Origin of the sequence: Rheinheimera tangshanensis (genome assembly GCF_014645135.1) — a bacterium.
GTDB lineage: Bacteria > Pseudomonadota > Gammaproteobacteria > Enterobacterales > Alteromonadaceae > Pararheinheimera > Pararheinheimera tangshanensis.
This window is the reverse complement of record NZ_BMLH01000007.1, coordinates 107,005-220,997: the sequence shown is the minus strand read 5'-3', so window position 1 is coordinate 220,997 and position 113,993 is coordinate 107,005. Positions and strand designations below refer to the sequence as shown.

Sequence of the window (113,993 nt, the reverse complement as noted above, 5' to 3'; positions counted from 1 at the left end):
AACGAGGGAGGAAGATATGGACGTAGAAAACGAGTTTGGAATAATCGAACGGTTCAGACAGCATACTGCTGAGTATGCTGTCCGGTGGGCTGCTTAATGAAAAATTCGTGGGGATCCCTCAGGGTCTGAATAGATGAAAAGCGAGTTTGTAATTACAAACCAGATTTAGACATCTCCAACTGCGCGACAGCTTATGGGCTCTCGTCTTTCGTCAAACTTACCTGCCTGGCGCAAAAACTCAGCAAACAAGACGGTCAGGGGGCTTGTCTATATATCAACAGCAACCTTAACTCACATGTTTAATAATTTATTTGTATTAGAATAAGCTAATCTTGTTATTTCCTTTGGTTATATTTATATATATTATTTGCATAAGGCTGTAGCCACAATCGGGCAATCCTTAGGGAGTACAAGATGAGTCAAATACATGTAGAGGCCTTTTTAGACAAAGACAGTGAAACCTTCAGTTATGTCGTCAGTGATATTGCTTCAAAGCATGCTGTTATTATCGACCCTGTACTGGATTTTGATTACAAATCTGGTCGCACCGCCACACAAAGCGCAGCAGTTATTCTGTCTTATATTCAGCAACAGCATCTGACTGTGGACTGGGTGTTAGAAACTCATGCGCATGCCGACCATTTATCTGCCGCACCCTATTTCAAACAGCAGCTGGGTGCTCAGATTGGCATAGGCGCACAGATCACACAGGTGCAAACTATCTTTAAGCAGGTGTTCAATCTGGAAAAAGAGTTTTTGCCCAACGGTGCACAATTTGACCGGTTATTCCATGATGGTGAGATTATTCAAGTCGGAACTATGCAAATCCGGGTCATACATACTCCGGGTCATACGCCGGCTGATTTAGCTTATCTGGTGAATGAAGAAGCGGCTTTTGTTGGTGATACCCTCTTTATGCCGGATGTGGGCACGTCACGATGTGATTTCCCTGGCGGCAGTGCATCGACTTTATTCCATTCCATCAGCAGGTTATTGGCACTGCCTGCTGAAACCAAAATTTATGTTTGCCACGACTATCCAACGAAAGGGCGTGAGCATCACTATCAAACTACAGTAGGTGCTCAGCGTCAGCATAACATCCATGTGCGAGATGGTGTCACTGAAGCGCAATTTGTCGCCATGCGTGAAGCTCGTGATGCAACGCTTGCCATGCCAAGGCTGATTTTACCCTCTATACAGGTCAATATCCGGGCTGGTCATATGCCACCTGCCGACGAGCAGGGCAAGGTGTATTTAAAGTTACCTATCAATCAGTTGTGAGCCTAATCGGGGCTGGATGGTTTAAGCATAACGAGGTGATATTATGATACACGCGATATTAGGTGCCCTGTTTATTGGATTGAGTTTAGGGATTTTTGGCTCAGGCGGTTCTATCCTGACCGTACCTGTTCTGATGTATCTGGTGGATATGCCCGCAAATTTGGCCATAGCGTCGTCTTTGCTGATCGTGGCTGGGATCAGTTTATTCGGCAGTATTCCGAATATCTGGAATAACAGGGTATCCTGGCCTCACGTACTGCTGTTTGGCGTTCCCGGTATGCTGGGTACTTATGGTGGCGCCTGGTTGGGTACCTTAGTCGACAGTGTGGTTCAACTCTCTGTTTTTGTGCTACTGATGCTTGTTGCTGCCGTCATGATGTGGCGAAGTAATAACTCAGAGCAGAGCGCTGGCGAGATCAAGTTTTTAAAAGTGGCTCTGGACGGCCTTATTGTTGGTGTGATCACTGGTTTTGTTGGTGTGGGCGGCGGCTTTCTGATTGTACCAGCGCTGGTTCTGCTAGGTGGTGTGCCCATGGTGCTTGCTATTGGCACCAGCTTACTGATCATCACGCTTAAATCTTTCGTAGGTTTTGCCAAGTACTACGAAGTGCTCACGGCTCAGCAGTTTTCATTCGACTGGACAGTGATGGGCATTATGGTCGTGGGTGGGGTTGTCGGTAGTCTGTTTGGGTCATGGCTAGGTCACACACTGCCGAAAGAAAAACTGCAAAAAGCGTTTTCAGTATTCCTGATAGTGATGGCATCAGTGGTACTTACTCAATCCATTTTGAATTAATGAAGGTTCTCTGTATGAAAAGTTCGCAGCAATTAGTGAATGAGGCGAAAGCCAGAATAAAGGAAGTATCGGTACAGCAGTTGAGGTCTGCTTTGCAGGACCATCACACTGTATTGATCGATGTACGTGAACCTGATGAATATGCGCAGGGCTCCATTGACCGTTCGGTAAACTATCCGCGTGGTGTGCTGGAGATGCGCATCCATCAGCACCCGAGCGTCGGTGCACACTGCGATACTATGGCAGCACTGGAACAATTAGCTGCAAAGCCGGTGTATTTGATCTGCCGCTCTGGCGCCCGTTCGGCTTTGGCTGCCGACTCTTTAAGACAGATGGGATTTAGTCAGGCTATTTCTGTCGCCGGAGGTTTTCAGGCATGGCTGGATGCCAATTTTCCTATCCAATCTTAATACGCAGCAAAAAAACAAGCTCAGGCTAATTTTCTTCGTACAACTCATTATTTCCTTAAGTTTTCTTTAAGCTTCCTGACGCACACTGCATGCTAAATCGGTATGCAGGAGTGCGCTTATGTTGTCTTCTTATCAGTTCGACCCCTCTGTTGCGGTCAGATTGCCTGTGCAATCGGAAAACGACGCCAAGGCGCTTTTGCAGTTGGTGAAGGTTTCAGATGTGCAGCGTGCTTCCATTGAGCAGTTTATTGCCTCAGGTTTTGCCAAAGCGTATCAGGCTGATGTGCATAGTTTTATGCCCAATCTTTTGGGCGTAAGCCGCTCAGGTGAATGGCAGGCTGTGCTTGGACTTCGCTGTGCAGCCACACCCACAGCACAGGGCAGCGTTAAGACACATTTATTTATTGAGCATTATTTGCCAGCAGCTGTTGAACAAGTACTGGCAGAGCAGGGTATCCATGCAGAACGTTCTCAACTGATTGAAATTGGTCATTTATATGCCATTAACAGACAAAGTTTATTGCAGTTGTTTGTCTTAATGGCTTATGCACTCGATCAACTGAATTACCGGTATTTGTTATGTGCAGCGACCACACAAGTGCGCAGCATTTTAAGTCGCCACGGTATTGAGCTGACAGAGCTTGGCGAAGCGAAAGCTGAAGCTTTAGGCGAAGATGCGGCCAGTTGGGGCAGTTACTACGATACTAACCCAAAAGTTTGTGTAATGGATTTAGCTGCGGTGACTGGCCTTATTCACAGCGATGAAAAATTAACAGCGCTGGCCCATCAACACTGGCCACAGCTGCATCAGTTAGTCGCACGTTTACCGGAAGGAGACTGCTAATGCGTTTTGAATTACCAACAACAGCGGTACTGCGTGACTTAGCCAGTGGTGTGGCGTATTCACAGCTTCAAATCAAACAGCAGATGGCTTTATGGCAGGAATTATTGTTGGGGTATGGTGCACAGCGTATCGCTTTGGCGGCCAATAGTTCTGCGCAGTGGGCTTTACTCGATTTAGCTTGTCTGGACGCAAATTTACTCTTGGTGCCGCTACCCACTTATTTATCTGAAAGTCAGTGTGCTCATGTGATGGCGCAGCTGGAGCCTGATGTCTATATCACGGATCAGGAACAACTCTCGTCAGAATTTACCTTGCTGGAGCAAGTCGGGGATTTATTGTTGTATCGCCGTGAGCTAAAAAGTTCTGGTGCAGCTATTCCATCGACTTGCCAGAAAATTACTTTTACTTCGGGCTCTACAGGCCAGCCCAAGGGCGTGTGTTTGTCAGCCCAAAGTCAGTTCGATGTCGCCTTTAGTCTGCTGGAGCGCATCAACCAAAACGCACCTAAACATTTGTGTTTATTGCCGTTAAGCACCTTGCTGGAAAATATTGCCGGTATTTACGCACCTTTATTAGCGGGTGGCGAAGTGTTAATAGCGCCTGACTCCTTACGTGGCTTCAACGGTAGTCAATTAAGCAATCCGCAGGCCTTGCTAAGCCTTATCAGCGGCACAACACCAAAAAGTCTGATCCTCGTGCCTGAGCTGCTGCAACTATTGGTGATGGCGCGCGCTCAGGGCTGGCAAGCTCCGGCATCACTGGAGTTTATTGCCGTTGGTGGTGCTCACGTATCTGCAGCACTTTTGCAACAGGCTGCACGTCTTGGTTTACCTGTGTATCAGGGCTATGGCTTAAGCGAATGTGCGTCAGTGGTGGCTTTATCTGCTGTGGATGCCCGTCAGAGTTGTGCTTCAGAGCTTGAATTAGTCGGCTTGCCTCTAGCGCATCGCGATATTGAGATTATTAATGGCGAAATAGTCGTGAAACAGCCATTCCTGGGTTATTTAGGCGATGCAGAATCAGCAAGTGACAAAGTCTTTACCGGCGATTTAGGCGAGCTGGATGCACAAGGCCGGTTACGTATTTTAGGCCGTCGTAAAAACTTACTGATCTCAAGCCTGGGTCGAAATATTTCACCCGAATGGCCTGAGGCCTTATTAACTCAAAGCGGTTTAATTCGTCAGGCGGTGTTGGTGGGCGATGCTCAGCCTTATTGTGCCGCCTTGTTGTACGTAGCGGATACCAAAGCGCTAGCGCAGGTGCCAGCTTATCTGGCGCAGGTGAACCAGCAGTTACCCGATTACGCGCAAATTAAAGCCTATCAGTTGTTAACGCAACCTTTGTCTGTGGCCGATGGCACCTTAACCGCCAATGGCCGGCCACGCCGAGCTGAGGTATTTAAGAAATACCAAAGCGAAATCAATAATTTATTTGTTTCTAATCATGTTATTGGAGAGTCCTATGAGTTTTTATCAAACGCTGGTTAATGCAACCCAGGCAGAGCGTGCTTATTTACTGGAAGCTCCGATGATCCGTCGTACTTTCGCAGGCGACTTTACTCTGGATCATTATGTAGCTTTTTTAAATCAGGCTTACCACCATGTTAAACACACAGTACCCTTGTTGATGTCGGTTGGGGCTTTATTACCTGAATCGAAAGAGTGGCTGCGTGAAGCCGTAGCTGAATATATTGAAGAGGAATTAGGGCATCAGGAATGGGTATTAAACGACATTGCCGCTTGTGGTTATGACAAAGAGCAGGCAAGACGCAGCACTCCGGCTTTTGCTACTGAGCTGATGGTGTCTTATGCCTACGACTCGGTGCGCCGGGTGAATCCATTGTGCTTCTTTGGCATGGTGCTGGTGTTGGAAGGCACCTCTATTGCTTTAGCAGAGCAGGCCGCCAGTAAAATTGCCGGCACCTTACAGCTGCCACGTAAGGCGTTTAGTTATCTGAACTCGCATGGCGCTTTGGATCAGGACCATATCAAGTTCTTTGAAAGCCTGATGGACAAGATCACCGATCCAACCGATCAGGCGCTGATTATCCACAGTGCAAAACGCTTTTTTCACTTATACGGCGATGTATTTCGTAGCCTGGAGCAACCTCATGGTCTGACTAAAAAAGTTGTGCCAGAGGAGGCGACCGTATGAGCTTGCTAGCAGGCAAAACTGTGCTGCTGACAGGGGCGACGGGTGGCATTGGGGCTGAAGTTGCCAGGCAATTAAGCGGCGAGGGCGCGCGGTTGATTTTAACTGGCCGCTCAGTTGAAAAACTGCGCGCCCTACAAAACCAACTGGCTGCTGAAACTTTAATTTACCCTTGTGATTTAACCAGCACTGCAGAGCAACAAGGCTTGCTGCAATTTTGCCAGCAGCAGGGCGGCATTGATGTGCTGATTAATAACGCGGGGATTAGTCAGTTTGGTTTGTGCCAGCAACAGCAGTTTAGCGATTTGGTCAGTATTAATCTGTTGGTGCCTATGCAGCTTTGTCAGCTGTTTCTGCCGATGTTGCATCAGCACAAAGGCCAAATTCTCAACGTGGGTTCGGCCTTTGGCAGCATAGGCCATCCCGGCTTTACCGGCTACTGCGCGACCAAGTTTGGCTTGCGTGGTTTTACTGAAGCCTTACAGCGAGAGTTAGCTGAGAGTGGCGTACAGGTGAAGTACTTCGCGCCAAGAGCCACAGAAACCAGTATTAACTCCAGCGATGTAGTGCAGCTGAATCAGCAGCTTGGCAATAGTATGGATAGTCCAACCTGGGTTGCAGCACAGTTGGTAAAACAACTGACATCGAATCAGCTTCGCCGTTTTCTCGGCTGGCCTGAACGGATTTTTGTTCGCCTGAACGGAGTATTCCCGGCTCTGGTCGATATGGGATTAAAAAGTAAACTCACACTCATTGAATTATTTGCAGTGGGCAAAAACCACTAAAGAGGTAAAGATGAACAGATTATCGAAAAAATTAGCCTTGGTCCCTGTATTTTTGTTAGCTTTTGCTACACAGGCCGATGTATTGCAGGATATTAAACCTTTACAGGACCGCTGGGCTGAAGTGAATTACAGCATGAGCGAAGAGCAAAAAGAACAAGCCTTTCCGGAGCTGGTCAAGCAAGCCAACGCTGTAGTGGCGGCCAATCCGGATAAAGCAGAAGCGCTGATCTGGCGTGGTATTATCAAATCCAGTTATGCCGGTGTAAAAGGCGGCTTGGGTGCTATGTCACTGGCTGAAGAGTCCAAAGCGGACCTTGAGGCCGCGCTTAAAATTGATAGCCAGGCTTTACAAGGTTCGGCTTACACCAGTTTAGGTGTGTTGTACTACAAAGTCCCAGGCTGGCCTATCGGCTTTGGTAGCGATAAAAATGCCAAAAAAATGTTGGAAAAAGCGCTGAGTATTAATCCTCAAGGTATTGATCCTAATTATTTTTATGCAGAATTTTTAACGGAAGAGCGCGACTACAAAGCCGCTATGAGTTACATTGAAAAGGCAAAGCAGGCAGCTCCGCGTCCGGATCGTATTAGTGCGGATCAGGGTAGGTTGCAGGAAATCGCTGCACTGGAAGCTAAAGTAGCGAAAAAGCTTAAACGTTAATCTGCATTGAAAAACCGGGGCGGGGCTTGGCCCCGCACGTATTTAGGTTCGAACACAGCGCTGCCAAAGTAATTGATGTTGCAGCGAGGCGGCAGGTAAAGCAGTCTCCATCAACATAGAGCGACTATGTGATTGGGGCGAGAGCGCGCAGCCAACAAAGCTGCGGCTTCAAGTACAAAGGCGGGAGAGCTATGAGACTATTGCTGGTCGAAGATGATCTGGACTTAGCCAAAGGCCTGGTGCTGGCCTTGTCCGGTCAGGGCTTTGCTGTCAATCATGTAAGTCTGGGTCAACATGCCTTAAGCAGCATTAAAGCCAAAGATTGCGATGCTGTGATCCTGGATTTAGGTCTGCCCGATATGGACGGTTTGGATGTACTGAAACAAAGCCGTCAAAAAGACACTCATTTGCCGGTCTTGGTGCTGACGGCCCGCGATGGAGTGGATGATCGTATTCGTGGCCTGGATTTAGGCGCAGATGACTACCTGGTGAAGCCTTTTGCCATGGCTGAGCTCTTTGCCCGTTTGCGTGTGATAGAGCGTCGTCTGGGCACTGCAGCCACTCACCTGATTAAGTTGCAGCAAGTCGAGTTGGATACCAGCGCGCATCTGGTAAGAGTTGAAGGTGAATCGGTAGGCTTGTCACGCCGCGAATATATGCTGCTAAAAGAGCTGATGGAGTCAGCTGGCCGGATTAAAACCCGCGAGCAGCTTGAAGCAAGTTTGTATGCCTGGGGTGAGGAAGTCGCCAGCAACGCGCTTGAAGTACATATCTCTAATTTGCGGAAAAAACTGCCGAAAGATTTTATTAAAACTCTACGAGGCGTAGGGTACAGTGTGAGTGCGGCCTGACGCTATGAGGTCACTACGCCGCTATTTAGTCACAGTGCTGATTGCGCTTTTTACGTTGATAAGCTTTGTTGCTGCGTTACAAAGCTATAAACAAAGCGTGAGCCGCGCCGAAGCTTTGTTTGATCAGGATTTACAGGTGCTGGCGTCCAGTTTATCGCAGCAGTATAAGGCAGATTCAGCGCAAGAGTTAGGTCTGGCGTTGCAAGTCTGGCAGCAAGGTAAGCTGGTGTATCGTAGCGCTTTGGCCCCTGAACGTACGATGTCGGACGCTGAAGGTTTTAGTGAGCATAATTTTGGCGGTAAAAGGTGGCGGGTATTTCGTCAAACCCCCAACGATGTGCTTACGGTGATAGTGGCGCAACCCCTGCAACAACGGCAGCAATTGGCAGATGAAGTGATCACGGCCTCTATTTATCCTGTTGTGCTGAGTTTGCCGCTACAAGCCGTATTGATTTGGTTAGTGGTGAGTAAAGCCTTATCACCAATCCAACGTTTTTCTGCTCAGCTGTCGTCAAAAAAAGCTAATGATTTAAGTCCGGTAGAGCTGGATCAGGTTCCGGCGGAGCTGGATCAGATGCTGAAAACCACTAATCAGTTATTTGCCCGTTTAGGCGATGCCTTTGAGCGGGAAAAACGTTTTGCCTCTGATGTAGCGCACGAGCTGCGTACTCCTTTAAGCGTATTACAAGTCAACCTGCACAATGCATCGCAGCAGTGGCAGCGCAGTGGTATCAGCGATCCTGAAGGTTCGATGTTGGCTTTACAGTCAGGTGTTGAGCGGATGAGCGCGCTGATTGAACAGATTATGCTTTTGAACCGCACCAATCCTGAGCATTTTCAGGCTCGGACAGAACAGTTGGATTTGGCAGGTTTATGCCGTCAGGTGGTGGCCGATTGGTATCCACAAATTGATAATAAACAGCAACAAATAGAACTGCTGGGGCTGGAGCATTTGTCACTGAAAGGCGACGCTTTTGCCTTGCGTTTGCTGGTCAGCAATCTGGTGGGCAATGCCAGTAAATACACTCAGACTGGCGGTACTATTCAACTGGAGTTATCTGCTACACAGGACAAAGCTGTGTTGGTGGTGCAGGATAATGGCCCAGGCATAGCGCCGCAAGAATACAGCAGAGTCTTTGATCGTTTCTATCGGGTCGGAGGTGACAGGCATCAATCCGGTACTACAGGTTCAGGGCTGGGGCTTGCTATAGTGCGGGACATCGTGATTTTGCATCAAGGTCAAATTCGGCTTGGGCCTTCGGATTTTAGTAGTGGACTAAAAGTGACAGTGGAGCTGCCGCTTTGAAAAACAAAGAGTTAAAAAGAAGATCCTTGAAAAAAAATAAGGATAATGCCTTATCTGTTGCCGCTTTATTCTTTCTGACTTTGCCTGCTGTGGCGGAGCAACATATATTTGAGCTGAAGATTAAAGATCATCTGTTTCAACCATCTGTGCTTTACGTGCCCGCAGGTGAGAAGGTAAAGCTTATGGTGCTGAATCAGGATCCGTCGCCTGAAGAGTTTGAAAGTTTCAGCTTAAATCGCGAAAAAGTCATTTTAGGTAAAGGTAAAGCAACTTTATTTGTCGGGCCTTTGAAACCCGGAGAATACCAGTTTTTTGGCGAATACAATCCAGACAGCGCACAAGGGGTACTGATCGCTCTGCCCGAAGCCGAGTGGCAACAGCATAAGGCAAATCATGCTTATTAATACGGTACTGATGTTTTTACGCGAGCTATTACCGCTTTGTATACTGCTGGCCACTTTACTGGTGTGGCACAGAGTTCTTTGGCGTCAGTTTGCTTTGTATTTTGCCTTGCCCTCGTTGCTGCTACTCAGCGTTGTCAGCCTGAAAATGGTCTGGATCTCCGAGCAACTGGACGGTTTAGGACTGGAGCTGTTGTACAGCTTGTTTTATCTGAGCTGTTTTATCTTGCTTTGTGTCTCAGCCCTCAAAGCTCAGTACGCACTATGGACTTCAGCTTTGGCTGCTGCGTGTTTATTCAGTATCAGTGGCAGTAACTTATTGTTATATATTTGGCTACCGACACAGACTGAAAATACCCCCGCTGATTTGTTGTTAGGTGCGGCTTTAGGTGTTGGCATTGGTGCCAGCATCGCTGTGCTTTGGTATTACCTTTTAACTGAACTAAAGCAATGGCGCAGCAGCAGTTTTGCCTTGTTGTTGTCCTTGTCTGGTGCCAGGCAGGTGATGATGGCATCGGCTCTGTTGATCCAATCTGACTGGTTGGTCGCCGGGCCGCAGCTCTGGCAAACCGAGCAGTGGTTGTCGGAGCAGTCCGAATTAGGTTTCTTTTTGCAGGCACTTATGGGTTATGAAGCGACACCCAGCCTGTCGCAGGTCCTGTCGTATCTGTTGTGTTTTGTTGTGTTGTTCTGGTGTTGCAGCTTGATGGAGAGAAAAAGATGAAGCTTTACAGCAAAGAGGCCGTAGTAAAAGCTTTGTGTTTTGTTTGTTTGGCCACAGGCACACAAGCATGGGCTGATGGCAGGGTGGTGGATAAGGTGTATCACCCTTATGTACAGCCGCTGGAGCGTGAGTTTGAATACCGCTATTTTTATCAGCGGCAGGCCGATCATCCGGACAACAATACCATGGGCCAGAAACTAGGTTATGGCTTTTCGCTCTCTGAACGCACTGCGCTTGAAATTTACGCTATCGCCGACCGGGTCCACGACCAAGACTACAAGTTATCGGGATACGAGTTGGAGCTGCGTTGGATGCTGACCGAACAAGGCCAGTACAGTGCGGATTGGGGTATGCTGTTTGAGCTGGAACGGCAAAATAACCAGGACAATTACGAGTTCACCAGCGGCCTTTTAATGGAAAAAGAATTCGGCCCAACCAGTCTGACCTTAAATGCGTTGGCTGTGTATGAGTGGGGCCAAACCCTGAACGCCGAATGGGAGGGGGAGTTCCGTGCTCAGTACCGCTACCGCTGGTTACCCGCAGTGCAACCAGCCATTGAATTGTACGCCGGTGAAAACTACAAAGGTGCAGGTCCAAGCCTAATGGGGGTGCATAAGTTTGATAAACAAGAGCAGCTGAAATGGGAGCTGGCAGTCATAGTGGCTATCGACAACCAAACGGTCGATCGTACCTTACGTTTTGCGCTGGAATATGAGTTTTAGTGTTCAGTCGATACTGGCCACTGCGCCACTGACTTATTTCAATGCAAGCTTAAACCAATCCAGTTGGCTTTCAGAGACGGATTTTGCCTGCCCCAGCATACTTAAAAGACTGAGTAAATCCTGATTTTCTTCGGTATCGAGTAATTTCTTTACTCCCAGGCTCCAGCGGGAGAAGTCACGTTCCGCTATTTCTTTACGCAATAACAAACGCACGTTGTTATGGCGAGGATCATTGCAAATAGTGTTATACAAGCTATTAATAGCGTTAAATTCACCTTCTATATATTGCAGAAAATAACGATCGTTAAAAAGCAGAGCGCCGGTGATGTTCAGTTTTTGATTGTTACTCTCCGCTTGTAATTTGATATCGTTAATCACCTGATCACCATCGGCTCTGTAACGCTCGCTGATATACACCAATTGGTATAAATTCGCTTCAGCATTTTTAGTGATCATAGTACTGCTACTCCAGGCAAAATTAATCTCTGTTTCAGGGGGCGTGATTGAAGCTGAACGGTATAAAAGCGCATGCCGGCCTGAAGTGGCTTTTTACTGTGCTTAGCGTCGTTTTATCTCCGTTCGTGATCAGTCTGTACGTGCGGCCTATCAGGCGTCAAGTTTTTGCTTTAAATACTCAGTGACTCACCGCTGACAACAGCTGTTCAGTGGTGCGCTGAGGTTATTTCTCTTAAGTTTGCCTTAAGTATCCACTTTTATGCTGGCTTTAATTAAAACTACAAGCCTGCCTCTATTTATGATTACTGCTGAAAAATCGTCTTTCTGGTCCAATTTATTTTGTTTAGGCCCTTTTCGTTATTTGATCCGCACTGCAGTTTTGGCTCTGGTGCTGTTGAGTTTGAGCAGACTGGCTTTGGTGGTATGGCAATACGATAGAGTGGAAGGCACGGACCTGATTTTCCAAGTGCTGCTGCAGGGGATACGTGCTGATATTATCGTCGTGTCTTTGCTGCTGGTGCTGCCCGTGCTGCTGATCCCTTTGGCGTTGGTGCGTGGGCTGAGCAAAATCTGGTTTCAATTCAGTTATGTGTGGTGCTTACTGGCTCTGGTGCTCTTGGTATTTATGGAGCTGGCGACCCCTGCCTTTATTTTGCAATATGATGTGCGGCCAAACCGGCTTTTTGTAGAGTATTTGAAATACCCGAAAGAGGTGCTTTCGACTTTATGGTTTGGTTTTCGCTTGCCTTTAGTTTTTGGTCTGGTTGCGACTCTGGCTTTAACCTGGTTAATGCGGCAGGTATTTCGTTCAGGAAAATGCAGCCTGAATCACTGGTCTTTATTTAAAACTCTTGGGCTTTGGTGTCTGGCGCTGGTACTGCTTTTTGCTGGTATTCGTTCGACCACAGATCACAGACCCGCTAATCCGGCCATATTCGCTATCACATCGGACTCTATGGTCAATTCGCTGGTGTTAAGTTCCGGTTATTCAGTGCTGTATGCTTTGTATAACCTGAAGCATGAAGCGCGCTCCAGTGAGATTTATGGCAAATTGCCGATAGAACAGATGCTGAAACAAAGTCTGGACTGGCCCTGGTTAAAATCTTATCAGTTTAACAATCCACACTACCCAACCGCCCATTGGCAACAGGCGGTGATGAAGCGTGAAAAGCCACTGAATCTGGTAATCGTACTGCAGGAAAGTCTGGGCGCTACTTTTGTAAAGTCTTTAGGTGGTTTGGCCGTCACGCCTGAACTTGAACAATTAAAGCAACAAGGCATCTGGTTTGAAAATTTGTATGCCACAGGCACCCGTTCTGTGCGTGGTATTGAAGCTGTAGTAGCTGGGTTTCCGCCCACGCCTGCGCAAAGCACTGTGAAGTTATCCAATAGCCAGCAGCATTTCACTACGCTTGCGTCCATCCTGAAAGCTCAGGGTTATCACACCCAGTTTATTTATGGTGGTGAAGCGCATTTTGACAATATGCGCAGCTTTTTTACCGGCAATGGTGTGGATCAGATTGTCGATCAAAGCCAGATGCAAAACCCGGTATTTACTGGCAGTTGGGGCGCCAGTGATGAAGATTTGTTTAACACAGCGGATCAGCAGTTAACGGCTTTACATCGACAAAACAAGCCATTTTTTAGCCTGATTTTTACCTCGAGCAATCATGAGCCTTTTGAGTTTCCGGATGGCCGCATCGAGTTAAACGAAGAGCCAAAAGCTCGTGTCAATAACGCGGTGAAATACGCCGACTGGGCTATGGGGCAGTTTTTCAGAAAGGCCAAACAAAGCGATTATTGGCAAGATACCTTGTTTTTGATAGTGGCCGATCATGACAACAGAGTGTATGGCAACAACCTGATCCCGGTCGAAAAGTTCCATATTCCGGGGCTGATTTTAGGTGCTGATACAAAACCAGAGCTGCTGACCTCCCTTGCCAGTCAGATTGATCTGGCGCCCACCTTATTATCTATGATGGGTATATCCAGTTGCCATACCATGACAGGCCGTGATTTTACGCTGGACCGAAAGAGTCCGGGCCGCGCTTTGCTGCAGTTTGAAAACTATTTCGCCTTGATGCAGCAAGGACCACAGCAGCCAGAATTAGTGATCCTAAAACCTAACGGTGAAACCGTTGCCGGGTTGTATCAGCCCCAACAGAAAAAAATAAATTTAAGCGCTCAGGCTGTGTCGCTTGCAGATAAAAACACTGCTCTGGCTTTAGTGCAGTTGCCTTCCTATTTATACAGAGAGCAGAAAAACTCCAGTTCCGCTCATTGCGGGCAACACGGATCCAATCGAATGAAAACGGCGGAATGATCCGGCCGTTTTTTATGCTTTAAGTATGTCTTAAGTTTTGAGCTTTAGTTTGAAGGCTACAACAGCAGTGACTGACCCGGAGTAGACATTTTGCCTCTTTTAACTTCTTATGCTGGCACTTTAATAAAAACAACAATGAAAACAGTGCTGCTGCCTTTGCTTATTTTGGGCCTGATGTTTTATTTGTGTTACCAGTTGAAACTGGATTTTGTAGTGGCCGACTGGTTGTATCAACTGCAAGGGAGCCGTTGGGTTTTACAGCAACATTGGCTGATGCAGACGATTTTACATGACAGAGTGCGGGATTTAAATCTGATGCTGGTCGTGGCGTTGAGTTGCTACGGAGTATGGCTGTACTTTGCCGGACAATCTGCTGTGCTGCGCCGTGCTGTGGCGACTTTGTTGTGTTCAGTACTCAGTTGTTTTGCTGTGGTTTCCTTACTGAAGCATGTTTTACCTATGGAATGCCCATGGGATCTGCAGCAGTTTGGCGGAGATCTGCCATTTTATGGCCTGTTGGAGCCAAGACCTGAGGGCACACCCATTCATCTGTGTTTTCCGGCTGGGCATGCCAGCATAGGCTTTGCCTGGCTTGGGCTTTATTATTTTTTCCTCGATGTTAAGCCGCAGTGGGCCTCCAACGCTTTGATTGGTGCTGCGGTGACAGGCTTGCTTCTGGGGGCAGTACAACAAAGCCGTGGCGCTCATTTTTTCTCTCATGATATTGCTACCGCCGCTATTTGCTGGGCACTTTGCAGTGTCATTTATTATAGCCGGCGACAAAGACTGAGTTTTGATACTTCGGGTACATCTGCTGGAGGGCGCCAGAATGGCTGAGTCCTTGATTTCTGCGTTACCGACGGCGAGCGTACATCAAAGTGCGGTTCAGGTACAAAAGCTCTGGCATCCGTTATGGTTTGCGCTGATTTCTGCGCTTGGTATGACGTTGCTGCTCAATGGACCTTTTTTGTCCAGTATTCAGGCTAAAGTTCCAGGTCAGTTTAAATTGCAGCTCAGTTTGATTTTATTGTTGTTTTTACTGAATTTTTTACTGTCTGTTTTAGCGAGTTTCAGAGTAATTCAAAAACCTGTGATGCTGCTGTTGTTTGCCGCTGGGGCTGTGAGTTATCACTTTATTACCAGCTTTGGCATAGTGATTGACACTTCTATGCTACAAAACGCTATGGAAACGGATGCAGCAGAGGCGAGGGGATTGCTCAGTATTACTATGCTATGGACTGTCTGCACTCTGATGTTGTTTCCGTTGCTGTGTAGTAGTCTGATCAAAGTTCGGGTGATGCCATTGCGGCAGTTTTTGCTGCATTGGTTGTTTTGTCTGGTGCTGATTTTCGTTGCGCTTTTTAGTCTGGCTGCGTCCGCTTATTCAGATCTTGCGCCTTTTTTCCGTAATTTCAGGGATATTAAACATCTGGCTTTGCCTGTCAGTCCTGTATCTGCCGCGGTATCCTTTTCCGGTTCCTGGTTAAAAAGCCGTTTCCCTGAGCAATTTATACAGCTCGGTACTGATGCTGTGCAACCTGTTGCTGCGAAAACAGCAAAACCTCGATTGGTCGTGCTGGTTCTGGGAGAAACGGCGCGAGCGGATCATTTTCAGCTCAATGGATATCACAGAGCCACTAACCCCGGATTATCTGTCTTACCTCTGTACAGTTTTCGCGATGTCAGCTCTTGCGGCACAGCCACAGCGCATTCTGTACCTTGTATGTTTTCCGCTATGGGGCGCGATAAATATGTCGAGTCTGTAGCAAAAAACTCCAGTAATGTGCTGGATATACTTAAGCGCAGTGGTATAGCTGTCAGCTGGTTTGATAACAATTCGGGCTGCAAAACGGTGTGTGACAGAGTACCTTCGGAGTTTTTATTTAACGACAGCACCAATCCACTCTGTAAAGACGGGCAATGTCAGGACGAGATTTTAGTACAGGCATTGCAAGCTCAGCTCACTAAACAATACAGCTCAGATCGGCTTATTGTGTTGCACCAGTTGGGCAGTCATGGCCCTGAGTATTTCAAACGTAGCTCTGATAGCCAAAAGCACTTTTTACCAGAATGTACCAACAAACAACTGCAATTGTGTCAGCAAGCTGAAATTACCAATGCCTATGACAACAGCATTGTGGCGACTGACGAGCTGCTTAGTCGTATTATCCAAACCTTACAGGGCCAGCAGGACTATCAGACGGCGATGCTGTATCTGTCTGATCACGGTGAATCGCTGGGTGAAAACGGTGTTTATTTGCATGGTTTACCTTACTGGATGGCGCCTGATGCCCAGACCAAAGTACCTATGTTGTGGTGGATGTCGGATACTTATGCCAGTACTCAGCAGTTAAAAGCTGAATGCATGGCGCAAAGAACAACACAAAAGCTCAGCCATGACAATTTGTTCCATAGTTTGTTGGGCATTTTTCAAATTAGCAGCAAAATTCATCGACAAAGTCTGGATGTATTTCGCCCCTGCTGAGCCGGAAAATCTATCTTTTAGTCATAATCAGCTTCAGGTAATCTGGTGGTTGATGCCGATGAAAGGAAACAGCATGAACCGTACTTTATTTATCAACTTAGCTGCGGCCGATTTAAAAGCCTCCACCGACTTTTATTTGCAGCTGGGTTTTGGTTTTCATCCGCAGTTTAGTGACAATACAGCCAGTTGCATTGTGCTCGGCGATCACTTGTACCTGATGTTGCTCAGCAAAGAGAAGTTTGTCTCTTTTAGCCCGAATCCTTTAATTAACAGCCATCAGCAAACCCAAGTGCTGAACTGCTTAAGTTGCCACAGCAAAGCTGAAGTGGATGAATTGGTGCAAAAGGCGGTTGATGCGGGTGGCAGAACTTATAACCAGCCCCAGGATCATGACTTTATGTATGCGCATGGTTTTCAGGATTTGGATGGTCATGTCTGGGAACTGTTGTATATGGAAATGCTGCAAGCTTCTGTTTGAAACTCGCTTCTTGCGCTCAGTTGAGTATATAATCCGACAATATTTTATGTCTCCAAACTGACACCTTTGCTGTCGGTGCATTTAGATAAGGATTTGAATTTTATGGCGGACGTTGAACATCGCCCCACTAACTTTATTCGTCAGATCATCGATGCCGATCTGGCTTCAGGTAAACACAACACCACTGTTACCCGTTTCCCGCCAGAGCCGAATGGTTATCTGCACATAGGTCATGCCAAATCGATTTGTCTGAACTTTGGTATAGCGCAGGATTACAACGGTCAGTGTAACTTGCGTTTTGACGACACCAATCCTGAAAAAGAAGACATCGACTTTGTAAATTCAATTCAGCAAGACGTGCAATGGTTAGGCTTTCACTGGTCTGGTCATGTGCGTTATTCCTCAGATTACTTTGATACCTTATATGGTTATGCGGTGGAGCTGATTAACAAAGGTTTGGCTTATGTTTGTTTTTTAAATGCTGAACAAATGCGTGAATACCGTGGCAATTTAACTCAGCCTGGTAAAAATAGCCCAACCCGTGACACTTCACCTGCAGAAAACCTGGCCTTGTTTGAAAAAATGCGAGCCGGTGGTTTTAAAGAAGGCGAGTGTTCGCTGCGCGCTAAAATTGATATGAGCTCAGCTTTTATCTGTATGCGCGACCCGGTGATTTACCGCGTTAAGTTTGCTCACCACCATCAAACCGGTGACAAGTGGTGCATTTATCCAATGTACGACTTCACCCACTGTATTTCCGATGCGCTGGAAGGCATTACCCATTCGCTATGTACGCTGGAATTCCAGGACAACCGTCGTTTATACGACTGGATTTTGGATAACATCACTATTGATTGTCATCCACAGCAAATCGAATTCTCTCGTCTGAACCTTGAGTATCAGGTGATGAGTAAACGTAAGCTACATACGCTGGTCGAGGGTGGTCATGTTGCAGGTTGGGATGACCCTCGTATGCCTACTATTGCAGGTTTACGTCGCCGCGGTTTTACGCCAGCGTCACTACGTGAATTCGCAAAACGTATTGGTGTCACCAAACAAGACAACATGATTGAAATCAGCGCTTTGGACTCTTGTATCCGTGAAGATCTCGACGCCAATGCACCGCGGGCTATGGCGGTCATTGATCCGTTAAAAGTCACCATCAGCAACTACAACGGCGCCGATGTGGAATGGTTAGAGGTTCATAACCATCCAAAAGAAGAAAGCATGGGCAGCCGTAAAGTACCCTTTGGCCGTACTTTATATATAGATCGTGCCGACTTCCGTGAAGAAGCCAATAAAAAGTACAAACGTATGGTGACAGGGGGCGAAGTACGCTTACGTGGCGCTTATGTGATTCGTGCTGATGAAGTGATTAAAAACGAAGCCGGCGATATTGTTGAACTGATTTGTTCGTACGATCCGGAGACTTTAGGTGTGAATCCAGCCGATGGCCGTAAAGTGCGTGGTGTGATTCACTGGGTAGAAGCGTCACAAGCTGTGCCTGCTGAATTCCGTATTTACGACAAGTTATTCACAGTGGCAAACCCTGCTGCTGAAGAAGACTTTTTAGCTGTGATTAACCCGGCCTCACTTACAGTGAAAACAGGTTGGGTTGAGCCAAGCTTAAAAACAGCTGAAGCAGAAAAAGCTTTCCAGTTTGAGCGGGAAGGGTATTACTGTGCCGACAACAAAGATTCAACGCCAGATCATTTAGTCTTTAACCGCACCGTAGCGCTGCGCGACACCTTCTTCGAAGATTAAAACCTTTCATTCGGGTCAGAGTAAAATTAAACCTACTGGTCTAATTTTACTCTGACCCGATTTCTTCTAGACTCTAAGCAGTTCATTTTTCAGGATATGCCTGATGTACAGATCGCGCTTTTATCTGCTGCTTTGTCTGGCGTTTTTTCCCTTAAACTCGTTGTCTGCTGACATTGTGCGTTATCCAGCCATCGAAGATTCAGCTGATAAACGTTCAAACTATCCTATTGCTTTACTTGAACTTGCTTTAAAAAAAGCCGGCAGTACTGCCACTTTGCAAAGTACTTCTGCGCGAGTGTCCAAAAGCCGGGCTTTGCATTTATTGGAAACCGGCCTTGAACTGGATGTAGTCTGGACCATGACATCTATTGAGCGTGAAAAACGCTTTTTACCTATACGTATCCCCATTTACAAAGGCCTGGGTAGCTACAGGTTGTTACTGATCAGAGGTGAAGATCAGGCAAAGTTCAGCGCTTTAAAAGATGACGCTGCACTGAAACAGCTCATGCTGTCGCAGGTGCATGACTGGGTAGACACCGATGTTTTGCGTCAGAACAAATTTAAAGTGCTGAACGCTTCCAGCTATCAGAGTTTGTTTCAGATGTTGCTACACAAAAGAGTGGATGCGGTGCCACGCAGTGTGCTGGAAATAGAAGCTGAGCAGCAACTTTTTGCAGCGCAAGGGCTAGATATTGAAACCGATTGGCTGCTGCATTATCCGGGGGCTGTGTATTTTTTTGTGTCGAATAAAAATCCGCAACTGGCAGAAAAAATTGAGTCGGGTTTACGCAAGGCACTCAAAGATGGCAGCTTTGATCTATTGTTCCAAAAACACTTTGTCAGTCAGTTAAAAACAATGAGGTTGTCAGAGCGTAAACTGGTTGAACTTCAAAACCCATTGTTACCTCCGGAAACGCCGCTGAGGGAGTCAGTCCTCTGGTACAAGCCGAATTAACTATTTTTTTGTTGTATTACTAGCCTGATCTGCTTTAGATTCAACGCATTAACCTCTTGCGATCCGGAGTCGAAGTGGACGTTTTTTTCGCCGTACTGTTTTTTGCCTTTTCTACCACCATCACCCCAGGTCCGAACAACATCATGATGTTGTCCTCCGGCGTGAACTATGGTGTTAAAGCCAGCCTGCCGCATTTTTTCGGTATTTGTTTTGGTTTCCCGTTGATGGTGTTGTTGGTTGGTTTAGGTTTTGGCGTGGTATTTGAACGTTTTCCCCAGCTGCATCTCTGGATCAAAATCATAGGTGTGTTGTATTTACTGTGGCTGGCCTGGAAAATTGGTTCCAGCACGCCCAGCAGTATTGAAGGCTCAGACGCTAAACCTTTTAGTTTTTTGCAAGCTGCTTTATTTCAGTGGGTCAATGGCAAAGCCTGGATCATGGCCTCCGGTGCTGTGGCAGCTTTTACGACTGTCTCCGGCAACGCCTGGTGGGATGTGACTCAAATCACGACCGCCTTTTTACTGGTCAGTTTCCCTTGTGTGGGAGTCTGGTTAACCTGTGGCGCTTTGCTTCGTTCAGTACTCAATCAACCTTTGTATCAGCGTGTTTTTAACTGGGCTATGGCACTTTTATTGGTGGTATCGGTAGGGCCTGTGCTGGCTGAGCTTTATGCACAGTGGATGCTGTAAATGTTGATTATTCAGAGTTTATCTTTTTGTTATCGCTTAAGTTTTTAGTCTACACTTCGCTTGTTATCACTGGCTCAGTGCTGTTGTTATTAAATTGCTAAGGACTTTGACGATGAAAAAATTACTGGTAGTGCTGTTGTTACTATGCGGGCCAACGGCTCTGGCTCAAAGTCTATGGATTGATGTGCGTACCGCTGAAGAATACAGGGCTGGGCATTTAGAAGGCGCTGTTCATATTCCTTTTGATGAAATTGAACAAAAAATTACGACTATCAGTGCTGATAAAACCCAGGACATTCAGTTGTACTGCCGCAGTGGTCGCCGTTCAGGTATTGCATTAGAGACCCTCCGGCGCATGGGATACAACAATGTGACGAATGCCGGTGCTTATGAGCAGTTAAAACAAAAACAGGTTCAATCTAACGAATAACTTCGATTGGTTTTGTTTGATCAACCGGGCGTTTTAATTCAGTTTTAAAAGCCACAAAACTGGCACGTAACGAGCTTAAGGTCAGTTGTTTTACCAGCCATTCAGGTAATTCACCACCAGGGTCGGCACTGCCCTGATACTGCAGCTCAAACCCCTGATCTTTGGCAGTTAAAGTCCAGACTGCTTTCACGTCCCGAATTCTCACATAGTTTTTAGCTTCTGCTACTAAATCTGAGCAATCGGTGATTTGGATTTGTTGCTCTTTTTCCTTTTTGATGACATCGGCACAGGTCACCATATCCCGTGGGCTGACGGGCCAGACTGCTTTAAAGCGGCTATAGACCTTCCAGTGCCGCTCTGTACTGCCATCCAACAAACTGGCGCTCTCACTTTGTTTCAGCCAGCGCCTGACGGATTTGGTATCTTTGAGTAACAATAAAAAGCGCTCTGGATTGCCGGGATAAAAAGCACTGGCTTTGACTTCCAGCTTCGGGTTATATCGGTAACTCAAACTAATGCCGGCTTTAGTTTTCAAAGAAATCCATGCCGACTCCGACGCTCCGGAGGGCAGTGCCAGCAAAGAGATCACCACAGCGAATAAAAAATACATAACCACCTGACTTTTTCGTTAAGATACAAGCTTATACGAAACACAACGCCCTTGGGTAAGATGAAAAGCAGTAGTGAAGAAAAAATAGCGCTGGAACATCAGGCTGCCAGAATTTTTATGCGGCTTTACCAGCACAAGTTTGGTGTCAAAATGCAGCACATCTGGCATAACGAACCGGCGAAGCCTGACGTTTCCTGTTATCTGGACCAACAGCGGTTGGATCTGGAAATAGCTCACTTGTATGGCAGTGAGGCTGAGGCTATGAAAATTCTTGGCCGTGAACTCAAAGGGGGGACACAGGAGGCATTGCAGTCTCTTCGCCAATGTCCGCTGGCTGATCGTTTATTGCTGGCACTGGATAAACTTATCAGTAATAAAGCGCAAAAAAGTTATGACTCAGAAAGGGTCTGGTTAGTGATCCGTAATGCACACCCGGACTGGCATGCACAAGAACTGGAACAGACCCCCCATTTATTAAAAATTCCAGCCCAACATCCGTTTGAACAAATCTGGTTAGTGGCGGATATGACAGGGCAAGCAGGGCTGGTGCCTTTATTTCCCGTTCCCACAGAGCTGTCACAAGCATGAAATTGCTCAATAAGGCACAGCAAGTGGCAGAGCGGCTTTATGTCTGGCGTTTTGGTCTGGTCTTCCTGGGTCTTTATGCACTTAGTTTTGGGGTCTATTACCTTCTGCAAGGCCCTTCAGTCGCGTTTGAAGTTGCTCTGTTGTTATCTGTGGTGTTACTCGGCTGGGTGTTACTGGCCTGGCTGGCTTTGTTGCTATTCAGACAATTACCGGACTGGCAAACACCACAGAGTTTTTGGCAAAAACTAAAACAAAGCGCACATAAATTATGGTATCAGCTCTTGCTTTGGGGCTGTCTGCTGCTTAGTATCGCCACCCTGTATTTAATGGCAAAAGCGTTAAAAGCGTTACTAAGCCAACTGATCTGAAAGGTAAAGCATGCGCTGCGATTTGTTCTGCTCTGTGGTCGATAACTTTGGTGACATTGGCATTTGCTGGCGTTTAGCCAGGCAATTACAGAATGAACACCAATGGCAGGTGACCTTATGGGTTGATGACTTAGCCAGCTTTCAGAAAATCTGTCACAGCGTAAACCCAAGCCTTGCCAGTCAGTGGCAACATGATGTAATGGTCAGGCATTGGACTGCGGTATTGCCAACGCTTACAGAGTCAGATAAACCGGATTTGGTGATAGAAGCGTTAGCCTGCACTATTCCGCCATCTTATTTACAGTGGATGGCTTCTTTTACTGACAAAGCTTTATGGCTGAATCTGGAATACCTGTCGGCGGAAGACTGGGTACATGGTTGTCATGCCTTGCCTTCGCCTCATTCTTATTTACCGCTGCAAAAGTATTTCTTTTTCCCGGGTTTTACTGAGCAAACAGGTGGCTTATTAAGAGAGCAGGGGCGGGTTGATTCTTTGACCAAACTGCGAGACTCAACTGAACTACAGCAAGAGTTCTGGCAACAGCTCGGCCTTGTGGACGCCATGAATTATCAGCAAAAAATCTCTTTATTTGCTTACAGTCAGTCGCAGATCCGTCCCTGGCTTGAGTTATTAGCCAGGTCAGCACAAAGTACCTTGTTGCTGGTGCCTCAAGGCCAGCTGGCGACAGATTTAACCCAACTTTACTCCGAACTAAAAACAGGCCGTTTTGATGATAAGTCGTTAAGTATCCGCATTTTAGATTTTATGCCACAGCCTATGTACGACCAATTGCTGGCGTGCTGCGATATTAATTTTGTCCGGGGTGAAGACTCGGTGATCCGCGCTCACTGGGCTGGGCGACCTTTTATCTGGCAAATTTACCGGCAGGAAGAGCAGGCCCACTTAATCAAACTACAGGCCTTTTTGGACAAGTACTTGCAGCACGCACCACCACAACAAAAGGACTGTATAGAAAAGCTGCATATGGCCTGGAATCTGGAGCAGGATATCAGTGCAGAATTCAGTTTATTTAGTAATTTTAGTGAGCAAATTCAGGTGCATAACAAAAAATGGCAGGAATATTTAACACAACAGCAAGATCTTGCCAGCAACCTCGTGCGTTTTGCCGAAAATAAATTTATAATGTCGCGCAATTTTTCCTAACAAGAAGATATTTCAATTATGATGAAGACTGCTCAAGAAGTACGCGCTGGCCAGGTAATCATGGTCAACAACGAGCCAATGGTTGTTCAGAAAGCTGAATTTAACAAATCTGGCCGTAACGCTGCTGTTGTAAAAATGAAAATGAAAGGTCTGTTAACTGGTGGCGGTCTTGAGACTGTATACCGTGCTGACGACAAGTTTGAACAAGTTATGTTAGACACCAAAGAAGTAACTTATTCTTACTACGCAGATCCAATGTATGTATTCATGGATGCTGAGTACAACCAGTACGAGATCGAAGCTGAAAACATGACTGAAGCTCTGAAGTATCTGGTTCCTGATATGCAGTGTTCAGTCGTATTCTACGGCGAGCGCGCTATCTCTGTTGACTTGCCTCCATTCGTAGTACGTGAAGTGGTTTACTCTGAACCAGCTGCACGTGGCGATACTTCAGGTAAAGTGATGAAGCCAGCTAAGCTGGACACAGGTTTCGAATTAATGGTTCCTGCTTTCGTTGAAATCGGCGACAAGATTGAAATCGATACCCGTACTGACGAATACCGCAGCCGCGCTAAGTAATTAGTTCGTTGCCGGCCAAGGGGTCAGAGTCATTGATGTGCTGATAGCGGATTAATGACTCTGACCCCTTTGTTTTTGTGTTGTTATTTTTCTGACCCACTTCTTTGTTAAGGAATTCTGATGAGCATTATTTCAACCCGTATTGATGGCCTTGAACTGCGTTTGGCGACTGAAGCTGATGTGCCCGCTATTTTAAGTTTTATTCAACAGCTGGCTGATTATGAAAAGCTGTCGGATCAGGTGGTAGCGACTGAACAAAAGCTGCGTGATACCTTATTTGCAGATAAAGCTTATGCTGAAGTGGTGCTGGCAAATTATCAGGGAAAAGACGTAGGTTTTGCGCTGTTTTTCCATAACTATTCTACCTTTTTGGCCAAACCAGGAATTTATCTGGAAGACTTATTTGTTGAGCCTGCTTGCCGTGGCGTGGGTGTCGGTAAAGCCTTGATTACTTATCTGGCGAAGCTGGCGGTTGAACGCGATTGTGGCCGTCTGGAATGGTCTGTTTTGGACTGGAATCAGCCTGCTATCGACTTCTATCAGTCGTTGGGGGCTGTGATGCTGCACGACTGGCGCATTAATAGAGTGACTGGTGCCACTTTAGCGCAGATGGCTGAGCTGTTTCCGGCTTAAAGCGGATGATCCGGATACAATAAATAGGGCCTGCGTTGCTGCCTGAATTTTTGCAGATCCGCCTGCCAGCTCTGGCGGATTTGTGCTTCGCTCCAGCCTTGTTCTACCTGTTGTCTGAGCTTACTCGTACCAGATAACTTATCCATAAAATCCGGCGAGTTAAATAGCTTCAGCTGATGTTTGGCAAAAAGCGCCTGTGCCTGAATTAAATAACTTAAATCCAGGCCTCCCGCTTTTACTTTACGCAAATCTTGTCCTAACACCAGTTGGTTTTTCAAGGGGGGGGTTAATGCTGCGCCAGCTTTAGCGACAGGGCTAAAAGCAAAAGGGCCTAAAGGCGGATTGGTGTAACCCAGCACCTGAAATGGAAAGTCAGTGCCACGGCCGATACTTAAAGGCGTTGCTTCAAAAAATCCTAAAGAGGGATATAAAACCACTGCCTGAGCATTCGGCAGATTGGGACTTGGCCGCACTGGCAAATCATATGGTATGTCCCGCTGATAGTTTTTTATCGGTAATACGAAAAGCTTTAATTGCTCCGCTTTGTTAATCCAAGCTTCGCCTTTGATCATCAGCGCCAGCTCACCCAGTGTCATACCATGTAAAAGTGGGATAGGGTGCATCCCAACAAAAGACTGGTAGTGGTTTTCAAGCACAGGCCCGTCAACATAAGCACCATTCGGATTGGGTCTGTCCAGTACCAGCAGAGGAATATCCTGCTCTGCTGCGGCTTCCATCACATAATGCAAAGTGGATAAATAGGTGTAATACCGTACCCCCACATCCTGTACATCAAAAATGAGCAGGTTGATGCCTTTTAACGCTTCAACCTTTGGTTTTTTATGTTGGCCATACAATGACACTACTGCTACACCAGTCTCTGGATCTATGCTGTTGTCTACTTTGGCTCCTGCATCGGCGTTACCACGAAAACCATGTTCGGGTGAGAATACCGTTTTGACCTGAAGGCCTTGTTGCAGTAAAAGCTCCAACAGATGAGTACCGCCCACAAGCGAGCTTTGATTCGCTACCAAAGCTATGTGTTTGGCTTTTAGCTCAACAGGAGAGATATCAGGCTGATTCACGAGCTGCTCGGCACCAGTTTGTAGTGCTTCGGCTTGAGTAAAACAGGTGGCGGCGAAACAAAGTAACAGCAGAGTCATACGCATCAGGCGGGCACTCCATTTAGTTCTGTCCTAGCCACTGAGTCACTACTTTTCCCCAACTGGCAAATGATAAAAGAGCAGGCAAAACCTATACAGAGTTGCCAGCTAAAGGCTAAATCAAACTGCCAGTCTGGTGGTAAATAGTAGCTTTGCAGATAAGGCTGCATCAAAAGGGTAATAATAAAACCACCAAGTAAAGCCGCTAAAACGGATGTCGGGCTGCCTCGCTGACTAAAGAGCGCACTGGCATAGACCCCAAGCAGACCACTGTAGCTAAAGACCATCACGCCCAACGCAAAAGTCAGCAGTGGCATATCGCTGCTTTGCTGCCAGTAAAAACACAGCAACGCCATCAAAGCCAAAGCTATTGCGCAGCACAACATGGAGATGCGCGCAGCACCCACATAATACTGCTCTGATTTCAGCTGTCGTTGTTGCTGCCAAGGCTTATATAAATCCTGAATAATCACAGACGCCATAGAGTTTAAGCCAGATGTCAGAGTAGACACAGCGGCAGCTATTACGCCTACTGTGACTAAACCACGCAAACCAGCCGGCATTTCATGCAGGACGTAATACAAAAACACAGTGATAGTTTCGCCGCTGAATTGACTGCTTTGCATCACGGCGCCAGAACCCGCCATCAAGTCGGGCCTTTGGTAAAAGATATGCAGCAAAAAACCAATCAGCATAAAGACCAGCGTGACAGGCACCACCAATACCACCGACCAGAGAATAGCTAACGAACCCTGACGGGCATTTTTGCAGGTTAAAGCCCGTTGGGTTAAATCCTGGTCCAAGCCAAAAGAAGCGATATAAAGTAAAAACAAGCCAGTGACACTGGAGTAGATGTTAAAGGCTCCGGCGGAACTGAAATCCCAGTTGGTATCTATCAAGGTTAGTTTACTTGCTGCATTGTGCGGTGGACGATCTAAAGCCTGCCAAACGCTTGAAAAATCGGCCGGAATTGAGCTCCATAAATACAACAGCACCAGAACAGCAGCTCCAACATAAACAAAACACTGCAAAGCATCACCATAAATCACAGATTTAATACCGCCAAAAATGGAATACAGCAAAGAGACCAGGCAAAGCAGGGCGATGGAGCAAATGACATGCTGCAAGGCTATATCGGTAAATAAAATCATCGACACTGCGATAGCTGCCATATAAAGCCTGGCACCGTTGGCAAAAATACGGCCAAACAAATACATCAAGCCAGCTTGTTTTTTTGCTCTGCTGCCAAAGCGTAGTTCAAGCAATTCATAGACAGTGCTGACTTTGTAGCGGTAAAAGCGAGGAATTAAAAAGTAACCAACAAAAAACGCCGCCATTAAAGCACCAAAAGTGCTGGCAAGGTAGGTCAGGTTGCTACGATACCCACTATCAGGTCCACCTAAAAAAGTAGCCGCAGATTGTGCTGTAGCCAGAACGGATATGGCTGCCAGCCAGGTTGGTATGTTGTGGCTGCCAATAAAATACTCCTGACTATTTTTTGCGCCACTACGATTAATCCACCAGCCAGTTAGGGTCAGCAGCACAAAATACAAAACGAACACCAGCCAGTCTAAAGCAACAAAAGTGGAGGTCATGGTTTCTCTGAAGGCTAATGGATTAATTTCAATTGCCATTGAAACGTATTCAAAATCTGTTGGCAATGATTGATTCCAGCTGCGCATACCAGTCAAAGAGCTGTGCGATTAATGTACGAAATTAACAATTTGCGTTCTGTTTCAAAGCCGACTCTGGCATAATTAAGTTATTATGCAAACGGTTACATTGATAAAAGTAAAGAAACTAGTTGGATTTCTGCCGCTTTATTGAATAAAATGATAAAAATGAAATGTTGTGGTATTGTTTTAACCATAACTTTTTATTAAATCATCTTAGTCTGGCGTCAGGATCTGTATCGTTTTAGCCCGGGTGCGACCGGACTAAATATTTCGTAGCAAATAGGGATGTTGGTTACGAAAACTGGGTGTATACCCTCATTCTCGATGAATGTCCTGAAACAGCAGAACCCTTTTCTTTGCTGGGTTTGCGGGGCCAGTCCTTGTGACTGGCCTTTTTTTGATTTTAAAAAGCCTTTCCAGTGACGCAAAACTTTACAGGCTAAACTATTTTATTACGTAATACTTTGATCCAGGTCGCCTTTAGTAAAGGTAATCACAAACCACAAAGGAACTTTTATGTCGGTACAACGCAAATTTATGTTAACACTCACCGGCCTGGTTTTACTGGCGATGCTGAGTTCCATTGTGGTGATTTCGTTTTCTAAATATCAGCAGATAGAAAGTGCTGTTAACACAGATAAAGCGCGCTTAAACCGCGAAATTACGAATATCTTAACTGTTACTGATGCCCTGTTAAGTCAGCAGGTGCAAAGTAGCATGAAGCTGTTTCGCAAACGTATTGCCGATCTTGGACCTGTATCCCAGGGCGAGCTGTTATCCTTTGGTTCGCAACAAGTACCGGATTTAATCTTAGGCTCTGAAGCTCAGGGCAACAGCTACCAATTGGTTGATGATCTGACAGCTATCATGGGCGGCACTGCGACTCTTTTCAGCCGCACTGGCGATGATTTTGTCCGGATCTCCACCAACGTCATCACTGACACTGGCCGGGCAACAGGTACTTTATTAGCACCCACAGGGGCAGCAATGGCGGCTATCCGTCAAGGCAATGCTTTTTATGGTTCAGTGGATATTTTAGGCAACCCTTTTGTTACGGCTTATGAACCTCTGGTCAATGCACAAGGCGAGGTGGTGGGGATAGGTTATGTGGGCTACAAAGCCGATTTAGAAGCTTTGCGTCAGTTGCTGGCGTCCAGCCGTTTACTGAATTCAGGTTTCGTTGCTTTGCTCGACAGAAACGGCGCTATCCGTGCTCAGTCCAGCCATATCAAAGCAGAAGAGCTGGAGCAGATTGTAAAAACGAAAAATCCGGAGTGGACTATTCAGACAGAGCAGTTTGCGCCCTGGGGTTATCAGATAGTCTTGGCGTATTCCAACGACGAACTCAGCGCCGAAGTGCGTGATGAAGTGATAAAGACCTCGTTGATTATCGTCATAGCAGCAATAGTTCTGTTACTGGTGGTGTACTGGTTAACCCATAGCATCGTCGTGACCCGGGTCAACGATACTATTAGAGCTATTAAAGCTATTACCGAAGGTGAAGGTGATTTAACCCGCCGTTTTTCCAACTACAGCAGTGACGAATTTGGTGAAATGGCGCGCTGTTTTGACCAGTTACTTGAGCAATTACGCCTAACTATAGTAGAGCTGAGCTCTATGACTCATGGTCTGGTGCAGGCTTCGGTAGAACTGGCTCATGTGGCAGAAGAATCCAGTGCAGAGGTGGTGAAACAAACTGTTGATTTGGAAGTCACCGCATCCTCTGTGCATGAGCTGGCGACAACCGCCTCTGTGGTGGCTCATAACGCCGAGCAAGCAGAACAAGCCAGTGTTGAAGCCTCACGTTTGACGCAAGGTGCAATGAAGACACTGGAAGCGTCAGTGAAAAATGCCGCTCAGCAGTTATTGGATTCACAAGAGTCTCAGCGCTCTATTGCTACTTTATCAGCCTCCAGTGCTGAAATCGGTAAAGTACTTGAAGTCATTAACACTATAGCCGAACAAACCAACCTGCTGGCGCTGAATGCGGCGATTGAAGCCGCACGGGCCGGTGAGCAAGGCCGTGGTTTTAGTGTGGTGGCCGATGAAGTACGTTTATTAGCTGGCCGTACTCAGTCATCCACTGGCGAAATCAAACGTATGATTGAACAGTTACAACAAGGTGTAAACGCAGTACAAAGCTTAAACTCAACGGCTCAGGCGACGGTCAAAGATAACGAGATCAAAGCTGCTGAAGCCAGTCAGGCTATGGATTTAGTGCTTAAAGCCATAGAGGAAATTAATCACCTGAACAGCCAAATCAGTACTGCAGCGGCTGAGCAACGTGATGTAGCTGATGGTGTCAGTCAAAAAACCAACCATATTCATTCTGCAGCACAACAGAATGCGGTGCACAGTGCCACAACCAAAGATTCCAGTCAGGGTTTAAAGCGCATCGCTGAGAATTTTAGTGCTGTATTGTCGAAGTTTAAGGTGTAAAGCGGTGACTCAGGTTGAAAAGCAGGCTGGACCTGCTTTTTGTCCGTTCTAGTCAGACAGCGTCAATTGGTCACAGACTGCATTCTGATCCACTCAATCAAGCTATCCAGGACCACGCGGCCACGGCTGGCTTTAGAGTGGTTTATAAAACTGGCGACAACCCAGGTGCGGCCACTTTGGTCTGTGGCAAAACCTGCGAGTGCCGTGACATTACGCAAAGTGCCGGTTTTTAAACGGGCTTTGCCTTTGACCGGGCTCTCAGTAAAACGGCGTTTTAAGGTGCCATCCATACCTGCAACTGGCATGCTGCTGATAAGTTCCGGCTGATACTGACTCTGGTAAGCATGCTGCAGTAGTGCCGCCATGAGTTCTGGACTAATGCGTTCAGTGCGGGATAACCCCGAACCATTCTCCAGCACCAGGCTGCTGTGATCCAGTTCGATACGGCTCAGAAAACTGCGAACCTGTAACTCTGAGCGGTCAGCCGTCCGTTCAGCCGGGGTGTTAATTTGTTGGGCGCCTAAAGCTAAATACAGCTGGCGGGTGAGGGCATTGTCAGAGCTTTTATTAATGTCTCGTAAGACCTCGGCTAAAGCTCGGCTTTGATGTTCTGCCAGCAGCACTGTGGCCTCAGTCGCGCCTTGTTCCAGCACCGGGACTCGTGTTTGTCCTGAAATCTGTTGCCATAACTGCTGTACCAGTAAACGACTGAGATCCGGGCGGTTGAGCAACTGCAAATAATCCCTTTTCTGACAATGTTTCGGAAACTCTCCCTGTACTATCAGTTGTAACCTGTCGGGTTGGCGTTTAAAGACTAAATGATGGGGATGTGGATACCAATCTGCACAGTGGCTGTCGGTTAGCACAACCTGGTTGGTTATGAGCTCCAGATCTTGTAGTGGAGGATAAAACTGGCCTGTGACACTATCAGCAGTGGACTGCAGTTGGATGCCCAGCATATTCCGTTGTAAAAACAAAGCATCGGGCAGCAGGTTATAGTATTCCCGTGGCGTTTCATCAAAAGGCAAAGCAGTTAGCTCAGGACGTGAAGGATTAAACCAGCTGCGGTCAATCTGAATAGCGGGAATTTGGCGTATGCCCTGATCATAAGCCTGTTGTAGCAAAGACCAGAGTTCCTGCACGTTAAAGTCCATATCCCCCAAACCCTTCAGCACCAGAGGCTGTTGCATCTTTTGCGCTGGCGCTTCGTAAGAGCGTAACTGAGTTTTCGCCCGGTAGGCCGGACCCAATTGCTCCAGTGCGACAATACTGGTGACGAGTTTCATGGTGGAAGCCGGTTGCATGGCTTTGTCTGACTGATAACCCAATGGTGCTACAGACCTATCCAGTGGGTAGGCGATAAAAGCCAGCGCGTCTGTGGGCAGTTGAGCCTGTTGTAATTGCGCAGACAGTTGAGTTATTAGCTGGTGTTGTTTTGTGTGCAGGGAGGCTGTACTACTGCAGGCACTAAGTCCTGCAGTGATCAGCAACACTAAGCCAGAGGCAGACTGGCGCAAAGAGGGCATAACAGCTCCTTTTAATTCACCACAAAGTCAAAATAGCTGTTTGGGTAGCGTTCGTTATGCAGCGTAAAATGCCACCATTCCAGCTCGTAAGGGGTAAAGCCTTGCTGCTGCATTAAATCCTTTAATAACAATCGGTTGGATTTTTGTTCTGTGGTAATAGCTGTACTATTTAAATGAGACATAGGGTCAAATAAATCATAAGTACCACCCATATCTACAGGGCGCCACTGACCCGCAGCGTTTTTTCGCAGTAAAGTTAAATCCACAGTGGAAGCACGGCTATGCCCCGAGTGTGCAGCAATATAACCCTGATGTAAGTCTGCTTTATTCAGACGAGGATAATAGGCTGCTTTGGTTTTTTGATCCGAAGCATCTGCCACCCAACTGAGAAAATAATTGGATGCGCGTTGAGGCCGGTAACAATCCAGTAATTGCAACTGATAACCCAAAAGAGCGGCTTGTATCGCAACTTGCGCTACAGCTTGCGCGGCTTTTTGCTGCAAATAGCAGTGATTCGCCTGATAACCAGGCACTGGTGTTGCTGTGAAATTATCAGGACCAGCATAGGCCATGCTCACCTGTATTTGCTGAGTGAGAGTCGTGACATTCACAATATCAGCAGGTTTATCAGTTTCAATCCGGATCTCGCTTTGAGACTTCACTGCCGCTGAGCTTATTGGTTTGGCTTGTGGCTGCGTTTTTTGTGGCTCTGTGGCAGCACAGGATAGTAACAAAATGCAGCTCAGAGCGACTGTGGCTTGTGTTTTCATCGACTGTACTTCCCGTATAAATCCATAGCTTGTTTGCGCTTTAGCCACCAATCATCACCCAGCCGCTGATTAAAAAGGCGATCAGTGCCAGCACTCCACAAAACAGCGCATAAGGCAGCTGAGTTTTTACATGCTCTAATAAATCACAGCCTGATGCGACTGCACTGACTACTGTGGTATCTGAGATGGGCGAGCAGTGATCGCCCCAAATACCACCACTTAAAATAGCAGCCAGAATGAGCGAAGGCGGTAATCCGAGCATCTCGACCAAAGGCATACCTATAGGAATTAAAATGGCAAATGTTCCCCATGAAGTGCCCGTAGTAAAAGAGATAATGGCTCCAGCGATAAAAAGCAGGGCCGGAATTAACACCAAAGGAGTGGACTCTTTGACAAAAGAAGCAACATAAACCCCAGTGCCTAAATCCTTCATCGCGCTGCCTAACGCCAAAGATAACAGCACTATGCTGACTAAAGGCAAGAGTTCTCCCATACCTCTAAAACCTATAGTCACCAGTTGCTGATGGTTAAATTTTCGAGTCAGAGCCATCAGGCCATAAGCCACTACACAAGCCAGAGTAGTGGCATAAAGTGCAGCCTTAGCACCCGAGCCTTCGACTAAACTGCCATTTCCTGTCCACAGCATAAAACCGACCATACCGGCAATCAGAGTCAGTAAAGGCACTAACATCAACGACACACTACTTGCTGGAGTATCAATATCGCTATGGCTGGCGACTGTATTGAGCTCAAGTTCGGCTTGTTTCATCGGACCATAAACTTTGTCGGTGTAGATGGTGTAAAACACCATCATCAGGGTAAACAAAGCATAAAAATTCAGTGGAATAGTGCCAATGAGCACGGAGACAGCGGATTCAGGTAAGGTATAAGTACTTAACAGCCCCAACACATAAGCACCCCAGCCGTTGAGCAAAATTAAAATACAAATAGGAGCACTGGTACTGTCGACTATATAAGCCAGGCGGGCACGACTCATTTTGAATTTATCGTACAAACCACGCGACACTATACCTGCGGTTAACGCACTCAAATTAGACTCGATAAACACCAGAATACCTATGCCGTAGCTGATAAAACCAGCCTGACGTTTAGTACGGGCAATTCCTTTGCGGATGAACCAGTCGACCATAGCAGAGACACCACCTGAGTCGCGCATATAGGCCATCAGGGCACCAATCAGCAGGGAGAACAATAAAATTCTGCTGTTATCGGCTGAAGAAGTGACAGAGATTATACGTTCTAAACTTTGCACCGGGCCATACAACAAAGCACCAAAGACGCTTAGTTCAGGCTGTTTTAAATACAATAAAACTTCAGCACAGGCGACGGCTAAAATAAGTGCCAGTATCACTTCCTTACGCCAAATCACTACAGCTATCGCCAGAATGGCAGGTAATAAACTTAAACTATCGGGCACTGGAGCTTCCCTGTATTCAATGTTGAGCAATCAATGCTGTTTATACTGCAGTAATTAGTGTCCTGTTACCAGTTCGCTTTGGTTGTTTGTCTGATTTCTATTCAAAAAAAGCTTTTTTTGTGACTGATCTGTAGTACACCAAAATGGTTACAACTTGTTACCCTTTTGGCAGGACTGAAACTTCCGACTGTTTTATAGTGGCTTTAATAAAAAAGTATCTATGCTTGCTTGAACTATCGGATGGGTTGGGACCATGAAAACTATAAAACTAACATTAATCGCCTTATGTGTTGCCAGCGCTTTAGCGGCTTGTTCTAAGCCCGAAGTAGCCAAAGTGCAAGAGGACAGCGCAAAACCATTACAACTAGTGGGGCAGGATTTACTCACCTTAGCGGAAAGTAATTTAGCGCGCGGTCCTGTGATTTCAGGGTCGTTGCAACCCGTGGTGAAGGCTGAACTCAACGCAGAAGTGTCCGGCATCGTCATGCAGGTATTCAAAGACAATGGTGATATGGTCAAAGCCGGTGATGTATTGGTGAAGCTGGACCAAACGACCTACCGCGACAAATTACTATCAGCCCAGGAAGCCGAACGTTCGGCGATAGTGACGCTGGAGCAATCCAATCGCCAACTTAAACGCATGCAGTCTTTGTCCAAACAGAGTTTAGTGACCCAAGAAGGCTTAGAAGCGGCGGAAAACAAAGCCAATCAAGCCCAATCTGATTTGGCCTCTGCCCGGGCTCGTTTAGTGGAAGCGCGTCAGCAGATGGAAAAAACTGAAGTCAAAGCACCATTTTCGGGTGTAGTGGCAACCCGTAAAGTGTCTGCCGGTGATACAGCTCAGGTTGGCAAGGGGTTGATGGTGCTGATTGACCCTGCCAGTATTAGGTTTGAGGGCTATGTGGCCGCTGACCGTGTGGGGCAAGTCAAAGTAGGCAATAAAGTGACCTTTAAAGTAAATGGTTATAGCGGTCAGTTTTTCACTGGCACTGTCGAGCGCATTAATCCACTGGCCAATGAAAGTACCCGTCAGGTGCAATTGTTAGTCAGTATGGATTTGAAAGAACAGTCGCTGGTTGCAGGTTTGTATGCAGAGGGGCATGTTGAAGTGCAAAACAGCGATGCCTTGATGGTGCCAGAGTCGGCGTTGATCCGTGAGGGCGATAAACACTTTGTCTGGCAGTTTGCCAACAACGAACTGAAAAAGACCGAAGTAGAAGTGGGTGATAAGGATGAACGCTGGGGAACTCAACAGGTTTTGTCCGGTATAAGCTCTGGTGCTCAGATTTTGCGTCATCCACAAGGTGCGTTAACGGACGGCGTTAAAGCCGAGCTGGCTGCCGCAGCCTTGGCCGTGGAAGAGCAAACCTCAGCTAAAGTCAGCACAGGAAATTAAACCATGTTTTTATCTGATTTTAGTATCAAGCGCCCTATGGTGGTGGTGGCCGTCACTCTGGCTATGATGATATTTGGTTATTTTGCGATGACCAATTTGAAAACTAACCAATTCCCTGATGTTCAGCCTCCTGTACTGGTGATGACCATTCCTTATCCTGGTGCTTCGCCTGAAACTGTTGAGCGTGAAGTGTTAAACCGGGTGGAAGACTCGATGGCTACCATCACCGGGATGAGGGAGCTACGCTCATATGCCCGTGAGTCCAATGCGGTGATAGTGGCAATTTTTGAGTTTGATAAAGACCTGATTGAAGCCTCGCAGGAAATGCGGGATGCAGTGGCCGTAGTACGGGACAAACTGCCGACGGAGATGAAGGAGCCTTTTCTGCGTCGTGAAGATCCGAATGCTTTCCCTATTATGTCGCTGGCTTTATCGTCCAAATCAATGGATCCGATAGAACTGTCGCAACTGGCTGAACATCAAATCGCCCGGGAAATACGAGCTGTGCCTGGTGTAGCGCTGGTCAATCTGGAAGGGGAAAAAGAACGTGAAATGACAGTGTTCTTAAACTCCAATGCGATGCGTGAAGCCAATGTGTCGGCTATGGATGTGGTCAATGCCTTGCGTGCACAAAACGTGGCTGCACCAGTAGGTCGGGTTGTGAACGGCATGGAAGAGCAGGGTATTCGTATCCAGGGCCGTCTGCGCGATGTGCGTGAATTTGAACAAATGGTCGTCAAACGCAACGGCGATCAAGCTATTCGTTTAGAGCAAGTCGCTGAGGTGGTGGATGGCGCCGCAGAGCAGCGCCGTTTGTCTATCTTTAATGGTACGCCTTCTTTGGGAATAGACGTGATTAAAGCTCGTGACGCTTCCACTATCAGTGTGACGGACGATATCAAAGCAAAAATTGAAGAGTTAAAGAAAACCTTACCTGCCGATTTTGAATTAGTGGTGGTACGTGACTCAGGTGAAGACGTAGCGGCCAGTATGCGCAACGTGACAGAAGCACTGTCTATGGGCGCTTTACTGACTATTGTCACCGTTTTTGTGTTTTTAAACTCCTGGCGTTCGACACTTATTACCTCATTGGCTCTGCCAACCTCAGTGTTAGCCTCTTTTATCGCGGTCTGGGCCTGTGGCTTTACGCTGAATTTTATGTCGCTGTTAGGCTTGTCACTGGCGATTGGTATTCTGATTGATGATGCCATTGTTGTGCGGGAAAACATTGTCCGCCATATGGAAATGGGCAAAGACAATATGACAGCCGCCCGTGATGGCACCAAAGAAATTGGAATGGCGGTTATCGCTACCACTATGTCTATTGTGGCTGTATTTATTCCTATCGCCTTTTTGGATGGTATTACCGGGCAGTGGTTTAAGCCTTTTGGTTTAACCGTAGCTTGTTCTGTGTTGGTGTCTTTGTTTATCTCCTTTACGCTGGATCCGATGATGTCCGCCTATTGGCACGATCCGGACCATGATAAAAATGCCAAACGCCGTGGTCTTGGCAAAGTATTACAGCGTTTTAATAGTTGGTTTGATCATCAGGCTGAACGTTACTCCAGATTAATAGGCTGGGCGTTAAAACACCGAAAGTCGATGTGGTTGCTGGCTTTTGGCTCTTTCTTTGGTGCTATTTACCTGCAAGGTGCTCATGGTGGCTCAGGTTTCCTGCCGGAAACTGACGATGGTGGTGTGGTGATTTCAGTGCGTGCGCCTTCAGAAGCCAGCATCGAGTACACCAGTATAAAAGCAGAGCAGGCGGCAGCTATTGCGCGCCAGTTGCCTGAACAGTTGTATACCCAAACCACTGTAGGAACTCAGGGCAATATTACCCGGGCTCAAATCTTTGTCCGGTTGAAAAAAGAATATGAACGTGACCGTAGTTCCCGTGAAGTTGCGGCGGAATTACGTGCCAAGGTGCAGCAACTGGTGGGGGCTGAATACACTGTCTCCGCTGATTTAAATGGCGGTGGTGGCGGTAAAGCGTTGCAAATTCAGTTCCGTGGGCCGGATAGCAGAGTGTTGGAAGGTCTGGTGATGGATTACATGGAAAAGTTGAAAACTGTGCCTGGTGCTGTGGATGTTGGCTTGTCGACTCAGGATCCTAAACCTGAGCTTCAAATTGAGTTTAACCGTGGTTTGGCGTCCAGCTTGGGGTTATCGATGAGTGATGCGGCCAGTGCCTTACGTCTGGCATTTGCTGGTGCTGAAATTGGCGATTGGATAGACCCAACAGGGGAAACCCGTAACGTTTATGTTCGTATTAAACCGGAAGAACGAATGACAGTGCAGGATTTGGAACGCTTGCCGCTGTTATCTAATCGCACCGGCGCTATGATCCCATTGGAACAAATAGCCACAGTGACAGTAGGCAAAGGGCCTGCAGTGATTGAGCACTTAGACCGCGAGAGTATGATGGCTGTTGGGGCCAACGTACAAGGTCGCAGTTTTGGTGAAGTAGATGCCGACGCGAAAAAACTACTGAAAACTATTCCATTCCCGCCTGGTTATGATGTGGTATCTGGTGGTCAGAGCCGTGATCAGGAAGAAGTCTTCGGCAGCATTTTTGGAGCTTTGGGTTTAGCTGTGATGTTGATGTATCTGATTTTAGTGGTGCAGTTCCACAGCTTCCTGGCACCAGTCTCTATTATGATGTCTTTGCCCTTATCTCTGATCGGTGTGGTGTTGTCCTTGTTGATAGCCGGTGCAACCTTAAACCTGATGAGTTTAATAGGCGTGGTGATGTTGATGGGGATAGTCGTGAAAAACGGTATTTTGCTGATTGATTGTGCCCGTAAAAAAGAAAGTGAAGGTTTTGGGCTGGAAGAGGCATTAATTGCTGCGGGTCGTGAGCGTCTACGTCCAATTCTGATGACCACTTTTGCTTTAGTTGCAGGTATGTTACCTGTGGCTATTGGTATAGGTGAGGGCGCTGCGTTCTACAAACCTTTGGGGATTTCAGTGATAGGTGGGGTATTGACCTCTACTGTGTTGACTTTGTTGGTGGTACCCACTTTCTATGACAGTCTGGAAACCTTTAAACGTAAAGTGAAGGCCAGATTCAGCCGCAACAGAAAACCAGCCGTAACCAGTTATGGCGAACCATTGACCTCAAAATAAACTCGGGCTGATCGCATGAAAAGAGCACTTCGGTGCTCTTTTTTATGTTTTACATGGATGCAAAACATCCCGACCAGACCGCTTCGTCCTGCGGGCAATTTCTTATGTTTAACCAGGTAAATTGTGCTTTTGTCACAGAGGGTTGGGAAAGATCACTAAATCCGCTAGTATGGATTTATTCCATCCTTTTGCTTTAGATGACGATGAATAGCCTTAGCCCTTATCAGTTACGTCAACAGATCCGAACAGGCCTGTTCAGTGGCCAGACCAGCGGTTTAGCGTCCGGTTATGTGCAGTGCAATATGGCGATTTTGTCACAGAGCTGGGCGGCGGAGTTTTTGTTGTTTTGCCAGCGCAATCCTAAAGCCTGCCCTTTAGTGGCGGTATCTGAACCCGGTCAATTTTTACTGCCTGAATTGGGAAAGGACATTGACCTTCGGACTGATTTACCTGGCTATCGTATTTTCCGCCATGGCAAGCTGACAGACGAAGTGCAGAATATTAGCGCTTTATGGCGCCAAGACTTAGTTAGTTTTCTGATTGGTTGCTCGTTTTCCTTTGAGGACGCGTTAATTGCTGCAGGGCTGGAGATCCGCCATATTAGCGAAGGCAAAAATGTCCCTATGTACAATACCAATCTGCCATGTGTCCCCGCCGGGCGCTTTTCCGGCACTATGGTGGTCAGTATGAGACCGATGAAGCCTGCTGATGCGATACGTGCTATTCAGATTTGTAGCCGTTTTCCTGCAGTGCACGGCGCTCCGGTGCATTTTGGCGCTCCGGAAGCTATTGGTATTTTTGATCTCCGATCACCGGATTATGGCGATGCCGTAAGCATTCAGCAGGACGAAGTGCCGGTATTTTGGGCCTGCGGTGTTACACCGCAAGCTGTGATCACCCAGGCAAAACCTGAATTTTGTATCACCCACAGTCCGGGCCATATGCTGGTGACGGATCTGCTGAACACTTCTTTGGCGAGTTTTTAATGCACACTTTGCTCAAATTAAATTGTGACTTAGGCGAAAGTTTTGGTGCCTGGCACATGGGACTGGATTCAGAGGTCATGCCTTTGATTGACCAGGCCAATATTGCCTGTGGTTTTCATGCCGGTGATCCGACAGTACTGGTTCGTACCTTAACTTTAGCAAAACAGCATCAGGTCGAAATAGGCGCTCACCCCAGTTATGACGATAGACAAGGCTTTGGTCGTCGCTCCGTTAAAATGCAAGCAGAGGAGCTGAAGCATTTACTGTGGTATCAGATTGCCGCTGTGGATGGGGTAGCCAAAAGTCTTGGGCTGGAACTGAGTTACGTCAAGCCTCATGGTGCTTTGTATAACGATATGATGGCAAATCCTGCCTTGCTTGCAACTGTGATGCAGGCGGTCGCTGGCTATCATAAACCCTTAAAGCTGATGCTGTTGGCGAGTGTTTCGGCAGCAGAGCACAAGAAACTGGCCAAAGGCTATCAGCTGGAATTATTGTTTGAAGCTTTCGCCGACCGGCGCTACAAAACAGATGGCTCTTTAACACCTCGCAGTCAGACAGGTAGTGTGCTGGATCAGCAGGCCGCGCTGGAGCAAGTACAGCTGTTACTGCAAACTGGCGCTGTTGTCAGTGATACGGGGGATAAAGTCGCTCTTGTTGCTGATACTCTATGTGTGCATGGCGATAATCCAGAGGCCGTTGTATTAGTCAAATCCATTCGTCAGTTGCTGAGGGGCAGATGATCCAACTGGAGCTGGCGGGTGAAAACGCGCTGATTTTGTATTTACCAGCAGAAATATCAGAAAAAAACCTGCGTCAGTTGCAGCAGGTGCAACAGCAAGTCCGTTTGTTATTGCATGAACAGCTGCAGGAATTATTGCCCTCTTATGCATCTTTACTCATTGTATTAAAACCTGAACATCGGGGGCTGTTGGTCATTAAAACCTTGCTAGAGCAGCGGCTTAAGGTGCACGACAGCAGTTGTGAACAATCAGGTCAGCTAGTCGTGTTGCCAGTGTATTATCATCCGGCCTGGGATTTGGCTGCGGTAGCAGAGCGGGCAGGTTTGAGCACAACACAAGTGATTGATGTACATCAGTCAGTGGAATACAGAGTCTATGCCATAGGTTTTGCGCCCGGTTTTGCTTATTTGGGTGAGCTGGATGAACGTCTTGCGACACCGCGTTTAGTGAGTCCCCGTCCTAAAGTTCCCAAAGGCGCTGTGGGGATAGCGGACAGGCAAACTGCGGTTTATCCGGCTGAATCACCGGGTGGCTGGAATATTCTGGGGTTATGTCCAACGGCCTTATTCAAACCAGAGTATGCCGGAACCGCCGAAGCATTGATGCCGTTTGCGGTAGGCGACAGAGTACGTTTTCAATCAATAAGCCGAAGTGAATTTTTGGCTTTAGGTGGCCAATTGCCGCAGGAATTGTGCTGATGTCTGCTTTTGTGGTGGTAAATCCTGGCGTGCTTGCGACCTTGCAGGATCAGGGGCGTTTTGGTTATGCCCATTTAGGTTTAACTCAGGGCGGACCAGCAGATGCGGTCAGCTACCGTAGTGCCGATCTGTTGCTGCAAAACCCACATCCAAGTTGCCAGATCGAAATCTCAGTCGGTGGTTTGACCGCAGTGGCTTTGGCTGACACAGTGTTTTGTGTGACCGGCGCTCAAATGCCACTGAAAGTGAACGGCCAATCTAAGGCCTTGTGGCAAAGTCATCGAATTAAAAAAGACGATGTGATTGAGTTAGGTTTTGCCAAATCCGGGCTGAGGTGTTATCTGGCGGTAGCGGGAGGTTTTCAGCTACCAAAACACTTTGGCAGCAACAGCACTGTCCTGCGGGAAAAAGTCGGAGGTATTGCCGGGGCTGCATTACAACAAGGTCAGTTTTTACCTGTACGCCCGGCCTACAGATCTTTACTTTGGTCCTTGCCGGAAAAATTTTGGCCGGACTTCTCAGCTTCGCTCGAACTGGGTTTAGTGCCAGGGTATCAACAGCACTGGTTTGACAATTCACAGTGGCAGCAGCTATGCAATACTGAGTATCAGGTGTCTGGCTTGTATGACCGCATGGGCTATCGATTACAGGGCGAACCGCTATTGTGCCAGCCTAAATCTTTGTTATCTGAGGGCATTTGTTATGGCGCTGTGCAACTACCACCGGATGGCTTGCCTATAGTGCTGCTAAATGACCGGCAAACTCTGGGAGGCTACCCCAAGCCTGGCGTGATACTCGCCCGGGATGCCGCCGCTTTGGCTCAGCGCCGACAGGGTCAGAGGATTAGTTTTTATACAGTGGAACCGAAAAAGCTCCTGTCTTATCAGCATGAACAACAAAACTATTGGGCTCAGTTGGCTATGGAATTACGGAGTTAAGGTCAATGGATTTACTCAGGCTCAGTGCTGACATAGAGCAGATGATGGTCAGACAAAACCTGCGTGGCATGGCCACTTTATCGGCGCATTTACCAACAGGTAGTTATTTGCGGGTAGCTCAACTCATCGTCGGTTGCAAAGGCTTAGTACTGATAGGTACTGGCTTTCCGGTCGCCGATAGCTTTGAAACTGACGGCCCTGTTGGTGCTCTGGTGTTATACAAGGTACTGGAAAAACTGGGGGCCACACCCTTACTCTGTTGTGGAGAACCGTTATTTTCGGCGTTAAAAGACGGTTATTCCTGCTTACAATTACCGGTAAACAGTGCAGATGCTGCATCTTTTGCTCAGCAGTTTTTGCAGCAACACCATCCTGAACTAATTATTTCCATAGAAAGACCAGGTTTGGCCGCCGATGGTCGCTATTACAATATGAGAGGACAGGATATCTCGGCACGTTGCGCCAATTTTGATGTATTTTTTCAACAGGCCTGTTGTCCAGCTATAGCAATAGGTGATGGTGGCAATGAAATAGGGATGGGGAAGCTTTATCAGGCGGTATCGCAGCTGGCTATCACACCGTCAGTCACTGGCAGTGATGAATTATTACTGGCCGACGTATCTAACTGGGCTGCTTATGGGGTACTGGCACTAGTGTCAAAACTAAAAGATGCAGAGACGGGTTGTGGCTGGCTGCTCGACTGTCAGCCTAAAGAACTCTTAGCGTATTTAGTTGAGCGCGGTGCTGTTGACGGCGTGACAGGCCTTGCCTGTCAGACTGAGGATAGTTTGCCGCCTGCCCATGCAGAGTTACTAATTGCTGACTTACAGCGTCTTTGTTTTCCAGAATAAAAAACAGACAGGATAAAACAGATGAGTGTGGTGTATTTAAACGGACAATTTATGCAGGCGGCTGAGGCAAAAATTTCTCCTATGGACAGAGGTTTTTTATTTGGGGATGGCATCTATGAGGTGATCCCGTCTTATGGTGGGCGTTGCGTGGGGTTTGCTGCTCATATCCAGCGCTTACAAACAGGTCTGGCAGCTTTAGATATTCAGTGTGCGATGACAGTGCAGGATTGGCAGCAGCTGGTGCAGCAGTTAATCCAGTCCAATGGTGAGGGCAATCTTGGCATCTACCTGCACGTAAGTCGTGGAACTGATACAAAGAGAGCTCATGCCTATCCAAAAGCTATTGCTGCTACTATTTTTGCGTATGCCTTTGAGATAAGCGCAGAACCTCTGGCGGATACAGAGACTGCACCTTGTTACAAAGTGATCACAGCTGAGGATTTACGCTGGCAGCGTTGTCATATCAAGTCTACCGCTTTACTGGGCAATGTGATGCATCACCAGCAGGCAGCTGCTTTGGGGTTGAACGAGTGTATTTTATTCGATGAGCATGGATTTTTAACCGAAGGCAGCTCAACCAATGTATTTATTGTAAAGGATACGGTAGTCATCACGCCGCCTCTAAGTCACAAGATACTACCCGGCATTACGCGTCAGCTGTTACTGAGTATTTTACGTCAGCATAGCAAGCTGACCGTAGAAGAACGGCCTGTCAGTAAACATGAGCTGCTGATTGCTGATGAAGTCTGGTTAACCAGCTCCAGTAAGGAAGTGGCAGCAGTGGTCGAGGTGGATGGTCTGCGGATTGGAAATCAAAGGCCTGGGCCTGTCTGGCAGTTAGCTCAGTCTTTGTTTTCTCAGTATAAATATGAATATTAGTGCGTAATTAACTGAAAAAAATTGAGTTTTTTTTATATTGTCGCCTAGACTTTTATGGAAATAACGCTCGTCTCTAAAAATCAATCACAGGAAAGACACAGATGTTTTTAAGGAATTATAAAATTGGCGCCCGCTTATTGGCTGGGTTCGCAGTATTGGGTTTGTTGGTGGTATTACAAGGCAGCATGGCACTGATGAATATGGCGCAAATGCGAACTGTCTCCGATGAGATTGAGGGTAACACTATTCCAACGCTGGATACTCTGGCCGCATTAAATTTGGATATGATGCGGGTACGAATTTTTACTTTTCGTTTGATGTTAGCAGAGACGGAGCAGCAAAAAACGGATTATCAGGCGGCTTTGGCCAAAGTCAGGGCTGATGTAGCTGTTCATCAACAGAAGTACGGAACACTAATTTCTATCGAAGGGGAACGCGAAGTTTATCAGCAGTTTGTTGCTGCACAAGAAAGTTATTTTGCAAGCCAGGCTCGCTTATTACAGGCGCTTGATTCGGGTAATAAAACGGAAGCAACCCGGATCAGTCATGAAGAGTTAACAGGCCATTCAGATAAAATGACTAAAGCTCTGATGCAATTGGCGCAGATCAACAGAGAGCATTCCACACAACAGACAGCACTTTCCACTGAAAACTATGAGACCAGTAAAATTTTTGTGATTCTCGCTATCCTCGTCGGTATTAGCGTCAGTATTTTTATTGCGCTGTGGATGACTCGTAGTATTACCGCTCCTATGAATGAGGCGGTTACTGTGGCAGAAACTGTGGCCTCAGGCGATTTAACGCAGAAAATCGCAGTCAGTGGTGCAGATGAAGCTAGTCGTTTGATGGCCGCACTACAAAAAATGCAGCAAAATTTGCGGGATGCGATGAGCCATATTTCTAATTCCTCGGATCAGTTGGCTTCCGCTGCTGAGGAGTTAAATTCAGTCACCGAAGACTCGTCCCGTGGTTTACAGCAGCAAAATGACGAAATTCAGCAAGCCGCAACGGCTATTACCGAGATGAGTTCTGCCGTCGATGAGGTGGCACAAACTGCAGTACAAACCTCTGAGCAGTCGACAGAATCCGCCAAAATGGCGGTACAGGGCCAACAGCAAGTCGATGAAACCGTCAAAGCCATCCGCGATATGAATCAGGATGTGGCGTTAACGTCGGATTTGATCCAGGGTCTGGCTGTGCAGTCTCAGGATATCGGCAAGGTGCTGGATGTGATCCGTGCTATTGCCGAACAGACAAACTTACTGGCATTAAACGCTGCTATTGAAGCGGCGCGGGCAGGGGATGCTGGTCGTGGTTTTGCTGTAGTAGCAGACGAAGTACGGGCACTGGCGCATCGTACTCAAACTTCAACCCGTGAAATTGAAGAGATGATCGCGAAAATCCGCAGCGGTACAGGGGATGCGGTCAGTGCAATGAAACATAGCAGCGACAAAGCTGGCCATGCGTTAACCGTAGCGCAGGCTGCAGGTGAGGCTTTGAGTATTATTACCCAACGCATTAATAAAATAAGCGACAGTAATCTGGTGATCGCAAGTGCGGCCGAAGAGCAAGCCAAAGTAGCGCGTGAAATTGACCGCAACATTGTCAATATCAGCGATCTGGCCGCACAAACTGCCGCTGGAGCCAACCAAACCAGCGCCTCCGCTCATGAATTGTCGCGCCTGGCTGTGGATTTGAATGCGTTGGTAACCCGCTTTAAAGTCTGATGTTTCTGAGTGAAAAACAAAGCCGCCTTTTCAGGCGGCTTTTATCTATGTTGGACAACAGATTCAAAATCTATATGCATAAGATAAGGCAATAAAATCAAGACCCGGATTAGGTTTTTGTAGTCCAGCATTGGAGTAATGCATGTAACGCAGTGCCAGTTGAGCTTGACTTTGCACCTGCCAGATCAATCCTATGCGGTCTTCAAATTGATAATGAGAGCCTAAATCTTTGCCAGCAAAACGTTGTTTATTGAGCAAACTAAAACCTATACCAAATTCCCAAAATAAGGCTCTGTCATAGAAGGTACTGAATTGTTTCACCAGCACTGGAGACAAGGCGAGCGCAAGGTTACTTTCATATTCGGGCTCCTCGCCGTAACGCCACAGATTTGCGCTGACTTCCATATATAGGTGGGCATCGCCTACGACAGGTATGTGAGACAGATACCACTCAGAGGGCCTATAGCCCAAACGCAAACCTAAAACTTCACCTTCGCCTTTGACGATATCAATAGCTGCTACTTGTGCCTGAGCTTGCAGGCCCAGCAATAGCATCACTAAAACCAATAAAATTTTTTGCATCAAGACTCCTGCTGTATTCCGTAGTGACGCCTGTGGTTTTTGCAGAAGGGGCCACTTTAGATAACGACCTAAAACTTCATAGCTATTACCTAATCCTCAGCACTTTGATTTTGTAGGTGACTACATGTAAATAGTGATGGACTGGCTAATAAATATGCATTGTGTAACGAACGGTACATAAGTGAGGGTTAAAAAATGGATATCAAGAGTGCTGTGGAAATATTTAGGGAAAAAACGCAGTTTAATAAGCACTGTGGATTAGCCGATAAAAGCAGAGAAGAAGTTGACCTTTGGCTATGGGCTGATTAACCTTGCGGTTTGTTAGCTCCTAGACAGGCAATTTCAGCATGGCCAATTCATCAGACCAAATCCCAACCCCTTTGGATGCTCAAAGCCAAAAAGCTTTGCATCTGGATCAGCAGCTTTGTTTTGCTTTATATTCCACCTCGCTGGCGATGACGAAGGTCTACAAGCCTTTGCTGGATAAATTGGGTCTGACCTATCCGCAGTACTTAATTATGCTGATTTTGTGGCAAAACGATGGTTTGGCGTTAAAAGATGTGGGCGAGCAACTGCAAATAGACTCAGGTGCTTTAACTCCTGTAATTAAGCGGATGGAAGCTATGGGTTTATTGATCCGAAGCCGTAATCCGCAAAATGAACGGACTCTGGAAATTCGTTTAACCAAAGCGGGCTGGGCTATGCGGGTGCAGGCAGCTGAAGTGAATCGTACTGTAGGTGTCAGTTGTGGTATGGCTGAACCAGAGATCCATGCATTACGCCAGGAGTTAGTGCAGTTACGAGCACAGTTAAGCAAGAAACTTTGAATCAGAGTAAAACACTAGTGTTCGCAGAAGGGCCTTGATGGCCCTTTTTTAATGCTGCCTATTTCATTTAATGACCACTTTAAATCATTTAAAAACAATCACATAAGAGCTACCAGTAAAATAATCAGAAAATAAACTTGCGAAATAACAGTTATTGCAATAACATTATCGCAAGTCGGGTCGAACAGCTGGTTTAACGGCAATAAAACGACCGGATACAGCAGCTAGAAAAGAGTTTTTAAGCAGTACAGATTAGGTCCGTAAGGACTGGCAGTAACGATAGTAAAACCGGGTGAATTCACCCATTTTTTTAAAGTAAACAACTATCGCGATAATATATATCGCAAACAAATGAACTTAACAGAGGAATACATCATGCAAGTACTTTACAAAGCAATAGCAACTTCAACTTCAGGTCGTGACGGTCGTTCAGTATCTTCAGACGGCGTATTGGATGTGAAATTAAGTACTCCTAAAGAATTAGGTGGCGCAGGTGGCGCAGCGACTAACCCTGAGCAGTTATTTGCCGCTGGTTACTCAGCTTGTTTCTTAGGTGCCATTAAATATGTCGCTTCACAACAAAAAGTGCTGGTGAGTAACGAATCCAAAATCACGGCTGAGGTGGGTATTGGCCAAATCCCGGGTGGTTTTGGTCTGGATATTGAGCTGCAAATCAGCCTACCAGGTGTAAGTTTGGAAGTAGCGCAGGACTTAGTGACTAAGGCTCATCAGGTTTGTCCTTACTCCAACGCAACCCGCGGCAATATTGATGTGCGTTTAGTGATTGTCAGCTAACAGCACAACATTCAGCTCAATAAACTAAATTTTTTAATTATTAATGTATCGCGATAACAGTTAGATGAGTAATCAACCTGTTATCGCTACCCATAGACCGCTGCGGCGAGGAGATGAATATGAACACATTTCGTAAAATTGTAGGTTTAACAGTCATTGCTTTAGGCATTAACAGTGCTTTCGCCGCTGGTGGTCCTGCTCTTGATGTACAGGTAGAACAACAAACTCAGGGCTTTTTAAATGCACTGGCTCAGAGCGGAGGTACACCTTTAGAGCAACTGTCGCCTAAAGATGCCCGCGCTGTGTTAACAGGTGCTCAGGCCGGTGCCACATTACCAGCTGCTGATGTCAGTGAAAAAACCATTAGGATCGATGGCAAGCCATTAAAACTGGTGGTGGTTCGTCCTGCAGGCAGCAAAGGTGTATTACCAGCCTTTATGTTCTTCCACGGTGGTGGCTGGGTGTTAGGCGATTTCCCAACTCACGAGCGTTTAATCCGTGATTTAGTCAGCCGCTCTGGTGCAGCAGCTGTGTATGTGGATTACACGCCATCACCAGAAGCCAAATACCCAACAGCTATTAATCAGGCTTATGCCGCAACCAAATGGGTGGCAGAGCATGGCAAAGAGCTGAACATCGACAGCTCACGTTTAGCGGTCGCCGGTAACAGTGTCGGTGGCAATATGGCGGCAGTGGTAGCTCTAAAAGCCAAAGAAGCGGGTACTCCAGCACTTAAATTCCAGTTGCTGTTATGGCCTGTGACAGATGCGAACTTTGAAAATACGTCCTACAACCAGCTTGCAGACGGCTACTTCCTGAGCAAAAACATGATGCGGTGGTTTTGGGATAATTACACCACGAATCCTGCAGAGCGTAACGAGATTTATGCCTCACCACTGCGTGCCAGCATAGAGCAGTTAAAAGGTTTACCGCCAGCTCTGGTACAAACCGCCGCTTTAGATGTACTGCGTGACGAGGGGGAAGCTTATGCCAACAAGCTGGATGCGGCAGGTGTGACAGTGACATCAGTGCGCTACAACGGCATGATCCACGACTTTGGTTTACTGAATGTACTCTCTGATGTACCTGGTACACAAGCCGCATTGGACCAAGCCGGTCAGGCGCTGAAAACACATCTGAACTAAGTGAGTTTCTAACTGTAGCTTAAAGGATCAGAGCTTTGGCTCTGATCCTTATTTTGGTAACACCAGCCATATTTTGCCGTAATGGCGCAAGCTGTCGCTGCGCTGCTGAGCTTCATCACCAATGCCCTGATACACATCAATCCGGCCCGGGGTTTTAATAGCCGCGCCTTTATCCTGAGCCAGCATTAATCTGAACTCATGGCCTGTTAATTCACCTTTGCCGTCCAGCACCGGCACCTGCGCCAGTACTACCGAACCTAAAGGAATAAAAGCCGGGTCTACCGCTATAGAGTGTAATGGCGTTAGAGGCACATTGGCGGCACCTACGGGTTTGTCCAAACCCTTGGAGAAAAAAGTATAACTGGGGTTTCGACTCATCAATTCGCGTTGTCTGTGTGGATGTTTAGCCAGCCATTCTTTAATAGCTGAAGCAGAGATGGTATCTGCTGTATATTCACCCATTTCAATCAGTACTTTGCCTAAACTGCGGTACGAATGGCCGTTACCACCACCGTAGCTTAATAAATGCTGCTGACCATATTCATCTTCGACTACGCCTGAGCCTTGTACCTGCATAAAAAAATTATCGACCAGGCTGTTGCTGTAAAACAGTTCCAGTCCTTGACCCGCCAGCGCTTGTTCGAAGTCAATTTGCTCGCGATTAGGATAGTTTGTTAACCCTGCAGGTTTACGATAAATAGGGTATTTGTATTCTGCATTCGCTGTGGTCCGTACTTTAAACACCGGCACGTAGTAACCGGTAAACTGCACATTGCCTTTGCCATCTTCACCTGAGAGTTGGTGCAGTGCAAAAGCTTTACCTCCTTGAGCCGTGGGGTGCTCCGCCCATTGCAGTAAGTCATGGATGCTTTGCTGCAACTGGCTTTTAGTGATGGTTAAACCCGGCAAATTATGCTGCTGTGCTACTGACTTTTTGTTCAGGTACTTCAATTGCTCTTCAAGACCGGATAACAACTCCGGTGTCAGCCACTGAGCTTTTAATGCTGCGCCTTGCTGCAACTGATAGGTGCCACTCAATAGTTTGGCTTTTTTATCCAGCCCATTGTTATCAAACTGATTAGATTGATGAATGCCGGACGTTTGACTGCAGGCAGACAAAACTAAGCTGGCGATACCAAACCACAAAAGGTGTTGTTTCATAACTCACTAAAATTCAGAAAAATAAGATGTGGCGGCACTCTATGTCACTGTCGGTTCACTGACAACAGTCAGGCCATAATTTTTCGGTGGACTCTGGCTCAAAACAAGTATTTGATAAAAACGCTAATGCTAGTATCATCGATCGAATCGACAGATAGCTTTTGGTCTGGTTAGACGGATAATTGCATGAAACTATTAAAAGTACTGATTTTGATGCTGGTCACTTCAGGGAGCTGTGTCGTTGCGAAACCGCTTGACCCCACACCGGCTGATCTTAAATTTGTGCTTTATTACCCTCAGGTGCCGCCTTATATGTATCAGGACGAAACTACTCAAAAGGTGGTTGGTTTGGTTCCGGAGATATTGCAGGACTTTTTTCAGCAGCAAAATATTGCTGTGCACTATGTGTCAGATAACAGAACCCGGGCTGAGCATCGACTCTACCAAGGTGAAGTAGACGCTATTTTATTAGCGAAAGAGTGGACACAACATCCAGAAAAATTATTGTTTTCTGAGCCTTTACTGGAACACAAAGATTATTTACTGGCTCGCCATCCTATAGCAGCGCAGGCTCAATTGCCTGAGTTGATTAAGGGCAAAACGGTGTGCACCCGCCAGTATTATATCTATGAAGCCTTAGAGCCTTATTTTAGTAGTAATGAGACGGCACGGGTTGATTCCTCCAGTGAGCTCACTCAACTGAAAATGTTGCTTAATGGTCGTTGTGATTTTGCCTTTATCAACGAGCATGTCGCGAACTGGTTATTGCATCATCACTTTCCCGATGAGGCTCTGTATCGCTCTGCACAAGGTTTTAATGCTGTGGCTCTGACGGTAGCATTTCACCCTCGCTGGAAGCCGAAACTAGCTGCCTTTAACCTTTACCTGCAAGAACAACGGCAGCAAGGCACCATAGAGCAATGGCTAAAGTTTTATGTCACAAAGTCCAGGATCTGGAACTGATGTTTACAGAACTGTCTGTTGAACTTGCCAGTTGAAGCTGTCAAAAACTGCGTTAGATCAAAGCCATATAATCTTATTTCGTCCATACTCCGTAAGGTATATAGCCAAGTAACGTCAAGGGGCAGAACACCTTGATGCAACAATGACAAAAACGGAGTAACAAGATGGGAAATTTAGACAGACGTAATTTTTTAAAACTATCGGCTTCTACCTTAGTAGGTATTACCTTAGGTGGCACAGCATTGCATGCATTGGCGCAGGAGCAAGTAAAAGCGGATGACCCACTGGCAGTAGCAATGAAATATGTCGATAAGTCTACTGTCGCCGGAGCTAATTGTGCCAACTGTATGCAAGTGCAGGGCAAAGACGGCGATGCGTTAAGGGGATGTAACATTTTCCCCGGCAAATTGGTCAGTGCTGAAGGCTGGTGTGCAGCCTGGGCGAAAAAAGCCTGAGTTTAGCTTGCTGCTAAAAATACAAAGCCATATAAAAAGCCAGTGATTTGAATGCTGGCTTTTTATTAGTTTTCTGTATGGAACATCAGACTCTGACTAGCTAAAAACGATAACCAACGGACAAACGCACCATACGAGGCTCCAGCGGGTGAAAGTGTCTGTCTTCAACAGCTGTGGCTTCGTTTTCCAAACGGGATGGATAGAAATACACCATATCTGCCACTTTCCTGTTGGTTAGATTCAAGAGTTCAGCACCAAATTCCCATTGTTGCCATTGGTAGGATAAGTCCGCATTCAATACCGTACTGCTGGGAGCTTGTTGTTGGTTGTAGCTGTCGAGGGTTCTGTTGCCAAAATGGCGTAAACGCAGATTGGCATGCAGTCCTGTATCGTCATGGTAGTTGATGGCAATACTGGCGACGGCGGGCAGGGCTCCTTCAATAAACCGACCTTCATCTGCACTGTTACTTTTATACCTGCTGCGACTGGTGGCAAGTTCCAAATCCAAAGTCCAGACAGGACTTATCCAATAATACCAGGCCAGTTCAGCACCGGTTCTGCGGGATGCTCTGTTCGGTTCTGTGCCTCCGGCATCACCTATATAAACCAGCTCGGAATCAAGCTGCAAGGCCCAAACCGCGACCGAAATTTGCCATTGCTTCGATTGGAGATAACGCCAGCCCAGTTCTGCGCCTTCAGAGCGAACCCAAAGTGGAACGGCACTGGCCGATTCCCCAGTGACAGGATCTGTGGTGATGGTTGCGCCTCTTGCATCATTAGAATGCATGCCTTGTCCAACAGAAAAATCCCATTGCTGAGCTTCGTCGCTTTGGTAACGCAGCCCAAGTTTCACAGAGCTGATGCCTTGTGATGCGCGTCCACTGTTTTCCTGGTGAAGAAGGCTTTCTACTTTGGCAGACATCCAGTCATAACGCAGTCCAAGCTGAGCTTGCCAGTCGGGGTTTAACTGCAGTTGCTGCTGATGAAACACAGACCAGGACTGCTGTTGCACCTGATCCATTCGCACCGCCTGATGTTGTATCCGGTTTTCAGTGAGCGACAAACCAAGCTGATCAATATCGTCATAACGGCTTTGCAGACCGAATTGATGGCTCCAGTCTAAAGAACCCAGTTTAAGTTGCAGTTCTTTGCTGATTTCACCGCCAAACAACTGCCTTTTATCGCTTTGTTCAAACTGGTCGCCTTTGAGTGGATCATTGAGAAAGTAACTGAAATTCGACCAGAGCTGCAATTCACTCTGGATCCAATAGCCACTGGCTCTGAAGTTCTGCTGTTGCCAGTGCCCAGAGATGCTCTGCCTGTTACTATTGCCTCCTGAACTTGGGTCTATCACTCCCAACCTGTCGATCAGTCCCTGATCGATGGCCCGCTGTGGGATTTGATCCGCTGCATTCCAGCTATTGTCATACAGCATAAAGGTTAGTTGTTGTGCAGAGTCGTGTTGTTGCGTGCTGTAACGACTGACCAGATTCACTTTTTTAACCTGTTCATCGACACCTTGCCATGGGCCTGCATAACCTTGCAGCTCGACTGCATTAAGCCAGTCTGCAGAGTCATAACTTGTGCTGCCACTGGCTAAAAGTCTCTGGTATTGATGTTGACCCAAGCTTAATTGAAGCAGTTCTGGGCCTTGATTTTTTAATTCAAAATCAGCTGCGCCTGCATTGGCAAAATCACCATCCTGTGCCTTATAGTTGCCTTTACGATAGCGAATATGCTCGACAAGCTCGGGGATCAGGAAATTCAGATCTGAATAGCCCTGGCCATGGCCATGACTTCGCATATTGACAGGCATACCATCGACTGAAGTTGCAAAGTCGGTGCCGTGATCCAGATTAAAACCCCGTAAAAAATACTGATTGGCTTTGCCACTGCCACTGTGTTGAGTGACGACCATACCTGGCACAAACTCCAGCATATCACCGGGTCTTAGCAGGGCCCGTTGTTCAATGTCTACGCCGTGCACATGGCCTTCTGAGGCATTAATGGTGGACCCATGCTGGTGTTGATTGCCCCGAACTAAAATCAGTTCAGGTTCTGTTGCACTGGTCTGCTCCTGCGCTATGACCAGAGCAGAACAAAGCGACAGCGTGCAGCTTAACATCTGTTGAGATTTGTTCATCAGGGAGCAACTTTGGTTAGGTCCAGGGCAGGGCTCTGATGCGAGACAACCCATTGTTTGTCTTGCCAGCTTACCAGCAGTTTATGATCATGCAACTCGCTAAACAGCTGATAATGCAATGAACTTTGTTGCGCGTTACAGGTGCTGACTAAGGGTAAACTTAAGTAATAGGTTTGGTTTTTTTCCACAGCTGTCCATGCATTGGCCTCAGTTTCCAACACGCAGCGGTTGTTTTGTTTGCTCTTTACATACAGATGTTGCTGCAGATAGCTAAAGATCTGTGTTTTATTTTTTTGGATATCACTCCAGCGTATATCCTGATCAGCAGGCCAGTTTAATGCTTGTTGTAAGTCGGCAATACTCAGTTCCAGTCTGGCGGATAAGCCTGCCTCTGTGTTATGTAGTTGCATAAAGGCGGTGCTTAAACTGTGTGCAGAGACAGAGCAACTTAAACATAAACTTATGACTAAAAGCCATTTCATGGTTGTTCTCCTGTTTGGACTGAGGGGGAGGTGTCTTGTTGCGACTGCTTAAGCGCCAGAGTGAATAACTGCTGATCATCCGGCTCTTGTGCTTGCTGGACATTTAGTCTGGCGTAGTACAAGGCTTTCTTTGGGTCAGGGGCGAGTCGCAGATAATAATGAGCCAGGTCAGCGCTGTGCAGTGTGTCCTGACGCTGTTCCCGCAGTGAAACCCTTTGTTGCATCAGGACTTGATACTCTTGTCCTTCGGCCAGTTGTTGTTCCGCTAAAGCCAGGCGCAGCAGAAGGGCGTCTTCGAGCTGTTGGTGTTGATGTAGGTGCTGTAATTTCTGATACACCAAAGTTGCATCCTGCTTCAGCGTTAAATCGGCCCATTTCACCCAGAGTGGCAAAGGTGCAAGCTCAGATTGTGCTGCGAATAACAGCTGCTCTAACCAGGCTCGTGCTTGCTTGGGTTGGTGTAAGACTTCCGCTTGCTCAGCCAGCACGGCAATCAGCCACTGTTGTTGCGCCAGTGGGATACTTTGCTGTTGCCTTGCCAACAGTTGCAAAGCCTTATAACTATCCTGAGTTTTGCCTTGACGTCCTGCAACTTCCAAACTGCACAAGGACAATAAAAACAGCTCTTGTTGCCCCAGCAACTTTTTGCATTCAGCCAGCGCCGCGGTAGTATTATTTTGTACCAGATAAATCCGGTTTTTCATTAACAAAGCATTGATATCGTCAGGCTGCAGCTTTTGGGCTTTTGCCAGATAATTCAGCGCATCCTCAAACTGATGTTGCTGCTGTGAAATATCTGCTAAAGCCAGCCAATAGGCGGCAGAAGAGGGGCTGTGAGCTTTTTTTAATAGCTGCTGCGCCTTGTCAAAGTAACGGCTCCAGCCCGGCTGACGAGCCAGTTGCAGGTAGGCTTGTGCCAGTGTTACCTGATCCTCAGCTGACTGAGATTGTGAGGACTGCTGTTCCACATGTCTCACCCAAGCGGGCAACACAACGCGACTTTTGCTCTGCAGCATCAATCCGCCTTCAGCAGATGCTGCAAAAGTGATAGTGGGTAAGGCTGTTGTACCTGCCATTAAAAGAAAAACCATTGTAATGCATGCTATTTTTTGTAACATCATCTGCTCCATAACAGCCCCGGTCAGACCGGGGCTTGCTTATTTCAGTCCATTGTTACTGAAACACTTCAGCGTAATCCGCTGTATCTTCAGTGTCCTGAGTAAAATCCCGCCCATTGGTCGATAACGCCATATCAGTTTCCTGTTGAGCAAACGCGGTTTTGCTGTATTGCAGGAAAGAGACTGTGGCCCTGTTGACTTCTAAGCGGATTGTCGCGCTTGCGGTGAGATCTCCATCTGTTACCCGCGCGACAAAACTGTCACTGCCTGTATATTCAGCCTTGGGTTGGTAAACAAAATCACCATTGCTGTTCAGTGTCAGGCTGCCATTGACTGGCTGAGAGTCGATGCTATAGCTCAGCATATCCCCGTCAGGATCAGTAGCTATCAGTTTATCCATCACTTGTGTCTCTGTTTCTGTGGCAAAACTGGCTTCTGCAAATACAGGTGCCGAGTTTTTTTTGTCCTCAGACCCACAGGCGGATAACAGCGCTAGAGGGAAAAGCCATATTAATTTACGCATCATCAAGCTCCTTCTCAGTTAGGTGAACCAGCCAGTGGTGCACGTAAATAGGGAAAGCTGCTGTCCATCATACTGGCATCCAGCGGAGCTCCATCTGTAAAAGACACATTACCTACTGGTGCATCTGCAGGTTTGCAGAGTCCCAGATTAGTTGGGGTACTATTGACTGGAATATCATGACACAAAGCTCCCATCATGACCCTCAACGCAATATCGACTACATCATCACCAGGGCGACGGCCATTAGGGAAACCTGCCAAATCGTTGCCTGCAACACCAAAAGCAGATTGGTTAGCTGCTGGTGTAGCTGCAATGGCGGTGTTTAAGCGCAGCATTTCAGACGGTGTGACTGTGCTTAACTGATTCACACCAGGCACACCTGTTAAAAATGCCGTCACTAAGTCGTTGCGTGGAAAATTGGTGGGTGCTAGATCCTCAATGCTGGTGCCCAGCGTCGCATTGACCGCGTCTTTAAACAGCACATTCAGCAGGGCTGGTAAGCTAGGATGAGTGACATAGTCAGCAAATTGACCATCGTCTTTCGGGTGACTGGTTGAAAATTTATCTTTATCCGCCACACCTATGACCAGCTCGTTGACCAGCGGGTTACTTAAACGCGAGACTTGCACTAAAGCGCCGCCATTGACTTCAGTATTATCAAACGTCGGATTGGGGTTTAAGATCCTCGCTTGCGGCAGACTGGCTGTGGTCCAGGCGCCAATTACACCGTTACCAGTTCCTGTGACGCAAGAAGTAGGCAGTTCCAATGCCAGTGTGGTGACATTTTTACCACGTAAATCATCATTGGCAGCGTTTTGCGTAATGCCACCAGGGAAGCCAGCAGCATCACCTGCACCAGGGGCACTGTCGCCTTCGACCGGAACATAATTCACTAAATCAAAGGTTTCGCCGAGGTTCACAACAAAAGGATCTTTGCGCTGTCCGACAAACACTCGGGCCTTGGCGTCACAGCCAGGCAAGCTGGTTTCGTACATATATTGGTTCGCATAACTTTGGTAAGCTGCGCTGTTACCAAAGGTTTTTTCGCCAATATAGTCGTATGGCTTGATAAAACTACCGTCAGCAGATCCGGAACTTAAAGCTGTTTTCGTGCCACTTTGCTGCGGTCCAGTGACCAGACTCAATTGATAGGTTTCTATAAAATTTAATGCCGCAGAGTTCCCTGCACTGATAGCACCGACATTTTTCAGCGGTACGGCCACCATTTTTTGGTTATCTGCCGGGCCTATAGGAAGTTTTACTCCCATGTTGTCATTGGCTAGTTGCTGACTAAAGCGGAACTGGAAGGTTAGATCTTCTACTGCATCCCCAGTGTTGTCTATGTGGATGCTATAAACAGCCGCAGGGTCGAGCGCAAAGTAATTTGGGCCGCCTTGCGGGTCTTGCAGCGGAATGTAGTTTGCCAGCACTGTGACATAACCCGAACGACCTGCCTCATAGCTGTTAAACAAATAAAAGTCAGTCGAATCGAGTGTAGGCAGGCGGGTAATATTTGGAGCCTCCCGGTGACTGGATGCCTGAGCCATACCAGATAAGGCAATAGCGACGGCGAGACTGACAGTAGTTATGGTCTTTTGTAGTTTCATCATGGTGTTCCTCTGTTGATGTTGCAGAGGGAGTAACGACAAAGTGTTTTTTTTGGATGCAGCAAAAAGAAAATAAATAAATTATTTTTTCACGCCTTTTTAGCGGCAGAGAAAAACAGGACAAAGAGGCATAAAAAAACGGAACCTAATGGCTCCGTTTTAATTCAATCACACAATTCATCACTCAGATTAGAGTGTCATCAATTCGCTGGTATGCAGCACAGCTCCGGTCGGCTGTCCTGTAGGTGAGCCGCCTTTAGGTTCTAAACTAACCGCAAGGACAGCTACCACTAAACCTGTAGCAGCTTTTGGCCATGGATAACTAACTTTGCCGCTTTGTGGCAATAATCCCAACGAGATAGGGGACTGACCAGAGGTCGGTAGCATCCAGAGTTCATAATCATGCGCAGGATCGGCAGGCACAGCAGCACTGGCTTGCAGTACCACTGTGTCACCTTGTTTTGAAACTAACCACAATGCTTTTGCCTCTTTGGTTTGGATCACAGCCAGCTCCACTGGTGCTGTAGCCGGAGGTGGCAGCAATAACACCAGAGCCAGGCTGGCAGCAGCGGCCACAGCCACCCAATTTGCCGGATGCAACCAACTACCTTTAGGCTTGAGTTGCACCACATCTGCTTTTTGCCAGCCGAGGCGTTGTTGCAGTTTTTGCCATAGACTCTCATCAGGTTCTACCGCAGTCAGGGACTCTGCCAGTGGATTCAGATGTTGTTCCCAGCGCCATACTGACTCACGTGCCTGCTGCTGTTGCATCAATAGCCGTTGAAATCTTTGTCTGGCTTTTCCCCTCATGCCCCCCAACACATAGTTAACACTTAAGGCGTCCAGCCGTTCTTGCTGTAAATAATTCATGCTTCAAGACACCTCTTTAAGCGGGCCAAGCCCCGTCTGATCCAGCTTTTAACCGAACCTAAAGGCGCGCCGGTATGGCTGGTAATTTCGTGATGTGTCAGGCCGTTTACAAAAGCCAGATAAATAGACTGACGGTGTTCAGCCTCCAATGCAGACATACAGTCATCCAGTTTAACCCTCTCCCTGGGCAGGCTGACAGACTCCTCCTCTGTATCGTCCGCTCTCCAGTCCGGGTCCAACTCTATATGCTCGGCTTTAAATTGTCGGGTTTTAATCAGGTCCAATGCCCGGTAACGGGTGATACTGATCATCCAGGTCATCACTGTGCCTTTGTCAGTATGATAATCTGCCGCATTGTGCCAGATGCGGACAAAGGCATCCTGCAACACATCTTCTGCCCAATCCCGGCGTCTGAGCAATTGCAAGCTTACGGCAAAAAGTTTTCCTGACGTTGCTTTGTAGAGTTGTGCAAAGGCGCTTTTATCGCCCTGAGCAGTGGCCTGTAGCCATTGGATCAACTGTTCCTGTGGTCCCATCTATTATTTTTCCACTCCGTTACTTTTACATCTTTAGCAGCTACGAAGGTTACAGAGCTTTGGATGCGCTCTGGTGAAACTTTTTTGTTGCAGCTAAGATAGCGGCCAAGTTAAATAACAAGGTCCTTTTATGGCCTCCTGGATAACAGCTTTATTAGATTCTGCAGTAGGTCGTTGGTGTGGCGTGCCACAGGCTACTTTGCTACAAAGACCAGACGGGGAAACCCAGTATTTTACAGGGAGTTTGCTGCTGTGTGGCAAAGCCTCTGAGTATAGTGTCTTGTTGCGTCAACAGTTAAGTGACTTGGCAGCTGTGAGCCTGGAAGATAAAGCACAGCCGCTGCAGGCATTGATATTTGATGCGACACAACTACAAAGTACCTCCGAGTTGGATATGCTGTGGCAGCAGTTAACTCCTCTGTTGCCACGGTTAACTAAAAATGGTCGCTTAATTGTACTGGCCCGCGCAATAGATGATGTATCCAGTGCTGATGCCGCTGCAGCCGCTGCTGCTTTATCGGGGTTTACCCGTTCGATAGCCAAAGAGCTGGGACGTTTTGGCACCACAGCAAATCTGTTAACTGTGCACACAGATGTGCGACAGGAACTGCTGCCCGTCGTGGAGTTTTTCCTGTCCAGGGCCTCAGCTTATGTCACAGGGCAAGTATTGCCTGTCTCTACGGCACCTGTCACGGTAGTAAACCGCCAGCAACAACCTCTGCAGGGGAAAACCGCGTTAGTGACTGGGGCTGCCCGTGGTATCGGCGCTGCTATAGCTAAAACGCTGACGGAGCAGGGCGCTACCGTGATTGGATTGGATATTCCACAAGCTGCACAAGCACTCACGGACTTAATGCAGCAGTTAGCCGGTAAAGCTTTGCTACTGGATATCAGTCAAACCCAAAGCGCTGAAACCTTAAGTGACTGGCTGACACAACAAGGGATCCAACTGGATATTCTGGTGCATAACGCTGGCATTACCCGGGATAAGTTGTTTCATCGTATGACTGAAGTACAGTGGACGCAGACGCTGGATATTAACCTGCGTGCGGTACAGCGGATCAACACACTTTTACTCGAACGGAATCAGATACAACACAATGGTCGTGTGCTGCTGTTGTCGTCCATGAATGGCCTGGCAGGCCAGAAAGGCCAGACCAACTATGCCAGTTCAAAAGCTGCGTTAATCGGATACTGTCAGTTTATGGCAAAACAATCAGTCAAGGGCATCACCTTTAATGCCATAGCTCCTGGTTTTATTGAGACCCAAATGACAGCCGCCATGCCAGTGATGGTGAAGGAAGTAGGGCGCAGAATGAACTCATTGCATCAGGCGGGTTTACCTGACGATGTCGCTTTGGCCGTGGCTTTTTTCGCCAGACCTGATGCGTCAGGTTTAAATGGCTCTGTACTTAGAGTCTGCGGTCAATGCTTTATCGGTGCCTGAGATAGTTGCTGCGCCACCTATACAGGCTTTGGCCCAGACATCAGGCAGCAGCCAGGCTTTTTTCCACGGCATAAATTGCTCGGCCGGCATGGGGCGCGCTATACCGTAGCCCTGTGCATGAGTACAGCCTAATTGCAGCAAAAGCTCACCATGTTCTGTGGTTTCCACACCTTCTGCGACAATTTCACGTTTAAACTCATTGGCAAGCACAATAATGCCTTTGAGGATGGCCAAATCGTCCGGGTCGACCAACATATCACGGACAAAGCTCTGATCGATTTTTAACACTTTCGCTGGCAAACGTTTTAAGTAAGTTAAAGAAGAGTAGCCCGTGCCAAAGTCGTCCAAAGCAAAACTGACACCGCTGCGGATACAGGCCTGCATCACGGCTTGTACATGGGTTAAATCATTCAGCGCGCTGGTTTCCAGAATCTCCAGCTGTAGTAAGGACGCCGGCACGTCTGAATAAAAATGCAGCAATAACTGCAGACGATTGACAAAGTCCAGTTGTTGTAAATGATAGGCTGAAATATTGACGCTTACGGGGATAGTCATACCCTGACGTTGCCATTCAGCCAGTTGCCGTAATGCCTCTTCAATCACCCAATAACCTAACTCCACACCCAGACTGTGCTGCTCTATAGCGGGTAGAAACAGGGCTGGAGCCACCATCCCTTTTTGAGGATGCAACCAGCGGATCAGAGCTTCTGCTCCTATCACTTCTCCTGTGTGCATATTGACCTTTGGCTGATAAAACAACCTGAATTGCTTTTGCGCCAGAGCTTGACGAATATCCAGTATAGTTTCCTGATGTCCACGCAAACTACGGGCGTAGTCGGTATCAAAGACGTGACAGCGGTTTTTGCCATCCTGTTTGGCCTGATACATCGCATGATCCGCTTGTCGTATCAATTGCTCAGCTTCTGTTGTATCGGCCTGGGGATAAAAGGTCAGACCTATACTGGCGGATACCGAGAGCATCCATTCATCGATTTTTACAGGTTTAGCCACGACATCCAGCAATTGCTGGATCTTTTGCATGCCTGCTTTTTTATCGCTAAGTTGTGGCAATAACACCACAAATTCATCACCGCCAATACGAGCCAATAGCTCATCTTTGGTCAATTGAGCTTGTAAACGTTCAGACAAAGCAATTAAAAACTGATCCCCTGTCTCATGGCCATGGCGATCATTAATTTCTTTAAATCCATCCAAATCCAGATAGGCGATAGCGAGCAGTTGATCGGCGCTGGTTTTTTTCAGTAATGACTGTAGCTGTTGAGTTAAAGCACTGCGATTTGAGAGGCCGGTCAAGCCATCATAAAGCGCTATCTTTTCCAGATACTGTTGTTGTTGGTACTGGTTCGTGATGTCGGAAAACAAACCCACATAATGTTGCAATTGACCTTTATCATCCAGCACAGCGCTTAGGGTTAAGCTTTGGAAATAATCTTCGCCTGATGCTTTTCTGCTCCACAGCTCTCCGGACCAAAAGCCCTGTTGCTGCAGACTTTGCCATAATGCGTTAAAGCTTTGTTCATCCTGATGTTCTGACTGCAGCAAGCGTGGCGTACAGCCTATCGCTTGTTTGGCACTATAGCCTGTGATCTCAGTAAAGGCCTGATTGACGTCTATCATCACACCCAAGGGGTCGGTGATCATAATGCCTTCGCGGGCGTGGGTGAATACGCTGGCAGATAAGCGCAGTTTATTGGCTGCTGTATGTTCCAGCGTAATATCGCGCGATAAGCCCACTGTACCAACATACTCACCTTCGACTAAAACAGGTGCTTTATAGGTTTCGAACCAATGCTGTTCGACTCCTACTTTACGCTGGGTTTGGATCAACTGGGGCTGGCCTGATGAGAGCACTTGTTTATCATGTACGACGTGGCTTAACGCACGTTGTGCGTCAAATAACTGCGCGTCAGTTTTGCCTGTTAAATCATTGATATCTTTGCCGGGGAATTCTTCTGCGAATTTGCGGTTTACTTCAAGGTAGCGGCCGTGGATGTCTTTTAACCAGACGACAAAAGGGATGCTGTCAATCAGGGTGCGCTGATACTGTTCTTTTTGTTGCAATCTGTGGATCAGGCTCTGACGTTCTTGAATCGAGCTGTTTAGGCGAAGTTGAGTCGCGCCGAGCCAACTCATAATACTGCCGGGTTTTGCCTTTCGCAGTTCAGTACTTTGCAGCACTTCTCCCCGACCCATAGCTTTAATTTGCTCGTATAGGTGACTGACAGAAGCGCCCAGAATGCTGTTATGAACCCGTTTAATATCCCACAGTGCATAAAACAGCAGTAAACCAGACAAAATAAACAGGATGCGCATCGTCAAGGCGTAAAACATGGCATCTTCGACTTCGTCCGCGGTGCGTTCATCCACCAGACTGTAGACGGTGGCAACGGGTTGCATTATGGCTTTCTTCCCCGTGTTATAATTCTGGTCAAACACAGCAAGCAAGGCTTGTTCTTTATTTTTTGCTTTTTGAACAGGATCAATCTCTGGCCGTTCCAGCAGCTGCATAGCTTTAATTTCGTTGAGTGCCAGCGCATCAGATTGAATTTTGGCTTGCTGCAACGCAGCGAGTTCCGTTGATGTGAATCCAGCATTTTTAGCTAAATCAAGCAGCGCTATCCGCGAGCCCGCGGGTCTGGGTCTTTGATTGTCGTCATCAACCAAATCCCAGTACACTTGATGGTAGTTGATTGGACGAGCGGCCTGACCATTGCGAATGGCAATAATTTCGTCAAAGTGATTTTTATAACGGTATTCACCTGTGGCTATATAACTTCTGGCCATTCGGCTTAAATCGTCTGAAGACTGACGCAATTCACCTATCACTTTTAATGAGAAGACCCGCTGCTCATTGGCTGCATCAATACGTTTTTCTGCATAGACATAAGCGATAAAAATAGTGCTAAAGGTCAGCAGTAATAACAACGCGGCCCAAAACCTTAATGTAAGTTCAGAAGTTGTATAACGCCTTACCTGCACAAAAACTCCTGCTCTTGCTCTGTTCAGTTGAAGTAGGTTTTGAAACTATTGATAGTCTGTCTGTCAATAGTTAGTGAGCCGGATCACGAAAGCAAGCTGATCTGTTCTATTTTTGCTGTTTTATTTCCAGAAATTTAGAAAAAATGACCAACTAATGCTAACACTTTGTTTTTTCAGTGAACCTCTATTAGTCTTATCAGGTCAATAAATATACTGTTTGAAGTAAAGCTGAGGCTTGTGTGATGGATAAGTACCAGACTTTTTATCAGCCGGATACAGAGCTATCTAATCTTATACAAAGTATTGGGGTCCAGTTAGCAGATTGGGTTTGCGCTCTATCTCAGGCTTCAGTGCTGCAACTGGAGGCTTTAAAGCTCAAATCCATTCAGGCTAGCCTGGCACTTGATCATAATTCTCTGTCTTTAATTCAGTTGCAACAATTGGCTGCAGGCAAAAGGGTTGTGGCTTTAGTGCAGGATATTCGGCAGGCAAAAAATGCTTTGGCGTTGTATCAACAACTGGATAGCTTTCGGCCTTATCAGAGCGAGGATCTACGTAAAGCTCATGCAGCTTTTATGCTCAATGTTACATCGGATGCAGGTCAGTACCGTCAGCAGGGGGCTGGAGTTTATGAGGACCATAAACTAGTTCATATGCCGCCAGCGCCCTCTGTGGTTGCAGCTCAGGTCGAAGAGCTTATTACTTCGTTGCAACAGTACCCGCTTCATCCTTTATTGCTATCTTGCCTGATGCATTTTCAACTGGCCTCTATTCATCCGTTTTCAGATGGCAATGGTCGCTTATGCCGTTTGTGGCAACAGTTGGTTTTAATGCAGTGGCATGCATCCTTTTGTTATTTGCCTTTTACGGTGATGCTGAAAGAAAAGTCCCGCGATTATTACAAAAGCCTGAGACAAGCGAACCCCAAACACGACGCAACCAGTTTTATACTCTTTATGCTGCGGTGTATCCAGGAGTCCTTAGCCACTGAACTACAACTGATGCAGAGCCATCAGCCGGCTATGGGTTTACCTGAGCAGCCGTTCATCGAGTTGTCTCAGTTTGTGCAGCTAAAAGCACAAAAAGTAAAAACAAAAACTTCAGGCCCTTGGTATAAAACTGAAGATCAAATTTTGAAAAAGCTGAAAAAAGATAATAGGCTCAGTGCCAAAACTATAGCGGATGAATTGGGTTTAAGTTCCAGAGCTATTGAAAAGCAATTGGCGAAGCTCAAAGCTGAAGGTAGGTTGGTGCGCACTGGCCCTGCCAAAGGTGGACGCTGGCAGGTGGTGGCCTGACTGAGTTTTGCTGGTTTTGAGCTCTGAATGCTTTTGTATTGGCCACTGATAGCATTTTTTTTACCTTTGGTCGGTTTTGTCATCTGACAGCCTGAAAGGCTCAGTACACTAGCGTTTTTGAGTCTGGCTTAGGGTTGTCTGATGCGTAATTTCTTTATGGTGTTGTGTTTTGTTTTTATTTGTCCAGACCTTAACGCTTCTCCTGCTACACAACAACCAGCAAATAGCTTATTACTGATCTCTATCGACGGTTTTGCTCAGGACTATCTGCAGCGGTATAAAGCACCAACTTTGCATCGACTGGCTCAAAACGGAGTCACTGCGGTGGCTATGCAGCCCTCATTTCCGACTAAAACTTTCCCTAATCATTACAGCATAGCCACAGGTTTATATCCTGCTCATCACGGTATAGTGGAAAACAATATTTATGATACGGATTTTGACGCTGTGTTTCGCATGAGTAAACCTGAAGAGGTAAAGAATGCGCGCTGGTGGCTGGGTGAACCAGTCTGGGTTACAGCGGAAAAACAAGGTGTAAAAACCGGTACCTATTTTTTTCCTGGCTCTGAGGCGGCCATTAAAGGTGTGAGGCCCGGTTTATGGCAGGCTTATGATGGTTCCGTCAGTAACATCGACAGAGTAAAATCTGTGTTGGCCTGGCTGGATTTGCCAGAAGAGAAACGCCCTCAGTTTCTGACTTTATATTTCAGCTCAGTGGATGATGCAGGTCATGCGTATGGACCTGATTCTGAGCAAGTAGCCGAAGCGATAACGGACGTCGATCAGGCACTTGCGGTGTTAGTCGCAGGTCTTGAACAAAGAGGTTTGATGAGCACCATCAATTTGATGTTGGTTTCAGACCATGGCATGGCCAAAGTACCGCAGCAGCAGGTGATTGAATTGGATCAACTGTTTGATGAAAAGAAAGCTGCTCTTATTTTATGGACTCCTGAAATAGTATCGATTTTTCCTAAAGCTGGTGAATTAGAGTCGATTTATCAGCAACTTAATACTTCATTGCCACCTCAAGCCCGAGTCTATAAAAAGTCAGAATTACCAGAGCGCTGGCATTATCAGAACAGCAAACGTATCGCACCTATATTGGTTGTACCTCAAAGCGGCTGGCGTTTAATGCAAAAACAAAAACACAAAGAATGGCAGGAAAAACCGGGGCGTAGTCTTGTTACAGGCAGTCATGGTTATGATAACAATAGCCCTGAAATGCAGGCCATTTTTATCGGGCATGGTCCTGTATTCAAATCGGGTAGCCAGATCCCGGCTTTTGCCAATATCGAATTGTATAACCTGATGTGCCGCATTTTGGGCATTGAAGCTGCAGCCAATGATGGAGATCCGGCTTGGGTAGATACGGTATTTAAAGCTGACGCTAAAAAGCGTCAGCCTGCAGATTAGAGCTGTTTTGTCATAAAATATTTGCAACCAGTCAAAGGGTAGTTGGTTTGGGTCCACTGTACCTGATAACCATGACGTTCATAAAAAGGCCTGGCCTGAAAGTCCAGTGTGTCGAGAATCACAAAGCTGCAGCCACGAGCCTTCGCAATCTGTTCAGCCTCTGCCAGTATGCTTGAGCCTATACCTTGGCCACGAATACTCTGATCTAACCATAATGACTCCAGATAAAACCAGTGACCAAAAGTACGCCCAGCCAAAGCCGCTACTAGTTCACCTTTCTCGTTTTCCAGTTTTAAGCCCAGTTGTTGGCGCTTTGATGCATCCCAGTGCAAGGCATTAAATTCAGCAATTTTTTGTTTTGCCAGTTCAGCAAACTCGTAGGTATGCACAGGGGTAAACATCTGCAACTCCAAAAGGTGAGGTATGATGGCGAATATATCACTGAAATCATCGTTATAGCTTCAGGCCTCAGGATGGAAGCGCCGATTTTCACACTAAGCGTTTAAAATAACAGCAAACAACAGCAGTTTTAAAAAAAATACTTGCAAGCAAAGCAGTGGCTGCATAACATAGCGCCCGTTGTCACAACTTAGTTGCAACACAACAATGCGTCCTTAGCTCAGTTGGTTAGAGCACCACCTTGACATGGTGGGGGTCGGTGGTTCGAGTCCACTAGGACGCACCAAATTCCTAAATAAAAACAGCACCTTACGGGTGCTGTTTTTATTTCTAATTACATAATTGACTTCCAAATACTTCTAGCTTGTTCCTGTTATGTTCTTGCTTTACCTTGGCTTATTTTAAAACTCGCTGACTTATAGCAGGTAGCAGGCCTATTCCTAGGCGTGCAGCAAAACCAGTTACAAGCTTCACTCGCTTTAAAAGGTCAATTCGCGTACACTCCCCAGTCAACGATCAATTCCTGTTGTATTGATCTGACGTCAAATTTGGAGAAATTGATGACAAAACCACTATGGACTATCGGCCTTGACGTCATAGTTACTGATTCGACGAGCGAATGTTATGGTCAGGTTGGTCATATTGTCCGGATCTCTTCGCCGGGAAACAGTGTTCGTTTATCTGTTGATTTTGAAGGTAACGTATTCGGTTTTGATCAAGACGATATTGAAGTCGCTTTAATCTAGCGTTGAGTGAAGCGAAAATAGCTGTTCACTTGAAAGTCCTTGCCTTTAATCCTGCAGCCCTGCAAGAGCAGATAGCTAGCAGATCATGATTAGTGGACAGTCCGTTTTGACCTGTCCGATCACGTCCTTAATCAGCAACCAGAAGAATATAAGCTTCAGTGACCTGAGCTATATGCTCTTGCATTGCTGCTTTGGCGCCTGGTGCGTCGCGGCGGCTTAAGCACTGATAAATTTTTTCATGCGCCTGAATATTTGGGCCCGCCATCTGGCGGCGCACTTTTTCTGTAAATGCTCTGCTTATCTCAGATGACTCCCTTAAGCTCCATAACCATTCCACCATAGACTGCAGCGCACTATTGCGGGTAGCGCTGGCAATTAGCTGATGAAATTTGCCGTCAAAAGCTTCGGCTTCAGCCGTTTTTTGTGCGGCTACCAAAGCTGTCATCTGGTTCAAATACGCTTTAAGTTTTAATAACTCTTCATTACTGATGCGCTCTGCAGCTAATGCAGCAGCGTCACCCTCCACTAAAAGCCGTGCTTCCATAATCTCCAGAGGACCCGGCGCGTCATCGGTCAAAATAGAGCTTTTTAATGCTGCAGATTTCAGTACATAAACCCCTGAGCCGGGTTTAATTTCCACCAATCCTGATACTTCCAGCGCTATTAAGGCTTCACGCACTGTCTGACGGCTGACGTCGAAATGCTGCGCCAAATCGCGCTCTGCTGGCAGCCGATCGCCTGGATTCAGTTCGCCTTTAGCAATGTTTTGCGCCAGCTTATCGGCGATCAATAGATACAGGCGGGGGCTATTGGCCTGGCTGCGTTCTGTATTGAGCTTCAGTGGTGAGTCTGTTGTTTGTGTCATGGTGGCTTCAAATTTATTTTGGTCTGTCCAAATTTTGTATATTGCAAATTGGACAGGCCAAATGTTAGTGTTAATCAATAGGCCTGACCAATTTAATCTGTTAACCCGGACAATTCAAGTCTGAGGGGCCGGGCGGCAGTCAAACCGAGCTGATTCTGAGGACGCTTATGAAAATTATTGATGCAAAAGTTATTGTCACCTGCCCGGGCAGGAACTTTGTCACTATTAAAATCACCACAGATCAAGGTTTGTATGGCATAGGGGACGCGACCCTGAATGGTCGTGAGCTGGCTGTTGCCAGCTATTTGCAGGACCACCTGATCCCTTGCCTGATTGGCCGTGATGCCAGCCGTATCGAGGATATCTGGCAGTTTTTTTATCGTGGCGCTTACTGGCGTCGTGGCCCAGTGGGTATGACAGCTATTGCTGCCATAGACGTGGCGCTGTGGGACATTAAAGCCAAAGCTGCTAATATGCCTTTGTATCAGTTGCTCGGTGGCCGCAGCCGCGATGGTGTGATGGTGTATGGTCACGCCAATGGCCGTGATATCGCCGAAACAGTCTCTGAAGTAGGGCGTTATATCGATATGGGCTACAAAGCTATTCGGGCTCAGACTGGTGTACCTGGCCTTGCCAGCACTTATGGTGTGTCGGGTGATAAAATGTATTACGAACCGGCCGATGGTAATTTACCCACTGAAAACCTCTGGTCGACCAGTAAGTATTTAAACTCTGTGCCTAAGCTGTTTGAAACGCTGCGCGAGACTTATGGTTTTGACCATCAGTTATTACACGACACCCATCACCGCTTAACTCCTATTGAAGCAGCGCAACTGGGTAAGTCGTTAGAACCCTATAAATTATTCTGGTTAGAAGATGCTGTGCCTGCCGAATTACAGGAAGGTTTCCGTTTATTCCGCCAGCATACGACTACGCCTATTGCTGTGGGCGAAGTGTTTTCTTCTATTCATGACTGCCAGCAACTGATCAGTGAACAGCTGATTGACTATATCCGTACCACCATAGTGCATGGTGGCGGTATCACCCATTTACGCCGTATTGCGCATCTGGCTGAGCTGTATCATGTCCGTACTGGTTTCCACGGTGCAACCGACTTAAGCCCTGTCACTATGGGCGCTGCGCTGCATTTTGATACCTGGGTGCCGAATTTTGGTATTCAGGAATATATGCGCCATACCCCGGAAACAGACGCCGTATTTCCGCATGACTATCATTTTGACAATGGCTATTTGAAGATTGGTGAAACACCAGGTCATGGTGTCGATATCGACGAAGCGAAAGCCGCCAAATACCCGTACCAACGTGCTTATCTGCCGGTGAACCGGTTGGAGGATGGCACCATGTTTAACTGGTAATTTTAATAGGGGACTATTGCCAATAGCTATCAGCCTCAGATTTTGTACTGTACAAAAAAGATGCAGTCAAATAGAGAGAATAGGTGGATACATTTTGTGATTTTTTAGAGTTGCAGGCATTGCCATATGGCGTTCGGATCGAGCAAACCTCTTCAGTCAATCTTTGGCAGAGTGAGTGTGCATGCCTGCAACATGCCACTTTTGAAATACAGGAAAATTAAATGGGAGTTGTCGCTATTCAGTGCAGAAACTTACTGATCTCTTCCTGACCCAGGCGTTATACTAGTAACAGAGTAAAAAACTGTTCGGCCTTCTTTAAGAGGCTGGTGGTGTCAAGTCGAAGGAGAGGGATATGACCTCTGTATTAAGTTCAGTAGACCAACGAACTAATCTGGTTGGACAAAACCGGCTGGAATTATTGTTATTCAGACTACAAGGCCCACAGTTTTTTGGTATCAATGTGTTTAAAGTGCGTGAGGTTTTACCTTGTCCTGCGCTAAATTCACTGCCCGGCGCTCATAACCATGTGCGAGGGGTGGCCCACGTACGGGGCGAGCCTATTACGGTGATTGATTTAAGTGCAGCCACGGGTGGAAAACCTTTGGTGGATCTGAAAACGGCTTTTATTCTGGTCACAGAATACAACCGCCATGTGCAGGCCTTTCTGGTCGGCAATGTAGAGCGGATCGTGAACGTGAATTGGTCAGAAATGTTGCCGCCTCCTGCTGGTGTTGGTCGCAGTCATTATATGACGGCTGTTACCCGTATCGAAGGCCGTATGGTGCAGGTCATAGACGTAGAAAAGGTATTCAGTGAAATCTCCCCAATGCAGGAAGAAATCAGCGAATCTGTCAAACAAGCTGCTGAGCAGATTGATTTGAAGGATATCACAGTGCTGGTTGCGGACGACTCTGCTGTGGCCCGTAATCAGGTGCGTCGTGCGCTGGAGTCTATGGGCGTTCATGTTGAACTGGTGAATGACGGTAAACAAGCGCTGGATTGGCTGGTGAATAAAGCCGGGCAGACCGACAACTTAGCGGCACAAGTACCACTGCTTATCTCTGATATCGAAATGCCGGAAATGGATGGGTACACTCTGACTGCTGAAGTGCGACAAAACGACAAGCTCAAAGGCATTCATGTCATTTTACACTCCTCTTTAAGTGGAGTTTTTAATGAAGTGATGATTAAAAAAGTTGGTGCTGATCAGTTTATCGCTAAATTCCATCCGGATGAACTGGCCAGTGCCGTACAAAAATGGCTGCAGCCACAATTGGAGCAGCAGCCAGGTTAGACAGGCCTGATAGCTGGTAAGACTCAGCTTTAGAAATAGCCGAAAAAAGAAGGGGGTTCAGATGAACCCCTTTGTTATTTTTTAAGTCGTTTCAACACTGTTAATGCAAATGCCGGTGACCTGTGCTGGTTTTGCCACCACCTTGAGCTTGAGCAGGTGCAAAATCACGGATTTTTATAAAGTCTTTCACGAAAGGCTTCACACCCAGCTTTTGGTACAAATCAGTCGGCACTATGGCTTTGCCCTGAGTGATCACTAAAGCCAACTTACGAATATCGCTGATATTTTGAGTTGGATCACCATCCACCAGCAACAAGTCGGCATCAAAACCTACTTTGATCTGACCTTTATGTTGTTCTACGTTGCTGTAACGGGCGCCGTTTAACGTGGCAACTTGTAAAGCTTCCGAAGCCGTCAGGCCAGCTTTGACTAACAGCTCCAGTTCGCCTTGCAAGGTAAAACCGGCCAGCTCGTCTGTGCCTGCGACAACAGGGATCCCGGCTTTGTACATCATGCCAACAAACTCAATCATTTTGGCGTAGGATTTCGCATAACGCTCTGCTGTGGCTTCATCCGGGATATCCAGTTCAGCCCGGGCGTAGGCGCGCTGAATATCAGGTGGTAAATGAGTAACGATGGCGCGCCATGGTTCACCCACTGTACCATCGGTTTTTTTCAGGAAATCAAAAGTCGCCAGGGTCGGATCCACAGTCACATTGTGACTTTTCAGTAAACGGATAAAATCCTGTACTGCTTTGCTTTGCAAATCCAGATCCGCCACTTGTTTGGCGGGAAGATAAAACCGATCTAGGGTTCGGGTGTCAGTGTCTGGTTTCACTAAAAAATTCAACATTAACTGATTAATATGCTGAATTTCATCAAAACCCGCAGCTATGACATCCTCTGCTTTAAGAAATGCGGGCACATGGCCGCTGACGCGCAAGCCGCGGCTATGAGCGTAAGAGACTGTGTCTTTAAGAATGTCTTTTGGAAAAGAGTTGTAAATTTTCAACTGCGGGTAGCCATGAGCTGCATACCAGTCGATGGCATGTTTGGCTTCAGCGAGATCGTTAATCACAAAACCATTGCGGGCGGAGTAGGCGCTTTCCCCTTCGAGAAAACCCGTTGGCACTATAGTTGGTGCCAGCAGCTGATCGGTATCTATTTCGTCGATCATACTTTGCAAGGTCGCATTGTCATTACCCATATCCCGTAGCGTAGTGACCCCAGCTGCTAAATGCAGCGCTCCTTCCCAGCGTGACAAGTGGCCATGCATATCAAACAGGCCTGGTAACACAATACGATTGGCTGCATCGATTTCATGCTCGACCGGACTATGCAGCGAACCTGTCGGCACTATACTGGTGATTTTGCCACGTAACAGATAAATGTCGCTTGGCACACTTAGTTTCAGCGTTTGGCTGTCAAAAATACGGGCGTTACGAACCAGAGTCAGGCCATTCAGCTTTTTCGGTAAGGTCGCCAGCTTTTCAAGAAGCTGTGTTTCAGCCTGTTGTTGGATCTCAAGCATGGCTTTGGCATTCTGCTGCCAGCCTTCCTCTATAAGAGTAAGGTAACCTGGCGCTAAATAAGCAAACAGCCGCGGGTTTTCGCCTTGCGTTGCCCAAACAAAATTCGGTTCAAAACCAACACCTGTCTGGACTAACAATTGGACCTGTTGTTTTTCACCGCCATTGTCGACGATAAGTTCACTAACCACTTCCTGAGTTAGGGTTCCGCTGGGTAACAGAGGCAAAGAGTTTTTACCGCTTTTAGCCAGAGCAGCTATGGCAACAGACGACAGATAAGGTGAGCCATCGACCGGCAGATACAAGGCGTTTTGTTGATAGTTCACCTTTGTCTGATCTTTGCCTGTGCTCCAACTGGCGCTATTGCCTTGTACTTTAAAGCGTTCGTTAATGACTGAACCAAAGGTGGTGTTGCCTTTGGCCTGATAGTCTGTGATAAAGCCATCTTTGTTTAAGCTGATTTTCTCATCCAGTTCAGGTCCACGGCCGTTGTCTTTAAAGATATACCGGACAGAAATTTCGCCTTCGTCACTCACTTTTACAATCTGCTCGCCGGCTTTTACGCCCTTATCGACCAGAATAGTGTAAGAATATTGTTCCTCTGCAAACAGGCTGCTACTGCATGCCAACAGGGTTAGCAGACTTAATTCTTTGATTTTCATAAGAGTTCCATGGTGTTACTTCAACACATACAGCTTAAAACAAATTAAGCAGGTAAGGCAGTATAAAAATGTAAGCAGAAACATAACCGTAATGGCTTGTGAATGTACAGGTTAAAGAGTGACTTAGCCGTTGGCGTTTCAGTGCATTTTATTTGTTTGTTTTCCGCTGTTTATCTTTTGTTTGCCAGCTATGCTAATAACCAAACCGCATTATTCTGTGTAAGTGTATGTCTATCTGTTGATAGACTGTTGCTAATTTTTAGTTTTTATCGTATTTTTCATTTTGTCGCGATGAAGTCATGATTTTAGTCAAAGTTCAGTCGAGACTTTGCGTTTATACTAGTTGAGTGTGGTTGACAAATAGTGAATTAAATCTGATGGTTAGTTGGTTAACTTAGCCAGAGAAATGTTTAGGCTGTAAACAGGCCTGTTTGGGCAACATTATTTAAGTGAAGAGGTGTATTGTATGACCAGCTTGATGAATTCCATTGACCAGCGCACTAATATTGTGGGTCAGAACCGCCTCGAACTTTTAATGTTTCGTCTGAACGGTGCTCAGCCTTATGGCATCAATGTGTTCAAAGTACGTGAAGTGATACGTTGTCCTGAGCTTAGTGAGTTGCCAGGAGCAAACCCGAATGTGCGTGGTATAGCGCATTTACGCGGTGTACCTGTAACAGTGATCGATTTAAGTCAGGCTACAGGAGGTAAACCTGTGTCTGATTTAAGCAATGCTTTTATTTTGGTGACTGAATACAACCGTAATACTCAGGGCTTTTTAGTCGGTGGGGTGGACCGTATAGTCAACGTCAACTGGGAACAAATCTTACCTCCACCTCATGGAGCAGGTCGCTCACATTATTTAACTGCTGTGACAGAAGTTGATAATAAGCTGGTACAGATCATTGATGTAGAAAAAGTGTTTTCAGAAATTTCGCCTGTTGATGAAACGGTCAGTGAATCGGTAAAAGAAAAAGCCAAAGATATAGACTTTAAAGATTATACAGTTTTGGTAGCCGATGACTCTGCTGTGGCCCGAAATCAAGTCAAACGTGCGTTATCCACCATAGGTATCCATGTTGAGACTGTGAACGATGGCCGCTTGGCCCTGAACTGGCTCGAAGCCAAAGCACAGGAGCTGGGTGGTGATATTTCAGCAAAAGTGCCTCTTATTATTTCCGACATCGAAATGCCTGAAATGGATGGCTACACCTTAACTGCTGAAGTTAAAGCCAATGAGCATTTGCGTCATGTGCATATTATTCTGCACTCCTCTTTAAGTGGTGTCTTTAACGAAGCCATGGTGAAAAAAGTCGGGGCAGATCAGTTTATTGCAAAGTTTCACCCTGATGAGCTGGTGTCTGCGGTGCAGCAGTGGATGAATAGCTAATCACTCACAGGCTTTTTTCTGTACCAGGTTTGGGCCCTGTCTACCATAACAGTCATTAAGTAAATAATGACTGTTATATCATGCAAAACTCCGTTGATTTACTTTTGAAACAGTGGGGCTCACTCATTCAGAGTTGCCGGGCTGAACGCGAAAGTCAGAGCCAGTTCGCCAAACGTCTTGGCGTCGGACGTTCTACTGTCTCTGCATTAGAGAATGGCTGTGCTCAGGTAGCCGTAGGCACCTATTTGCAGGCAATATTGGTGTTGGGACTGGCAGGCTCTTTCGCCGACTGGTTGAGTCAACAGGATCAGCAACAACGGCAACGTTTCCGGCATTCAGGGCCAAGGCTGGACAATGATTTCTGATCCGCTAAAACCCCAGTTGTTATGTCTTTGTTGAAGCTTTGCAACAGGATGCTGTGATTTAGCCTTGGCTTTTAGTTTATCGCGCCATCAGGCCAAAAAGAAAATCGCTAAAAACCAGCTATGGTTATCCGGCACTTGCTGAAATTCTGCGACAGTACAGTAGTGGTCCCTCGGACAGCGAAGAGCTGTATCGCCGCATGTTGCTTAATTTGTTGATAGGTAACACGGACGATCATAGCCGCAGCATTTTAGTGAGGCCGGAGTATCAGCTACGGACATTGAAATGCTAAAAGGCTTGCTCCCAGACTGATTGACCTGCTGCAGTGATGCAGTTTTCTGTTAGAATCGCCGTACTTTAGCTTGAGAGCTATTTTGTCACTCAGGGCTTATGTGTTAACTCAATGGATAGTGAATGATTAATTATTTTCGCATTTTGGGCGTTAAAGCAAACGCCAATGAAGATGAGATTAAAAAAGCCTATAAGCGCTTATCCAATAAATACCACCCGGATAAACTGCTGAATTTAAGCGACGATGAAAAAGAGCAAGCTGCAGAGCAATTACAAAAGGTGAAAGAAGCCTATGATGTATTGTCTGATGCCAAAAAACGCGCGGCTTTTATCAAAGATTTTAATAATGTGATAGTGCCGGACCCGACTGCAGCCATGAAAGAGCTGTGGGATAGTTATTACCCGTCCGTAAAAGGCTAAAACTGATGAGCAAAACATTCGACAAAAACCGTTTAGAAGCGTTAAAAACTGACGCTTACGAAAATATTGAATCCTACAACGATCCGGACACACCAAAAGCGCTGGAAAAATTTACCAGCCAAATCAAAGCTATTTTGCAGGCTGATCCGAAGATGTTGCATTCAGTGCCTGAATATTTGCCGGTCGCGCTTTATGGTCGCGTAAAATTTACCCCTGAGGCTACGCTGAAATGGGCCGCCTGGCTTAATAAAAACACCATGCCAGTCTGGGATGAGTTTAAAACTTCTGTAGCTTTTAATAATGCTGATTTACCACTGGTCAAAACCATCCGTGAATTTAACGAGGATTTACTGATTGAAAGCTGCGCCGTGCTGTTTATGCTGAATAAACACATCGCAGCAGCGCCAGGTCCACGTGATAACTTTGATGACGAAGATGAAGATTCTGACGAGTCCTCTTATCGTAACGAAGCTGATGATGATTACGAAGGCCGTGACGACGAAGAAGAAGGGTACGATGACCAGTACGATGAAATTACCTTTAACCGGGAAGGTCGCTGATGAATAGTCTGATTGAAATTGCTGTGGCAGAAATTAAAGAACTTGCCATAGTTGAGCCGAAACAGGCCAGTAAAAAGTTTGAGCTGATGGCCAATACCATGTCTGATGCTCAGCTGGTTGAAGTGATTGAAAACATAGATATTGTGACTCTGACTCAAATTAACAGTCAGCATGATATTTCGTTTCCTTCAATTATTTCTGAACTGATGACACCAGAAAAAATCCGCGACATCGTCTGCCAGCAGCCTTTGTACTGGGAAGAGAAAATCAAAAACAATGCGGACGATTTGAAGCAGCATACTTTTGATTTTTTAACTTATCTTATCCGTACTCAGGACAGCGAAACCAAGCAGGCTGAAATTCTCGAAGCCATAGCTGAAGATCCGGCCGGCTTGTTTTATTTGTCTATTCCTTTTATTGAGCTGTACCGCGGAGAAGTGATTGAAGACGAAGACGAAGTGCATGATTTACTGCATGAAGAAGAGCAAGATTTAGAAGAAGCCATCAGCTACACCGAACGCCATCTGAATGAAGAGGTGCATGGTTTAGGTTATGATGACCCACGCAGTTTATTAGCACTGATCCGCCAATTGACACCGCAGGTGGAAGAGGCCATTAAAAATCTGGTGCGTAACGAAAACTCCGGCTGGGAGCACATTATCAATAAGTTCGCAGCTGAGCTGGTGATGCAAGCCAAAGAGAAAAACCAATCCACAGACGAATACGCCGAAGTGGATGATATGTTTAGTTTCCTCGATTAAGCTTTAGATCAGTAAAGGATCAGTTATGCAGTTAGTGGTGCGGGATGCCAATCAGGGACCTTTTCTAACCAAGGTATTGAACTACGCCAAAGCAGAGCAAAAACTCTCACAAGCGCAGCTGGAACAGGTGAAAAGTAAAGCTGTGCTGATGAGCCTGAAGTTTGCTGACAAGTTTTACAACAAATACAAAATGCATCTGTTGGAACAAGCAGCCCACGATATTATTGGTGTGGCGAGTTTAGGCCTGGCAGAACTGTCCGGTCATGATTTGGATAAAGCATTGGCCTTGCTGGTTAGCCCTGAAGGTATAGTTAAACCTTTCCAAAAAGGCTGGAGCATGTTGTCGCAGGTCAGCCAACAGGTGTCCAACCGTAAATCCTTATACGGTGAGGTGGAAGAGCAGTTGTTGCAGGACATCGCCAGTCCACCAGACATCGAAGAGTGGCAGGGTGTGCAGGTGTATCAGCAGGCGCTGCGCGAATCACGTCGCCGTCAGGCCATCAGTGTGGTGAAACAAACCTATTTCTACCATACGCAGTTGGATCCGTTCGAGCACTTTAACCTGGAAGATATGCTGGCCGAAGTGGTGTTGTATCGCCTTTGCACTAAGGGCGGCAAGGTCAAACAGGATTTAAAACAGCGGTTACGCGATATCGAACTGGCCGAGGAATGGTTTGACGTAACCTTTCTCAAAGCTCATACCGAACAGGTGCTTAGCTTATTACCTGCTGGTTATTCAGAAGCAGTGACTGTGGAGCTGGGGGATAATTTCTATACTGCTCTGGTACGTACTTTGCAATTTGCCAAAGGGTATAAAAAATTACTGGCAGAGAATGCATCGCCAGAACGTCGGGATGCTTATGAGCATAAACAGGGGATGTTGAATCCGCTGTTAGGCTGGCCGCAATACATTGAAATGTAAAATTGGGGTCAGATCACATTGTTAACTGTTAACAATGTGATCTGACCCCATTTTAAGTTTTTGGACACTGCTGCTGTACTGCTTTCCACCAAATGACATGGCGTTTTAACTCTGCTTTTAATTCAGTATTTGGCACCTCAAAGCGCTGTGAAATAGGTTGCTCGAGAGCGGTTCCTTGATACAGCTGCTGCAATAGCGGATACAATTGCTGATAAGTGCCATCCACCTGTGCCAGATACACCTGCACTTTGCCGATAAAATACTGCAGTAAAATGGTATTCAGAATCTCTGCTTTGTCTGAGTGTTTACCGGCTGGGCACACCACTTTTAGATCAAGCTGTTCTAACTGCTGATTGACGCTTTGCAGCCAGTTCTGGCTAAAGCGCAAGCTTTGTTGCAACTGACTTAGTGTATTGGCCTTGTATAAAGCTTCTAATGCCTGCTCTGGATTGATGCTGCTGGCCTGCTGCCAGTTCTGCTCGACAATACTTTTTTGCAGCGTAAGCAAGGAATGTAAGGCTTGCATAGTTTCAGCCACGCCTGCGACTGAATTGGGTTCTGACAAGCTACGGTAGGGATGCAGTTGTTGACGTAAAGTCTCATCCTGCTGCAAAAAATTTTGCCAATGTTTATCGATTTGTGTGGTTTTGTCAGAGGCAATAGCAGCAAGTTTTTGTTGTAAATCGGGCGCTATATCCGGATGGGTTAAACAAGGCTGCACTTGTTTTAAAAACGCCAGTTCGTATTTCAGACGTTGGCTTGGCGGCATAACCTTGCCCAGGCTGCTATTACGCTCGCCCAGCAATACATCCAGGCCACAGGCTCGGCTCGCCACTAACTCAACCAGAGTAATGCTGGTTTCTGCTATATCGGCTCTGGTTGCTGTGATGGAAGGAAGGGGCTTTAAATCCAGCGGCGCTGGGTCTTGTAGCTCCAGTGCTAAAGTACGACCAAGCCGTTTGGCATAGTCGTCCATAAGAGATAGGGCCGGATCGCTGCAGCCACTAAGCACAAAAACAGCAGCAAGCAGATTCAGTACTTTAATGAGAGGCCGCTGACTGTTGCTGCTGTAAAATTTTGCCATCTTCTAATCGCCTGATTTGGTTTTTTAGAATAAGCGCTAACATCACAGCAGCGCAGGATAAACCGACAATAATACCAATCCAAAAGCCATGAGCGCCCATCTTGGGCAAAATCCAGTCTGTTAAACCTAATACAGTGCCCAAACCAAAACCGATCGGCCAATAGGCAACAAAGGTGATAAAAAAGATAGGTTTGGTGTGTTTTAAGCCGCGTAAGGCACAGGCTGACACCACCTGTATCGCATCAGATATCTGGTAGAAGCAGGCCAGAACCAGAATAGAGGTAGCGACTGCCAATACGGCTGGGTCGGTAGAGTAGAGCGACGCCACTAAAAAACGACCAAAATAAGTCACCAGCGCTATACCTACAGCCATCATCATCGCCAGTTGCACAGCGGTTGATACGGCTTTTTTCAGCTCCTGCACATCGTTACTGCCGACCAGATGACCGACCCGTATCGTCGTTGCCATACCCATACTCATCGGCAACATAAACACCAAAGCACTGTAGTTATTGGCAATTTGATGACCGGCCACCACTATAGGGCCTAAATGCACAATCATCAGCGGGATAGAAGAGAACAAAGTCACTTCAAAAAATAGCGAAAAGGCGATAGGCGTACCTATCGCGATGATATGCCATAAATCTTTGCTATTGGGTTTGAGGTGATCGGGCTTTTTCATATAAAGCGCTGTGCTACGGCTTCTGAAAGCATAAATAGTGATGGCAATAAACATCGCCAGAAAAACTAAAGACGTCGCCACACCACAACCAGCGCCACCTAAAGCTGGCATACCCAACTTGCCATAAATAAACACATAGTTGGCCGGAATATTGACCAGAATACCGACAAAAGCTATCCACATGGTGGCTTTGGTATTGCCTATGCCTTCAAACAGATTACGGAAGATCATATAACCAGCGGCCGGATAAACGCCGTAGCTGACATAGACCAGATAATCGACTGCTTTGGCACGCAGGTTTTCTTCCATCGACAAGTACTGCAACGGCAAGTGGATATACTGCATAGCTATGACAATCACAGTCGCCAGTACCATCGCCAGATAAAATCCTTGCAGCGCATTATGCGGAATGGCCTTATGGTTTTTCGCACCATAAAGCTGAGAAATGATAGGCGTCAGTGCCAGCAATAGCCCCTGCAAGGTCAGAATAATCGGTAGCCAAATGGCAGAAGCGACAGCAATAGCAGCCATATCCAGCGCACTGACACGACCAGCCATAATGGTATCAATCACAAACATCATGGTTTGGGTCAGCTGAGCCAGCATAGTAGGGCCGGATAATTTCAGAATGGTTTTTGCTTCAAAGCGGGAAAAAGGTAACATAACAACTCTTGTCAGACAGGCGAAAAAACGCCGTAAAGATAGCACAGCAGGGGCCTTATGTTTACCGGAATAGTGCAGGCAAAAGTTAAAGTCAGTGAAATCAGCGACCAAGAGCAGTTTCGTCGCTTAACTCTTGCAGTACCTGTGCAGTTGCTGCAAAACCTGGAGCGGGGCGCCAGTATCTCGGTGAATGGTACTTGTTTAACGGCTACCGAATTCAGTCTGCTTGAGCCTTTAGGTTGGGTGAGTTTTGATGTAATAGACGAAACCTTAATCAAAACTAACTTAGGTGCTTTAACTAGTGGCTCATTGGTAAACTTTGAGCGTTCTTTAACTTTTGGTCGTGAAATTGGTGGGCATTTGGTGTCAGGCCATGTGCATGGTACTGCGACTATTTTAGCTGTCAGCCAAACTGGTTCGAACTGGCGGGTGGATATTGAGCTCAAACCTGAATTTAAAAACTATGTGCTCAGCAAAGGTTTTATCAGTATTGATGGCATTAGCCTGACGGTAGGCGAAGTGACAGACACAAGTTTCAGCTTGCATTTAATACCAGAAACTCTCGAAGTCACTACGTTAGGTCAACGCAAAGCGGGCGATAGAGTGAATATCGAATTGGACCAGCAAACCGTTACTATTGTGGATACGGTTGAACGGGTGCTTGCTGCCAGAAATGCCTGATCTGACTAATAATACTGCTCATCTTCAGCGTCGATAAACACCTGCACTTTATTATGCAACTCATCTTTATGAGTCTGTACATGAATAGGGTTGCAGCAGTTGCTGCAATCTTCAATGTCGTCCTGATCGTCGCCGCTGATATCCAGGGTGATAGGAGTGGGATGACCACAGAAAGGGCAAAGAATAGTTTTATGCAGTAAGTCCATAGATCCTCCGTTTACCAACGCCTGTTGCAGCAAGCGCTGGCGACTGACTATCCGCGGGTCCTTCCGTTAGTGAGCTCCTGTTCGTTTCAGTGTAGGCGTTAAAGCTGCATCAGGCGAAGATCAGACCTATCTTTATGCTGCCGTTTTGTTCCTTGTAGCCTATGTTGTTGCCGATAAAGTATCGCAGCTGTTATGATGCAGCCGCTTTTTGTTAAAAGCAGAGACAACTACGTATTGTACTGTTTTGTTCTACCGCTCGTAAGGTTGAACCGCAAAAGGCATTCCCTTAATTTAAATTGAATCAACATGTGACCTTTGGTATAGGCCACCACTGTGAGGACTTATCATGCCAGTTATTACTTTACCTGACGGTAGTCAGCGTTCATTTGACGCCCCTTTATCTGTATTAGACGTTGCCAAAGACATAGGCCCAGGTCTGGCGAAAGCCACCATAGCCGGCAAAATCAATGGCCAATTGGTTGACGCTTGTGAGCTGATCACAGCCGATGCGTCTTTAAGCATTGTCACCGCCAAAGATCAGGAAGGCCTGGAAATTATCCGTCACTCCTGCGCTCACTTATTAGGTCATGCGATTAAGCAGTTATGGCCCAATACCAAAATGGCGATTGGCCCTGTTATCGACAATGGCTTTTATTACGATGTGGATTTAGACCGTCCAATCAGCAGCGATGATTTAGCTCAACTTGAAGAGCGCATGCTGCAACTGGCCAAAACCGAATATGACGTAGTGAAGAAAAAAGTAAGCTGGCAACAGGCTTATGACACCTTCGCTCTGCGTGGCGAAAGCTACAAGATGGAAATCCTCGATCAGAACGTCGCGAAAGACGATCAGCCGGGTTTATACCATCACGAAGAATACATCGACATGTGTCGTGGCCCACACGTGCCCAATATGCGTTTCTGTCAGCACTTTAAGGTGATGAAAGTGGCGGGCGCGTACTGGCGTGGTGACGCGAAAAACAAAATGCTGCAACGTATTTACGGCACTGCCTGGGCAGATAAAAAGCAATTAGCTGCTTATTTACTGCAACTGGAAGAAGCGGAAAAACGTGACCACCGTAAAATTGGTAAAGCTTTAGGTTTATTCCACTGGCAGGAAGAAGCACCAGGCATGGTGTTCTGGCACAACGACGGCTGGACTATTTTCCGCGAGCTGGAAACTTTTGTCCGTGAAAAGTTGGCGCAATACGATTACCAGGAAGTGAAAGGTCCATTTATGATGGACAAAGTACTGTGGGAAAAATCAGGTCACTGGGAAAAGTATTCAGACAATATGTTTGTCACCAGTTCTGAAAACCGTGATTACGCCATCAAGCCAATGAACTGTCCTGGCCATGTGCAGATTTTTAACCAGGGCCTGAAATCATACCGCGATTTACCGCTGCGTATGGCCGAGTTTGGTTGCTGTCACCGCAACGAGCCGTCAGGTGGTTTGCACGGCCTGATGCGTGTGCGTGGTTTTACTCAGGATGATGCCCATATCTTCTGTACTGAAGATCAGGTGCAGGCTGAAGTGTCCAACTGTATCAAAATGGTGTTTGACGTCTACAGCACCTTTGGTTTTAAAGACGTGCAGGTGAAATTATCCACTCGCCCGGAAAAACGCATTGGTACCGACGAAATGTGGCACCGTGCAGAGCAGGGGTTAGCAGAAGCTTTGGATGCCAATGGCATAGCCTATGACCTGCAACCTGGTGAAGGTGCGTTTTATGGCCCTAAAATTGAATTTACTTTACACGATTGCTTAGGCCGCGCCTGGCAATGTGGTACAGTGCAGCTCGATTTCGCTTTACCGGGTCGTTTAGGTGCAAGTTTTGTTGCTGAAGGCAACGACAGACAAGTACCAGTGATGATCCACCGTGCGATTTTAGGCTCGCTGGAGCGTTTTATCGGTATTCTGATCGAAGAATATGCAGGCTTCTTCCCAGCCTGGTTAGCCCCAACTCAGGTTGTGGTGATGAATATTACCGATAATCAGGCCGAATATGTGCAGGATTTAGTAAAAACTTTCAAATCTCATGGTATTAGAGCAATTTCTGACTTGAGAAATGAGAAGATAGGCTTTAAAATCCGCGAGCACACGCTACAGCGTGTTCCTTATTTAGTGGTAGTCGGTGACAAAGAAGTTGAAGCCGGTGATATCGCGTTAAGAACACGGAAGGGCGAAGACCTCGGAAAAATGAGTGTAAGTGACTTTGTAACTAAGTTAACTACCGAAATCAAAAACCGGGTCTAATTATTTTCACTCTTGGAGGAACATACTATTAAAGTAGGAAAGAAAACTTTACCGGCGAACAGACCAAACCGTATTAACGAAGAAATCAACGTTAAAGAAGTACGCTTGTTAGGTCTGGAAGGTGAGCAATTAGGTGTAGTAATCACTTCAGAAGCTATTCGTTTAGCAGAAGAAGCAGGCGCTGACTTGGTAGAGATTAGCCCAACCGCTGAACCACCTGTTTGTAAGTTGATGGACTATGGTAAGTTCCTGTTTGAGAAAGGCAAAGCTGCTAAAGAGCAGAAGAAAAAGCAAAAACAGATCCAGATCAAGGAAATAAAATTCCGGCCTGGAACTGATGAAGGCGATTACCAGGTAAAACTACGCAACCTGCGTCGCTTCATTGAAGAGGGTGACAAAGCTAAAGTAACGCTGCGCTATCGTGGTCGTGAAATGGCGCATCTGGACATCGGTATTGAGATGCTTAACCGGATTAAAGAAGATATGTCAGATATTGCTATCTGCGAATCTTTCCCAAGCCGTGTTGAGGGTCGTCAGATGATCATGATGCTGGCCCCAAATAAGAAGTAATAAGAGCTTTCAAGCATAAGATACGCCGCTTGAATAAAGCGGCGTTTTTTATCGCCTTATTATTCGTTGTAATTTAAACAATGCGAGTTATTTAACTATGCCAAAGATGAAAACCAACAAAGGTGCTGCAAAGCGCTTTAAAAAAACCGGCTCAGGCGGTTTTAAACGTAAGCAATCACATCTTCGCCACATTTTGACGAAGAAGTCTTCTAAGCGTAAGCGTCAGTTAGGTCCAAAAACGTTAGTTGCAAAAGTTGACGTGGCTGGTATCGCTCGTTGTCTGCCATACGCATAATATTAGGAGATTTTAAATGCCAAGAGTAAAACGTGGTGTGACAGCTCGCGCTCGTCACAAGAAGGTGTTAAACCAGGCTAAAGGTTACTACGGTGCCCGCAGTCGTGTTTATCGTGTCGCTTTCCAGGCAGTTATTAAAGCTGGCCAATACGCTTACCGTGACCGTCGTCAACGTAAACGTCAATTCCGTCAACTGTGGATCGCGCGTATCAACGCTGCATCTCGTCAGAACGGTTTATCATACAGCCGCTTCATCGATGGTCTGAAAAGAGCATCTGTTGAAATCGACCGTAAGATCCTGGCTGATATCGCTGTATACGACAAAGGCGCATTTGCTGCTTTAGTCGCTAAGGCAAAAGAAGCTTTAACTGCTTAATTCTTTGAGCAGAATCTGTAACGCCGGCCAACTCTGTTGGCTGGCGTTCGTTTTTATAAGAGCATGTAAATAAACCTCCGCTATAGTGTCTTCAGCCATAAGCTTCCCCTTAAATTTGATAACTCCCCGAATGTTGAATGTCTTCCATTCCTGACACCCCATTTTCTTTTGGCCATAGTTTAATTTTCTGTTTCAAATTTTCGTAATTGAATCAATTAATCTAAGTTAATTGACGTCTTTTATCATTAGTATCAATAAAATTTAATAAATAAGTTTGAAAACTCAATAATGGCGTGCAATAATGAAAAAAATGATACATTGTAATTGTCGCTACAGTTTTCGTTAACTAATGATATTTAGTGAACTACAAGGTTGCAGTGGACGCTGATGAGCTTGTTGTAAGGGGGGGGAATGGATAATTATGATGATGTACTGAGGTTTGTCAGCAAAGTCAGTGATGGAGAGCTTAATTATCGAAGCTTTCATAACGACTCAGTTTCTACGGGGCATTCTAAATGGCATCTACTGAACGAAGTGGCTAATTATAAGCCTCAACCTGTCGAATCCCAAAGTGACAGAGTACTTCCGCTCACTCATTCTTCTAATCCAAAGCAGTCTGGTTTTGCCGTCACCGATTCAAATAGCGTGGCAACAGAAAGAGCACCTGTTCAACGAGCAGAAGAAGTATCTAAGTTACAGGCTGCAGATTACCCTCATCAAAACAGCGCTGCACAACAAGGTTTTTCTCGTCTATTCAAAAAGAATCCACAACCAGAAGTTCTTCAGGAACGTCCAGTAGAAACGAATTCATTGCAGTCATTTTTCGAGCGAGTCGGTTAATGTGTATCATCTGTATAGCGTCTCCTAAAGGTGGCGTTGGGAAAACCACTATGGCTGCCAATATCGCTTACGCCATACAGCGACTCGGCCATCGAGTGATAGTTATTGATTTTGATAACCAAAACGCTGTCAGACTGCATTTTGGTATGCCCTTGAGTGATTCAAGTGGTTATGTCGAGTTTTTTCATACGAAAACCGACTGGAGCCGGCTTCTGAAAGAATCGGATTCTGGCGTACGTTTCCTCCCGTATGGGCGGGTCAGTAAACATCAGATCGAAGCCTATGAGCAAAAATTGCGCTCAGATCCAGATTTTCTTATCAGCAGATTGCAGCCTTTACTCAATCAGCCTGACACTGTAATTATTGCAGATTTACCGCCGGGTCCATCAGCTGCATTGCAGGCACTTTCTTTGCTGGAACCCATGATTATCAACGTTTTGTTGGCAGACAGTGCGTCATTGAGTGTTTTGCCTGAGATTGAGTCTGGCGAGTTTTACGGTGAATCGGCAAAAAGCAGAACGTATTTCTTACTGAACCAGATAGATATGCGAAGCCAACTGAATCGTGAGATCACCGAGTTTTTAAATAAACGATTATCTGCTTCCTTGCTTGGGATAGTTCATCGTGATGAAGCTGTACCGGAAGCCAATGCGAGCCAAACGTCTGTGTTCAGGTATGCCCGAGCATCCTCTGTGGCAGCGGATATAGATAATATTGCCAGGAATATTCATCGCATCCTTCCTGTACTCCAGGCGAGCGAATACAAAAAATATAATAGATAGCTGCAAGGTATTTCATGAAAGGGAATCATTCAACGCCATCAGGCATACTTAGTGCTGTGGCCGTGCTGTTTTGGCTGGCCGTTGCTTTTGTTATTGTTACAACGCCACTGAGTTTATCAAATCAGGTCCTGTTTGCCGTCAGTTGTGCTGTGATGCTGTTTCTGGTGTCGAGGCGCAAGAACCATTGGACTCACGTTGTTATGCTTCTGATGTGTGTGATTGTTTCCACACGCTATCTGTATTGGCGAACCACCGACACCTTAGTTTTCGATAGTTTTATGGAAGGCTTTTTAAGTCTTGGTCTGCTTGCGGCAGAGTTCTACGCCTGGATTATTCTGACACTGGGATTTTTTCAGACCATCTGGCCACTGGAGCGAAGAATTGAACCTATGCCGGATGACATTGCCTTGTGGCCGACAGTCGATGTTTACATTCCTACCTATAACGAAAGCCTGGATGTCGTCAAAGATACGGTTCTGGCTGCGCAAAATATCGATTATCCACCTGAAAAGATCAGGGTTTATATCCTGGACGACGGTCGCAGGGCTGAGTTCGGTGCTTTTGCTGTTGAAGCCGGCGTCGGTTATATCACACGCGACAACAACAATCATGCAAAAGCAGGCAACCTGAACAACGCCATCACCATGACCAGTGGTGAGCTGATCTGTATTTTTGACTGCGATCACGTTTCAACCCGGGCATTTTTGCAGGCAACAGTTGGCGCCTTTATCAAAGATAAAAAACTGGCGTTAATGCAAACGCCACACTACTTCTATTCGCCAGATCCGTTTGAGCGCAACCTGACGATTGGGGATGAAATCCCAAGAGAAGGGGAGTTATTTTATGGTCCAGTGCAAAAAGGCAATGATTTCTGGAACGCTGCGTTCTTTTGTGGCTCTTGTGCCGTCATACGTCGCAGCGCTATTGAAGAAATTGGTGGTTTTGCGGTTGAAACCGTGACAGAGGATGCGCATACCGCACTCAAATTACAACGTCGTGGCTGGAATTCAGCTTTTCTGGCGCTGCCGTTGGCAGCAGGGCTGGCCACAGAGCGCCTTGCGTTACACATAGGACAACGGGCTCGCTGGGCCAGAGGCATGCTGCAAATACTTCGACTGGATAATCCGTTATTCGGCAGAGGGTTATCTTTACCTCAACGGCTTTGTTACCTCAATGCTATGCTGCATTTTCTTTTTTCTTTACCCAGAATCGTTTTTTTAACCGCACCTCTGTGCTACCTGTTGTTCGGCCAAAATATTATTGATGCATCGCCGGAGATGATTCTGGCTTACGCTTTGCCTCATTTATTTTTCACCACTTATACCAACTCAAGATTGCAGGGCAAGTTCCGGCACACCTTTTGGGGCGAGATTTATGAAGCGGTATTATCTTTCCATCTGGTGTTACCCACTATCGCGACTTTGGTTAATCCCCGTAAGGGTAAGTTTAATGTCACGGAAAAAGGAGGTTTACTGGAAAACGGCTATTTCGATTACGACATGGTCAAGCCACATCTTTTTACTCTGGTTCTGCTGTTGTGTGGTTTTTTATCCGGCATAGTACAGTTGATTTGGAGCGAGCATTATCAAGTCGAGCCAAAAGTTCTGTTGTTGAATTTATTCTGGGCAGGTTTTAGCTGCATTATGTTGTTTGCGTCTGTGGCTGTGGCTCGGGAAATGAAACAAGTACGACAAACCGTTCGTCTTGATGTCAGTTTGCCGGTCGTCCTGCATCTTGAAACTGGCCATACACTGAAAACAAAATCAATCAATTTGTCGATGGGCGGCGCATCGGTGCAGACGGTGTCTAGTCAAATTGACAACGAAAAAATAGTGGATATTGAAATCTATCTGAATCAGGTCCCTATGGTATTTCCTGTTGAGACGCTGTACCGCGACGACGAGAGTATCCGATTCAAGTTTAAGAATTTACCTGTTGCTCAGCGCCGTGAATTAGTGAAAGTTGTGATGGGGCGAGCGGATGCCTGGCTGCCGAACTCAACGGAAAGCAAAGAAAATAATATTTTTTCTTCGATATGGCGGGTGATGCGCGCAGTCAGTGGGTTGTTTCAGGAGTCGATTAAAAACAAAAACAACAGAGCCAATAAGGTTTCACAGCGCAGCAGACCTCTGAGTGGCTGGAGACCCCGTTTGGCGCTGTTGGTACTGATAGCAATTTCTGCTGTGATTATTTCTAATCAGGCGTTGAGCGCTGCACTGGATAATCCGGCCACATCTAAGCAGGCTGCTGTTCAGCCAAAACAGCCTGCAGTGAACGCAGCAAATACTGCTGCAGTACCTGCTCCTGCATTCAATATTCGTACTCAGGTTTTTGGTTTCGAAGATTTTGGTCTGAAAGAGGATTTATACTTCTACGGCAATGAGACTTCAGCTGGCGTAACTTTCAAAATACGTGGAGATGAATTCGTCCGGTTAGCAAATCTGAAGCTCGACCTCAATTACTCCGACGCTTTGCTGGAAGACGAGAGCTTTCTGGATGTCATGCTCAATGGACAATTACTGCAGACCATTGAATTAAGTCCTTTTAATGCCAAATCGTTGCAGGTTGAGATCCCCATTCCTCCAGCTCTGGTTTTGGGTTCTAATAATCTTGATTTTCGTCTGAATGCGAAAACTCTGCAGCAGTGCAATAACGTGTTATCCAAGGATATTTGGGTGAACGTTGCCAAGCGTTCATCCTTAGTGCTGTCCCTACAGCGGTTAGCGGTCAGCACTGACTTGGCTCGATTTCCTGAACCGTTTTTTAACTCAGGAGCCATGGGGCTGGTTAAAGTACCTATCGTATTGCCGCTAAAAACCACTTCGGCCACCTTAACCAGCAGCGCTATTGTTGCGTCTTATATCGGAAGCGTTGCGCAGTATCAGACCGTTACTTTTCCTGTGATTCGAAATAGTCTACCAGCTGACAATGCCATCGTATTTGTGATGCCCAATGAAACCATCAGTGGTTTGCCTATTCCTCCAGTGCAGGGCCCAGAGCTTCGGCTGATTGAAAACCCTGTCAATCCGGTTTACAAGTTATTGATGGTGATGGGAAGAACCCCCGAAGAGCTGAAAGTTGCCGCTACTCATCTGGTGACCCGCACGTCTTCTTTGACCGGAACTTATGTAAAAGCAGAACAGCTGCAACAGAATGCGCGCAAACCCTATGATGCACCACGATGGGCTTCCACTGAGCAACCTATTGAGTTTGGCGAATTACAGGATGAAGAACGTCTGGTCAGCCGTGGTTTTTTTCATCCCCCGATTGAAGTGAATTTTACGGTTTCCCCAGATTTGTTTTTCTGGGAAAGAGAAGTGATCCCATTAACCATTAAATATAACTTTCCTGAAGGGCAATGGCTGAACGAGCAAAAGTCTACGCTGGATGTGTCGCTGAATAATCAATATCTCACCTCGTTACCAGTTAATCAAAGCGGATTATGGGCTTCATTTAATAGCTTATTAGGGCGCGACATCCGTCAGGAGCAAGCACAGATAGAAATCCCTCCTTATTTATTATACGGCGAGAATAAGCTCAGCCTTTTTTATAATTTTGTCGCGAACGACACAGGCTGCGAGCTTGAGTTACCAGCCGAAAGCGCCGGGCGAATCTTCGAAAATTCCAGCATAGATTTAACGCAGGCTAAAAATTTTACTCAGTTACCTAACCTGTCATTTTTTGTCGGCGTTGGTTTTCCATTTACCCGTTATGCTGATTTGTCCGAAACCGTCGCTTTACTTCCTGTGTTCCCTGGCAACGAGGAAATCCAAACCTTACTGGAAGTCGCTGCCAGAATGGGAGAAAACACAGGTTATCCGGCACTGGGGATGGATGTAAAAACGGGATTGACTGTCACTTCAGGTCTTAAAAATCACGATTTGCTGGTTATTTCTAATTTTAAAGATTTAGATGAGTCGGCTTTACTCGAGCGCAGTGTATTTGATGTGCATAAAGACCGGATGACTATCAAATCATTCAGTTGGTTTGACCGTTCCTTGTGGTTTTTGCAAGGCGATTGGGACAGAGAAGTAAAAACTGCAAATCGGATACTGGATAGCGCGCAGAAAGTGCAAGGGCTATTTAGTTTTGTTTCTCCGGTCGACTCCGACCGGGTTGTTGTGTTGCTGACCGCCGAAAAGTCGAAGCAGTTACCACAGTTGTTACATTCGCTGGCTAAACCCTTGGTCAGCAGCCAGGTGCATGGTGATATGGCACTGCTCGATAGTCAGGGACATGTTCGTAGTGCCAGAGCCGGTGAGTTGGTCGCCTCTGGTGACATGCCATGGCACATGGAGGTTCGATGGTTTTTCGGTCAGCATGTGGTTTTCATGGTGATTGGATTAGCGCTGGCTGCATTTTTGGGAGCTTTAATTTTATTCCCACTGCTCAGTGCGCGTGCTCAAAACAGACTAAAAACAGGATCAGGGAATAATGAATAAGTCGATGATTGCACTCTTTCTTGCTTGTTATCTTGCGCCAGGTTTCGCTGCTGATGACACTAGCTCTTTTACTGCATTATTTGAGCAGGCTCAGTTTTGGCAGGAAAAAAACCGGAACGATCTGGCCAAAGACGCATTGCAGCGGATACTTAACGCAGATCCACAAAACAAAGAAGCCATTTATCGCATGGGCATGATAGCCGCGCGCGAAGGTGATGAAGAAGCAACGCAGCAGTGGACTAATTTATTGGCTCAAATTGCGCCTGCCGATCCACGGGTTAAACAACTGGGTGCCGCGAAAGCGGTGCAGGCCGTGGATCCTGCAACTCTTGCTGAGGCGCGCCGTTTAAGCTCGCAAGGACAGTACGACGCCGCCATAAAACGCTACCAGGAGGTATTTGGTGGTGTGACTCCGACGCTGGAGCTCTCTGCTGAATACTATCTGACGTTGGCAGGAACCAAGGGCGGTATTGCAGAAGCCAAAGCGCAGCTCAACAAATTGTCACAAGGCGCTTCGCTGAACAGTAGTCTGCGCCAGGCTTATGCTCAGGTGCTGAGTTATGATGAAAATACCAGGCGGCAGGGTATTGAATTGTTATCTGCTATGGCGGCGACTTCACCACAAAGCGACAGCCACTGGCGACAGGCGTTGCTCTGGCTTGATGCCTCTGCATCGGATAAAAAGTACTACGATCAGTATATGAGTGTTCACCCTAATGATTTAGAGGTGATCAATTACTTCCAGAGCACACTGCAACGTAAAAAAAATAACGCGGTGACCAATAACAGAAGCCGAGGTTATCAGGCGTTAAATACCAATAAGTTAAAAGACGCAGAACGGTTATTTAAAGCCGCCGTTGCAGAAAATGCCAAAGATGCCGACGCTGTGGCAGGTCTGGGTCTGATCCGTCTTAAACAGCAACAGTTTGATGAAGCTAAAAGCTATTTAGCAAAAGCTATGGCGTTAAGCCCGGCTAAATCGAAACAATGGACTGAAGCTTATCAATCAGCAGATTTTTATGCTCAGATGACTCAGGCTCGTCGACTGATGGAGCAGGAACAATACGAGAGGGCGCTGAATCAGGTGTTGCCCTTGACGACTACAAAAACACCTCGCTCCTTCGAAGCTCAAATCCTTGCTGCTCAACTGGAACATAAGCAGGGCAAAGCGGAACAAGCGCTACAAAGATACAATGCGGTGTTACAAAAAGATCCCTCTCATGTGGACGCAAAACTTGGGTTGATTGCGGTATTACAGAGTCAGGGCCGTTGGAATGACGCTGAGCGTCTTGCTGCCTTGTTACCTGAAAAAGACAGAAATCGGGTTGCCTATGTTTCGCAGGCAGAAGTGAATAAATTAAGAGCGGATGCAGCCAATACTAATGATCTGTTGGCAGAAATTAGTTTACGCCGCGCCATGAAACTTGCTCCTGCCGACCCATGGGTCCGGTTAGATTTGGCGCGTCTTATCGCCAGACAAGGTGACGACATCCGGGCTCGCACTATAGTGGAGCCTTTACAAGCGGCCAGCCAGAGCGCTGAATCGCGGTATGCGGCAGCTATGTTTGCCAGCGAGCAAAAACGCTGGTTGGATGTTGATCGAATTATGAGCAGCATACCTCAAAGTCAGAGAACTCCAGCGATGAACGCGCTGGCCGCCCAATCAGCAGCCCGCAGTAAGTTTTCCGCTGTCATTCAGCGTGCGTCGGTTGGAGACCAGGCTGGAGCCCGTCAGTTGTTGATTGATTTACATCAAAGCTCTGCTCTGGGCGCTAAAGTGGTTGGTGAGTTGGCCAATGAGCTGGTACAGGCCAATCAGACCGAGCTTGCTTATCAACTGGTTGAACTAGATTTGATGCAGGAGCTGGATGAAAAAGCCGGAGATTACATCGGTCATATCAGTGTGATGAATGAAAGCGGCAGGTCCAGACAGGCCCGGGAGCTGATGACAGAGCTTATGTTAAGGCCTGATTTGACGGAAGAAAACAGAAGATCCCTGATGGGGCTGCAGCAAGGTCTAGCAGTACGTGAAGCCGACCAACTACGTAACTCAGGTCAACTGGCCTTAGCCTACGATCTGCTGGCGGCACGCTTAAGGGAAGCGCCTGAAAACGAAGAGCTGTTACTGGCGATGGGGCGTTTGTACGAGAGCGGCAATAAAACCACTGAAGCTGACGAGATATACAATTACGTGCTTAAACTTAACCCGGCTAATCAGCAGGCATTATCCGGTGCAGTCAATCTTGCATTGGCACAAAATGATACCGATAAAGCAGCGCAGTTGCTCAGCCGTATTGACTGGAACTCTGCTGCCGATCCTGAATTACTGGTGATGGCAGCCCGTGTGTCTCAGGCAAAAGGCGATGACAACGAAGCTGCAGCTTTATTGCTAAAAGCTAGAAAGCTGGCTTATCAGGATGCGTCAGTCTGGGGAAGTCATACAAGCTCTGGGGCCAATGCCAATCCGTTCAGAGAGCCAGCCGAGACGGCATCAAATCCGTTCAGAGATAAACGGCTGTCGAAGAAGCAAAAGCCTGCTACAACGGACATCAGGCCTTCCTGGTTGCCTGGTCAGGCAATCAGTGAGTCACAGGACAGCCTCACCGCTGCTAGTACGTCAACGGATTTATTCGAGCAAATTGACGGTATGTTGCTCGATTTAGAGCAAAGTACGCAAACCCGGGTTGATGCGGATGTTGTATTACGTGTCAGAGAGGGCTCGGAGGGCTCTTCAGGCCTTGATTCTGTAGAAACCCCTTTGGTGGTTTCGACCGGCGTTTTGGGCAATGACAGAGCCGAATTATCAATTACTCCCACCTCACTAAATTCAGGTTCAGTGTCGGGTCAGGATGTTAATTTGTTTGGTCGTGGTGCAGTGGTAAACGCAGCCAGTGGCTTAAGTTCCAGAATCAACGGTCTGGCTGAGGTTTTGGACAATGTTGAAACCAGTGCGCTGGCTTATTATCAGGCGCAGGATACGTTCAATAAAGCCAATGCCCGACCTGAGACCGAGGTCACTCTAACAGAAAAACAACGACTTGCGACTTTGGCGGAAACCGCACGTTTAAACTTTATCAGCGCAGCCGATTTCAACTTTTATGATGCGCTGGGGTTAACTTCACAGAATCTGACAGGCGATCAGTTTGCGGTTATCAACAACTCTATTGCCTCTTTGCTCGAAGCCCGCGGCTACTCAGACCTTGGTTTGATCCCGACAGATTTGAATAATATGGAGACATTCCGTCAGGAGTTTGCCCAGCTCAGGGGGCGTTTAGAGACTATTCTTGGCGATGCTCAAGGGGCGCTCAATACACTGGCCGTCAGCACCGGCGATCCAGAGACACAACGTCAAACCGGTGTCGCTCTGGCTGTTGGTTATCAAGGTGATTGGATAGATGCAGATGTCGGCACCACACCTTTAGGCTTTGAAAAAACCAACGTCGTAGGTGGCGTAAAGCTACAGCCTGAGGTGACTAAAAATACCCGGGTTGTGTTGCAGGGGGAGCGCCGACCTGTCAAAGACAGCTTACTGGCTTACGCCGGAACTGTGGACCATGTTACAGGCGAGACCTGGGGCGCTGTTACCAAAAATGGCGGTGGTGTAGGACTGAATTTCGATAATGGTAAAACCGGAGCCTACGGCTCAGTGGCTGAACACCGTTACGAAGGTGACAATGTTGAGTCGAACAAAGCCTTGTCGATGGAAGTGGGTGGTTATTTCAGACCGGCACTCTCAATGTCTGAGCAGTTACAGCTAGGGGTTCATGTCGGCTATAGCAGTTTTGATAAAAACCTCAGTAAATTTACCTTTGGTCATGGCGGTTACTTTAGCCCTCAGGACTATGTCAGTGTAGCTTTTCCGGTTAATTACAGCTTTGAGATGAAAGATGCACGCTTTAGTGTATTGCTTGCACCGGGTTTCCAAAGTTATAGCGAAGATGGCAATAGTTTGTTTCCAACAGATACTGCTGCTCAAGCTGCGTTGGATCTGTTTTATGCCTTGGGTGCTATTCAACAGGCTGGATACGCACCTTCAAGTAAATCTGGCTTTGGCTTAAGTTTTGGCGCTACCGGTGAATATATGCCAGACCCTTATCTGCGGGTTGGCGGGCAGTTAGGTTTTGACAGCTTCGGTGATTACAACGAAACAACGTTCCGTTTATATATGAAGTATCTGATTGGAGGTTTTAATGATTGACATGATGCTGACTGAGCGACTGAATTCTGGTTATTTCAATAGTCAGCACTGCTCAAAGCAATGGCGAAGCTTTATTCAGGTATTTGTCGAAGAAATTTATCAGACTGCCGGTGATGAAGATGCTCGGGCTTTTTTACGCCATATGGGGACCCGACTCGCCGCCATGCATCCGGTTCCGCTTTACGACAGTATCGAAGATCTGGAAAAATCGATGAATCTGATTTTAAGTAGTATGGACTGGGGCTGGGTAAAAATAGAAATGCATGACCTTAGTCTGGTGTTCTATCATGGTGCTTTTCCATTGCCTTCTTATGGTAAAAAAGAAGCTGAACGTGAAGCACTGGTGTTCAGTGCCTTACTTGAAGGTCTTTACCATGGCTGGATGGTCGCGCTTGGTGGTAATCCAGAGATTGCTGTCAGAACTCAAAAAGCCATACCGGGACAGGTTTTTGAATTGGTGTATGCAAAATTAACGAGAAACTATTGATCCCTAAGATGCTGCTCATTCGACACTTGTGGCTGTTGCTGCTGTTGTCTTTATCCTCGATATCTTGTGCTTTTGCGCAGAACACCGACTGGGAAATCTATAAAACTCGGTTTGTCAGCGAGGATGGACGGGTGATTGATACCTTCAATAAGATCAGTCACTCTGAGGGGCAGGGCTGGGGCATGCTGTTTGCCGAGGCGAACAATGATCGCGCCACCTTTGACCGGATATGGCGATGGACCAGAAAAAATCTGTCCAGACCCGACGTATTTTTATTTTCCTGGCGCTATGACCCGTTGCAAAAACCGCCGGTAAAAGATCCTAATAATGCCAGTGATGGGGATGTGCTTATTGCCTGGGCTTTGTTTAAAGCCGCTAAACGTTGGAACGAGTCTAATTATGAAACAGCCTCTGTTGCGATAAGAGCAGATATTGTGAAGCATCTGGTTCGGGACTATGCCGGCTATACCGTGTTGTTGCCCGGTATGTCAGGCTTCTCCGAGCAGGAGAGTCTGGATCTTAATTTGTCCTACTGGGTGATCCCTGCCTTTATTGCTTTTGCAATCAAAGAACCCGAGCAGCCATGGAGTAAATTAATTGTGGATGGCCAGCGGCTGCTGGCTGGCAGCAGATTTGGTCAACACGCCTTGCCTACAGATTGGATCAGGCTTTCAGAAAATGGACAGCTAAGCCCATCAAAAGACTGGCCCAGCAGATTTGGTTATGACGCAGTGCGGATCCCGCTGTATTTCATTTGGGGCTCAGCATTAACAACTGAGTTAAAGCAGCCTTTTTCTGAGTTCTGGAAGCGGGGGGAGATGATTTTACCCTGGGTCGATGTGCTCAGTGGAAAAACAGCAAATTATCAAGCTTCAGCCGGTATTCAGGCCGTTCGCGCTTTGGTATATAACGATAGCGCTTTTTTGCAAAAACAACCGCAAATGACAGATGATTACTACTCTACGTCTTTGCTTTTACTGAGTAAATTAGCTGCGTCTCCCCAATAAGACCTGTTGTCTTTGGTTCGGGTTGCAAAAAGGCAAGCCGCGGGTAAATTCCGAAATAGTCTTAAGATGGCCGCGGGCAGGTCTTAAGGTAGACCAATAGCGTGAGCCACCTTTGGGTTCGGTGCTCCACCGGGGCTGGCTGATCACGCCATCTGTTTTCACCCATTTGCTCATGATTTTAACGCCACAACGTAAATTAATTTTAGGGTCATGCAGATAATGTGGTTGTTTTATATCGCAGGAATATCGGGGCTGGTTGGCGCTTTCATGAGAGATTTGTAATAAGCCACGGCTGATCACCCGGCGACCTTTGGCATCTTTAAACTTTTCCTGGTAAAAAGACTGTGGCTTAAAATTACTTTCAGGTTTGGCCATAGCGGAAAATAACGCCACCCAAAACTGACTGCGTTGTTGCTGAGGCAGGGCTGGATAACCTGGGCAAAACTGATGAATATCCGCCGGCACTAATCTGACCAGCGGCGATTGTGCGACGGCTTGTTCCGTGATCCTGGTCCAGCTACCATCCTGGTTTTTTTCTGACCAGGCGGCGTAATCTGCGCTTTTGTTGTGGCTCAGGCTACCTGCAACGACTGAAGTTAAAGGTAAAGCACACAGAGCTGTGAGAAGAAGGACTGTAAAATTCATGGGCATTTGTTGTTTATAATATTCCTGACGACTTGTGTTGTATCGGCCTCGTTCAGCCAAACTTCAGCTGCAGACTAGTGTTTTGTTGCCATGGGCTCAAGTCTTTTTTGCCTGAACCAAGCAATAGTTTAAATTCTCCGTCGAAGGCAGTTAAGCGCTCTGGCAGAGTCAGTGAAAACCAGATATGGTACTCATATTACGGCAGTTTTTGCAGGTGTAGCATGCCACACGATCATCAAATTCCAGACCCAAAAGCTCATCAACATGACTCGGGCTGTACTCACGGCCATCACCATGGTGCAGGCCATGGTCATACACATGATGATGAACACTCACATTCCCATGGGCTTTTTGGCCATCATCACCATCATCACCATCATCATGGCTCTGAATCGGGCAATATAGCCACGGCGTTTTGGTTGAATTTCAGTTTTACTATTATTGAATTCATTGGTGGTTGGCTGACCAATAGTATGGCTATTATGGCGGACGCTATGCACGATTTGGGCGATACTCTGGCCATCGCCTTCGCCTGGTTTGCGGCTAAAGTGGCAGGCAAAGAGGCGACGCCTCGATACAGCTATGGTTACCGGCGTTGGTCTTTGTTGAGTGCCTTGATTAACAGTGTCATTTTGGTCGTGGGTTCCTGCTGGATTTTATATGAAGCTATACCACGCTTGTGGGAACCTCAACTCCCTCATGCGGCAGGCATGATGGCTCTGGCTGTGTTAGGTGTGCTGGTTAACGGTGCTGCGGTGTTTAAACTTCGTCGTGGTAAAACCCAAAATGAACAAATTCTGACCTGGCATTTGCTGGAAGATGTTTTAGGTTGGGTGGCCGTGCTGCTAGGGTCAGTGCTGATTTATTTTACCGACTGGGCCTGGTTGGACCCTTTATTAAGTATAGGTTTTACCTGCTTCATTCTAATCAATGTTTGGCGCAATTTACGTCGTACTCTGGCGCTATTTTTACAAGTCAGTCCCGATCCAAAACTGGCTGCTAAAATAGAGCACCAGCTACAAGACCTGAGTTTTGTGCAGGATGTACATCACCTGCATTTGTGGTCTCTGGATGGTGAAAAACATGTGTTGACAGCACATTTGGTATTAAAGGAGGAAACTGCTGCTGAGCAGTTAAAAGCGTATAAAGAACAGATCCGGCAGTTATTAAAGCCTTATCAGTTGGAACATACCACCATAGAGTTTGAGTTTAATCAGGAAGTATGCCGAGACCAGCATTAACCGCAAATCATAAGGGCGCTGATACAGAGCGCCCTTATGATTTCGACAGGTATCGGATAGGCTATTACAACTGGCCATCCTGCAGGCTGATTTCATCCAAAGACAGTGAAAAACTTGGGATAAAAATTTCCAGGAAGTAATTCACCTCCGCCAAGGCATAACTTTCAAGCACAGCCTCCAGACGTTTTTTCGCCAGCACAAACTCATGATTGCCAGCGGAGAGTTCCTCCAGAGTTTTTACATAAGCGCACAGTGTATCCGCTGCTTTGACCAGCAGTTTTTCATCGGCTGAATACTGTTCTGACAGTAACAAAGTCTGATAAAAAGGCTGTAATTTCTCTGGCAACATCGACAGTAGTTTCTGCTCAGCAATACGCTCTATCTTCTTGTACTCCTGAGCAATTTGCGCATTAAAATACTTCACAGGCGTGGGCAAATCACCCGTCAGTACTTCACTGGCGTCATGAAATAATGCCAAGGTTGCGACTCGTTCAGGGTGTACTTCACCTGCAAATATTTCGCGGCGAATAAGCGCCAGCATATGAGCTACCACAGCGACCTGATGGCTGTGTTCAGCTACATTTTCGGTGTTGACGTTTCTCATGAGTGGCCATCTGTTAATCAGCTTCATTCGAAACAGATGCGCAAAAAAATGGCTTGGCTCTTCAGAGGTGTTTGTAGTCTTTTGTCCGGTATCCATTATTGCTGATACCCTGGTAAAAATTGTGCTAAGCGACCCATGGCCATTTCCAGCTGTTCTTTGTGGGGTAAAAACACAATACGGAAGTGGTCCGGCTCTGGCCAGTTAAAGGCGCGACCGTGCACCAGCAGCACTTTATGTTGACGTAAGAAGTCCAGCACCATTAACTCATCGTCTTTGATTTTGAATTTTTTACGATCCAGTTTAGGGAATAAGTACATCGCACCCTTGGGGCGGACACAACTGATGCCGTCGATGCTGGTCACCAGCTTATGGGCTAAATCCATTTGATCATACAAACGGCCGCCAGGAATGATCAGCTCGTTGATGCTTTGATAGCCCCCTAAAGCGGTCTGTACTGCATGCTGACAAGGTACGTTGGCGCACAGACGCATCGAAGCCAGAATATTCAAACCTTCGATATAGTGTTTCGCCAGATGTTTTGCACCGGATAATAAAATCCAGCCAACCCGAAAACCTGCGATACGGTAGTTTTTCGATAAACCACCAAAGGTCAGCATAAACAAGTCATCTGCTAAAGAGGCTGTGGTGACATGCTCTGCGCCGTCATACAAAATTTTGTCGTAAATCTCATCGCTCATGACCACCAGCTTGTGCTCACGTGCTATGGCCAACAGAGCGAGCAAAAAGGCCTTAGAATACACAGCTCCGGTCGGATTATTTGGATTGATCAACACCAGCGCTTTGGTTTTTTTCGTGATTTTGGCGCGGATATCAGCTAAGTCCGGGAACCAATCGGATTGCTCATCACAGCGATAATGCACAGCGTTGCCGCCAGCCAGATTGACTGCAGCAGTCCAGAGCGGATAATCAGGGGAGGGGATCAACACTTCATCGCCATTATTTAAAAGTGCCTGTAACGACATCAAAATAAGCTCTGATACCCCATTGCCTATATAGACGTCATCCGCATCAGCACCCAGAATGCCGCGCTGCTGGTAATACTGAGCAACCGCCACACGGGCCGGATAAATGCCTTGCGAATCGCTGTAGCCTTGAGCAGTCGGCAGATTGTGGATCACATGCTTTAAAATTTCATCCGGTGCTTCAAAACCAAAAGGTGCGGGATTACCAATATTGAGCTTTAAAATACGCTGACCTTCTTCTTCCATCCGTTTGGCTTCACGTGCCACCGGACCCCGAATGTCATAACAAACCCCATCTAATTTTGTCGAGCGCTCTATTGGTTTCATACCGCTATCCTTACGTCTCCGTCTATCAATTAATTATAAATATTTTTACTTACACCTTTTTACACGCCTAGACGTCTTTTGCAAGTATGATAAGGAAAAAAAGCCGGAAAATCAGGAGTTTTATGATTAGTCAACGAACTATCCCTGTAGGCGCTGTAGTGTGCTGTGAAATTTTTCAGTTTTTTGAGCATACGGGAATTTATATTGGAGATGGGCAAATAGTGGAACTGGCTGGCTCTGGTTTAGTGCGTTCTTTATCTTTTAACAGGTTTTTAGCGGACAGATCCGGTGCTGAACTGATCTTCGCCACTTCGCCAGCCGGGAACATTATAGGCTCTGAGATAGCCGCAAACCGGGCTATCGAACAGATCTACAGTTATCAGAACTACGACTTGCTAAGAAACAATTGTCACCGCTTTACTTACAGTTGTATCAGCGGTGATTCGTTGCCGTTAACCAGTTTTTTTGATTTAAAGCAGGCGTTAGCTAAGTACTGGCGCTTTACACCAAATTGGCAACATACCCGTCGCAGCTAAAACTTCGGCAACTCAGGGTACGTTGGGTCGATAAGAGGAGATAAAGTGCTTTACCGGATGTTTAGATCCTGGTTATTGGTTATCACGCACTTCAATATCACCCACACCTACATTAGCTTCTAATTCTTTTTTACCTTCGCCATGCAATTGACTAGAGCTGGTGACTAACACTTGATCGCGCTCGTAACGGCCTTTACCGCCTTTGATTGAGGTATCGCCTACACCGGCATCCAGTTTAATGGAATCATACAAGCTGGTGTTGACTGCGACATCTACTTCACCGACGCCCACATATACCTTGATATCCGACGTCAGATCGTCAATTTCAACTGAGCCTACACCTAAGTTTAATGAAATCGCCATATCGGCAGGCATCATCACAGTCCAGCTTTGCTCTACGTCATCGTCATCTTCTAAATCGACTTTTAGTTTTAAGGTCGAACCATCGTCACCTCTGCTGATTTGTGCATCGGATAAATCACTACTACGACCTAGCCAGTCTTCATCAGGATCTAATTCAACCACTAAGCTAATCTCAGAGCCTTTGGCTGCTTTGATATTAATTTCTCCCACCGGAACTTCCAGAACCAGCTTAGTGAAACTCTTAGCATCGATCACTTTTTCTAATACTTTGACATCCTCTGCCATCACAGTTGTTGCAGATAACGCCATAACCAGTGCAGAAACTAAACTCAATTGACGCATGTTATTCTCCTTTTTTCATTGTTATAACAGAGTATGCAGTTTCCTTGCCACTTTAATTTTTGTTTTAAAACAATGGCTTACCTATTTTTGTCAGCGGGTGGCTTATCATTTCGACCATTTTGTGGTCGAAACTACAACCAGATCTGGTTAGAATACGCGCCACTAGGGTCTTGGTGGCACAGGTTATTGTGGCTGGCCGGATAAAAGACGAATTCAGGGTATTGCATGAAAAAAACAGAATTGAGTTTTTGGTTGGTGTTATGGGCTGTGGTGCTCTATGCCGCACTGTACCCTTGGCTTAAGCCTGCTCCTGTTGAAGACATTGCTTCCTTAGCGGATTGGCAAGTCCCATCAAAACTCGAATCATTAGATGCAGCAGATCAACGTAAGTTGTTAAAGCGGCTAGCGTATCCTGTTGCTATGCCAGAGTTATTGCCTGTACCTGACTTTGACCAGTACAAAGATGTGGTCGAGAAGAAAAAAGCATTCTTTGATTACCTGTTGCCTTTTATTGAGCGTGAAAATGCCAGATTGCTGCATATTCGTCAGCAAGTCATCGAAGTGCAGCAAAAACAACAGCAACAGGAGCTGACGGTCGAAGAATACGCTTTTATCTACAGCCTGTACGACGAGTTTAAACTGGACTATCCAGATGTGGACGCACAAGGCTTTCGTTTGCTGTTAAGCCGGGTCGATGCCATACCTGCTGATTTAGTTTTGATTCAGGCTGCGAAAGAATCCGGCTGGGGCAGCAGTCGTTTTGCTTTGGAGGCATACAATTTCTTTGGTCAATGGTGTTTTAAAGCAGGTTGTGGTCTGGTGCCACAAAAGCGCAGTGCAGGGAAATACCATGAAGTTGCAGTATTTCCGCATGTTGCTGCAGCTATCAACAGTTACTTTTATAACCTCAATACTTTTTATGTGTATGAGGAATTACGCCAGCTCAGAGCCAAACGTCGCGCTGAAGGTGAGGTTGCCGGACATCATCTGGTCACAGGTCTGATCCGTTATTCAGAGCGTGGCAAGGATTATGTCGATGAAATCCACACCATGCTCAAAGCCAACACTAAACATATAGACAGCTAATCATGAAACCTTATTTTTTTGCCAGCGTGCTGGTTGCTTTTAGCGCTTCAGCTGTGGCTGATACTGTATTTAATTACGATGGCTTTTATGCCCGGATGAAAAAGAGTGAAAAGGTCGAATTCAGTGATATTACGCTGGCTTTTGTGTTGCAAAAGGCCGGAACCAGTGAGGCCTGTAGCGTAGATAAGGCCTTAATTACCACTGATATTTCTGAAGCGCCTTTAACTATTGCTGGTAATGGCGAGCTGATGCTGCCTTTTGATCTGATGCTAAACGCGCAAAAAGCGCTGATAGTGCTCAAGCAACCTGAGGGGGCCGATGCCTGTGATTTAAACTTTAAGCTACGGAGTAAGATGCCGGTGCCGCAGCAGGCTACTGTGGCTGAGCTGCGTAAGTTACAAGCTCAGTTTGATGCACTTCTGGATTCATTGGCCGGTTGGGGCAAATACTGGTTACCTGAAGTTTCAGGTTTGACTGTGCATTTTGCATCCGAAGTCGTAGCGCAAAGTTCAGATGCAGCCCTGAGTCAGCAGTTGCAGTGTGAGCAAAATCGCTGCCGGATCTTTTTACCAGCCTCTTTATCGGATAAAGCGACAATACAGTTTTCAAAAGTACCGGATCACGCGACGCCTTTACTACAGCAGCCTTAAACTACGTGACCGTATTGGTGCTTTATCTGCTGACCCACAGCAGGGAGTTACAGAAAGATACCAACACCGGTACTTTGGTGTTGCAGGCGCTCTCAGCTTCACTAAAGATCAGGGTTGAGGTGATTGAATGGCAGCGCAAAGCACCAGATCAGCGATTGTTTGATTTATCAGCATCACGGCAACTGGGTTTGATTTATCCATTGTTAGCTGACACACCCCAAGCCTGTTATCTACTGCATCATGGTCAGTATCAGGCTCAAAATCCTGCGGCCCTTGCAGAGCTGGAAACTCGTCAAAGCGAAGCGGTCAAACACTGGGTTTTGTTGGATGCCACCTGGCAGGAAGCGGCTAAAATGCTCAGACAAAGTCCTTATTTGCAGTCTTGTTACCGTCTTGCCATCAAACCTGATACGCCATCCTTATACAAACTACGACGTAATCAAAAAGCAGGAGCCTTGTGCACAGCAGAAGTGGTGATGGAGTTGCTACAGCAAACAGGATTTATTCATGAAAAAGAGCAGCTGATGCTGCTCTTTGATGAATTTAACAAGCGCTGACCCAGTCTGGTATTGGATTGGAATGTGCGCCGGGATGGGGCAAGCCCATCCCCTACGTCAGTTCAACAAACTGAACCGCGGTAGCTGCCGGTTCGTCTTCATCCAACAGCAAACCCACTGGTACTTTTGGCACATCAGGTTTATCAAAGGCCATATCACCTTCGACTGCTAAAGGACTATCTTTACTGATCCCTGCAAAATCAAACAGATTTTTGTCAATCATATGAGAGGGCACAATATTCTGCATGGCCTGGAACATGGTTTCGATACGACCAGGAAAACGTTTATCCCAATCCTGTAGCATTTCTTTCACGACCTGACGCTGCAAACCGTCTTGTGAGCCACATAAGTTACAAGGGATGATCGGGAACTGGCGGGCAACAGAGTATTTTTCAATATCTTTTTCGCGGCAATAAGCCAAAGGACGAATTACAATATGCTCACCGTTGTCGCTGATCAGCTTGGCTGGCATCGACTTCATCTTACCGCCGTAAAACATGTTTAAAAACATAGTTTCAATCATGTCGTCGCGATGATGACCTAAGGCTATTTTAGTGGCGCCCAGCTCTTTTGCTGTGCGATATAAAATGCCACGGCGCAAGCGCGAGCACAATGAGCAAGTTGTTTTGCCCTCAGGGATTTTGTCTTTGACAATAGAGTAGGTGTCTTCGGTGACGATCTGAAAATCCACACCAATACGACTTAAATAACCAGGCAGTACATCTGCAGGAAAACCGGGTTGTTTCTGATCAAGATTCACCGCCACTATGGAAAACTGAATAGGGGCGGATTGTTGTAAGTTCAGCAGAATGTCCAGCAGGGTATAACTATCCTTACCGCCTGACAAACACACCATCACTTTGTCGCCATCTTCAATCATATTAAAGTCGGCAATAGCCTGGCCGACGCCACGACGCAGGCGTTTGTGTAATTTATTCAGATTATATTGCGCTTTGGCTTCTGCTGCATGTGACATAAAACAACGACCCCAGATAAAAATGGCGCGTAGTATAACCAACTACACGCCAGCTTTGTAGCGTAAGGAGCTTATTGTTTTGCTAAAGGGCAGACAAAACCCGCCGGTTTGACCGCCAATACATCACAATCCAACCTGTCTATCACATGCTCAGCTGTATTACCAATGATGGCAGCAGATAAACCGGTGCGGCCTATAGTGCCTATCACCACCATCTCGGCATCCAGTTGTGCGGCTAGTGCAGGGATCACATCTTCAGGCATGCCTTCCTGCACATGAGTTTGAGCTGCAGGCAACTCAAATTCCATAGCCAGCTTTTGTACCGCTTCCAGATGATGAGTTTTCATCGTCTGACTGTATTCCTGCGGATTAAATTCAGGAATTTCAATAGCTATATTGACAGGGGTACCAGGGAAAGCGTTGACCAGTTGTACTTTACTATTGAGTAAAGCGGCGAGCTGTTTGGATTGCTGAATGATACGTTGATTCAGCGAGCTGTGATGGGTCTGTTCACTACCCGCATTGACTGCGGCGAGTATATTGCCATGTGCAGGCCATTCATGATCTTTAACCAGTAAAACAGGGCAAGGGCATTTACGCAAAATATGCCAGTCGGTAGGGGTGAAAATCATCGATTTGAGTACATCGTGATCATGCGTACCTTTAATCACTAAATCGTATTCTTTCTCCAGTACCGCTTGCACTATAGCTTCAAAGGGCCTGTTGTGCCAGACCACCTGAATATCTATCTTCAGACCTTGTTCTTTGTGTTCCGCAATCAGTTCGCTGATCCAAAGTTCTCTGTCGTTGATCACAGCCTGGCGCATAGACTCTCGTTCTTCGCCGGATAACATAGTGGTCATTTCGTAGGAAAAATCGTAAATCGATAGAAAAGCGGTTAGATGGCAATCTTGTAGTTTTGCCAGTTGAACAGCGCGCTTGAGGGCTTTCTGTTCAGCCACCGAAGGGTCCAGCACCACCAGTACTCTCGGATATAAGGTCATATCATGCTCCTGCTAAGCTAAGGCTTACCTTGTAAGTGTAGCCAAGGTAGCGAAGGTAGGCTGATAAGTCCTTGTGCTGGATCAAGGATTGGTTTGATCAGCGCGCTATAGCAGACCCACCAGCCAGTTTACTTAACGCCTCCGGATCGCTGATACAAATCAGCTTACCATCGACCTGTATTAAATCGTCCTTATGGAATCGACCCAATAAACGGCTAATAGTTTCAACGGTCAGGCCTAAATAGTTACCTATTTCGCCACGCGTCATACTTAGACGGAACTCTTTTTTCGAAAAACCGCGATTCGCAAAGCGTTGGGCCAGGTTGGTCAGAAAGGCAGCGAGTTTTTCTTCCGCGTTCTTCCGGTTTAACAACAGCAACATTTGTTGATCACCGCTGATATCCTGACTCATCAGGCGCATCATTTGTTGGCGTAATTTGGGTAATTGTCCCATCAGCTGATCCATCTGACTGTAGGGAATTTCGCAAACCATAGCCGTCTCCAATGCCTGAGCAAAACTTGGATGTTGCTGCTCGCCTATCGCATCGAAACCTATCACATCACCAGGTAAATGAAAGCCTGTGATTTGCTCTTCACCGGATTCAGTTAAGGTAAAAGTCTTAAAAGACCCACTGCGTACCGCATACAAAGAGTGCAGGTGAGTACCAGCTTCAATTAAAAAGTCACCTTTGTGCAGAGGCTTTTTGCGTTCGATAATATCGTCAAGCGTATCCAGTTCGGCATTATTTAACGTAAAAGGCAGGCAGAGCTGGCTAAAACCACAGTGTTGGCAACTTAAATTTGAACCGGACATAACAGTATTCCTTTGTAACGACTTTCCCAGCTTAGAAAACTCGCGGCGCTATTGCAATAGCTATAGTATAAAGTGCATACAAAGCCAGTAATAGAGCAGCACTGACCCGAACCCACTGTTTATTTTTAAATCGACTCAGGCTCTGAGCGAAACGCCCGACCGCCAGCATAGCAGGCAAGGTACCCATACCAAAAGCAAACATCAATACCGCACCTTGTAAAGCGCTGCCACTGGCCAGACTCCAGCCTAAACTGCTGTACACCAGACCACAAGGTAAAAAGCCCCAGCTCAGACCGTAAGCCACGGCTTTTGCGCTGCTATCGAGCGGCAATAAGGATTTTGCGATAGGTTGGATCTGACGCCACACCAGTGCCCCCAGTTTTTCAAGCAGCGTCAGAGCGAACCACAAACGGGCAACATAAAGAGCCATTAGCAGCAGTAATACACCAGCCAACAGCTTTAGCCAGAACAAACTAATGCCAAGTTTTACCAGCACAGCCGCGCCAAATGCGCCTGTAAGCGCGCCCAGAAAGCTGTAAGTTGTTAAACGGCCCAGACTTAACATCAGTTGTAGCTTCAGCTGCTGCAAAAATGTTAGCTGAGGCATAGAGAGTTGTAATGCGCTGGCTATACCACCGCACATCACCAGACAATGACTGCTGCCTAAAAAACCTATACTCAGGGCTGCCAGCAGGTTAAAGACAAGTTCCTGACTCATTGCGGCGGTTGTTTATCCGTATCTGTTTCACTCTTGATAGTTTTCTTTTCATCGTCAAACAAAATACTCATACCTTCTTTGTTTAAATCATCAAACTGGCGGCTGCGCACTGCCCAGAAAAAGATGGCAAGGCCAATACAAACAAAAAGTATGGCAATGGGGATCAGCACATAAATAATACTCATGCTTTAAGTAACCTCAGTGAGTTTGATACCACCAGAATAGAGCTGAACGACATACCGATCACGGCGATGTAAGGGGAGACAAACCCCATCACCGCCAGAGGAATAATGACCAGATTATAGCCTACAGCCCACCACAGATTTTGTTTGACGATACGCTGCGCTAATACTGCACCTTCGATCAGCTCTTGTAGTGAATTCAGATTGTTATGCAGCAATACCACATCAGCCTGATTTTTCGACAAATCTGTGCCTGAATCCAGAGCTACAGAGACATGAGCGGCGTGAAAACAAGGACTGTCATTAATGCCATCTCCTAACATGAGCACCTTATCGCCTTGCGCCACAGCCTGACGGATATGCTCAACTTTTTGCTCCGGGCTGCACCCTTTAAATACCCGATCAAATTGCAATTGCTGTTGAACATTCTCGACCTGAGCGGAAGAATCTCCTGTTAGCATGGATAAGTGTAATCCGCGTTGTTTTAACGTCTGAATCAATGCTGGTACTTCAGGACGTACCGCGTCTGATAGCTCAACAGAAAACACCAGGTGCTGATTAATGCTGCAGCATACTGCTGCAGCGGTTTCAGCTTGTGCACCACAAAATGCAGCGCTGCCCACTTTGACTTCTAAACTCTCTCCATGCTCCCGGACCCAAACTGCGGATAGGCCTGACCCAACATGAACTTGTACTTGTTCCACTTTAATTTTTGAATCCAGATAGCTTTCAAATGCATGAGCTATAGGGTGTTCTGAATACGCTTCAATACGGGCAATCAGAGCTAGCAGCGTATCCGGGGTGTATGCCTGGTCATGTAATTGAGTGCGCTGAATACTAAAACGCCCTTGTGTCAGACTGCCTGTCTTATCGAGGAAGACAGAATCGAGTTGTGGCAATATTTCCAGCACTTGCTGATTTTTGATCAGTATGCCTTTGCGGTTAAGACGTGCCAAAGCGCAAGTGATAGCTGTGGGAGTGGCTAAAGTTAAAGCACAAGGGCAGGTCGCGACCAATACAGATAACGTCACCCAAAACGCTCTGTCTTTGTCCAGCCAGAAATACCAGACCAAAAAGGTTCCTAAAGCGATAATCAACAAGCGCTGAATAAAAAAACGTGCCAGTTGAGTGGTTTTTTCTACTATCTGTGGCTTTTGATTCAGCGTCTGCTGTTGCAGTTCGATGATCTGGCCTAAACGTGAATGGGCGAGGGGCTGATGCACAGTGATCTTCATCACTCCATCGTGGTTAATACTGCCAGCCATGACGGCATCACCCGCTGCTTTGTTCACCGCTTTGTATTCGCCGGTGAGCATAGATTCGTCCACCGAGCTTTCGCCAGACAACACCACACCATCTGCCGCTATAGTTTCACCGGCCTGTACCAGTATCACTTGGCCAGCTTCCAGACGACGTGCTGAGGTAGGAACCAGTTCATCACCTTGCACCAGCCGTGCGGATACCGGCATGATTTTTAATAAGTTCCCTGTGGCTGCACGAGCCTGAGCTCTGGCGCGGAATTCAAAAAACTTACCCAGCTGCAGTAAAAACACAAACATACAGACGGATTCAAAATAGACTTCGCCAGTGTCAAACACAGTAGCGTAGGCAGAAGCGAGGAAGGTATAGAACACGGCTAGAGTGACAGGCACATCCATATTCAGCTCACGGCCTTTCACCGCTCGCCATGCACTTAAAGTAAAAGGTTTAGCACTATAAAACACGACCGGAGTGGTCAGGAACAAACTGATCCAGCGTAAATAGCCTTCAAATTCAGGATCAATGCCGGTGTAATCACCAAAATACAGGCCAAAAGCCAGCATCATCACCTGCATACTCATAAAACCGGACACAGCCAGACGTTTTAAAAACCGTCGTAATTCCGCTTGCTGCACCGCTTCTTCCTGATCGGCCATAAATGGTGAGGCCTGATATCCTAACTTATTGATAATATTAAGTAGCTCACTGAGTTTGAGTCGTTGTATATCCCAACTTATCACACAGCGTGCTGTACTAGAGTTGACACTGACGTTATGAATAGCCGGATTTTTTTGCAGTTGTTTTTCAATCAACCAGGCGCAGGCGGCACAGCTGATACCGCTAATAGACAATTCAATCTGGGTCAGATTGTCTTTATGCTGAGTCAGATCAGACAACACTTCGGTGCTGTCATAACTCACCAGTTGTAACTGATCCGGCACCAATTGAGCTTTGCTGGCAGGGGCAGTACGAAATTTATAATAATCGCCAAGCCCTTGATCGATGATAGTTTCAGCGACTGCCAAGCAACCTGGGCAACAAAATAGTCGCTGTTGTTGCTCTATAACAAGGCTAAAGTTCGACCCAGCCGGTATGGCTTCATTGCAGTGAAAACAACCCGTATACGACACTGTTAATATCCCAGTTTAAATTCACCTTGTTGTGGCAGCATAGCGCTTGCCCGCAGTTTCCAATCCTTGTGCTCATCTGAGACGACCAGATTCCATTTGCCTTCCAGTGTTTTAGGCAAGGTTCCGACATAAAGATTTTCACCACTGCGCTCTGCAGTAATGACAAAGTCTTTAGCCGCTATCGTATTGTGGAAAAACTCCAACTGAAGGTGTTGCCCCAGCGTTTTGTTTTGCTCAAACCGAACTATGACCTGATTGGCTGCAATCAAGGTGCTGGCATGCAAATTCCGTAATTCTGCTTCACGGTATTTGGCTAAATTCATGTTGATGGCCCGGCCTTCTTTATAGTAATCATCGATCACCAGATCCGGATTATTTTGCTGCATGATGTAAATGGTATGGCCGCCTTTGATAAAGGAGACGATGGGGAAGGCGATCAATAACCAGGGCCACAGCTGTTTGTACCAGGGTTTTGTATCATGCAACATCAGGTATTCCTCTTTCAGATAGCAATAAGCCCCACAAAGCGGGGCTTATTGTAATGCATTCACAGCAAAGATTACTTAGAACTTTCTTCCGGACGAGATAAACGGTAGACATAAGCAGAGATAATATGGATTTTGTCTTCTCCTAAAATCTCTTTGAATGCTGGCATCTGACCATTACGGCCTTTATTCAGCGTTTCTTCTACCGCGCCGTGTGAACCACCGTATAACCAGGTGTTATCCGTCAGGTTAGGTGCGCCAAATGGCAGGTTATGGGCTAAGCTGCCCTTACCATCTGCACCGTGACAAGCAGCACACATGCCAAACTTCGCTTTACCAGCAGCTGCATCTTTGTCATTCACCTTACGACCTGACAAACTCAATACATAAGCAGTCATTTCTTTGACGCCTTGTTCACCCAGAGCATCACCCCAAGCTGGCATAGCGGCTTTACGGCCATACAGCAGGGTTTCTTTGATTTTGTCCGGCGTACCGCCATATAACCAGTCATCATCTGTCAGGTTAGGAAAACCACGCTGACCACGAGCATCTGAACCGTGGCATTGAGAGCAGTTCTGCAGGAATAAACGCTGACCTACTTTTAATGCGTCCGGATCGTAAGCTAAGTCCAGAATATCGCGGCTGGTGTACTTAGCAAACTCTTTGGCATAAGTTTCATTGGCCGCATCATATTCACGGTCCAATTGCACGTTTTTGCCGTCCAGTTTGTTTTGTTCTACCGCAGCTTTGGATTCAGCCAGGTTTTTAATACCCTGATTTGAACTGGTCCAGTTTAAAAAACCTTTGTAGTTACCTAAGCCAGGGTAGGCGGCAAAGTAATACACCGACCAAACAATGGTGGCGTAGAACATGTAAGTCCACCATTTTGGCAGAGGATTGTTAATTTCTTCAATGCCGTCAAACTCGTGACCAGTGGATTCGCCTTCTTTCACTCCAACATGGTTTTTTAAATTCCAGGTTAAAATGACGGCGCAAAATACGATACACGCTATTGTTAAGACACTGATCCAAGTGCTCCAAAAGCTACTCATGATCCGACTCCTGTTTCTGTTGTTGTTTTGGTTTTTGGTCGTCTGCGAAAGGCAAATTTGCCTGTTCTTCAAAGTCTGGCTTGCGTTTTAACACAAAAAGCCAGACTACAAGACCAATAAAACCTACAAACACTAGCACGGTGAAAATACTGTGTAGGGTTGCAATATCCATCATAATTACTTCAGCGCTGTGCCAAGGGATTGCAGGTATGCAATTAACGCCTGCATCTCTGTTTTTCCTTTGACAGACTCTGTCGCTGCCGCGATTTCTTCAGCTGAATACATCAGACCGTCTTCATCGTTCGGCGACATTTTGCCTTTAGTTAACTTGTTAAAGATTTCCATCTTTTTCGGAGTTAACTCACCATCCAGCGTATTGGTCGCCAGCCAGGGAAAACCCGGCATATTCGACTGAGGCACAACGTCACGTGGATTGATTAAATGCGCATAATGCCAGTCATCACTATAACGACCGCCTACACGGGCTAAATCAGGACCAGTACGTTTTGAACCCCATAAAAATGGATGTTCCCATACACTTTCACCGGCAACAGAGTAGTGACCGTAGCGTTCCACTTCATGACGGAACGGGCGGATCATCTGGCTATGACAGTTGACACAACCTTCACGGATGTAAATGTCACGACCTTCAAGTTGCAGCGCTGTGTAAGGTTTTAAACCGTCCACAGGTTCGGTGGTTTCTTTTAAAAACAGCAGAGGAGTGATTTCAACCAGTGTACCAAAACTGATTGCCAGCACTGTGCCTATGGCTAACCAGCCTGCACTTTTCTCAAAAAATTCATGATAGTTCTTAGACACAATAAGCTCCTTACGCTGCTTCAGCTACTGGTTCCAGAGCACCATCTTTCGCTCTGATAGTTTTCACAACGTTATACGCCATGACCAGCATACCTGTGACGACAAAACAGCCACCGATAAAACGCATCAGGTAGAACGGGTAAGAGGCTTCCAAGCTTTGTACAAAGCTGTAGGTCAGAGTACCGTCGGTATTGACCGCACGCCACATCATGCCTTGCATAATGCCGCTGATCCACATAGCAACAATGTACAGAACCACGCCAATAGTGTGTAACCAGAAGTGGGTGTTAATCAGCTTGATGCTGTACATCCGGCCTTGGTTATAGATGTTCGGGATCAGGTGGTAGATAGCGCCGATAGACACCATAGCAACCCAACCTAAAGCACCAGAGTGAACATGACCTACTGTCCAGTCTGTGTAGTGCGATAAAGCGTTTACTGACTTGATTGCCATCATCGGGCCTTCGAAAGTCGACATGCCGTAGAAGGACAGAGATACAATCAGGAAACGTAAGATAGGGTCAGTTTTCAGTTTATGCCAGGCACCAGATAACGTCATGATACCGTTGATCATGCCACCCCAGCTTGGAACGAACAGGATGACTGACATCACCATACCAACGGACTGAGTCCAGTCTGGCAGGGCAGTGTAGTGTAAGTGGTGAGAACCAGCCCAAATGTATAATGCGATCAGAGCCCAAAAGTGCACTACAGATAAACGGTAGGAATACACAGGACGACCAGCTTGTTTTGGTACGAAGTAATACATCATACCCAGGAAGCCTGCTGTTAATAAGAAACCTACTGCGTTGTGGCCGTACCACCATTGCACCATTGCATCCACTGCACCAGCGTACACTGAATAAGACTTGGTGAAGGATACAGGCACAGCCATGCTGTTGACTATGTGTAAGGCTGCAACGGTGATAATAAAGCCGCCGTAGAACCAGTTCGCCACATAAATATGGCTGGTATTACGTTTGACTAGGGTGCCAAAAAACACCACAGCATACGAAACCCAAACCACAGCAATCAGAATGTCAATTGGCCATTCCAGCTCTGCATATTCTTTACTACTGTTACCTATACCCATAGGTAAGGTAATCACGGCAGCGATAATGACTGCTTGCCAGCCAATAAAAGTAAACATCGCAAGCTTTTCTGCAAAAAGCCTGACCTGGCAGGTACGCTGCACCACATAATACGATGTGGCAAACAGGGCACTTGTACCAAATGCGAAGATTACTGCGTTAGTGTGAAGAGGACGAAGACGACTGTAAGTAAACCATGCCGTGTCGAAATTAAGTGCGGGCCAATACAGTTGCGCCGCAAGTAATACACCCAACCCCATACCGACAATACCCCACATAACTGTGGTGACGGCAAAAAGGCGGACAACGGTATAGTTGTAGTCAACATTTAACGATTTGGTCTGGCTCATGTTGAGTTCCGCTGCAGTTTATTGCTAGTGATTAAAAATTCACCCTAAGGTGACCCTTCTTATTGTTGGTTAACAGTGTAGCAGCCTTCAGAACAAGCAAAGCAACTAAACTCCTAACCATTTTGGGGCGAAATAATACGAGTTTTGCCTTTAAAAAGATAGGCGAAACAGCCGTTTTTATGATGTAGAACAATACTGCTGGTCGCAAAATAACCAATTGCAGCAATGTTTTGCGTTTCATCGCAACAAGAAGTTAGACTTATTGCTCTTTATTTACGGAAAATAATCAGATGAGATTGCTGTTTCTGGCTTTTTATTTAGTCTGTCTTAGTGGTTGCTCAGATCAAAAGGCAGAACCTCAGACCTCAGTGTTGCAACTGCATCAGGATACACGATTCACTGTCAGTTTAGCCCCTGCCGATGCGCCAGTTGAAGAGATTCTGCACTGGACTGTTGAGTTATCTGATGGCTGGCAAATCAAACAGGCAGAAGTCACAGGATTGTCGATGACTATGGGCACTATTCCCTTATTGTTCAAAACTGTTGAGGGGAAAGCGAGAGTGTACCAGGCCGAAATGGTATTGGGGGTTTGCAGTCAGCCTCGGATGAAGTGGCAATTACAGCTTCAGCTGCTTCATGCCACAGAAGGGGAAAAGTTGTTGTTGCTGCCTTTTTATTCCAGCTGGCCTAAATAGCGGATTTGTTGTACCAGGTGCAGAGGAGCTGAAGTGGTCAGGCTCAGACGCGCAGTTTCGACACAAACAAAATCCAGATACCCATCATCAGGCAAATCTTTTAACGCCGCTGCTTTTTCTATCCATGGATTCCAGAGCACACTGGCATCATGACCTTGCTGAGCAATTTGCACAGCATTTTTTGCTTGTTCTAACGTCAGCTCATCCGCTGTATCCAGATAAACCCTGTCGACTTCTGCTGTAAACTTCAGTTCAGGGTGTTGTTGGTCAAAGCGCTCGCCGGCTTTCACTTTATCCAGATAAGCGCCTGCCAAAGTGCTGACGGAAACCTGATGCACAGAATCCACGGTAAAATAGCTATGCAATGCAGCTTGCTGTAAGCCCTGATCTGAGTTTAGCGTCAGGATTAACGCTGCTTCGGTTAACTGTAGGGTCAAACTTAGGTAAGAAGGCGCGTTAGTATAAGGCAACTCTTTGGTTGCTATACGAAATTCAATACGGACTTCGGTTTCTGTGACGGATTGTTGTATCACCTGCCAGAATTCAGTCCGCACCACACCATGATTGGGCAACTTCTGAGCTTTAGGGTTGAACTCTGCCGCAGCAGGGCCAAACCAGGGCCAACACACAGGTACACCTCCACGAATAGGAGTATTATTTTGCCAGACAGCTTCAGGCGACAGATAGATCAGTTCCACCTCTGCCTCTGGCTTATACGAGAGCAAATGAGCACCATAACTACTGATCACCGCTGTGGCCTGA

General features: G+C 46.6%; 110 protein-coding genes and 1 tRNA gene (1 of these 111 running past the window's edge). 72 read left to right on the top strand and 39 right to left on the bottom strand.

Annotation, left to right across the window (positions count from 1 at the left end):
* Positions 1–414 precede the first annotated feature (414 nt).
* The 13 genes from IEW88_RS14060 (at position 415) to IEW88_RS14000 (ending at position 10,929) form a co-directional block, all read left to right on the top strand.
* On the top strand, positions 415–1,281 hold the full coding sequence (locus IEW88_RS14060) for an MBL fold metallo-hydrolase (RefSeq protein ID WP_147904615.1): 867 nt from the start codon (positions 415–417) through the stop codon (positions 1,279–1,281).
* Between the two features lie 43 nt (positions 1,282–1,324).
* The gene (locus IEW88_RS14055) at positions 1,325–2,077 is read left to right on the top strand and encodes a sulfite exporter TauE/SafE family protein (RefSeq protein WP_185148613.1); all 753 of its coding nucleotides are present in this window, start codon (positions 1,325–1,327) and stop codon (positions 2,075–2,077) included.
* A gap of 14 nt (positions 2,078–2,091) precedes the next feature.
* Positions 2,092–2,487 (top strand): rhodanese-like domain-containing protein, encoded by a 396-nt coding sequence (locus IEW88_RS14050; protein ID WP_147904616.1) that lies wholly within the window; start codon positions 2,092–2,094, stop codon positions 2,485–2,487.
* Between the two features lie 118 nt (positions 2,488–2,605).
* Positions 2,606–3,331 (top strand): thermostable hemolysin, encoded by a 726-nt coding sequence (locus IEW88_RS14045; RefSeq protein WP_147904617.1) that lies wholly within the window; start codon positions 2,606–2,608, stop codon positions 3,329–3,331.
* Complete coding sequence (locus tag IEW88_RS14040) at positions 3,331–4,818, top strand: AMP-binding protein (protein ID WP_147904618.1); 1,488 nt, start codon at positions 3,331–3,333, stop codon at positions 4,816–4,818. Before IEW88_RS14045 ends, IEW88_RS14040 begins: the two co-directional genes overlap by 1 nt.
* Positions 4,793–5,485 carry an iron-containing redox enzyme family protein gene (locus IEW88_RS14035; protein WP_053424940.1) on the top strand — a complete coding sequence of 231 codons (693 nt, stop codon included), beginning with the start codon at positions 4,793–4,795 and terminating at the stop codon, positions 5,483–5,485. The genes IEW88_RS14040 and IEW88_RS14035 overlap by 26 nt, the downstream gene beginning before the upstream one ends.
* Positions 5,482–6,267: an SDR family oxidoreductase gene (locus tag IEW88_RS14030; RefSeq protein WP_147904619.1), complete on the top strand. Its 786-nt coding sequence runs from the start codon at positions 5,482–5,484 to the stop codon at positions 6,265–6,267. The genes IEW88_RS14035 and IEW88_RS14030 overlap by 4 nt, the downstream gene beginning before the upstream one ends.
* A 10-nt stretch (positions 6,268–6,277) precedes the next feature.
* A complete protein-coding gene (locus tag IEW88_RS14025; RefSeq protein ID WP_147904620.1) occupies positions 6,278–6,925 on the top strand; it encodes a tetratricopeptide repeat protein in 648 nt (215 codons plus the stop codon).
* Between the two features lie 191 nt (positions 6,926–7,116).
* A complete protein-coding gene (locus tag IEW88_RS14020) occupies positions 7,117–7,776 on the top strand; it encodes a response regulator (RefSeq protein WP_053424943.1) in 660 nt (219 codons plus the stop codon).
* Positions 7,777–7,780: 4 nt separating this feature from the next.
* Positions 7,781–9,082 carry an ATP-binding protein gene (locus IEW88_RS14015; protein WP_147904621.1) on the top strand — a complete coding sequence of 434 codons (1,302 nt, stop codon included), beginning with the start codon at positions 7,781–7,783 and terminating at the stop codon, positions 9,080–9,082.
* A gap of 26 nt (positions 9,083–9,108) precedes the next feature.
* Complete coding sequence (locus tag IEW88_RS14010; protein WP_229670499.1) at positions 9,109–9,486, top strand: cupredoxin domain-containing protein; 378 nt, start codon at positions 9,109–9,111, stop codon at positions 9,484–9,486.
* Positions 9,476–10,207, top strand: a complete 732-nt coding sequence (locus IEW88_RS14005; protein ID WP_147904623.1) for a hypothetical protein — start codon at positions 9,476–9,478, stop codon at positions 10,205–10,207. Before IEW88_RS14010 ends, IEW88_RS14005 begins: the two co-directional genes overlap by 11 nt.
* Entirely contained in the window at positions 10,204–10,929 is a 726-nt protein-coding gene (locus IEW88_RS14000; RefSeq protein ID WP_053424947.1) for a hypothetical protein, read from the top strand. The genes IEW88_RS14005 and IEW88_RS14000 overlap by 4 nt, the downstream gene beginning before the upstream one ends.
* Before the next feature lie 33 nt (positions 10,930–10,962).
* On the opposite strand, the gene IEW88_RS13995 is transcribed toward IEW88_RS14000, so the two are convergent.
* Complete coding sequence (locus IEW88_RS13995) at positions 10,963–11,385, bottom strand: BLUF domain-containing protein (protein WP_147904624.1); 423 nt, start codon at positions 11,383–11,385, stop codon at positions 10,963–10,965.
* 259 nt (positions 11,386–11,644) lie between these two features.
* Here IEW88_RS13995 and IEW88_RS13990 point away from each other — a divergent pair, with 259 nt between their 5' ends.
* The 8 genes from IEW88_RS13990 (at position 11,645) to IEW88_RS13955 (ending at position 20,509) form a co-directional block, all read left to right on the top strand.
* A complete protein-coding gene (locus tag IEW88_RS13990; protein WP_229670497.1) occupies positions 11,645–13,708 on the top strand; it encodes an LTA synthase family protein in 2,064 nt (687 codons plus the stop codon).
* Between the two features lie 135 nt (positions 13,709–13,843).
* Complete coding sequence (locus tag IEW88_RS13985; protein ID WP_147904625.1) at positions 13,844–14,545, top strand: phosphatase PAP2 family protein; 702 nt, start codon at positions 13,844–13,846, stop codon at positions 14,543–14,545.
* Positions 14,538–16,193, top strand: a complete 1,656-nt coding sequence (locus IEW88_RS13980; protein ID WP_147904626.1) for a phosphoethanolamine transferase — start codon at positions 14,538–14,540, stop codon at positions 16,191–16,193. The genes IEW88_RS13985 and IEW88_RS13980 overlap by 8 nt, the downstream gene beginning before the upstream one ends.
* A 73-nt stretch (positions 16,194–16,266) precedes the next feature.
* On the top strand, positions 16,267–16,671 hold the full coding sequence (locus IEW88_RS13975; protein WP_147904627.1) for a VOC family protein: 405 nt from the start codon (positions 16,267–16,269) through the stop codon (positions 16,669–16,671).
* 102 nt (positions 16,672–16,773) lie between these two features.
* Positions 16,774–18,435 carry a glutamine--tRNA ligase gene (gene glnS / locus IEW88_RS13970; RefSeq protein WP_053424951.1) on the top strand — a complete coding sequence of 554 codons (1,662 nt, stop codon included), beginning with the start codon at positions 16,774–16,776 and terminating at the stop codon, positions 18,433–18,435.
* Positions 18,436–18,538: 103 nt separating this feature from the next.
* The gene (locus IEW88_RS13965; protein WP_147904628.1) at positions 18,539–19,390 is read left to right on the top strand and encodes a substrate-binding periplasmic protein; all 852 of its coding nucleotides are present in this window, start codon (positions 18,539–18,541) and stop codon (positions 19,388–19,390) included.
* Positions 19,391–19,464: 74 nt separating this feature from the next.
* Positions 19,465–20,079, top strand: a complete 615-nt coding sequence (locus IEW88_RS13960) for a LysE family translocator (protein ID WP_053424953.1) — start codon at positions 19,465–19,467, stop codon at positions 20,077–20,079.
* A gap of 112 nt (positions 20,080–20,191) precedes the next feature.
* On the top strand, positions 20,192–20,509 hold the full coding sequence (locus IEW88_RS13955) for a rhodanese-like domain-containing protein (protein ID WP_147904629.1): 318 nt from the start codon (positions 20,192–20,194) through the stop codon (positions 20,507–20,509).
* On the opposite strand, the gene IEW88_RS13950 is transcribed toward IEW88_RS13955, so the two are convergent.
* Positions 20,499–21,119: an START domain-containing protein gene (locus IEW88_RS13950; RefSeq protein ID WP_147904630.1), complete on the bottom strand. Its 621-nt coding sequence runs from the start codon at positions 21,117–21,119 to the stop codon at positions 20,499–20,501. The two genes, IEW88_RS13955 and IEW88_RS13950, sit on opposite strands and share 11 nt — an antisense overlap.
* A 60-nt stretch (positions 21,120–21,179) precedes the next feature.
* On the opposite strand from IEW88_RS13950, the gene IEW88_RS13945 reads away from it, so the two are divergent.
* The 5 genes from IEW88_RS13945 to IEW88_RS13925 all read left to right on the top strand — a co-directional run bounded on the left by IEW88_RS13945 (position 21,180) and on the right by IEW88_RS13925 (position 24,452).
* Complete coding sequence (locus IEW88_RS13945) at positions 21,180–21,707, top strand: hypothetical protein (protein ID WP_147904631.1); 528 nt, start codon at positions 21,180–21,182, stop codon at positions 21,705–21,707.
* Positions 21,704–22,075 (top strand): hypothetical protein, encoded by a 372-nt coding sequence (locus tag IEW88_RS13940; protein WP_053424957.1) that lies wholly within the window; start codon positions 21,704–21,706, stop codon positions 22,073–22,075. Before IEW88_RS13945 ends, IEW88_RS13940 begins: the two co-directional genes overlap by 4 nt.
* A gap of 10 nt (positions 22,076–22,085) precedes the next feature.
* Positions 22,086–23,240, top strand: a complete 1,155-nt coding sequence (gene earP / locus IEW88_RS13935) for an elongation factor P maturation arginine rhamnosyltransferase EarP (protein ID WP_147904632.1) — start codon at positions 22,086–22,088, stop codon at positions 23,238–23,240.
* Between the two features lie 18 nt (positions 23,241–23,258).
* Positions 23,259–23,819 carry an elongation factor P gene (gene efp / locus IEW88_RS13930; RefSeq protein ID WP_425543299.1) on the top strand — a complete coding sequence of 187 codons (561 nt, stop codon included), beginning with the start codon at positions 23,259–23,261 and terminating at the stop codon, positions 23,817–23,819.
* A gap of 120 nt (positions 23,820–23,939) precedes the next feature.
* Positions 23,940–24,452, top strand: a complete 513-nt coding sequence (locus IEW88_RS13925) for a GNAT family N-acetyltransferase (protein ID WP_053424959.1) — start codon at positions 23,940–23,942, stop codon at positions 24,450–24,452.
* Here IEW88_RS13925 and IEW88_RS13920 read toward each other — a convergent pair.
* Positions 24,449–25,621: an exo-beta-N-acetylmuramidase NamZ family protein gene (locus IEW88_RS13920; protein ID WP_147904633.1), complete on the bottom strand. Its 1,173-nt coding sequence runs from the start codon at positions 25,619–25,621 to the stop codon at positions 24,449–24,451. The genes IEW88_RS13925 and IEW88_RS13920 overlap by 4 nt on opposite strands.
* A complete protein-coding gene (locus tag IEW88_RS13915; protein WP_229670495.1) occupies positions 25,621–27,249 on the bottom strand; it encodes a sodium:solute symporter in 1,629 nt (542 codons plus the stop codon). Before IEW88_RS13915 ends, IEW88_RS13920 begins: the two co-directional genes overlap by 1 nt.
* A gap of 558 nt (positions 27,250–27,807) precedes the next feature.
* Here IEW88_RS13915 and IEW88_RS13910 point away from each other — a divergent pair.
* Positions 27,808–29,730 carry a methyl-accepting chemotaxis protein gene (locus IEW88_RS13910; protein WP_147904634.1) on the top strand — a complete coding sequence of 641 codons (1,923 nt, stop codon included), beginning with the start codon at positions 27,808–27,810 and terminating at the stop codon, positions 29,728–29,730.
* A gap of 62 nt (positions 29,731–29,792) precedes the next feature.
* Here the strand turns inward: IEW88_RS13910 and dacB are convergent, their stop codons facing one another.
* The 3 genes from dacB to IEW88_RS13895 are packed head-to-tail and all read right to left on the bottom strand — an operon-like array spanning position 29,793 to position 33,464.
* On the bottom strand, positions 29,793–31,256 hold the full coding sequence (dacB, locus tag IEW88_RS13905; RefSeq protein ID WP_147904635.1) for a D-alanyl-D-alanine carboxypeptidase/D-alanyl-D-alanine endopeptidase: 1,464 nt from the start codon (positions 31,254–31,256) through the stop codon (positions 29,793–29,795).
* Between the two features lie 11 nt (positions 31,257–31,267).
* Entirely contained in the window at positions 31,268–32,026 is a 759-nt protein-coding gene (locus IEW88_RS13900) for a M15 family metallopeptidase (protein WP_147904636.1), read from the bottom strand.
* Between the two features lie 40 nt (positions 32,027–32,066).
* Positions 32,067–33,464 (bottom strand): Na+/H+ antiporter NhaC family protein, encoded by a 1,398-nt coding sequence (locus IEW88_RS13895; protein WP_147904637.1) that lies wholly within the window; start codon positions 33,462–33,464, stop codon positions 32,067–32,069.
* A 253-nt stretch (positions 33,465–33,717) separates the two neighbouring features.
* Here IEW88_RS13895 and IEW88_RS13890 point away from each other — a divergent pair, with 253 nt between their 5' ends.
* The 9 genes from IEW88_RS13890 (at position 33,718) to IEW88_RS13850 (ending at position 44,808) form a co-directional block, all read left to right on the top strand.
* Positions 33,718–34,860 (top strand): efflux RND transporter periplasmic adaptor subunit, encoded by a 1,143-nt coding sequence (locus IEW88_RS13890; RefSeq protein WP_147904638.1) that lies wholly within the window; start codon positions 33,718–33,720, stop codon positions 34,858–34,860.
* A gap of 3 nt (positions 34,861–34,863) precedes the next feature.
* Entirely contained in the window at positions 34,864–37,986 is a 3,123-nt protein-coding gene (locus tag IEW88_RS13885) for an efflux RND transporter permease subunit (protein ID WP_147904639.1), read from the top strand.
* A 203-nt stretch (positions 37,987–38,189) separates the two neighbouring features.
* On the top strand, positions 38,190–38,972 hold the full coding sequence (locus IEW88_RS13880) for a putative hydro-lyase (protein ID WP_147904640.1): 783 nt from the start codon (positions 38,190–38,192) through the stop codon (positions 38,970–38,972).
* Positions 38,972–39,715 (top strand): 5-oxoprolinase subunit PxpA, encoded by a 744-nt coding sequence (locus tag IEW88_RS13875; RefSeq protein WP_147904641.1) that lies wholly within the window; start codon positions 38,972–38,974, stop codon positions 39,713–39,715. The genes IEW88_RS13880 and IEW88_RS13875 overlap by 1 nt, the downstream gene beginning before the upstream one ends.
* On the top strand, positions 39,712–40,413 hold the full coding sequence (locus IEW88_RS13870; protein WP_147904642.1) for a 5-oxoprolinase subunit B family protein: 702 nt from the start codon (positions 39,712–39,714) through the stop codon (positions 40,411–40,413). The genes IEW88_RS13875 and IEW88_RS13870 overlap by 4 nt, the downstream gene beginning before the upstream one ends.
* Positions 40,413–41,351 carry a 5-oxoprolinase subunit C family protein gene (locus tag IEW88_RS13865; RefSeq protein WP_147904643.1) on the top strand — a complete coding sequence of 313 codons (939 nt, stop codon included), beginning with the start codon at positions 40,413–40,415 and terminating at the stop codon, positions 41,349–41,351. Before IEW88_RS13870 ends, IEW88_RS13865 begins: the two co-directional genes overlap by 1 nt.
* Positions 41,352–41,356: 5 nt before the next feature.
* Positions 41,357–42,202 (top strand): glutamate cyclase domain-containing protein, encoded by an 846-nt coding sequence (locus IEW88_RS13860; RefSeq protein ID WP_147904644.1) that lies wholly within the window; start codon positions 41,357–41,359, stop codon positions 42,200–42,202.
* A 21-nt stretch (positions 42,203–42,223) separates the two neighbouring features.
* Entirely contained in the window at positions 42,224–43,081 is an 858-nt protein-coding gene (locus IEW88_RS13855; protein ID WP_147904645.1) for a D-amino acid aminotransferase, read from the top strand.
* A 101-nt stretch (positions 43,082–43,182) separates the two neighbouring features.
* On the top strand, positions 43,183–44,808 hold the full coding sequence (locus tag IEW88_RS13850; RefSeq protein WP_147904646.1) for a methyl-accepting chemotaxis protein: 1,626 nt from the start codon (positions 43,183–43,185) through the stop codon (positions 44,806–44,808).
* Positions 44,809–44,871: 63 nt separating this feature from the next.
* Here the strand turns inward: IEW88_RS13850 and IEW88_RS13845 are convergent, their stop codons facing one another.
* A complete protein-coding gene (locus IEW88_RS13845; protein ID WP_147904647.1) occupies positions 44,872–45,390 on the bottom strand; it encodes an acyloxyacyl hydrolase in 519 nt (172 codons plus the stop codon).
* Positions 45,391–45,737: 347 nt separating this feature from the next.
* On the opposite strand from IEW88_RS13845, the gene IEW88_RS13840 reads away from it, so the two are divergent.
* The 3 genes from IEW88_RS13840 (at position 45,738) to IEW88_RS13830 (ending at position 48,157) form a co-directional block, all read left to right on the top strand.
* Positions 45,738–46,217, top strand: coding sequence for a MarR family winged helix-turn-helix transcriptional regulator (locus IEW88_RS13840; RefSeq protein ID WP_147904648.1), 480 nt, complete (start codon positions 45,738–45,740; stop codon positions 46,215–46,217).
* Positions 46,218–46,592: 375 nt separating this feature from the next.
* The gene (locus IEW88_RS13835) at positions 46,593–47,012 is read left to right on the top strand and encodes an organic hydroperoxide resistance protein (RefSeq protein ID WP_147904649.1); all 420 of its coding nucleotides are present in this window, start codon (positions 46,593–46,595) and stop codon (positions 47,010–47,012) included.
* Positions 47,013–47,131: 119 nt separating this feature from the next.
* Positions 47,132–48,157, top strand: coding sequence for an alpha/beta hydrolase (locus tag IEW88_RS13830; protein ID WP_147904650.1), 1,026 nt, complete (start codon positions 47,132–47,134; stop codon positions 48,155–48,157).
* A gap of 48 nt (positions 48,158–48,205) precedes the next feature.
* On the opposite strand, the gene mltA is transcribed toward IEW88_RS13830, so the two are convergent.
* Positions 48,206–49,318 carry a murein transglycosylase A gene (gene mltA, locus IEW88_RS13825; RefSeq protein ID WP_147904651.1) on the bottom strand — a complete coding sequence of 371 codons (1,113 nt, stop codon included), beginning with the start codon at positions 49,316–49,318 and terminating at the stop codon, positions 48,206–48,208.
* A 186-nt stretch (positions 49,319–49,504) separates the two neighbouring features.
* Here mltA and IEW88_RS13820 point away from each other — a divergent pair, with 186 nt between their 5' ends.
* Positions 49,505–50,281, top strand: a complete 777-nt coding sequence (locus IEW88_RS13820) for a substrate-binding periplasmic protein (protein WP_147904652.1) — start codon at positions 49,505–49,507, stop codon at positions 50,279–50,281.
* 164 nt (positions 50,282–50,445) lie between these two features.
* On the top strand, positions 50,446–50,736 hold the full coding sequence (locus IEW88_RS13815) for a high-potential iron-sulfur protein (protein ID WP_053424992.1): 291 nt from the start codon (positions 50,446–50,448) through the stop codon (positions 50,734–50,736).
* A gap of 100 nt (positions 50,737–50,836) precedes the next feature.
* Here the strand turns inward: IEW88_RS13815 and IEW88_RS13810 are convergent, their stop codons facing one another.
* The 7 genes from IEW88_RS13810 to IEW88_RS13780 form a co-directional block, all read right to left on the bottom strand.
* Complete coding sequence (locus IEW88_RS13810) at positions 50,837–52,879, bottom strand: TonB-dependent receptor (protein WP_221411433.1); 2,043 nt, start codon at positions 52,877–52,879, stop codon at positions 50,837–50,839.
* A complete protein-coding gene (locus IEW88_RS13805) occupies positions 52,879–53,361 on the bottom strand; it encodes a hypothetical protein (RefSeq protein WP_147904653.1) in 483 nt (160 codons plus the stop codon). Before IEW88_RS13805 ends, IEW88_RS13810 begins: the two co-directional genes overlap by 1 nt.
* Complete coding sequence (locus tag IEW88_RS13800) at positions 53,358–54,437, bottom strand: tetratricopeptide repeat protein (RefSeq protein WP_147904654.1); 1,080 nt, start codon at positions 54,435–54,437, stop codon at positions 53,358–53,360. The genes IEW88_RS13805 and IEW88_RS13800 overlap by 4 nt, the downstream gene beginning before the upstream one ends.
* A 97-nt stretch (positions 54,438–54,534) precedes the next feature.
* Positions 54,535–55,002 (bottom strand): Ig-like domain-containing protein, encoded by a 468-nt coding sequence (locus IEW88_RS13795; RefSeq protein ID WP_147904655.1) that lies wholly within the window; start codon positions 55,000–55,002, stop codon positions 54,535–54,537.
* A gap of 14 nt (positions 55,003–55,016) precedes the next feature.
* On the bottom strand, positions 55,017–56,612 hold the full coding sequence (locus IEW88_RS13790) for a DUF4331 domain-containing protein (RefSeq protein ID WP_229670494.1): 1,596 nt from the start codon (positions 56,610–56,612) through the stop codon (positions 55,017–55,019).
* A gap of 186 nt (positions 56,613–56,798) precedes the next feature.
* A complete protein-coding gene (locus IEW88_RS13785) occupies positions 56,799–57,479 on the bottom strand; it encodes an anti-sigma factor (RefSeq protein WP_147904656.1) in 681 nt (226 codons plus the stop codon).
* Positions 57,476–58,015, bottom strand: a complete 540-nt coding sequence (locus IEW88_RS13780; protein ID WP_147904657.1) for a sigma-70 family RNA polymerase sigma factor — start codon at positions 58,013–58,015, stop codon at positions 57,476–57,478. Before IEW88_RS13780 ends, IEW88_RS13785 begins: the two co-directional genes overlap by 4 nt.
* A 130-nt stretch (positions 58,016–58,145) precedes the next feature.
* Between IEW88_RS13780 and IEW88_RS13775 the strand changes: the two genes are divergently transcribed.
* Entirely contained in the window at positions 58,146–59,462 is a 1,317-nt protein-coding gene (locus IEW88_RS13775) for a 3-oxoacyl-ACP reductase (protein ID WP_147904658.1), read from the top strand.
* On the opposite strand, the gene IEW88_RS13770 is transcribed toward IEW88_RS13775, so the two are convergent.
* Positions 59,412–62,408 carry a sensor domain-containing protein gene (locus IEW88_RS13770; RefSeq protein ID WP_147904659.1) on the bottom strand — a complete coding sequence of 999 codons (2,997 nt, stop codon included), beginning with the start codon at positions 62,406–62,408 and terminating at the stop codon, positions 59,412–59,414. The two genes, IEW88_RS13775 and IEW88_RS13770, sit on opposite strands and share 51 nt — an antisense overlap.
* Before the next feature lie 296 nt (positions 62,409–62,704).
* Here IEW88_RS13770 and IEW88_RS13765 point away from each other — a divergent pair, with 296 nt between their 5' ends.
* Both IEW88_RS13765 and IEW88_RS13760 read left to right on the top strand, forming a co-directional pair.
* On the top strand, positions 62,705–63,760 hold the full coding sequence (locus IEW88_RS13765; protein ID WP_147904660.1) for a Fic family protein: 1,056 nt from the start codon (positions 62,705–62,707) through the stop codon (positions 63,758–63,760).
* 141 nt (positions 63,761–63,901) lie between these two features.
* Positions 63,902–65,173 (top strand): alkaline phosphatase family protein, encoded by a 1,272-nt coding sequence (locus IEW88_RS13760; protein ID WP_147904661.1) that lies wholly within the window; start codon positions 63,902–63,904, stop codon positions 65,171–65,173.
* On the opposite strand, the gene IEW88_RS13755 is transcribed toward IEW88_RS13760, so the two are convergent.
* Positions 65,170–65,574 carry a GNAT family N-acetyltransferase gene (locus tag IEW88_RS13755; protein WP_147904662.1) on the bottom strand — a complete coding sequence of 135 codons (405 nt, stop codon included), beginning with the start codon at positions 65,572–65,574 and terminating at the stop codon, positions 65,170–65,172. The genes IEW88_RS13760 and IEW88_RS13755 overlap by 4 nt on opposite strands.
* Positions 65,575–65,781: 207 nt before the next feature.
* Between IEW88_RS13755 and IEW88_RS13750 the strand changes: the two genes are divergently transcribed.
* Together IEW88_RS13750 and IEW88_RS13745 are read left to right on the top strand one after the other, a co-directional pair.
* Positions 65,782–65,858 (top strand) — tRNA-Val (locus IEW88_RS13750).
* Positions 65,859–66,132: 274 nt separating this feature from the next.
* Positions 66,133–66,318, top strand: coding sequence for a hypothetical protein (locus IEW88_RS13745; protein WP_053425008.1), 186 nt, complete (start codon positions 66,133–66,135; stop codon positions 66,316–66,318).
* Between the two features lie 127 nt (positions 66,319–66,445).
* Here IEW88_RS13745 and IEW88_RS13740 read toward each other — a convergent pair whose 3' ends face one another.
* Positions 66,446–67,183 (bottom strand): FadR/GntR family transcriptional regulator, encoded by a 738-nt coding sequence (locus IEW88_RS13740; RefSeq protein ID WP_147904663.1) that lies wholly within the window; start codon positions 67,181–67,183, stop codon positions 66,446–66,448.
* Between the two features lie 167 nt (positions 67,184–67,350).
* On the opposite strand from IEW88_RS13740, the gene manD reads away from it, so the two are divergent.
* On the top strand, positions 67,351–68,559 hold the full coding sequence (manD, locus tag IEW88_RS13735; RefSeq protein WP_147904664.1) for a D-mannonate dehydratase ManD: 1,209 nt from the start codon (positions 67,351–67,353) through the stop codon (positions 68,557–68,559).
* 352 nt (positions 68,560–68,911) lie between these two features.
* Positions 68,912–69,853 carry a chemotaxis protein CheV gene (locus IEW88_RS13730; protein ID WP_147904665.1) on the top strand — a complete coding sequence of 314 codons (942 nt, stop codon included), beginning with the start codon at positions 68,912–68,914 and terminating at the stop codon, positions 69,851–69,853.
* A gap of 100 nt (positions 69,854–69,953) precedes the next feature.
* Here IEW88_RS13730 and IEW88_RS13725 read toward each other — a convergent pair whose 3' ends face one another.
* Positions 69,954–72,044, bottom strand: a complete 2,091-nt coding sequence (locus IEW88_RS13725; protein ID WP_147904666.1) for an amidohydrolase family protein — start codon at positions 72,042–72,044, stop codon at positions 69,954–69,956.
* A gap of 466 nt (positions 72,045–72,510) precedes the next feature.
* On the opposite strand from IEW88_RS13725, the gene IEW88_RS13720 reads away from it, so the two are divergent.
* The 7 genes from IEW88_RS13720 (at position 72,511) to atcC (ending at position 76,751) form a co-directional block, all read left to right on the top strand.
* A complete protein-coding gene (locus tag IEW88_RS13720; RefSeq protein WP_053425013.1) occupies positions 72,511–73,434 on the top strand; it encodes a chemotaxis protein in 924 nt (307 codons plus the stop codon).
* A gap of 80 nt (positions 73,435–73,514) precedes the next feature.
* Positions 73,515–73,799 (top strand): helix-turn-helix transcriptional regulator, encoded by a 285-nt coding sequence (locus IEW88_RS13715; protein ID WP_147904667.1) that lies wholly within the window; start codon positions 73,515–73,517, stop codon positions 73,797–73,799.
* An 86-nt stretch (positions 73,800–73,885) separates the two neighbouring features.
* Positions 73,886–74,089 carry a HipA domain-containing protein gene (locus IEW88_RS18895; RefSeq protein WP_147904736.1) on the top strand — a complete coding sequence of 68 codons (204 nt, stop codon included), beginning with the start codon at positions 73,886–73,888 and terminating at the stop codon, positions 74,087–74,089.
* 122 nt (positions 74,090–74,211) lie between these two features.
* The gene (gene atcJ / locus IEW88_RS13705) at positions 74,212–74,508 is read left to right on the top strand and encodes a cold adaptation protein ActJcold adaptation protein ActJ (RefSeq protein ID WP_053425015.1); all 297 of its coding nucleotides are present in this window, start codon (positions 74,212–74,214) and stop codon (positions 74,506–74,508) included.
* Between the two features lie 5 nt (positions 74,509–74,513).
* Positions 74,514–75,068 carry a cold adaptation protein AtcA gene (atcA, locus tag IEW88_RS13700; protein ID WP_147904668.1) on the top strand — a complete coding sequence of 185 codons (555 nt, stop codon included), beginning with the start codon at positions 74,514–74,516 and terminating at the stop codon, positions 75,066–75,068.
* A complete protein-coding gene (atcB, locus tag IEW88_RS13695; protein WP_053425017.1) occupies positions 75,068–75,829 on the top strand; it encodes a cold adaptation protein AtcB in 762 nt (253 codons plus the stop codon). The genes atcA and atcB overlap by 1 nt, the downstream gene beginning before the upstream one ends.
* 25 nt (positions 75,830–75,854) lie before the next feature.
* Positions 75,855–76,751, top strand: a complete 897-nt coding sequence (gene atcC / locus IEW88_RS13690; protein ID WP_147904670.1) for a cold adaptation protein AtcC — start codon at positions 75,855–75,857, stop codon at positions 76,749–76,751.
* Positions 76,752–76,803: 52 nt separating this feature from the next.
* Here the strand turns inward: atcC and IEW88_RS13685 are convergent, their stop codons facing one another.
* Positions 76,804–77,835, bottom strand: coding sequence for a DUF3080 family protein (locus IEW88_RS13685; protein WP_147904671.1), 1,032 nt, complete (start codon positions 77,833–77,835; stop codon positions 76,804–76,806).
* Entirely contained in the window at positions 77,792–79,180 is a 1,389-nt protein-coding gene (locus IEW88_RS13680; protein ID WP_147904672.1) for an MATE family efflux transporter, read from the bottom strand. The genes IEW88_RS13685 and IEW88_RS13680 overlap by 44 nt, the downstream gene beginning before the upstream one ends.
* Positions 79,181–79,237: 57 nt before the next feature.
* Here IEW88_RS13680 and IEW88_RS13675 point away from each other — a divergent pair, with 57 nt between their 5' ends.
* Positions 79,238–79,861 carry a riboflavin synthase subunit alpha gene (locus IEW88_RS13675; RefSeq protein WP_147904673.1) on the top strand — a complete coding sequence of 208 codons (624 nt, stop codon included), beginning with the start codon at positions 79,238–79,240 and terminating at the stop codon, positions 79,859–79,861.
* Positions 79,862–79,866: 5 nt separating this feature from the next.
* On the opposite strand, the gene IEW88_RS13670 is transcribed toward IEW88_RS13675, so the two are convergent.
* Positions 79,867–80,067, bottom strand: a complete 201-nt coding sequence (locus tag IEW88_RS13670; RefSeq protein WP_053425751.1) for a CPXCG motif-containing cysteine-rich protein — start codon at positions 80,065–80,067, stop codon at positions 79,867–79,869.
* 346 nt (positions 80,068–80,413) lie between these two features.
* On the opposite strand from IEW88_RS13670, the gene thrS reads away from it, so the two are divergent.
* The 10 genes from thrS to IEW88_RS13620 all read left to right on the top strand — a co-directional run bounded on the left by thrS (position 80,414) and on the right by IEW88_RS13620 (position 95,321).
* Positions 80,414–82,324: a threonine--tRNA ligase gene (gene thrS, locus IEW88_RS13665; RefSeq protein ID WP_147904674.1), complete on the top strand. Its 1,911-nt coding sequence runs from the start codon at positions 80,414–80,416 to the stop codon at positions 82,322–82,324.
* 12 nt (positions 82,325–82,336) lie between these two features.
* Entirely contained in the window at positions 82,337–82,894 is a 558-nt protein-coding gene (infC, locus tag IEW88_RS13660) for a translation initiation factor IF-3 (protein ID WP_185148615.1), read from the top strand.
* A 97-nt stretch (positions 82,895–82,991) separates the two neighbouring features.
* Positions 82,992–83,189, top strand: a complete 198-nt coding sequence (rpmI, locus tag IEW88_RS13655) for a 50S ribosomal protein L35 (protein ID WP_040554869.1) — start codon at positions 82,992–82,994, stop codon at positions 83,187–83,189.
* A 16-nt stretch (positions 83,190–83,205) separates the two neighbouring features.
* Positions 83,206–83,565, top strand: coding sequence for a 50S ribosomal protein L20 (rplT, locus tag IEW88_RS13650; protein WP_008898705.1), 360 nt, complete (start codon positions 83,206–83,208; stop codon positions 83,563–83,565).
* A gap of 411 nt (positions 83,566–83,976) precedes the next feature.
* Positions 83,977–84,405, top strand: a complete 429-nt coding sequence (locus IEW88_RS13645; RefSeq protein WP_147904675.1) for a hypothetical protein — start codon at positions 83,977–83,979, stop codon at positions 84,403–84,405.
* A complete protein-coding gene (gene bcsQ / locus IEW88_RS13640) occupies positions 84,405–85,187 on the top strand; it encodes a cellulose biosynthesis protein BcsQ (RefSeq protein WP_053425748.1) in 783 nt (260 codons plus the stop codon). Before IEW88_RS13645 ends, bcsQ begins: the two co-directional genes overlap by 1 nt.
* Positions 85,188–85,201: 14 nt before the next feature.
* Positions 85,202–89,629 (top strand): UDP-forming cellulose synthase catalytic subunit, encoded by a 4,428-nt coding sequence (gene bcsA / locus IEW88_RS13635; protein ID WP_147904676.1) that lies wholly within the window; start codon positions 85,202–85,204, stop codon positions 89,627–89,629.
* A complete protein-coding gene (locus tag IEW88_RS13630; protein ID WP_147904677.1) occupies positions 89,622–93,827 on the top strand; it encodes a cellulose biosynthesis protein BcsC in 4,206 nt (1,401 codons plus the stop codon). Before bcsA ends, IEW88_RS13630 begins: the two co-directional genes overlap by 8 nt.
* A complete protein-coding gene (gene bcsD / locus IEW88_RS13625) occupies positions 93,820–94,314 on the top strand; it encodes a cellulose biosynthesis protein BcsD (RefSeq protein WP_147904678.1) in 495 nt (164 codons plus the stop codon). Before IEW88_RS13630 ends, bcsD begins: the two co-directional genes overlap by 8 nt.
* Positions 94,315–94,322: 8 nt before the next feature.
* Complete coding sequence (locus IEW88_RS13620) at positions 94,323–95,321, top strand: family 8 glycosyl hydrolase (RefSeq protein ID WP_147904679.1); 999 nt, start codon at positions 94,323–94,325, stop codon at positions 95,319–95,321.
* On the opposite strand, the gene IEW88_RS13615 is transcribed toward IEW88_RS13620, so the two are convergent.
* Positions 95,301–95,966 (bottom strand): transglycosylase SLT domain-containing protein, encoded by a 666-nt coding sequence (locus IEW88_RS13615; RefSeq protein ID WP_147904680.1) that lies wholly within the window; start codon positions 95,964–95,966, stop codon positions 95,301–95,303. The genes IEW88_RS13620 and IEW88_RS13615 overlap by 21 nt on opposite strands.
* 221 nt (positions 95,967–96,187) lie before the next feature.
* On the opposite strand from IEW88_RS13615, the gene IEW88_RS13610 reads away from it, so the two are divergent.
* Positions 96,188–97,207: a cation diffusion facilitator family transporter gene (locus IEW88_RS13610; RefSeq protein ID WP_147904681.1), complete on the top strand. Its 1,020-nt coding sequence runs from the start codon at positions 96,188–96,190 to the stop codon at positions 97,205–97,207.
* 64 nt (positions 97,208–97,271) lie between these two features.
* On the opposite strand, the gene yfbR is transcribed toward IEW88_RS13610, so the two are convergent.
* Together yfbR and IEW88_RS13600 are read right to left on the bottom strand one after the other, a co-directional pair.
* The gene (gene yfbR, locus IEW88_RS13605) at positions 97,272–97,907 is read right to left on the bottom strand and encodes a 5'-deoxynucleotidase (protein ID WP_053425743.1); all 636 of its coding nucleotides are present in this window, start codon (positions 97,905–97,907) and stop codon (positions 97,272–97,274) included.
* On the bottom strand, positions 97,907–99,121 hold the full coding sequence (locus IEW88_RS13600) for a pyridoxal phosphate-dependent aminotransferase (protein ID WP_147904682.1): 1,215 nt from the start codon (positions 99,119–99,121) through the stop codon (positions 97,907–97,909). The genes yfbR and IEW88_RS13600 overlap by 1 nt, the downstream gene beginning before the upstream one ends.
* 122 nt (positions 99,122–99,243) lie before the next feature.
* On the opposite strand from IEW88_RS13600, the gene IEW88_RS13595 reads away from it, so the two are divergent.
* A complete protein-coding gene (locus tag IEW88_RS13595; RefSeq protein WP_053425741.1) occupies positions 99,244–99,657 on the top strand; it encodes a C40 family peptidase in 414 nt (137 codons plus the stop codon).
* A 72-nt stretch (positions 99,658–99,729) separates the two neighbouring features.
* On the opposite strand, the gene IEW88_RS13590 is transcribed toward IEW88_RS13595, so the two are convergent.
* A complete protein-coding gene (locus IEW88_RS13590) occupies positions 99,730–100,362 on the bottom strand; it encodes a hypothetical protein (RefSeq protein ID WP_147904683.1) in 633 nt (210 codons plus the stop codon).
* A 225-nt stretch (positions 100,363–100,587) separates the two neighbouring features.
* On the opposite strand from IEW88_RS13590, the gene IEW88_RS13585 reads away from it, so the two are divergent.
* The 3 genes from IEW88_RS13585 to IEW88_RS13575 are packed head-to-tail and all read left to right on the top strand — an operon-like array spanning position 100,588 to position 102,655.
* Positions 100,588–101,448 carry a glucosaminidase domain-containing protein gene (locus tag IEW88_RS13585; RefSeq protein WP_147904684.1) on the top strand — a complete coding sequence of 287 codons (861 nt, stop codon included), beginning with the start codon at positions 100,588–100,590 and terminating at the stop codon, positions 101,446–101,448.
* Between the two features lie 2 nt (positions 101,449–101,450).
* Positions 101,451–102,098, top strand: a complete 648-nt coding sequence (locus IEW88_RS13580; protein ID WP_147904685.1) for a DUF2987 domain-containing protein — start codon at positions 101,451–101,453, stop codon at positions 102,096–102,098.
* 5 nt (positions 102,099–102,103) lie between these two features.
* Entirely contained in the window at positions 102,104–102,655 is a 552-nt protein-coding gene (locus IEW88_RS13575; protein ID WP_147904686.1) for a DTW domain-containing protein, read from the top strand.
* Between the two features lie 52 nt (positions 102,656–102,707).
* On the opposite strand, the gene ttcA is transcribed toward IEW88_RS13575, so the two are convergent.
* From ttcA to ccoN, 11 genes are all read right to left on the bottom strand, one after another.
* Complete coding sequence (ttcA, locus tag IEW88_RS13570) at positions 102,708–103,631, bottom strand: tRNA 2-thiocytidine(32) synthetase TtcA (RefSeq protein ID WP_053425736.1); 924 nt, start codon at positions 103,629–103,631, stop codon at positions 102,708–102,710.
* Positions 103,632–103,702: 71 nt separating this feature from the next.
* Positions 103,703–104,635, bottom strand: a complete 933-nt coding sequence (gene uspE / locus IEW88_RS13565) for a universal stress protein UspE (protein WP_147904687.1) — start codon at positions 104,633–104,635, stop codon at positions 103,703–103,705.
* Between the two features lie 97 nt (positions 104,636–104,732).
* Positions 104,733–105,479, bottom strand: coding sequence for a fumarate/nitrate reduction transcriptional regulator Fnr (gene fnr / locus IEW88_RS13560; protein WP_260394377.1), 747 nt, complete (start codon positions 105,477–105,479; stop codon positions 104,733–104,735).
* A 1-nt stretch (position 105,480) separates the two neighbouring features.
* Positions 105,481–106,167 carry a sulfite exporter TauE/SafE family protein gene (locus tag IEW88_RS13555; RefSeq protein ID WP_147904689.1) on the bottom strand — a complete coding sequence of 229 codons (687 nt, stop codon included), beginning with the start codon at positions 106,165–106,167 and terminating at the stop codon, positions 105,481–105,483.
* On the bottom strand, positions 106,164–106,352 hold the full coding sequence (ccoS, locus tag IEW88_RS13550) for a cbb3-type cytochrome oxidase assembly protein CcoS (RefSeq protein WP_147904690.1): 189 nt from the start codon (positions 106,350–106,352) through the stop codon (positions 106,164–106,166). The genes IEW88_RS13555 and ccoS overlap by 4 nt, the downstream gene beginning before the upstream one ends.
* Entirely contained in the window at positions 106,349–108,739 is a 2,391-nt protein-coding gene (locus IEW88_RS13545) for a heavy metal translocating P-type ATPase (protein WP_147904691.1), read from the bottom strand. Before IEW88_RS13545 ends, ccoS begins: the two co-directional genes overlap by 4 nt.
* Before the next feature lie 2 nt (positions 108,740–108,741).
* On the bottom strand, positions 108,742–109,227 hold the full coding sequence (locus IEW88_RS13540) for a FixH family protein (RefSeq protein WP_053425730.1): 486 nt from the start codon (positions 109,225–109,227) through the stop codon (positions 108,742–108,744).
* A gap of 71 nt (positions 109,228–109,298) precedes the next feature.
* On the bottom strand, positions 109,299–110,276 hold the full coding sequence (ccoP, locus tag IEW88_RS13535; RefSeq protein WP_053425729.1) for a cytochrome-c oxidase, cbb3-type subunit III: 978 nt from the start codon (positions 110,274–110,276) through the stop codon (positions 109,299–109,301).
* Complete coding sequence (locus IEW88_RS13530) at positions 110,269–110,451, bottom strand: cbb3-type cytochrome oxidase subunit 3 (protein WP_343897391.1); 183 nt, start codon at positions 110,449–110,451, stop codon at positions 110,269–110,271. The genes ccoP and IEW88_RS13530 overlap by 8 nt, the downstream gene beginning before the upstream one ends.
* Before the next feature lie 2 nt (positions 110,452–110,453).
* Positions 110,454–111,095 (bottom strand): cytochrome-c oxidase, cbb3-type subunit II, encoded by a 642-nt coding sequence (gene ccoO, locus IEW88_RS13525; protein WP_053425728.1) that lies wholly within the window; start codon positions 111,093–111,095, stop codon positions 110,454–110,456.
* Between the two features lie 10 nt (positions 111,096–111,105).
* On the bottom strand, positions 111,106–112,536 hold the full coding sequence (gene ccoN / locus IEW88_RS13520; protein WP_147904692.1) for a cytochrome-c oxidase, cbb3-type subunit I: 1,431 nt from the start codon (positions 112,534–112,536) through the stop codon (positions 111,106–111,108).
* Positions 112,537–112,826: 290 nt separating this feature from the next.
* Here ccoN and IEW88_RS13515 point away from each other — a divergent pair, with 290 nt between their 5' ends.
* Positions 112,827–113,231: a hypothetical protein gene (locus tag IEW88_RS13515; RefSeq protein ID WP_147904693.1), complete on the top strand. Its 405-nt coding sequence runs from the start codon at positions 112,827–112,829 to the stop codon at positions 113,229–113,231.
* On the opposite strand, the gene IEW88_RS13510 is transcribed toward IEW88_RS13515, so the two are convergent.
* Positions 113,210–113,993, bottom strand: partial view of a D-hexose-6-phosphate mutarotase gene (locus IEW88_RS13510; protein WP_147904694.1) — the 3' portion only. The gene runs 77 nt beyond the window's last position; only the last 784 of its 861 coding nucleotides appear in the window; the start codon falls outside the window, past its right edge; it ends in the stop codon at positions 113,210–113,212. The genes IEW88_RS13515 and IEW88_RS13510 overlap by 22 nt on opposite strands.

Coding starts and splice junctions, on each gene's coding strand:
- IEW88_RS13600 (WP_147904682.1), bottom strand. CDS start 99,121: ATGAAACCAATAGAGCGCTCGACAAAATTAGATGGGGTTTGTTATGAC.
- IEW88_RS13850 (WP_147904646.1), top strand. CDS start 43,183: ATGTTTTTAAGGAATTATAAAATTGGCGCCCGCTTATTGGCTGGGTTC.
- IEW88_RS13645 (WP_147904675.1), top strand. CDS start 83,977: ATGGATAATTATGATGATGTACTGAGGTTTGTCAGCAAAGTCAGTGAT.
- IEW88_RS13845 (WP_147904647.1), bottom strand. CDS start 45,390: ATGCAAAAAATTTTATTGGTTTTAGTGATGCTATTGCTGGGCCTGCAA.
- IEW88_RS13790 (WP_229670494.1), bottom strand. CDS start 56,612: ATGATGAAACTACAAAAGACCATAACTACTGTCAGTCTCGCCGTCGCT.
- atcB (WP_053425017.1), top strand. CDS start 75,068: ATGAATAGTCTGATTGAAATTGCTGTGGCAGAAATTAAAGAACTTGCC.
- IEW88_RS13995 (WP_147904624.1), bottom strand. CDS start 11,385: ATGATCACTAAAAATGCTGAAGCGAATTTATACCAATTGGTGTATATC.
- IEW88_RS13920 (WP_147904633.1), bottom strand. CDS start 25,621: ATGCGTATGACTCTGCTGTTACTTTGTTTCGCCGCCACCTGTTTTACT.
- IEW88_RS14000 (WP_053424947.1), top strand. CDS start 10,204: ATGAAGCTTTACAGCAAAGAGGCCGTAGTAAAAGCTTTGTGTTTTGTT.
- atcC (WP_147904670.1), top strand. CDS start 75,855: ATGCAGTTAGTGGTGCGGGATGCCAATCAGGGACCTTTTCTAACCAAG.
- IEW88_RS13965 (WP_147904628.1), top strand. CDS start 18,539: ATGTACAGATCGCGCTTTTATCTGCTGCTTTGTCTGGCGTTTTTTCCC.
- IEW88_RS13615 (WP_147904680.1), bottom strand. CDS start 95,966: ATGAATTTTACAGTCCTTCTTCTCACAGCTCTGTGTGCTTTACCTTTA.
- IEW88_RS13795 (WP_147904655.1), bottom strand. CDS start 55,002: ATGCGTAAATTAATATGGCTTTTCCCTCTAGCGCTGTTATCCGCCTGT.
- IEW88_RS13585 (WP_147904684.1), top strand. CDS start 100,588: ATGAAAAAAACAGAATTGAGTTTTTGGTTGGTGTTATGGGCTGTGGTG.
- IEW88_RS13830 (WP_147904650.1), top strand. CDS start 47,132: ATGAACACATTTCGTAAAATTGTAGGTTTAACAGTCATTGCTTTAGGC.
- IEW88_RS13540 (WP_053425730.1), bottom strand. CDS start 109,227: ATGTTGCATGATACAAAACCCTGGTACAAACAGCTGTGGCCCTGGTTA.
- yfbR (WP_053425743.1), bottom strand. CDS start 97,907: ATGGATACCGGACAAAAGACTACAAACACCTCTGAAGAGCCAAGCCAT.
- IEW88_RS13675 (WP_147904673.1), top strand. CDS start 79,238: ATGTTTACCGGAATAGTGCAGGCAAAAGTTAAAGTCAGTGAAATCAGC.
- IEW88_RS13555 (WP_147904689.1), bottom strand. CDS start 106,167: ATGAGTCAGGAACTTGTCTTTAACCTGCTGGCAGCCCTGAGTATAGGT.
- IEW88_RS13765 (WP_147904660.1), top strand. CDS start 62,705: ATGGATAAGTACCAGACTTTTTATCAGCCGGATACAGAGCTATCTAAT.
- IEW88_RS13755 (WP_147904662.1), bottom strand. CDS start 65,574: ATGTTTACCCCTGTGCATACCTACGAGTTTGCTGAACTGGCAAAACAA.
- IEW88_RS13720 (WP_053425013.1), top strand. CDS start 72,511: ATGACCAGCTTGATGAATTCCATTGACCAGCGCACTAATATTGTGGGT.
- dacB (WP_147904635.1), bottom strand. CDS start 31,256: ATGCCCTCTTTGCGCCAGTCTGCCTCTGGCTTAGTGTTGCTGATCACT.
- IEW88_RS13855 (WP_147904645.1), top strand. CDS start 42,224: ATGAGTGTGGTGTATTTAAACGGACAATTTATGCAGGCGGCTGAGGCA.
- manD (WP_147904664.1), top strand. CDS start 67,351: ATGAAAATTATTGATGCAAAAGTTATTGTCACCTGCCCGGGCAGGAAC.
- IEW88_RS13885 (WP_147904639.1), top strand. CDS start 34,864: ATGTTTTTATCTGATTTTAGTATCAAGCGCCCTATGGTGGTGGTGGCC.
- ccoP (WP_053425729.1), bottom strand. CDS start 110,276: ATGAGTAGCTTTTGGAGCACTTGGATCAGTGTCTTAACAATAGCGTGT.
- IEW88_RS14025 (WP_147904620.1), top strand. CDS start 6,278: ATGAACAGATTATCGAAAAAATTAGCCTTGGTCCCTGTATTTTTGTTA.
- IEW88_RS14020 (WP_053424943.1), top strand. CDS start 7,117: ATGAGACTATTGCTGGTCGAAGATGATCTGGACTTAGCCAAAGGCCTG.
- IEW88_RS13875 (WP_147904641.1), top strand. CDS start 38,972: ATGCACACTTTGCTCAAATTAAATTGTGACTTAGGCGAAAGTTTTGGT.
- IEW88_RS13610 (WP_147904681.1), top strand. CDS start 96,188: ATGCCACACGATCATCAAATTCCAGACCCAAAAGCTCATCAACATGAC.
- IEW88_RS14055 (WP_185148613.1), top strand. CDS start 1,325: ATGATACACGCGATATTAGGTGCCCTGTTTATTGGATTGAGTTTAGGG.
- IEW88_RS13730 (WP_147904665.1), top strand. CDS start 68,912: ATGACCTCTGTATTAAGTTCAGTAGACCAACGAACTAATCTGGTTGGA.
- IEW88_RS13805 (WP_147904653.1), bottom strand. CDS start 53,361: ATGAAATGGCTTTTAGTCATAAGTTTATGTTTAAGTTGCTCTGTCTCT.
- IEW88_RS13820 (WP_147904652.1), top strand. CDS start 49,505: ATGAAACTATTAAAAGTACTGATTTTGATGCTGGTCACTTCAGGGAGC.
- efp (WP_425543299.1), top strand. CDS start 23,259: ATGATGAAGACTGCTCAAGAAGTACGCGCTGGCCAGGTAATCATGGTC.
- IEW88_RS13595 (WP_053425741.1), top strand. CDS start 99,244: ATGATTAGTCAACGAACTATCCCTGTAGGCGCTGTAGTGTGCTGTGAA.
- bcsQ (WP_053425748.1), top strand. CDS start 84,405: ATGTGTATCATCTGTATAGCGTCTCCTAAAGGTGGCGTTGGGAAAACC.
- IEW88_RS13620 (WP_147904679.1), top strand. CDS start 94,323: ATGCTGCTCATTCGACACTTGTGGCTGTTGCTGCTGTTGTCTTTATCC.
- IEW88_RS14030 (WP_147904619.1), top strand. CDS start 5,482: ATGAGCTTGCTAGCAGGCAAAACTGTGCTGCTGACAGGGGCGACGGGT.
- IEW88_RS13725 (WP_147904666.1), bottom strand. CDS start 72,044: ATGAAAATCAAAGAATTAAGTCTGCTAACCCTGTTGGCATGCAGTAGC.
- IEW88_RS13580 (WP_147904685.1), top strand. CDS start 101,451: ATGAAACCTTATTTTTTTGCCAGCGTGCTGGTTGCTTTTAGCGCTTCA.
- IEW88_RS13530 (WP_343897391.1), bottom strand. CDS start 110,451: ATGATGGATATTGCAACCCTACACAGTATTTTCACCGTGCTAGTGTTT.
- IEW88_RS13630 (WP_147904677.1), top strand. CDS start 89,622: ATGAATAAGTCGATGATTGCACTCTTTCTTGCTTGTTATCTTGCGCCA.
- IEW88_RS13865 (WP_147904643.1), top strand. CDS start 40,413: ATGTCTGCTTTTGTGGTGGTAAATCCTGGCGTGCTTGCGACCTTGCAG.
- IEW88_RS13515 (WP_147904693.1), top strand. CDS start 112,827: ATGAGATTGCTGTTTCTGGCTTTTTATTTAGTCTGTCTTAGTGGTTGC.
- IEW88_RS13925 (WP_053424959.1), top strand. CDS start 23,940: ATGAGCATTATTTCAACCCGTATTGATGGCCTTGAACTGCGTTTGGCG.
- IEW88_RS13685 (WP_147904671.1), bottom strand. CDS start 77,835: ATGGCAAAATTTTACAGCAGCAACAGTCAGCGGCCTCTCATTAAAGTA.
- IEW88_RS14005 (WP_147904623.1), top strand. CDS start 9,476: ATGCTTATTAATACGGTACTGATGTTTTTACGCGAGCTATTACCGCTT.
- IEW88_RS13590 (WP_147904683.1), bottom strand. CDS start 100,362: ATGCGTCAATTGAGTTTAGTTTCTGCACTGGTTATGGCGTTATCTGCA.
- uspE (WP_147904687.1), bottom strand. CDS start 104,635: ATGACCTTATATCCGAGAGTACTGGTGGTGCTGGACCCTTCGGTGGCT.
- IEW88_RS13760 (WP_147904661.1), top strand. CDS start 63,902: ATGCGTAATTTCTTTATGGTGTTGTGTTTTGTTTTTATTTGTCCAGAC.
- IEW88_RS14015 (WP_147904621.1), top strand. CDS start 7,781: ATGAGGTCACTACGCCGCTATTTAGTCACAGTGCTGATTGCGCTTTTT.
- atcJ (WP_053425015.1), top strand. CDS start 74,212: ATGATTAATTATTTTCGCATTTTGGGCGTTAAAGCAAACGCCAATGAA.
- glnS (WP_053424951.1), top strand. CDS start 16,774: ATGGCGGACGTTGAACATCGCCCCACTAACTTTATTCGTCAGATCATC.
- rplT (WP_008898705.1), top strand. CDS start 83,206: ATGCCAAGAGTAAAACGTGGTGTGACAGCTCGCGCTCGTCACAAGAAG.
- IEW88_RS13800 (WP_147904654.1), bottom strand. CDS start 54,437: ATGGCAGGTACAACAGCCTTACCCACTATCACTTTTGCAGCATCTGCT.
- IEW88_RS13840 (WP_147904648.1), top strand. CDS start 45,738: ATGGCCAATTCATCAGACCAAATCCCAACCCCTTTGGATGCTCAAAGC.
- IEW88_RS13880 (WP_147904640.1), top strand. CDS start 38,190: ATGAATAGCCTTAGCCCTTATCAGTTACGTCAACAGATCCGAACAGGC.
- IEW88_RS13715 (WP_147904667.1), top strand. CDS start 73,515: ATGCAAAACTCCGTTGATTTACTTTTGAAACAGTGGGGCTCACTCATT.
- IEW88_RS13975 (WP_147904627.1), top strand. CDS start 16,267: ATGAACCGTACTTTATTTATCAACTTAGCTGCGGCCGATTTAAAAGCC.
- bcsD (WP_147904678.1), top strand. CDS start 93,820: ATGATTGACATGATGCTGACTGAGCGACTGAATTCTGGTTATTTCAAT.
- IEW88_RS14040 (WP_147904618.1), top strand. CDS start 3,331: ATGCGTTTTGAATTACCAACAACAGCGGTACTGCGTGACTTAGCCAGT.
- IEW88_RS13910 (WP_147904634.1), top strand. CDS start 27,808: ATGTCGGTACAACGCAAATTTATGTTAACACTCACCGGCCTGGTTTTA.
- atcA (WP_147904668.1), top strand. CDS start 74,514: ATGAGCAAAACATTCGACAAAAACCGTTTAGAAGCGTTAAAAACTGAC.
- ccoN (WP_147904692.1), bottom strand. CDS start 112,536: ATGAGCCAGACCAAATCGTTAAATGTTGACTACAACTATACCGTTGTC.
- IEW88_RS14035 (WP_053424940.1), top strand. CDS start 4,793: ATGAGTTTTTATCAAACGCTGGTTAATGCAACCCAGGCAGAGCGTGCT.
- earP (WP_147904632.1), top strand. CDS start 22,086: ATGCGCTGCGATTTGTTCTGCTCTGTGGTCGATAACTTTGGTGACATT.
- IEW88_RS13775 (WP_147904658.1), top strand. CDS start 58,146: ATGGCCTCCTGGATAACAGCTTTATTAGATTCTGCAGTAGGTCGTTGG.
- IEW88_RS13680 (WP_147904672.1), bottom strand. CDS start 79,180: ATGTTACCTTTTTCCCGCTTTGAAGCAAAAACCATTCTGAAATTATCC.
- IEW88_RS13860 (WP_147904644.1), top strand. CDS start 41,357: ATGGATTTACTCAGGCTCAGTGCTGACATAGAGCAGATGATGGTCAGA.
- IEW88_RS13780 (WP_147904657.1), bottom strand. CDS start 58,015: ATGGGACCACAGGAACAGTTGATCCAATGGCTACAGGCCACTGCTCAG.
- IEW88_RS13945 (WP_147904631.1), top strand. CDS start 21,180: ATGAAAAGCAGTAGTGAAGAAAAAATAGCGCTGGAACATCAGGCTGCC.
- IEW88_RS13940 (WP_053424957.1), top strand. CDS start 21,704: ATGAAATTGCTCAATAAGGCACAGCAAGTGGCAGAGCGGCTTTATGTC.
- mltA (WP_147904651.1), bottom strand. CDS start 49,318: ATGAAACAACACCTTTTGTGGTTTGGTATCGCCAGCTTAGTTTTGTCT.
- IEW88_RS13900 (WP_147904636.1), bottom strand. CDS start 32,026: ATGAAAACACAAGCCACAGTCGCTCTGAGCTGCATTTTGTTACTATCC.
- IEW88_RS13950 (WP_147904630.1), bottom strand. CDS start 21,119: ATGTATTTTTTATTCGCTGTGGTGATCTCTTTGCTGGCACTGCCCTCC.
- IEW88_RS13815 (WP_053424992.1), top strand. CDS start 50,446: ATGGGAAATTTAGACAGACGTAATTTTTTAAAACTATCGGCTTCTACC.
- thrS (WP_147904674.1), top strand. CDS start 80,414: ATGCCAGTTATTACTTTACCTGACGGTAGTCAGCGTTCATTTGACGCC.
- IEW88_RS13785 (WP_147904656.1), bottom strand. CDS start 57,479: ATGAATTATTTACAGCAAGAACGGCTGGACGCCTTAAGTGTTAACTAT.
- IEW88_RS14050 (WP_147904616.1), top strand. CDS start 2,092: ATGAAAAGTTCGCAGCAATTAGTGAATGAGGCGAAAGCCAGAATAAAG.
- ttcA (WP_053425736.1), bottom strand. CDS start 103,631: ATGTCACATGCAGCAGAAGCCAAAGCGCAATATAATCTGAATAAATTA.
- IEW88_RS13870 (WP_147904642.1), top strand. CDS start 39,712: ATGATCCAACTGGAGCTGGCGGGTGAAAACGCGCTGATTTTGTATTTA.
- IEW88_RS13915 (WP_229670495.1), bottom strand. CDS start 27,249: ATGGCAATTGAAATTAATCCATTAGCCTTCAGAGAAACCATGACCTCC.
- rpmI (WP_040554869.1), top strand. CDS start 82,992: ATGCCAAAGATGAAAACCAACAAAGGTGCTGCAAAGCGCTTTAAAAAA.
- IEW88_RS13990 (WP_229670497.1), top strand. CDS start 11,645: ATGCTGGCTTTAATTAAAACTACAAGCCTGCCTCTATTTATGATTACT.
- IEW88_RS13810 (WP_221411433.1), bottom strand. CDS start 52,879: ATGAACAAATCTCAACAGATGTTAAGCTGCACGCTGTCGCTTTGTTCT.
- IEW88_RS13745 (WP_053425008.1), top strand. CDS start 66,133: ATGACAAAACCACTATGGACTATCGGCCTTGACGTCATAGTTACTGAT.
- IEW88_RS13955 (WP_147904629.1), top strand. CDS start 20,192: ATGAAAAAATTACTGGTAGTGCTGTTGTTACTATGCGGGCCAACGGCT.
- bcsA (WP_147904676.1), top strand. CDS start 85,202: ATGAAAGGGAATCATTCAACGCCATCAGGCATACTTAGTGCTGTGGCC.
- IEW88_RS14060 (WP_147904615.1), top strand. CDS start 415: ATGAGTCAAATACATGTAGAGGCCTTTTTAGACAAAGACAGTGAAACC.
- IEW88_RS13890 (WP_147904638.1), top strand. CDS start 33,718: ATGAAAACTATAAAACTAACATTAATCGCCTTATGTGTTGCCAGCGCT.
- IEW88_RS14045 (WP_147904617.1), top strand. CDS start 2,606: ATGTTGTCTTCTTATCAGTTCGACCCCTCTGTTGCGGTCAGATTGCCT.
- IEW88_RS13985 (WP_147904625.1), top strand. CDS start 13,844: ATGAAAACAGTGCTGCTGCCTTTGCTTATTTTGGGCCTGATGTTTTAT.
- IEW88_RS13835 (WP_147904649.1), top strand. CDS start 46,593: ATGCAAGTACTTTACAAAGCAATAGCAACTTCAACTTCAGGTCGTGAC.
- ccoS (WP_147904690.1), bottom strand. CDS start 106,352: ATGAGTATTATTTATGTGCTGATCCCCATTGCCATACTTTTTGTTTGT.
- IEW88_RS13670 (WP_053425751.1), bottom strand. CDS start 80,067: ATGGACTTACTGCATAAAACTATTCTTTGCCCTTTCTGTGGTCATCCC.
- IEW88_RS13980 (WP_147904626.1), top strand. CDS start 14,538: ATGGCTGAGTCCTTGATTTCTGCGTTACCGACGGCGAGCGTACATCAA.
- IEW88_RS13740 (WP_147904663.1), bottom strand. CDS start 67,183: ATGACACAAACAACAGACTCACCACTGAAGCTCAATACAGAACGCAGC.